This window comes from Mesorhizobium sp. M0663, from assembly GCF_040320585.1.
Taxonomy (GTDB): Bacteria; Pseudomonadota; Alphaproteobacteria; order Rhizobiales; family Rhizobiaceae; genus Mesorhizobium.
Genome location: NZ_JAMYPX010000009.1, coordinates 111,525 through 212,075, shown reverse-complemented (window position 1 = coordinate 212,075; position 100,551 = coordinate 111,525). Strand labels below are relative to the sequence as shown.

Genomic DNA, 100,551 nt, shown 5'->3' with positions numbered 1-100,551 from the left:
GAGCATCGTTTCAGGCATTCTCATCCCCTCCAGATCACGTCCAAGAATCGCATGGGAAGGCCATGATCACAAGCCTATTGCTGTCTTTGGTTGATAAAGGCCATTTTTGCTGCGAGTGAACAAAAAGAGAACGAGAGAGTCAAGAGCCTCTTGACCTGAGAGGAATATGTTCCTCTTTTCTGTGTATGCCAGAACAACCCGAAAAGTGGCCGAGAGGCGCGCCATGGACGTTAATGCATGCCCACAACGCGGGGCAGGTGGCCCGCCTTACCTGTGGCCTCTGCAACATCAAGCGCTTCTATAAACCGCTCGAACTTCGGGAAGTGATGGGCAACGTCACCATTGACCAGGTGCGGGCAAAAGTCCGTTGCGAAAAGTGCGGACGCAAGGAATCGATGCGGGCGGAACTGTTCCATCCCGTCGGGCAGGAATTGGAGACCATCCGTTTCCGGCGCCTGGTCGAGATCAGATGGGAGCGGCGTGTGGTCTGGAGGGACGAATAAGGCTAGGGACACCGCTCTCGGCTTTTGCCCGATGTTCGTGGGTATCTCTTAAGGAACGCATGTCGTGGGTAAATTGGACGTGTGGTGTTCGATAATCAGCAGCGGCGGTGGATCGGCTCGCCGCAAAGGCAGCACGGCGCGATGTTGTGGCGGCGACGCGCCGGAGGATGGCTTGCCGGCGATTGGCCGACATGCGGACTGGTGGAGGGTTTGTGGTCACAGGACTGAACGCAGGCGCACGGCTGTGAACGCTTGTGTCTCAAGGCGCTGTCTCAGTCTTGAAATCTGAACTCCTTTGAGGTCGACCGCCGAAGCTATGGCTCAAATAGCCTGGCGATTGCGTCTGCTGCCAGTGCCGGCGTTGGCTCGGAATTCGCCGTTGCCTTCGCTGTTCCGATCGAGTCTATTGCCCCAAAAATCATTCAGTCGGAGCGGGCATGGCAGCGGGGAAAATCACACAGGCGGAAATCAACAAGGCGGCGTGGGCTGCCTGCGACACCTTTAGGGGCACGGTCGACGCGTCGGTCTACAAGGACTACGTGCTGACCATGCTGTTCCTGAAATACATCTCCGATGTCTGGAAGGATCACTACGAGGCCTACAGCAAGGAACACGGCGACCATCCGGATCTCATCGAAGCGCTGATGAAGAACGAGCAGTTCGTGCTGCCCAGGGGCGCGAGCTTCTATGATCTCCACCGAGACCGTCACAAGGCCGGCAATGGCGAGCGCATCGACAAGGCCCTTCATGCGATCGAGGAGGCGAATGGCAACAAGCTGCGCGATGTGTTCCAGGACATTTCCTTCAACGCCAACAAGCTGGGCGATGAGGAGCAGAAGAACGACATCTTGCGAATGCTGCTGGAGGATTTCGCCAAAGATAGTCTGGACCTGAGGCCGAGCCGAGTCGGCAGTCTCGACATCATCGGCGGCGCTTACGAATATCTCATCTCCCGCTTTGCGGCGTCTGCCGGCAAGAAGGCGGGCGAGTTCTACACCCCTGCCGAAGTCTCCACCCTGATGGCCCGACTGATCGAACCCCAGGAAGGCGATGACATCTGCGATCCGACATGCGGGTCCGGGTCGCTGCTGATGAAATGTGGCCAGGAGATCACCCGGCACACCGGCTCTAGGAAATACGCTCTATACGGCCAGGAGGCGATCGGCTCGACCTGGGCGCTGGCCAAGATGAACATGTTCCTGCATGGTGAGACCAATCACCAGATCGAATGGGGCGACACCATCGGCAACCCCAAGCTGCGCACGGCGGAAGACCAGTTGCGCCATTTCGATATCGTGGTCGCCAATCCGCCCTTCAGCCTCGACAAATGGGGATCTGAAAAAGCCGCAGCCGACCGCTTTGGCCGCTTCCGCCGGGGTCTGCCGCCGAAGACCAAGGGCGACTATGCCTTTATCCTGCACATGATCGAGACCATGAAGCCGCGCACCGGGCGCATGGCAGTCGTCGTGCCGAACGGCGTCCTCTTCCGGGGTTCGAGCGAAGGTGAAATCCGCCGCAGGCTGATCGAGGAGAACCTTCTGGATACAGTGATCGGCCTGCCCGAAAAGCTGTTCTTCGGCACCGGCATTCCCGCCGCCATCCTTGTTTTCCGCAAGAAGAAGCCTGACGACACCGTGCTGTTCATCGATGCCTCACGAGAATACGAGGAAAGCACCAATCAGAACCGTCTGGGCGAAGAGCAGATTCTGAAAATATTCGCCGCATTCGACGATCGTGTCTCGGTCGGCAAATACGCCCATCTGGCTACCGCCAAGGAGATTGCCGACAACGACTTCAACCTCAACATTCCACGCTATGTCGATACCTTCGAGGAGGCGGAGGAGATCGACCTGATGGCGGTGCGGACGGAGCGTCTGAAATTGAGCAGCGAGATGGCCGAACTTGAGGCTAGGATGAAAAATTACTTAAGCGATCTCGGATATAAATAGCACAATGAACGTGGAGCTTGGCAATCACGCACACATAACGAAGCTTGCAGGTTTCGAATACACCAATCATTTTGACTACAGCGTTGGAGGGGAGATTATAGCGCTGCGAAGCATGAACATTAGAGACGGGCGTTTAGACCTCTCGGATGTGCAAACCATGCGTATCGAAGTGTCTGACGCGTTGCCACGATCTAAGCTACGGAGCGGCGATATAGTATTGGGGTATGTAGGATCAAAGCTCGGTAATCTCGCAAAGATTAATGAGGATAACCGGTTTCATCTCGCTCCTAACGTCGCGCTTATCAGACCATCGAGAGATTTGCTGGCCGATTATCTACTACAGTTCATGCTCGGTCCGATCTATCAATCCAAGCTCTGGTCATTTGCTGGCTCAACAGGGCAACCAGCCCTCAGCATGGCCAATATTCGTCGATCAAAAATATGGCTCCCCCCGCTCCCCGAGCAGAAGAAGATCGCCGAAATCCTGTCGACGTGGGACGTAGCCATCGGTACCACCGAGAAGCTGCTCGCCAACGCCGAGGCCCAGAAGCTGGCCCTCATGCAGCAATTGCTCACCGGCAAGCGACGGCTAAAGGGGTTCGAAGGAAAAGCCTGGAGGATGGCTCCAATTGCTTCTGTCGCGAAAGAAGTCTCCGATCGCAACAGGGATGGGGACGAGTTTCCAGTGGTTTCCTGTTCGAAGACTCTCGGCTTTGTTAACTCCCTTGAATACTTTAAAAAACAGGTCTTCAGCGACGACCTCACTGGCTACAAGTTAATCCGGAGAGGACAGATCGGCTATCCGGCCAACCATGTTGAGGAAGGCTCGATCGGACTGCAAAACCTTCATGAGATCGCCTTGGTGAGCCCGATCTACACGGTGTTCGAGACAGCATCAGAAATGGATTCAACCTTCCTGTTCCGCGTGCTGAAGACAGACCACTACAGGCAGTTATTTGCGGCGGCGACCAATGCCTCGGTCGACCGACGGGGAAGTCTCCGCTGGAAAGCATTCTCAATCATCAAGGTGCCTGTCCCAACCCCCGATGAGCAACATACGATCAACAATGTGCTTGGTGCGGCCACAAAGGAAATCGAGGCCATTTCGGCCGGTCTTTCACGTCTTCGGTTAGAAAAATTCGCCCTCATGCAACAGCTTCTCACAGGTAAGCGGCAGGTCATGGTGTGAACGTCCCCGGGCGCCCAACGACCGACGAGGAAACCCAGGCGAAGGTCCCGGCGCTCGCCCTGTTCATGAAACTCGGCTGGTCCTATTTGTCGCCGGCCAACTGCCTGAGCATGCGCGGCAGCGAACGGGCGGTATTGCTGGAAGCCGTGCTGCACGATCATCTTGCCGCCTGGCGCTTCGCCTATCGCGGCGCGAGCCATGCGCTCTCCGCCAGCGGCATCGCCCAGGTGTTGAAGGCGCTGAATGACACCGGTCTCAACGAGGGCCTGACGCCTGCCAATGAGCGGGTCTGGAAACATCTCGCCCTTGGCGTCACAGTCTCCGAATTCATGCCGGACGGACACAGGCATTCCGTCACCGTGCCGCTGGTCAACTTCGCGGACCCTGCCAGCAATCGCCTCCACGTCACCGAGGAGCTTTCCGTCGAACGGGAGGGCGGGCATGGCCGCTTCCGGCCCGACATCGCGCTCTATGTCAACGGCGTCCCCCTGGCCGTCATCGAGGCCAAGCGCCCGACCGGAAGCCATGCCGAAAAGCTGATGCTGGCCGAGGGCGTTTCGCAGCATCTTCGCAACCAGAAGCCGGAAGGCGTCCCGGCGCTTTATGCCTATGCCCAGCTCCTCCTCTCCATCTCCGGGCAGGACGGCAAATACGCCACGACCGAGACCCCGGCTAAATTCTGGTCCATGTGGCGCGAGGAGGAGATTCCCGCCGCAGACATTGACGCGATGGTCAATACTAGGCTGCCGCCAACGCAGCATTCCGCCCTCTTCGCCGAGCGCCTGCCCCATGTTCGCGCCTTTTTCGATGGCCTCTGGTCGAAACCCGTCACTACGACGGGGCAAGATCGGCTCATAATCTCCCTGTTGCGGCCCGATCGCCTGCTGGAGTACGTCCGCTACTTCCTCCTTTTCGACCGCAAGCTTGGCAAGATCGCCGCCCGCTATCCCCAGGTCTTCGGCATTAAGTCGATGCTGGCGCGGATGGAGAAGCGCAACCGTGACGGCGGGCGCGAGGGCGGCGTCATCTGGCACACCACCGGCTCCGGAAAGTCCTTCACCATGGTCTTTCTGCTCAAGGCGCTCCTGATCCACGACTCCCTTGCCCGCTGCCGCATCATCGTCATCACCGACCGGGTCGACCTGGAGCGACAGCTGTCGACCACCTTCATGGCGGGCGGTGCTTTCGGCTCTGCGGTGGCGACGAAGAAGGAGGGTGAGAACGCCAAGGCGTCGTCAGGTCGCGACTTAGCGCAGCGCATCGGCTCTGGTACCGAACGCATCATGTTCACGCTGCTGCAAAAGTTCAATTCGGCGACACGCTTCAAGGAATGCCACAACGCATCCGAAGACCTCATCGTGCTGGTCGATGAGGGGCACCGCAGCCATGGGGGCGAGAACCATGAGCGGATGCGCAAGGCACTTCCCAACGCCGCCTTCATAGCCTTCACCGGAACGCCGCTGCTGAAAAACGACAAGACGCAGAACAAGTTTGGGCCGATCCTCCACGCCTATACGATGCAGCGGGCGGTGGAGGATGGGACGGTCACCCCGCTGCTCTACGAGGAGCGCCGACCGGTTGTCGACGTGAATGCCGAGGCGATCGACAAATGGTTCGACAAGATCACCACGGGGCTTTCCGATCAGCAGCAATCCGATCTGAAGAAGAAGTTCGCCACCCGGGGCAGCGTCTACCGCGCCGGCAACCGTATCGACCTAATCGCCTGGGATATCGCCACGCACTTCTCGCAGAACTTCAAGGAGCTTGGCACCGGGCTCAAGGCGCAGCTGGCGACCGATAGCAAGCTTTCCGCCATCCGCTACAAGCAGGCACTCGACGCCACGAGTCTCGTCACCAGCGCCGTCATCATCTCGCCACCCGACACCCGCGAAGGCCATGAGGACACCGACGAGGCGAAGACCCCGGAAGTCCAGAAATGGTGGGCGGCCAATGTCGGCAACGATGCGGAAGGATACGAGCGTCGCGTCATCGAGGATTTCGCCACGCCCGGCCGGCCGGACATCCTCATCGTCGTCGACAAGCTACTGACCGGCTTCGACGAGCCGCGCAACGCGGTGCTCTATATCGACAAATATCTCAAGGAGCACAATCTGCTCCAGGCCATCGCACGGGTGAACCGTCTTCACGAGGCCAAGCAATTCGGCTTTCTCATCGATTATCGGGGCATCCTGACGGAACTCGATACCTCGCTGAAGGACTACCAGGACCTCGCCGAGCGCACCCAAAGCGGCTACGACATCGAGGATATCGAAGGGACCTTCGCCAGCGTTGCGACCGAGTACAAGCGCCTGCCGGGCCTCCATGCCTCGATGTGGGCAATCTTCGGCAGCGTCAAGAACAAGGGCGATCGCGAGCAGTTCCGCCTTGTGTTGACCCCGAATTCGGTCCTTGGCGAAGACGGCGCAAGCTACGATCGCAATCAGAAAGTGCGCGAGGATTTCTATGCCGCGCTGACCGAGTTCGGCATGTGCCTGAAGCTCGCCCTTTCTTCACGCGCCTTCTTCGAGGACGGCTCCTTCAGCGAGGCGACGATTGCGGGCTACAAGAAGGACTTGAAATTCTTCACCGAGCTGCGCATCCAGGCCAAGCAGGATGCCATGGAGACCGTCGACTTTTCGGCCTACGAAGAGCAGATACGCAAACTGGTCGACAAGCAGGTGGTCGGCGTCGAGATCAAGGAGTCGGAAGGCGTCATCGACCTCACCGGCTTCACGGACAACAAGCAGGCCGGCTATGACGCCTCCGCCTGGAGCGACGATAAGGCCCGCGCCGAGACCGATGTCATCAAGACCCGGCTGACCAAAACCATCGAACAGACGTTGGCCGACGACCCCTATGCCCAGGCGGTCTTTTCCGACCTACTGCGCCAGGCGATCAAGGAGGCGGAATCGCTTTTCAATCACCCGCACAAGCAATACATCCTGTTCAAGGACCTGGAGGAAAAGGCAAGGATGCGGGCCAATCCGCACGCCCCCGACCGCTTCCCGGACAATCTGTATGCGCAGGCCTATTTCGGTTTGTTCCCAATCGTCCTGGGCGAAGTGGCCGCGCGGGATCGTGGCGAGGACTGGCTTGTCTCCGAGGCCTTCCATATCGACGCGATCGTGAGCAACGCAGTGGCGACGTTCTCGATCAATCCGGCCAACATCGAGGCCGACATCAGGAACCGTCTCCTGCCGCGCTATTTCAAGGCGCTGGGAGGGCTGGACAAAGCCCAGGCGCTGGTGGACCGCATCGTCGAAATCGTTCGCCTGGGGGCTTCCCGTGGCACTCTCTGAGCGCAACCTGTCGACGCTGCGCTATGGCGACCAGAACATCGCCTATGTCGTGCGGATCAACCCAGCCCGGCGCGAGCGCATTGCCATCCATGTCCATCCCGACGGTGCCGTCGAGGTGGAGGCTCCCGAGGACGCTAGCGAGGAAGCCATCCGCAAGGCCGTGATGAAACGCGCCCGCTGGGTTGTCCGGCATGTCACCGAGGCCAGGAAACGCTTCGAACATGTGCTGCCACGGCAATATGTCAGCGGCGAGCAGGCGCTCTATCTCGGCCGCCGCCATGTCCTGAAGGTGATGCAAGTGCCCAAGGCAGAGCGGTCCATCAAGCTGAAGCGTGGCCTCCTCATCGTCGCGACGGACAACACCGACAAGGCGGCGCTTCGGGCTCGCCTACGGGCCTGGTATCGCGTCAAGGCGCGGGACTACTTCGCCGGCCGCATCGAGGCGATCTCAAAGGCGCTGCCCTGGGTCCAGGAGCCGCCGTCTTTCCGGTTGCTCGACATGAAGCGGCAATGGGGTAGTTGCGCGACGGGCGGCTCGGTTACGCTCAATCCGTTCCTGGTCAAGGCTCCACGCGAGGCGGTTGACTACGTCATCACCCACGAGCTTTGTCACCTGAGGGAACACAATCACAGCCCCGAGTTCTTCCGTCTCCTCACACGCTCCATGCCAGGCTGGGAGGCCATCAAGTCCCGCCTAGACCACAGCGCCGAGATTATCTTGAACGAATGATAGTGAAACTCTGTCATGCGCACTAAGACGCAGTGCTCTGAGAGGGTACGTCGTTTGACCACGGGTTTCCATAACCCATCCGACTCGGTGACACAGGGCGACTTCGTGATACGACGACCGGATCGGAAGATTGACAGGTCCTCAGGACCATTAGAGGTGTGGCCTTTGACTATGCCAGGATTTGTGGTAGTCGAGTCAATAACTGTGGCTAAGTTGACTAGCAAAATCAGCAGGTTACGGTGCCACCAGATTTAGAGGTCCGAGTCCTCTTCTGGGCACCAAATTCCCGTTTCGAACCGATTGATGCGGTTTCAGAGACCCAAGAAAAAGCCCGGTTTGCCGGGCTTTTTCTTGATCCAATGCTCTAGGCTGCCCTACCGTCAGCCATGGCATCCACAAGATATCTAACAATTATCCGTCCGGGTTAGGCAGTGATCTGTCATTGCGGCAGCGCAGCAGCGGAAGGACTTGGCCCGAGATCACTCTGGTGATCTTCTGTTGCTTGGCGTTGGTTACGACGTTCATGCACGCACATCCGTAGCCGTGACCCGAACCAGGTACATTGGTCTCGACGAATTGCCGCTCGTCAAAGGCCGGCACATTGTCGATGCCTTCGGGATCCGGGCGTCCCTGCATCTGGATCCACCAATCCCCGTCACTGTCGGTCAGGACGAGGTTGCCGGGTGTCGGGCTGGAGTACCAACCACAACGGCGCTCGGCATGGGCGGTCGCAGGCAAGGACATGATGACCAGGCCGAAACAGATAGCGAACAGCAGGCGCATGAGAATCTTTGCCTCCCTGAAGTAAGCAGGTCATGCCGCGAGTAATGTACGTTGGCGCCGGTGGCGAGGCGCATGATTTGTAAGTCTTATGGCTTCAACTTCGTGTCCACATGTTCTTCGATCAATCCGCAATGAAGCGTCACAGGCTTCCTTTGGACATCACTTAGTGAACCGTCGATGAAGTCGCAGCTGAGCAGATTGTCCGGACTGCTCTTGCGCGCCGACGCAATGTTGACGTTGACCTTGGCCGGCCCGGCAAGCCAGTCGAGACGCTTCGCGTCGACCTTTGCGCCGCTGACGTGGGCGTGGCCCGCTGTGCCCGCTATCTCGACCTCTTCGTCCTGCGGCGTGAGATCGATCTGGCCGACTTCGTTGGCATGCTTCTCGGCGCTCCGCTTCGGGTCACCGTAATAGGAGGCGAAGACAACGATCCTCTCTTTGTCAGCCGCGAGCTTGGCGGCTGCTTTCTTGGAAAGCGTGACGTTAACGTCGAAGCTCATGTCAGTCTGGGCTGTTGCCGGCACGGCACATGCCAACAGTACAGATGCCGCAATTGTCATTGCGAGCGACGATCCATAGCGTTTCACAATCCACCTCCCTCAAGTCCCTCACGCAATGATGATGCCCCTCGCATCCTTTCATGTCTGGCGGCGACGTCACGCTCGCCGCCGGCTTCATCGTGATCCGATCAGCTGTGGCATGTGTCAGTTCGCGGCCGGAACAGGGCAGCTCATGTCACCTTCCTGGCATTTCAGATAGCCTTCGAAACCTTTGACACGGGATTGTGTCAGGCCGTCCTTGCACTGCGCGATGAGCATTGGCATCATGCTTCCTCCGGCCGCGCCTGCGGTCTGGAAACTGCACTCCGCGTCGCGAAACTTGCCCCAATCCCGCTGTGCCTGAACAAGAAGCTTCTTGGTATCCGCATCGTCCTTCAGGCGGGCTTCGATCTGCTTGTAAAGCTCATTGAGCTTCTTGTCGGATTTCTGGAACTCGGCACCGAAGCACTGGTTCATGGTGGCCTGATCCTTGGCCTCGGCGCACTTGTCCTTGGCAAGGGCGAATGTCGGCGCAGCCAGAACCGCGGCAGCAGTCAGTATCGCTATTTTCATCGATTTCCCTTTCCGGTTGCAGTCAAGCTCTTAAGTTGCTCAGCCCCGCCCTATGTTCTCTTCAGCTATCCGTCATTGCCACGGTCGGCCGTGCCCATGGCCTGATTATCTGGTTTTCATTGGATCAGCTTTGCCACCTTCGGCGACCGTGACGCTGCCGACCTTTCCTGAGCCGGTCAGTCTGCCGCCCTCCTTGACCGTGACTTTGCCGGAGACCTCCCCGTCAACGACAAGCAGTCCCGAGACGGAAACGTCACCAGTCAACAATCCGGTCACGCGCAACTCCGCCCCAGACGCCACTTCGGTTATGCCCGAATATTTGTTCTTTCCGCTCAGGGTCAGCTTGCCGCCGGCGACCACGAGGCCGCCGCTGTCGCCGGCGTCATCATAGTTCGCGATGGTTCCATCAAATTGCCCGTCGGCTTCTGTCAGGATCAGTCTGCCCGCACCCAGATAGACCTCGCCTTTACCGCTAAGGTTGCGAATGGCCGTATCGTTCAGGGAGTGCGCCACCCCCCAGGGCTTCAGATAGTTTCCTTTCTGATCGATGTTGAGCACACCGTCGACCATGACGCGCGAGGAATGCTCGATGTTGCCCGGCCCGGCCAGAGTAAGATACCCATCGGCCGCGATATGGGTTGTGCCGGTGTAGGTATTGGCCCCGGTCATGCGCACGTCCGCGTCCTTCTCGATCGTGAAGTCGCCGGCGCCGGAGATTATTCCGGCCAGTCCGAGCCAGCCTTTGCTTCCAGCATCGCTGGTCGCGCGATTCAGCTGCACTTGATCCTCGGCAGCCGCGTCTGTCGTAAAGTTAGCAGCGCTGACAAAATAGGGTGAATATGCGGTCGTCTTGTTCTCCAGATCATACATTACGGAATTTGACTGGAAGAAGGGTAGCCCGACAACAACTCCATTGCCCCCCTCCTCATCGCTTTGTCGATCCATAACGACATCGCTGTATTCCTTGTTGTTGAAACTATCTTCAAATCCCAAAATCCTAAAATCGACTACCGTATAATCATATTCATCAAGCTTAAATCCTTTCGAGCGAAGCTTATTAAAAAAGCCTTCTGTGGTGATACCGAGAAAGGTCGACGATCCAGTATCCAATAAAACAGGTCCACTGAAATCAACCGATTGCTTCTTTCCCTTATGATCAAAAGAAATTGTATAATGGTAAGACCCTTCGTAGTGATTGGATGCGTTCGCGCCTGATCGCGGGAATCGTCTCTGGCGGAATTCATAATCCAGTTCGCCCCAGGGCATCAGGGCCGTAAACTGGGATCTCAGACTGGGGGACAAATTCAGCGTCAGGCAGGGAGCGCAGCCCGGTGTCGTCTTCTTTCCAAGATTTGCATTGGCCGAGACCACATAGCCGCTTTGTGTCTGACTGGCGGGAGCGGCGGCCTCGTCCCCCTCATCGAGAAAATCGCCGGCTCCAAAGACACCGTAAAACGTCGTCGAACCACCGGGTTCGCCATTCTGCATGCTCTTGCGCGCATTAAGATCCGCATAGACCGGCGTATCGCCGCGGTGGCCAACGGGCTTTTGCGTCAATTTCATATCCTTGAGATAGCCGAAACCCTTGGTGAAGACGTAATCCACCACCCGACCGGCGCCATAGCCACCGTCGAAGGTTACGACAGGCTGCGAGGGATCATCCGGATCGTAATAGGACAGGCTGTCGAACCGGACCTGCTGTACCCAATCTCCATAGGTGCCGTCTCCATAGGCGTACATTTCGGGCTTGCTGCCGTGCACCGGCTCTACGCCAGGGACACTCGAATCGATCTCGGCGTTGAATTCATCCGACCCGGTGTCGAATTCGAACAGACGAGGCTTGGCACCATTGATGCCCAGCGCAATCCCGAGATTGTGATAAACGACGTCAGCGCTTCCGTGGCCCCTAACATGTTGCAACGGAATAGGTATCGGGTCGGCAGCCTGGGCAAGGCCGGTCTGGCCGTTCTCATCGGCCACGGCAGGTACCGCATGTGATGTGTTCGCTGCCGGAACGGGGCAGCTCGCATCGCCTTCCCTGCATTTCAGGTAACCCTCGAAATCTTTGACACGGGATTGCGTCAGGCTGTCCATGCACTCCGCGATGAGCGTTGGAATTACGCTTTCTCCGGCCGCTCCTGCGGTCTGGAAACTGCACTCCGCGTCGCGAAATTTGATCCAATCCCGCTGTGCTTGAACGAGAAGCGTCCTGGTATCCGCATCGTCGTTCAGGCGAGTTTCGATCTGCCTGTAAAGCTCGTTGAGCTTCTTGTCGGATTTCTTGGACGCGGCATCGGCGCACTCGTTCGGGCCGGCCTGATCCTTGGCGGCGTCGTAGCACTTGTCCTGGGCAAATACGAAAGCCGGCATGCCCAGAACCATGGCAGCGCTTAGTATCACGGTTTTCATCGATTGCCCTCTGTCCAGAACTGCCGGCACGGTCGGCCGCTAGTTGGCATCGTCATCGTCCGATCCGTCAGCGTCGTTACTGTCATCCGACGCATCGTCATTACTGTCGGTGCTGTTTTCGTCTTCACCATCTGCCGACGGGTCGTCATCGTCATTCTGATCGCTGGAATCGTCCTGATCGTCGGAATCATTGTTGTCAGTGCTGTCATCCGACGCATCGTCATCCGTGCTATCGTCGTCGGTGTCGGTGCTGTTCTTGTCATCATCACCGTCCGTTGAGTTTTCATCGTCGTTCTGATCGCTCGAATCGTCCTGATCGGAACTGTTGTCGTCGGTACTGTCGGCCGGGCTATTGTCGTCAGTATCGGTGCTGGTATCGTCGTCGTCAGCATCGGGAGAAGACACATTTGCGTCCGGATTGGCGTCGCCAGGCTGCGAGTCGTCCTCGCGATAGCTCGTATCATTGAGGCCCGTCTCCATCTCGTCGTCATACTCATCGACGATCTGCGTCCACTCCTCTCGATTGTCGACGCTCGTCCATTGCGAAATATTGTCGACCGAGATGTTGGTGTTGAAGTTGTTGACGGTGATGTTGGTGTTGACCTCGACGACATCTGCGACTTCTGTCCCGCGGTTCACGCCAAACAGGAAACTGGTGGCACTCACGGCAAGGGCGGCCCAAACGAGTCTGTCGACATCAACCGGCGTCGAAATCGGTTGATGCCGCACTGTGGCAAGCACGTCACCCGGTCGGATACCTTGCCGCGCGGCAATGCCATGGGGTGCAACAGCCAGGACATACACCCCGCGAAGTTTTGGCGGGATCTGGTAGCGGTGCCGAGAGGCGTGATTGATCGGTATCAGAACCGCATCAAGAGCCCGGGAGACGTAGGGTTTCGGCAGATCATACTTGCTGGCATGCGCAATATTGATCGTTTGCGGGACGGTTACGCTTACGACGGCCGTCATTTTCACTGACGTTGCCAATGCACGGGCGAACTGCACGATCAGTCTGGATTTTCGAAGACTTTGCATTTTGCACATCCTGCAGCTGATGATTGGAGTCGATCTCAGAGCCCCGGCGCCCCGGAGCGCTCACCAATCATTCTCCCCCTGCACCAACGGTCAGCGGCAATTTCCAGCGATCATCACCGTCGTTCCGTAACTTCCTCGGCAAAACACTTTGCCAGGTCTTGCGGCGCTCCGAGCTTCTTCGCCCAGGATACCAGTTCAGGTTTTTCCGACGGCTCGGCATAGCCGCCCCACACGTCGCGAAACTGCTTCTTTCCGTCGACTGTCTGGAAGAACATCACGCCGTCGTCGCTCACCGGCGTGGAGACGTAGGCGGCGCTCCAGCTGCCGCTCTCCATGATCGAGAAGAACTTTGCCTGAGCGGGCTTGAACTTATTGGTCATCGCCGAGACGACGAGAGGGGCATATTCCTGCTTGCGCGCCTTCGTCACTTCGACCTTTATACCGTCACAGGCGTTATTCGCAGCGAAAGCGGACGTCAGCGCCATTCCCAACCCCGCAAGGCCGACCATGACGATTTTGACACGTCGACGGATGAGACCGTTCAATTCAGACATGAGTGGCTATCCTCTTCGTTGTTCGCTGCAGGGGCCATTAATCGGAATCGTCGTCGTCTGATGAATTGTCATCGTCCGGTGTATCGACCTCGCAGCCGATGCCGCGGCAGCCTTGGTAGTTGCCTTGCGTATCGAAGTTCGGATTGCCTTCTTTGTCGTACTGCGGTCTGTCGTCGATGCTTTGATCCCCGTCATCAGGATCGTCGACTTTACATCCGAGCCCATGGCAGCCGATGTAACGGCCCCTGGTATCGAAGTTGGGATTGCCGTTCCTCTCGAACTGCGGCCGGTCGTCTATCTTCCGGCTCCCTTTATGGGACCGATCAACCAGGCAGCCCTTTCCGCGACAACCATCGTAGTCGTCGGTGGTACAACCGACGATCGCCATCAAAGCAGTGGCCAAGGCCGCACAGATTACGAGTTTCCATGATTCATTCCTCCGACTGGCTGGCGGCGGACATCGTCCATATCGGAAGGCCATTGCAGGCGGCGATCCTCGCTTTTGCCGCGAAGGCTGGCGCCAATCGGAGGAGGGCAAAGCTTCGCCGGCCATCAAACGAGAGCCAGGCTGTGGGCGATGCATTCGACGACTTAGCCGACGGTTGCCGTAATCTCTTACGTGGGAGGGAACGCTCCCAGCGGGGGCCGCCGCATTAGCGAGTGTCAATATTCCTCTCCATGCTTAGTGCCCCGTCCGCCCAAGCATGTTTCAACGATCCGCTGACGCGGCTGTGCTTCCAAGAAATGCATCCGAGGCAGCCTATGACAAGGACAAATCCAAATATCGCAGGATTGAATTTTGCAAATGCTTAATAATTCGGAATCAGCACGAGCTATCTTAGCAGATACTGAAATGTGATCAGTAGCAAGATTCAGGAATGCTTCCTTAGTTTTGTTCTCATTAAGCCGAGCTAGTACAAGTAATATTCTATGTTGTTGTGAATTTTGCGCCAGCTCTACAAAAAAGGCGCGACGATACCACATCTTATACAATCTCCCTAATCGCGATCTATTGTGGTATTTTTTCGAACCCAGCCAACCGTTGCGAGGGCCGAAAGAAACGCGCCCCTTTGCCCGACTTTTCAACGCTGCGGCGTGCCAAATAGGGGCACAGTGGGGCGCCGCGGCCGCGTTGTGAGCATCTTCCCAGTCGGATTGTCATCGGGTAGCGTGCAGGGGCGGCACGTGAAGGCGCTCTCTTTGGCGAACGCACTGCCGCAGCTTCAGCAGTTGCCCGTCAGAAGATGGGTCCGGTGCTTGCCGCGACAGATTGTTCCCGTCCCGGTTCATTTCAGCACCGAAGCGAGGGGGAAGAGATGCACAACCGATTTCGGCAGTGCCTGCGGAAAGTGTCGCTGGCGGCATTGACGATGCTGGCGCTAAACATCCCGGTCCACGCGGCTGATCTCGTCATTGCAATGCCGAACTGGCCGTCGGGCCAGGCGACGGCAAATATCCTCAAGGTCAGCCTGAAGGAAAATTTCGGGCTCGATGCCGACGTGCGCGAGATTGGGACGCTTATTGCCTTTGCCGGTCTCAATTCTGGTGAGGTGGATATTCATCCCGAAATCTGGCTGCCCAATCTGGACAATCTGGTGAAGAAGTATGTGGACGGGGCCGGCACGGTGGCCATCAGCCCCATTGGAGTGCCGGCCTGGCAAGGCATTTGCGCGACGCGTGAAGCAGCCGACAAATTTGGAATTCACGATGTTTCGGATCTCAGCGATACGAAGAAAACGGCCGCGTTGGATACCGATGGCGACGGACGCGGCGAACTGTGGATCGGCGCTGAGGGTTGGTCCTCGACCGCTATCGAGCGCGTCCGCGCCAACAGCTATGGCTATGCCAAGACAATGACCTTGCTGGAGACGCCGGAGGATGCCGGAATGGCGGCTGTCGATGCCGCCGTCGCCACGGATCATCCGATGGTGTTTGCCTGCTACGCGCCGCACTACGTCTTTGAGCTGCACGACATTGTCCGCCTTACCGAGCCGCCCTTCGACCCGGCAAAGTGGAAGATCGTGCTGCCGTCAGAAGATCCGCTCTGGGTCTCGAAGTCCAGCGCGCCGGTATCATGGGATACCGCACATTTCCATATCGTCTACGCCACCTCGCTGCGCAATAAATATCCGAAGGTGGTGGCGTTCCTGGAACGGGTCGACCTGAGGCCCGAGGAAATCACCAAGATGAGTTATGCGCTCCAGGTAGAGCGTCAGGATCCTTACGAATACGCCAAACAATGGGTTGCCGCACAAGGCGCACGGGTGCACGGGTGGGCAAATCCATGAGCGGAAATCCTATGTTCGCGGAACGCGGCACCGTCCGGCGGCGCTCCCTCACGGCAGTCGTCGCCGCGGCGTTCGGTCTTGTCGCGGTGGCGGCGCTGGCTGCGGGAACACAGGTTTTCGACCCGAAAAGCCACAAATGGGTGGACTACGATCGCACCAAGGCGCGCAAATACTATGCCGCGCATAATGAGGTGCCCGAGGCATTTCGTCCGCAGATGGTCAAATTCCGCACCGCGGAAGTGCCAGGCACGATCATCATCGATGGCAACCAGCACTTCCTCTATCTTGTGCAGCCGGATCAGCGGGCCATGCGCTACGGCATCGGCGTGGGCCGGGAAGGGTTTGGATGGGCCGGCATCGTGCGCGTCGGCCGCATGGCGGAGTGGCCGACCTGGACACCTCCGGCCGAAATGGTCGCTCGCGATCCGAAGGCGGTGAAATACGCCGGAGGCATGGAGGGAGGGCCCGACAACCCGCTCGGCGCAAGGGCGCTCTATCTCTATGAGCGCGACCAGGACACGATTTACCGGATACACGGCACCCCGGAGCCTTGGACTATCGGGCTCGACGTGTCATCGGGGTGCATCCGTATGAGGAACGACGACATCGTCGATCTCGCGTCCCGCGTCAAGGTTGGAGCCAAGGTTATCGTTCTCATGCAGGGGGCGGCACTTTACAAGGGTGTGTGAAGCGGCATTCGGAGAGGGACAAGCAATGTCGGCAAAAGATGCAGTGAGAACTTCGATCCTGGTGACGGCAATCGGATTCCTGGCTGGAGCCGTTAGCGCTTGCGTCAGCGCGCCGCCGCCGCCTCCTCAGGACCAGATGTCCAGGACCAAGGTCGAGACTGCCCCGGCGGACCTTCAACTGCTTTGCGCCAATGCGGTCGCCAAGGCGAGCGATGTCGACAGCACGAAGATACTTCCGGTTTCATCGAGCAAGCTCGATTCCAAGACCTATCAGGTCGAACTCGATGCCAGTGGCAAGAAGACAAGCTGCCTCGTGGATACCGACGGCAACGTCAAATCGGTTGAGCCCGTCTGATCCGCTCTGGTCGACGAATTCGCAACCAACCTGACGATGCGCCCTGGCTGCAGACATGACGATGTTTGGGGCGGCCAGCCGCGATGAGCGGTTTGGAGAGCCTGGCAAACCGCGCGCCTGCCTCACCCCAGCCCGATCCGCTTGGCGCCTTGCCGGAACAGCGCCTCGGCGTCCGGCTCGAAGCGGAACGTGCCGATGAAATCGTCGGCGCAGTAGTTCGGCAGCATCTTGCGCAGCGCAGCGGCGAAACTTCGTGCCTCGTCCAGCCGCCCCGCCAGCGCAAGGCAATGCGCGGCAATCGCGACGATGATGGCGTGGGCGTTGGGACGCGCGGCTGCTTTCAGCGCCCATTCGGCGGCTTCGTCGAACTGGCCGAGCCGGACATGCGACATCGCCCTGGCGCCCAGCATACCGAACAGCAGCGGATCGAAGGGGCTCAGATGCCTGGAATGGTCGGATGAGCCGATCGCAGCCTGCGGGTCGCCGGACTGCGAATGGACGAAAGATAGCGCATAGTGGCCGAGCGCGAAATTCGGGCTGAGGTCTACGGCGCGTTCCAGCTCGATGAGGGAGCCGTCCTGCTCGCCGCGCAGCCACAGCGCCCGCCCCATGGCCCAGTGAGCGGCCGGATTGTGATCGTCGACGAGCAGGCTCTGGCCGGCTGCCTCGAAGGCCAGGGCGCTTTCGTGGTCGCGGTCGCCCCAGCGCTGGAAGGCATTTTGCCAATGGGTGAAGGAGAGGCCGGCATAGGCGCGGGCGAACGTCGGATCGAGCTTCAAGGCTATGTCGAAGAAATGCCGGGCCTGCTCGTTTTCCGCGCGGGTGAAGCGATACATGTGCCAGAGACCGCGGTGGTAGGCTTCCCAGGCGTTGAGCGAATTGGGCGCCTTCAACATGGCGCGGTTGCGCTCGACCGTCTCGATCTCGGCCGAGATCGACGAGACGATGCTGTTGCCGATGTCGTCGAGCACGGCAAAGATGTCGTTCGGCTTGCGCTCGAACGTCTCGGCCCAGACGATCCTGGCCGTGCGCACTTCGACCAGCTCGACCGCGACGGTGACGCGGCCGGCCTGGCTGCGTACCGTGCCGGTGGCGACATAATCGACATTGAGCCGACGGCCGGCATCCTCCGGCCCAATGTTTTTTTCGGCGAGCGCAAACACCGAACCGCGCGCGATGACGAAGAAATCCCTGAGCTTGGCCAGGCGGGTGATGATATCGTGGGTCAGGCCATCGGCGATGCCTCCGCGTGGGCCGCCGTCAGCCGTCTCTTCGGCAAACGGCATCACCGCAAGCGAAGCCTTCTGCGATGCAGCAGTGTCGGAATTGGGAAGCACAATTGACGCGTGAGGGGCCGCGGGTACGAGTGACGGTCGCGCCCAGAGCGTAGCGGCAGGTCGTTCGTTGCGGATCGTGCGCCATGCCTCACGAACGGGTCCGAAATCCAGATCCTCCGAAGCAAACAGCTGCGCTGCGGAAGCGAGATGTTCCTCGCAGGCGTCAAACTGGCCGCGCTGCGCCAGCCCTTTCAGAAGAGCCACATGCGCGCGCCCGTCGAACGGAGCGAGTTCCAGCCATTTGTCCAGATGCGAAGACAATCTGTCGGCATCCACCGGAAGCTTGTTGACGAGATGTTCCAGGATTGCGGCGTGCCAAGAGCCGAAGCGGCGGCGCTGGGCGATCAGCCAGCTGTTGAAATGCGGGCTGCGGTCGATCTCCAGCCCATCGAGAAAGTCGCCGGCGAACATTCCGGAAAGAGCCTGCAGCCGCTCTAGACCGAGCGTCTCAACGCCCTTGGCGGCGGCCGAGGCTATGTCGACAGCGTCGACGGAAGCACCTCTCAGATCAAGCGCGATCGTGTCGCCTGGTGTCTCGACCCTGCGATGATGCGGTTCATCGAGGATGCCTCTAAGCTTGCTCAGGCACCAGCGAAGCTCGCCGCGCGGGTCGTTCGGCACATCCCACAAAAGCTCGCAGAGGCGGCTGCGGCCGACCGGATGCGGCGCCAGCGCCAGATAGGCGAGCAGCGCACACAGCTTGCGCGATTTTGGGAGCTGGATGATGATGCCGTTGCGTGCGATCGTCAGCGGTCCGAGCAGACGCACGGAAAAGCCGGCCACCTCGCCGTGGAGGCTCGATCGGGCGGATTCCACGAGCGTTTCCACGCCTGCTCCCACGCTGGCCAGTCGGCCTTTGTTTTATCACCAAACGCGACACGGTGCATCCGGCAACGAATTCCCGCTCCGGATGCTGGCATTGCCGGAGGCAAATGTAGCGCGGCAAGGTCTCGAAACCTCGCCGCCCAAGCCACCGGTCTGTAACCGGCCCGTGACGACAAGAGACAACGACAAGGCGAGGAGATCGACATGTTGCATCAACAGAAAATCAGAACCACCGCCGGGCGCGGCCGTCTGTTCGACAGCATTCTCGACACGGTCGGCGATACGCCGGTGATCCGCATCAATAATCTCGGACCGGACCATGCCACGATCTATGTGAAGGCCGAGTTCTTCAATCCCGCCGCCTCGGTGAAGGACCGGCTGGCGCTCAACATCATCGAGGAAGGCGAGCTCAGCGGCGCTCTAAAGCCTGGCCAGACCGTGGTCGAGGCGACCAGCGGCAACACCGGCATCGGCCTTGCCATGGTCTGCGCCCAGAAGGGCTATCCGCTGGTGGTGACGATGGCCGACAGTTTTTCCATCGAACGCCGCAAGCTGATGCGCATGCTGGGCGCCAAGGTGGTGCTGACGCCGCGCGCCCAGAAGGGTTTCGGCATGTACAAGAAGGCGGTGGAGCTCGCCGAAGCCAATGGCTGGTTCCTGGCCCGCCAGTTCGAAACCAAGGCCAACGCCGCCATTCACGAAGCGACGACGGCGCGCGAGATCATCAACGATTTCGCCGGCTCGCGGCTCGACTGCTTCGTCACCGGCTACGGCACGGGCGGCACCGTCGCCGGCGTCGGACGCGTGCTGCGCCGCGAGCGGCCGGAGACCCGGATCGTGCTCGCCGAACCGGCCAATGCGCAGCTTATCGGCAGCGGCAAGCCGCAGCAGCGCGGCACCGGCGGCGCGCCTGCCGCCAGCCATCCGGCGTTCGAGCCGCATCCGATCCAGGGCTGGACGCCCGACTTCATTCCGGACGTGCTGCAGGAGGCGATAGACGCAAGCCTCTATGACGAGGTGGTGCCGATTGCCGGGCCCGAGGGCATGAAATGGGCCAAGGCGCTGGCGCAGAAGGAAGGGATTTTCACCGGCATCTCCGGCGGAGCGACCTTCGCGGTGGCGCGGCAGATCGCGGAAAAGGCGGCGCCCGGCTCGGTGATCCTGTGCATGCTGCCCGATACTGGCGAACGCTACATGACGACACCGCTGTTCGACGGCATCGAGGCGGAGATGGACGCCGAGGAGACTGCGCTTTCGCAGTCGACGCCCGGCTGCCAGTTTCCGGCGTGACGGCGGCATATCGGGAGCGACCTGCATGGACACGCCGTCTGGATTGCCCGCCACGACCGCCGAGGAAACGCTTGACCCCTCGGACTGGGGAGATGTGCAGGTCCTGTCGCATCGGGTCGTCGACGATGCCGTCGCCTACCTGCGCGATGTCAGAGAGCGGCCGGTGTGGCAGGAGATGCCTGGAGATGTGAGGGAGTTCTTCACCGCGTCCCTGCCGCAATCGCCAACGCCGCTGGCCGATGTCTATGGCGACGTTGTCAAGAAGCTGATGGCCTATCCAATGGGCAATATCCATCCGCGCTTCTGGGCCTGGTACATGGGGTCGAGCAATTTCACCGGGGCGCTCGGTGATTTCCTGGCGGCGATCCAGGGCTCCAACCTCGGCGGCGGCAACCACGCCGCCGCCTTGATGGACGGCCAGGTCGTCGATTGGCTGAAGCAGATGCTGGGCTTTCCGCAATCGGCCAGCGGCACGCTGGTCAGCGGCGGCTCGATGGCCAACATCATCGGGCTGACCGTGGCGCGCAACGCCAAGGCCGGCATCGACATACGCGAGCACGGCGTTGCCGGCATCGACAAGCCGCTGCGTTTCTACGGCTCCGACCAGCTTCACTCCTGTCACCGCAAGGCAATGGAAGTGCTCGGCCTCGGCAACCGGGCGCTGCGTCGCATCCCGAGCGATGCCGGGATGCGGATCGACATCGCTGCGTTGCGGGCGGCGATCGCCGAGGACCGCGACGCCGGCTTCAAGCCGGCCTGCGTAATCGGTACGGCCGGCACGGTGAACACCGGCGCAATCGACGATCTGCAAGCGCTGGCTGACCTGGCGGCAAAAGAGAATCTGTGGTTTCACGTCGATGGCTGCATCGGCGCCTTGCTTGCGATTGCGCCGGACAATTCGCATCGCGTTGCCGGCATCGAGCACGCCCACTCGATCGCGCTCGATCCGCATAAATGGCTGCACGCGCCATTCGAGGTCGGCTGCGCGCTGATCCAGGATGCCTCCGTGCATCGCGGCACGTTCGCGGTGACGCCGGAATATCTGGAATCGACGCCGCGCGGCCTGGCCTCCGGCCAATGGCTGCACGATTACGGCCTGCAGACGACGCGCGGCTTTCGCGCTCTGAAGGTGTGGATGGCGTTGCGAGAGCACGGCATCGAAAAGTTCGGCCGGCTGATCGACCAGAACATCGCGCAAGGGCATTATCTCGGCGCGCTGATCGCGGCCGAACCGGCACTCGAACTGGTAGCGCCGGTGAGCATCAACATCGTCTGCTTTCGCTACCGCGCGGACGGACTGGGCGGGGAGCGCCTGAAAGCGCTCAATACCGAGATCATGCTGAGGCTGCAGGAAGAAGGCATCGCCGCCATTTCCGACACGACGGTGCATGGCCAGCATAGCCTCAGGGTGGCGATCAACAACCACCGCACCCGGCGCGACGATCTGGACCTGCTGGTGCGGGAGACCGTGCGGCTTGGACTGGAGATTTCAAGGCCTGGCGTGGCTCTTCCTTCTCCCCTTGTGGGAGAAGGTGGACGCGAAGCGGCCGGATGAGGGGTGTTCCAGCTTGATACCGACGGCACTCCGTCCGCACCCCTCAACCGTCTTGGCGCTGCGCGCCAATCCACCTTCTCCCACAACAAGGGGAGAAGGAAGAAGGAGCGGCGCTGGCCCCGACAATTGGTCGTCTGCAAGGCTACGCCTCGAGCCAAACCTTCTCGAAATGCTGCTCGAGCGACTGGTGCTGCTCGCAGCCATGCACGCCCTTGCGGTAGGTGCGGTAGACCGAGCGCCAGTAGGGCTGGATGATGATGCCGGAATCGCGGAGATTCTGTTCGATCTTGGCCATGAGCTCCTTGCGGGCGCCGGGATCGGGCATCGCCAGCGCCTTGTCGAGCAGACTGTCGAATTCCGGATCGGCGTAGGCGCTCTCGTTCCATGCGGCGCCAGACTTATAAGCGAGTGCCAGCACCTGGACGCCGAGCGGCCGGCCGAGCCACTCCGTGCAGGAGAAAGGATATTTGCTCCAGTCGTTCCAGAAGGTCGCGGCCGGCAGCACGGTGCGCTTGATTTTCAGCCCGGCCTCGCGCATCTGCGCGGCGATGGCGTCGCCGGTGCTCTTCTGCCAGTCGACGTCGACCGAGATGAGTTCGTATTCGTGGTCGGCCTTGCCGGCCTCGGCGAGCAGGGCCTTGGCTTGATCAATGTTGCGGACGGCTGGGCCGATATCGGCATATTCGGGATGCATCGGCCCGACATGATGGTTCTCGGCAGGCTTGCCGCGGTTGTCCATGCCGATCTTCAGCACGGCGGCGTTGTCGACGGCGAGCTGGGCGGCGCGGCGCACCTTGATGTCGTCATAGGGCGGATTGCCGATATTGAACCGCGCGACGATGGTCGAGCCGGTGGCGATTTCCGAATTGCTCAGGCCCATGGAGTCGGTCTGCGCAACCGTGTCGGAGGCGGTTTCGTGGTCGGTGTCGATCTCGCCCGATTCGAAGGCCGACAGCATCGCATTGGGGTCGGAGCCGTAGTCCACCCATTTGATGCCGTCGAGGTAGAACTCGCCCTTCCACCATGGCTTGTCTTTGCGGCGGACTTCGGCGCCGACCTCGGCGTCCCATGCCACGAGTTCGCAAGGCCCGGTGGTGATCGCCAATGCCTTCAGCGGATCGCCGTCGCCTTCATAGCTGCGGTGCATGATCAGCGCCGGGTAGTCGGCCATGCCGGCGATCAGCGAAATGTCGGGCTTTGGCAAATTGAGCCGCACGGTGACGTCGTCGACGCGCTCGATGCCGCCGTCGACGGGCTTCTTGGTATCGGCGTTGACCAGTGCGCCCATGCGCGCGGCGACCGAATTGCCGGCGACGGACGCATCGCACCAGCGCGTCAGATTGTGGATCACGTCGTCGGCGTTGAAGGTGTCGCCGTTCGACCAGGTGATGCCCTTGCGGACATGCAGCGTCAGCACGCGGGCGTCGTCGCTGGTTTCCCAGCTCTCGAGCAGCCATGGCTCGAAGGTGAAGTCGCGCTTCCAGCGCACCAAATATTCGTTGCACTGGCGGGCGACGTTGGACATCTCGACGCCGTCGAAGGTGCGCGGATCCTTCCAGCCCTTGACGTTCATGGCAACGCGCAAGACGCCGCCGCGCTTCGCCTCCTCGGCCCTGGCCGGTGACGGCGCAAGCCCGCCAAGCGCCAGCGCGCCGGCAGCGCTGACACCGAGCGCAGCCATGGTAGCGAGATATTCGCGCCGGTTCATCTGGCCTTTCTTGAAGCCATCGGCGACGGGCCCGGCCTGCGGATGCAGTTTTCGATCGGTCAGCATGAACTTCATTGTCGTCATTCCCCTGTTGTTGGGCACCTCTGCCGATCGCCAAACGCGGGGGACGGATGCGATCGCCGGAGCGCCATTGCCTCGGGGATGATAGGGCGAGCTCCCGTGGGGGAGTGTTCGGACTTCCGCAGTTCTTGTGCGCTGTTCCGCAAGCGGAAGGTCCCCTCACCCGGATTGCCAACCGAATTGCGAAGGGCAATTCGGGCAATCCGACCTCTCCCCCGGGGGAGAGGAGGTCGCCTGCGTTGATGCCAGGCTCTTCTCCCCAGCGGGGAGAAGGTGGACGCGAAGCGGCCGGATGAGGGGGCCTTCGCAACCTCAGTAAGGCCAGTCGCCTTTGCCGAGCGCGGCGATGGCCGCAATGATGCGCCCGAAGGCTTCGCCGGCTCGCGGCACGGTCTTGCGGGCGCGTAGAAAGCTATGCACGAGGCGCGGCTCCTCATGCCACCAGGCGCGACCGCCGGCGGCCAGGATGCGGTCGCGATAGGCCTCGCCTTCCGAGGACAGCGGGTCGCATTGCGCGGTGACGATGACCGTCGGCGGCAGCCCGGAGAAGTCGGTGTCGCTGAGCGGCGAAAAGGTCGGGTCGTCCTGCGACTGTCCCTTCGCCGACCGGATCTCGCGATAGAACTCGATGTCGCCCAGCGTCAGCAGTGGCGCTTCGGCGTGCTTGACATAGGAGCCGGCGCTCTCTTTGCCAACTGGTTCCGGGCCGCCGAGCTCGGGATAGATCAGCACCTGGCCGATCGCATGGCGAGGATGGCGGTGTGTCGCCTGTGCCACCGCAGCGGCCAGATTGCCGCCGGCGCTTTCGCCGCAGAGCACTATCGGCAGGCCGGCCGTCGCCGCCGCCCATTCGAATACGGCCAGCGCATCGTCGAAGGCGGCCGGATGCAGATGCTCGGGCGCCAGCCGGTAATCGGCGGACAGCACGGCAAAGCCGGTGCCGGCGCATATCTCGGCGCAGATGTCGTCATGGCTGTCGAGCCCGCCAAGGACGAAGCCGCCGCCGTGGTAATAGACAACCATCGCTTTCGGCGCCGTGCCCGCCATCTGGTAACGCCGGACCGGGATCGCACGGTCGCCGGCAGGAACCGCGCTGTCGCTGGCCTTGACGCCGGGTGGATAGGGCTCGCGAAACGCCCGGCACATGGCATCATAGACCGCCCGCTGCCTGTCGATCGGCATGTAGACGATTTCGGGCGGATACCACTCGTTGACCCGATCGATATAGGCCCACAGCTCCGGATCGAGCAGCGTTTGGTATTTTCCGCGCCCTCTCGTTCCGGGTCGCTCGGCCTCGGTGATCATCGCTGCGCGATCCCGCTCAGAGCTCGGCGTAGAGCCGGGCAGCATTTTCATAGCTGAAGCGCAGCGGCACCGAGCCCTCGACCTGCCAGGCTTCGACCGTCTCGCCTGCCAGCAGCCGGCAGGCGCCGTCGGTGGTGGTGACGGCACCGCCATAGAGCCGGTTGGCAAGGTTGAGGATGGCCGTCTGGTGCATCGCCGTGCTGCCGCTGCCGCAGGCATCCTTGACCAGCAGCACTCGAAACCCAAGCGCCACCGCATCCTTGACGGTGGCATCGATGCAGGCCTCGGTCCAGACGCCGGCAACGACCAGCCACTCGATGCCGTCGGCCTTCAGCCGCTCGGCGGCAGGCCCCGCGCGGAAGGCGCTGGCATCGGTCTTGACCAGCATCATCTCGCCTGTCGCCGGGCCCACTTCCGCGCAGATCGCAGTCAGCGGATCGTCCTTGTCGGAAAACGCCGACTTGCCGCTGGCCTCGACCGGGTGGAACGGCCGCGCCGTGGCGAGATCGACGATATAGGCCCAGTGGTAAAGGGGCACATTGTTGGCCCGCGCCGCCTCCTGCAGCCGCTGGACGTTGGCGAGGATGTCGCCATAGCCTTCGACCAGATAGCGCTTGTCCCGCCGATGCTCCTCCTGGAGATCGATGAACACCGCCGCCACCTTGCCGCGCTTGATCGAGATCGGGCTTTTCATGCAAAACTGCCTGTCAACACTCAAACATGCCTGTCAAGGAAAACATCCTCATAGGGGAAGCGCGACAGGAGCTCGGTGCCGGTCTCGGTGATCAGGATCTCGTCTTCCAGCTTGACGCCCTCGCGGCCGCCCTTCTCGCCGATATAGCTTTCGACGCTGACCACCATGCCGGGCACGATGACCCCGTCGCGGCCATAGGTCTCGTAGTCCATGGCGTGCGCTATGAACGGCGTTTCGCCATGCATGCCGACGCCGTGCATGACCGAGGTATAACGCTGGTCGACGAAGCGGTCCGGTATCTTCCAGGCCCTTTCGGCAATCTCGCGAAACGCCATGCCCGGCTTGACGACCCCGATATTGTGCTGAACCTGGTCGTGCGCCATGCGGTAGAGCGACTTCTGATAATCCGTCGGCTTGCCCGGTCCGCAACGGAAGGTGCGCGAAAAGTCCGAATAATAGCCGTAGCAGCCGATCGTATCGGTATCGAGCGCCAAGAGTTCGCCCGGCCTGATCTTGCGGCCGCTCGCCTCGTTGAACCAAGGATTGGTGCGCTGGCCCGAGGTCAGCAAACGGGTTTCGATGAACTCGCCGCCTTGGCGGATCACCTCGCCATACATGATGGCGAACAGGTCGTTTTCGGAAACGCCGGGCTTGATCGTCTCGCGCACGGCATAGACGGCGGCCTCGGCGCCGGCCATCGACACCTGCAGGCATTTTACTTCCTCGGGCGTCTTGACCGCGCGCACCGCCAAAATCTCGCCCTGGCAATCCCGCACCTCGCAGCCGCGCTTTTCCAGCGCCAGTGCCTGCAGATGGCTGCAGCGGTCAAGGCCGAGCTTCATCGAGCCGCCGCCATGCGCCTTGAGCAATTCGGCGACCTCATCGGCGAACGGGCCGGCGGTCTCGTCGTCGCGGCCTGACACCGATGACCAGACCAGCTTGGACGGACGCGCCTCGTCGATCGTGTCGAGCACCATCGAGACATGGTAGCTCTGCGGATATTCGAACAACACGATCGGCCCTTCGGTGGGGATGAAGAAGTAGCGCGTCGAGTTGCGCAGGAAATAGCCGAACATGTTGCGCGAACCGGTGGCGTAACGCTGGTTGTAGGGGTCGAACAGCACGACGCCGCCATAGCCGGCCTGGCGCATCCAGGCACGCAGCCTGGCGAGCCGGCCCTTACGCAGCGCGTCGGCGTCGATGAAGGACGGCTCGGTGTCCGACAGCCACATGCCGCCGGCCGGATCCGCCGCCGCCGGGTGGCGCATGCGGTCTTTGAAGTCGACGTCCTCGGTGCTGTCGGGGTCGAACACGACAATGCTCATGGGGTGCCTCCTGAAGCGGCGAGGATGGGCTATGCGCCGCGTAGAGGCTGTGCAAGATGCCGCATATGTTGTGCGAAATACCGCTTGAAGTCGTTCCGTAGCGTTCTACGGCGCCCCCTCTGTCCTGCCGGACATCTCCCCCTCAAGGGGGGAGATCGGCTCGTCATCGCCGCTTTCGTGAATTTCCACCGTCGCAGGAGGAGCGGAGCATCGAAGCTGCAATCTCCCCCCTTGAGGGGGAGATGCCCGGTAGGGCAGAGGGGGGCGCTGTCCCGCCAACATCCGAAATACCTAATGCCTGCGCGCCACCTTCGGTGCATGGCCATGCTCCTCCCGAAACGCCCGCGCAAAGCTCGACATCGAGGCGAAACCGCAGGCCAGCGCGACGTCGCGCACCATCAGCGTCGAATGCGCCAGCAGGTCGGCGGCGCGCTTCAGTCTGAGGCGGCGGTAGTAGCCGTTGGGCGAAATGCTGAGCTCGGAGCGAAAATTGCGTTCGAGCTTGTCGGAGGAGACGCCAAGCCTATTCGCCAGTTCCGCCATGCCGAGCCGCTCCTCCACCGCATCCTCCATGATGGCGATGGCCGACAGCACCAGTTCGTTCTGCACGCCGGTCCGCAGCCTGAGCGGCATCAGCTTGCGGTCGACGCTGGAGCGTAGCGGGCTGTGCACAAACCATTCGGCGACGCCGGCGGCCAGTTCGGCGCCATAATCGCTGGTGATGATCTCCAGCATCATGTCGAGGCTGCCGACGCCACCGGCCGAAGTGAAGCGCTTGCGGTCGATGACATAGAGATCGCGCCTCAGCTCGATGTCCGGAAACGCCTCGGTGAAGGCGGCTTGGCTGGTCCAGTGCAAGGTGCAGGCATGACCGTCGAGCAGGCCGGCCCGAGCCAGGAAGAAGGCGGCATCCGCCACCGCACCGATATGGGCGCCGTCGCGCAGGCTCCTGCGGATCCAGCTCACGGCATCGTACGCGACGAGATGATCGGCATCGCCGCCTGAGCAGACGACGATGCGATCGACCTTCGGCGCGTCATGGGCGGAAAAGCCGGGCTGGATGACGACGCCGTTCGAGGCCCCCACCGGGCCTTCGGCGGCGCCGACGATGATCCAGCGATAGCAGTCCCGCTTCGCCAGCACGTTGGCGGCGCGGAGCGGCTCGATCACTGAACTGAACGCCATCATCGGAAAGCCGGGGAAGACGAGGATGGCAAAGGTTAGGGGGGTGTCGCTTGCCGTCGGTTGGTTGCGTTGTCGGTTGTTCATAGCTTATGGAGCCAAAAGGATCGGGACGCTACAATTCAGGCAGATGCGCCCTGGGTCAACGGAATAGCGTGCAAGCTTGGGGGTGCGACGCAGAACAATTGCCGCTTGTCGGCGATCCCTCACGCCCCCCTCTGTCCTGCCGGACGTCTCCCCTTCGCCGTCCCGTCCGTTTCAGCGTTGGAGATTGGCGAAAGCGCAAGATAATGGCCAATCTCCCCCCTCGTGGGGAGATTCCCGGTAGGGGCAGAGGGGGCGCCGTCCCGCCGACGTCTCGCTATCCGGCTCAACTGGCCAGCGCCTGATCCAGATCCGCGATCAGATCGTCGCCGTCCTCGATCCCGGCCGACAACCGCACCAGCGAATCCGAAATCCCGATCTCGGCGCGTTTTTTCGCCGGGATCGAGCCGTGCGTCATCAGCGCCGGGTGCTCGATCAGGCTTTCGACGCCGCCGAGGCTTTCGGCCAGCGTGAACAGTTGCGTATGTTCGAGGAAGCGTTTGGTGCCGGCGAGGTCGCGGTCGAGCTCGACCGTGATCATGCCGCCGAAGGCGTGCATCTGCCGCCTGGCGATGGCGTGCTGCGGGTGGCTGGGCAGGCCGGGATAGATGACACGGCGGATGTCGGGACGGCTTTCCAGCCAGTGCGCGATCTTCTGCCCGTTCGACGAATGACGCTCCATCCTCAGCGCCAGCGTCTTCAGTCCGCGCAGCGCCAGGAAACTGTCGAACGGCCCTGAAATGGCGCCGATGGCGTTCTGCAGGAATTTCAGCCGGTCGGCGAGATCCTTGTTGTCGCCGACCACGGCGACGCCGCCGACCATGTCGGAATGGCCGTTGAGGTATTTCGTCGTCGAATGGACCACGATGTCGATGCCGAGCTCCAGCGGCCGCTGCAGATAGGGGCTGCAGAAAGTGTTGTCGGCGACTGAGAGCACGCCTTTGCGCCTGGCAAGTGCCGCGACGCCTTCGAGGTCGACGACACGCAGCAGCGGGTTGGTCGGCGTCTCGACCCAGAGCAGTTTGGTTTCCGGGCGGATCGCCGCCTCGACCGCGGCAAGGTCGGTGAAGTCGACGAAGTCGACCTGCAAATTGGCCGAGCGCTTGCGCACCCGTTCCAGCAGCCGGAACGTGCCGCCATAGATGTCGTCGGTCGCGACGATATGCGCGCCTGAATCGAGCAATTCGAAAATGGTTGCGATCGCCGCCAGCCCCGAAGCGAAGGCGAAGGCGGCTGTGCCGCTTTCGAGGTCGGCCACCGCGCGCTCGAAGGCGAAGCGGGTCGGGTTCTGGCTGCGGGCATATTCAAAGCCCTTGTGCACGCCCGGGCTCTGCTGACCGTAGGTCGAAGTGGCATAGATCGGTACCATCACCGCGCCCGTCGTCGGGTCGTGGCTCTGGCCGCCATGGATGGTGCGCGTCGAAAAGGCGAGGCGGTTTTTGCCCGATACGGTGGCTTTGACGGTCATCGGGCGCGCCTCAGATGGTTGATCAGGTCGATGCGTGTTATCAGGCCGATGAATTCGTCGCCATCGAAGACGATGGCGACCTCGTTGCGATCGAAGACCGGCAGCAACGCGTCCAGCGTCTGGCTGGCTTCCAGCGTGTGCAGGGTAGAGGTCATAGCCGTACTGACCGGGGCCTTGAAGCGGTCCCAGCGGCTGTCATAGGGGCCTTCGACCTTGGCGAGGATATCGCTTTCGTCGATGATGCCGACGAGCTTGCCCTCGTCCAGCACCGGCAGCTGCGAGACATCCGATCGGCGCATGCGGCCATAGGCGTTGAGCAGGCTTTCGTCCGGGCCGACGGACACGACATCGCCGGTGCGGAGCGTGCGCATGACCAGGTCCCGCAGATCGCCATGCTGCTCCTGCTCGGCCAGGCCCTGCTCGACCAGCCAGAAATCGTCGAAGACTTTCGACAGGTACTTGTTGCCGCTGTCGCAGACGAAGGTAACGACGCGCTTCGGCACGGTCTGCTCGCGGCAATAGCGAAGCGCTGCCGAAAGCAGCGTACCGGACGACGAGCCGGCGAGAATGCCTTCCTTCGAAAGCAGGTCGCGCACCGCAAGCATGCTCTGCTTGTCGGGGATGGAATAGGCTTTCCTGACCAGCGACAGATCGGCATTGGGCGGCACGAAATCCTCGCCGATGCCTTCGACGGTCCAGCTTCCGGCCTCTACCATCTTGCCGGTCTTGATCAACGGTGCCAGCACCGAGCCGACCGGATCGGCCAAAATCATCTCGGTCTTCGGCGAGACTTTCGCAAAATAGCGGCCAAGCCCGGTCAGCGTGCCGCCGGAGCCGACGCCGACGACCACCGCATCGACATCGCCTCCGAGCTGTTGAAAGATTTCCGGCCCGGTCGTGGTTTCGTGGGCCAGCGGATTGGCCGGGTTGGCAAACTGGTTGGCGTAGAAGGCGCCGGGCAACTCGGCGGCGATCTTTTCGGCCATGTCCTGATAATATTCGGCATGGCCCTTGCCGACATCGGAACGCGTCATGCGCACTTCCGCGCCGAGCGCCCTCAGATGCTGGATTTTTTCGCGCGACATCTTGTCGGGCACGACGAGGATGATGCGGTAGCCCTTGGGGATGCCTACCTGGGCGAGGCCAAGACCGGTATTGCCGGCAGTCGCCTCCACGATGGTGCCGCCGCGCTTCAGTCTGCCCTGTTTTTCGGCGGCGGCAATCATCGACAGCGCTATGCGGTCCTTGATCGAGCCGCCGGGATTCTGGCTTTCGAGCTTGATGAACAGCCGGCACTTGCCGATGTCGAATTTGGTCAGCTCGACGACCGGTGTCTGCCCGATCAGGTCGAGAACCGAGGCATAGGGCGGGCGCAGGCGGGACGATGCATCGTCCGGTGCCACGATCTTGTGCTTGCTCATGTCAGATGCTCCGTTGCCAGAACGAGCAACCGCCCTGGAAGACGGCAACCTACCGTCTTTTCCAGCCGTTTGCAGTTGGAAAGAAGATAGATCGTGCCAATCCGGCCGCCAGCAGGGGAATGGAATTTCGAGAAAGCTTCGCCGGCCTGCAGGCAGGGCAAAAGATTTGCAGAACCTGCCTGGGACTAAACGCACCATCTCGTTCGTTGCCGCCGCCGATTCCGCCATGCTACCCGGCGTTGGGCGAACAGCAATGCAAGGAATGGCCGATGAAGATTCTTGCCTATGACAATTTCAAGCCCGGCGTCACGCTCGACGATTTGCGGCCTTATCTGCGCGACGAAGTGTCGAATGTCTGGCGGCTCTGGAAGGCGGGGATCGTGCGCGAGAATTATGCGCGCGGCGATATTGGCGGCGTCATCATCGTCTTCGAGCTCGACAGCGTCGCGGAAGCGAGGCGATACACCGAGGACTTCCCGCTGTCCAAGGCCGGGCTGCTGGAATGGCACTTCATCGCCTTCGACGCGCCATTGCCGCTGGAATTCCTGTTCGATCCGACGGTCGATATCGCCAAACCATGGGACCGGACTGCAGCATGATCCGGTCGAGCGACGGGATCGAAATCCCGGCCAGCCTGCCTGAGTGGTGCGATCCGCGCCGCACGGCGCTGGTGGTCTACGACATGCAGGGCGGCATCTGCCGCCAGGTGGCCGGCGCCGCCACCATCGTCGAGCGCACTGGCACGGTGCTGCAAGCGGCGCGCATGGCCGGAATGCGGGTGGCGTTCACGCGCCATCTGTCGCTGCCGCGCAAATGGATGGGCGCGACGCAGCTGCGCACCGCCATGGCCTGGCAGCGGCGCGACAGCCCCGACACGGTCGAGCCGTGGTTCCCGCGCGACGCCGAAGCGACGCGGATCGTGCCCGAGCTGGAGCCCCGCGCGGACGAGGCGGTATTCGACAAGCTCACGATGTCGGCCTTCGATTCCACCGCGCTCGGCTTTGCCTTGCGCGATTGCGGCGTGCGCACGATAGCGCTCGCAGGCATCGCCATGGAGATCGGCATCGAGCCGACCGTTCGCCAGGCGACCGACAATGGCTTTGTCGCCGTGGTAATCGAGGATGCCTGTGGCTTCGGCAACCGCGAAGCGCGCGACCGCTCGATGGCGACGCTACGCTTCCTCGGCGAAGCCGTCGTCACCGACGTCGCAAGCTTCTGCAGCGCGCTTGCCGGTGCGGGTTGAGGGCAGTCGGCTTGCTGGAGCGAATTCACCGTTTCGCGCAAACGCCGAACCGCTCCATCGCTTTGTCTTCACGCAATTGCGGACGGAAAACCGCTCCGCGCTTTTCCCGGAATTGATCTAGGTGGTGGCTGCGCTGTCGGTGCGAAAGCGCACACCCTCGGCGCGGCCATGCACGCTGCCCCAGTCGTAGAGCGCCTGGAGCGCGGCGGCGAGATTTTCACCGCGCCCGGTCAAGGCATAGCGCCCCTTGCCGTCTGGCGACGTCTCGAGCGTGACGAAGCCGATCTCGACAAGCTCGGCCAGGCGCTGCGTCAGCATCTTGTCCGAGAGTGAGGGGATCAGCCGGCGCAGGTCGGAATAGCGCATCGGCTGTTCCTTGATGCGCGCCAGGATCACCGTCTTCCATTTGCCGCCGAGCGCGTCGAGCGCGAACTCGACCGGACAGCCGTAGAGTCTTCCGCGTTGGGTCATGCGCCATGGTAGGCAAGGCACGGTGACGACGAAAGCAGAATTTTCCCGGCCATCTGGCCAGGGTCGCGGCTCACGGCCTCGCCGGCTACAAAATCCATGGAGGAGAACGAAGACGAGGGTGCGCGACACCAATCCGGTCGATGCGAGACGGCCGAAACGTGTGGCGTCATCGCCTGGCTGTGTCGACCACCACGGGCTGGCCGGTCGGCTTCTGGTGGAGCGAGCTCCCGCACCCCTGGTTCGCCTTCACCGAACGCGGCTATGCGGTCGAGATCTTTTCACCCGACGGCAGCGGTCTTGCATCCGAGATCGCGTCAAGACAGAGGCGGCCTCATCCGAGCAAGCGCTTGCTCAGCCGCGCGCACTGCACGCGAATATCGGGAATGGCGTCGATTTCGAAGAAGGTGCCGCGCGTCAGTGGCCCGACGGCGAGGATCTTGGCGGATACCGTGCCGTCGCCGGCGATGACCTCGCAGTTCGCGGTCACGTCGAGGCCGAGGCGCAGCGGATCCGGCCGTGCCAGCCCACGCTCGACCAGCGACCGCACCACGCTGTTCGAGGTGGTCGAGATGTCCCTGGCGATGCCTGTGCAATCATAGATGCGGGTGACGTCGAACCTTTCGAGCTGCTGCGTGTGGCGCGACTGGACCTGTACGCTGAAGCCGTCGCCGGCGGCGATCTCGACGACGCGCCCGGCGACAAGGCGGATGCGGCCCGCTTGCACCGCCTCGGCAACGCGGGTGTAGACTTCCGGCGCCATGCGATGGCGGTGGATGTCCCACCAGGCCTTGGTGTGCTCGACGAAGCGGCGCTTGGCCGAGGACGGCCAGTTCTGCCAGATCTTCTGGTTGAAGGGTCTCAGACCGTCGACGACGTCGCGCCAGTCGATGCCGGCCCTCTGGTTTTCCCGGATCAGGTCGCGGAACCAGCCGACGAAATAGGAAAGCTGGGTGCCGAGCGGAATGTCGGCAACGTCGAGCTTGATCGGATTGCCCTTGCGATGCGGCGAAGGCAGCAGGCCGCGCCGCGACACCGCGACGATCGCGCCGCGGTGGCCGCGCTGCTCGAGCGACAGGAAGGCATCGACCATGCTCAAGCCGGTGCCCAGGACCAGGACTCGGGCTTCGGGGTCGAGCGCAGTATCCGCCTCGGATCCCATCCTGATCGCATGCCCCTGCCCCGCCCCCGGCTCTTCGTCGTGGCCGGTGGCGAGCACGGCAAGATGCGCAACCACGCTGGTGCCGTTGGCCAGCGCCACTTCGACGCCTGACGCGGTCGGCGAGATCGACAGGCTCTCCTCGCGGATTAGGCGCAGCCGGCCCGTCTGCTGCTCACGCGCCTCGAGCTCGTCGAGAAGCTCCTTGAGATAGCGGGCGTAGACGCTGCGCGGCGCATAGACCGGCGCCTGTTCCGGCGTTGCCAGGCCGCGTTCAAGCAGCCAGCGCGAGAAATTGCCGGGATCGTCGGCATAGGCGCTCATGCCCGACGCGCTGACATTCAGCACATGCGCCGACAGCAGCGTTGAATAGGCCATGCCTTGCCCAAAATGAGGGCGTTTTTCGATCAAGCTGACACGTAGATCGGGATTGGGCGACTTCAGCAGATGCGCGGCAAGCACGACGCCGCTGGCACCGCCACCGACAATGATGATCGAACTTGGCGTAGCGCGCACGGTCATGCGCACACCAGCTGTCCTGGCGATCGTCGCCGGCTCAGGAGAGATTGGTTCAGGCCTGGATTTTCAACGCCGCCGAAAAATCCTCGTCGCCGGCGATGTCGCGCATTTCGGCGAGGCTGCGCTGGTCCAGCACCTCGGCGATGGCCTGCCGGACCTCCAGCATCAGGTGTCGGACTTGGCATGTCGCCTCGTTGCAGTCTTCGCAGCGCTGATACTGGGTGCGGCTGGCGCAAGGAATGGGGGCAAGCGGTCCGTCGAGCACGCGCACGACGTGGCCGACCTTGATCTCGTCCGCCGGGCGTGCCAGCCGGTAGCCGCCCTCCTTGCCCTTGCGGCTCTGAACGAAACCGGCATTGCGCAATTCGCCAAGGATGGCATCGAGGAACTTCTTCGGAATATTGTTTCCTGTGGCGATGTCGTTGACGAAGGCGAGCTGTCCAACCGGCAGGCGTGCCAGATGGACGAGCGCCTTGAGGCCGTATTTACCTTTTTTCGTGAGCATAACCCGAACGTTTCTCTGTCATGCGATGGCGCAAGGCCACCGGTTGCGAAACGCCTGGCGTGCCTCCCCGCCGCGTCCAAGCTGTCACTACAGATAAATTCTAGTGACATGATATACAAGCCGAGAAACGTTGATTTTGCTTCGTTTTCACGTCGCAATGGCCATTTTGGCCGGGGCTTGTGCTTTTGGAAGCACAGAAGCCGCCGCCAATGGCGTACCGCCAAACTGGCCGGCGGCAGGAATGTCCCCATCGGCGAGAATACCGACAGCAGTTTCTGCCCCTGAATTTGAAGGCCAAAGCATGCCGCGCGCGGCAACAAGGAGGGTGGCGTCGCTCATCGTCCTCTCCAATCCTTCAATGTCGATAAGGATACTAGACTTAACCGCGAACACAGGGAACTTGTTTCCAATTTCTTGGCTACTCGCAGCATGGTTTGCCGATGCAGGGGCGAAAACGGGAAAATCCTTGGTGCGCGCATGGACGACGTGGAAGAGGTTCCCCGGGCAAGGACGATGGTTCTCACCCGGGCCGTCCCGTCACCCAGAAGCGTGCGAATGTGCAACTGCCATAGCCAGATGACTTTTTCTAACAAGACCGAACCGATTGGAAGGATTTAACTCTACAAGAACGATAGAGTTAGATGACTATGAAACGCAATCCGGGTTTTTCTCGTTTTCCAAGGAGCCTTTCATGTCCACCATTTCGCGACGTATCGTTCTCTTGTCCTCGGCGGCCTTGGCTGGTGCGGCCTTTCTCGGCCCAGCCGATGCGCAGGACCTCAAGATCACTATCGGCTACCAGACGGTCGTCGAACCCTCGAAGGTGCCGCAGGCCGACGGCGCCTATGAGAGCGCGACCAAGTCGACAATCGACTGGCGGAAATTCGATTCCGGCGCCGACGTGATCGCGGCGATCGCTTCCGGTTCGGTCGACATCGGTTATGTCGGCTCGAGCCCGCTGGCGGCGGCGGCGAGCCACGAGCTTCCCATCCAGACAATCTTCATTGTCGGGCTGATCGGCGAATCCGAAGCCCTTGTCGCCCGCAACGGCGCCGGCATCGAGAAGGCCGCCGACCTTGCCGGCAAGAAGGTGGCGGTGCCCTTCGTTTCGACGACGCATTACAGCCTGCTTGCCGCGCTGAAGCATGAGGGTGTCGACCCGAAGTCGGTCGATATTCTCAATCTACGGCCACCGGAGATCGCGGCGGCATGGGCGCGCGGCGACATCGACGCCGCCTATGTCTGGGATCCGGCACTCGGCCAGATCAAGACGACGGGCAAGGTCGTGCTGGATTCCTCCCAGGTCGCCGCCTGGGGCGCGCCGACCTTCGACGCCTGGATCGTGCGCACCGACTTCGCCGAAAGGAACCCGGAAGCGGTGCGCGACTTCGTCAAAGTGACGGGCGCTGCCTATGCCGACTTCCTGGCCAAGCCGGATCAATGGTCGGTGTCCTCGCCGCAAGCGGCCAAGATTGCCAGGATCACCGGGGCCAAGCTCGAAGACGTGCCGCAACTGCTGAGGGGCTATGTCTTCCCGACGCTCGAGGAGCAGGCCTCGGACAAGTTCCTCGGTGGCGGCACGGTCAAGGCGGTCGAGGCGACATCGGCCTTCCTCAAGGAGCAGGGCAAGATTGACGCCGTGCTGCCGGATTATTCGAAATACGTGTCGTCGAAATATGTCAGCGAAGCGCTTGCCTCGAACTGACGCCAACGCGCGCGGTTCTCCTTCCCTGACGCCGCGTGCTCCCTGCCCCGAACCGCTTGCGAGGAGCGGCTTCGGGGCAGACAGATTCGGAATATCGGCGAGGTTCCCATGACGCATCTCGTGCTCGACAAGGTCTCGGTCCACTATGACGGTCAGCCGGCGCCGGCGGTCGAAAATGTGTCGATTGAAATCGCCAAGGATGACTTCGTTGTCCTGGTCGGCCGCTCCGGCTGCGGCAAGACCTCGTTGCTCAACGTCGCTGCGGGCTTGGTCGAGCCTGTGCGCGGACGCGCCACGATTGGCAGCAGGCCGGTCACGGCGCCAGGCTCTGACCGCGCCGTCGTGTTCCAGAACGACGCGCTGTTTCCGTGGCTGACCGCGCGGGAAAATGTCGCCTTTGCGCTCAGGCTGCGCGGTGTCAGGGCGGCTGAACGGGCGCGGCGCGCCGACAAGCTTCTGGCCCTGGTGAAGCTCGACGGCGCCGGCGATAAGCGCATCTGGGAGCTTTCCGGCGGCATGCGCCAGCGGGTCGGCCTGGCCCGGGCGCTGGCGGCCGAGCCGCAATTCCTGCTGCTCGACGAGCCGCTGGGCGCGCTCGATGCGCTGACACGCGAACGCATGCAGACAACGCTGCTCGATCTGTGGACGGCAAGCCAGGTCGGCGTGCTGATGGTCACGCACGGCATCGACGAAGCGCTGGTTCTTGCCACCCGCATCATTGTGCTCGCTCCCGGCCCTGGCCGGGTGGTGCGGAGTTTCGAGACCGGCTTCAGCCGGCGCTATGCAGCCGGCGAGGCCATTCGCAGCATCAAGGCCGATCCCGCCTTCGCCGCGGCGCGCGGCGAGCTGACCGACGCGATCTTCGAAGGGGAGGCAGCATGACCGTTACCTCCTATACCGAGCGGCCGCAGCGCTCCAAGGTCGACGACGGAGCCGACGGGTTGTCGGTGCCATGGTCGCGGCCGCGGCCGAGACGCAGCCGCGTTTCGGCCCGCGTGGTCAGCGCAATCACCATTCTGGTGGTGCTGGCGGCGTGGACGGTATCGGCCCGCCTGCAATTGGTGTCGCCGGTTTTCCTGCCGTCGCCTGTCGCAGTCTGGAACAAATTTGTCGTCGTCGCCCGTGACGGCTTTGTCGACGCGACGCTGCTCCAGCATATTGCCGCCAGCCTGTGGCGGGTGTTTGCAGCGCTGATCGCGGCCGTTTTCGTCGGCGTTCCCATCGGGCTGGCTATCGGCATCAGCACGATCGGGCGCGGCATCTTCGATCCGCTGCTCGAATTCCTGCGGCCGATCCCGCCGCTGGCCTATCTGCCGCTGATCATTATCTGGTTCGGCATTGGCGAGCCGTCCAAGATCCTGGTGATTGGCATTGCGATGCTGGCGCCGGTTGCGCTGTCGACGGCATCGGGTATTCGCGGCGTCTCGCAGGAACGCATCAATGCAGCGCGCTCACTTGGCGCCACGCAGCGCCAAGTGATCAGGCACGTGATCCTGCCCAGCGCGCTGCCCTCGATCCTGACCGGTCTGCGCATCGCGCTTGGCGCCGGCTGGTCGACGCTGGTTGCCGCCGAGCTGGTGGCCGCGACGCGCGGGCTCGGCTTCATGATCCAGTCCGCTGCCCAGTTCCTCGTCACCGACGTGGTGGTGATGGGCATCCTGGTGATCGCGGCCATTGCCTTCGTGCTTGAATTCATCATCCGCAGGATCGAGCGGGTGCTCGTCCCGTGGGCAGGGCGGGAGTGACCGACGATGCCCCATTCCACCGCTGTACTGTTTGCGCATTTCGGCCATTGGCTCCGCCTGATCAAGGCCGGAGACAAACAGCCGCCTGACGGCGAACGCAAAACGCCGACGCCGGTGCATCTGGACGCGGAGCGCAACCGCCTGCCACCGCGCGACGAAAGTTTCTACTGGGGCTGGCAATACTGGTCGCGGTGACCGACTGCCACGGTCCGCTGTGTGCTGCTCCGGCGAATGCCTGAGCATCGACGCCTGCTCAACCACGCGAGCGGTTCGCCCAGGCCAGCCCGGCCAGGCCAACCAGCGCGGTGACGATGCCGACATAGAGCCATTGCGACAGGCCGGTCATGAAGCTGCCACCGATAAGGCCGATGCCTTGCAATGACCACAGCACGCCGGTGGCGAGCACAATCAAGGCCAGCAGATTTTTGATCAATCTCATTGCTGAAACTCCTTTCCAAGTCGATCGTCAGCCGCGTTCCGGCCGGAATGGAACAGCTAAAAGAAGCGGTTCGGTCACGCCAACTTCTACTTAGATGCTAACCTCTGATCCTGCGCAAGACATGCGGAGATCGGTGCAAAGATCATCAAAGAAGCTGTGTCGTGCTGCGGCAAATCTCTGACAAATTGTTTCGCGCCGACTCCAAACGTGTAACATTGCCATGGAACCGACAGATCATTGCCGCATTTGCTGCCTCATTCGCCCCTAACCGCCGCGGGTCTGTCAACGGAGCCAGTCCCCAACACATGAACAAAAGCAACCGGACCGCGCTCGTCGCGGCCATGATCGCGGCTGGCCTGATGGTCGGCGCATCCACTGCCAGCGCCGCCGCGCAGTGCGGCCGTGCCTCCTGGTACTCACTGCATTCCAGAACCGCTTCCGGTGAACGCATGAACCCGTCGGCGCTGACCGCAGCGCATCGCAGCCTGCCGTTCGGCACCAGGCTGAAGGTGACCAACCGCAACAATGGCCGCAGCGTCGTCGTGCGTATCAACGACCGCGGCCCGTTTATCAGGGGCCGGATGCTCGATCTGTCGAAGGGCGCCGCCAGCCAGCTTGGCTTCATCAGCTCGGGCCACACCGCTGTCTGCATGGCACGGGTCTAACGGCCGCCACGGCCGGACACCGCCTCCGACGCTCGTCCCCAATAGCCGTGCTGCTTGCCAGGCCTTCGCAGGTGCACATTGAGCCGGCTGTTGCCGTTCCAGGCGGATTCTCAACGCCTTGGACGAAAGAACGAGGATAAATCACGCAAGTTGACGTATTGCATCGCAGCAGATTGTTGCTAACTTCCCCGCAAGGCATTCAAGGCTCGGCGCTGCTCGTCGGCCCTTCGATCGCAGTCGGCAGCGGGGTTCTCGATGTTCTACCAGCTCTACGAACTGAACCACGCCGCCTTGCAGCCGGCGCGCCTCTATGCCGATGCGGTGCGCCTGTTCTACTCCAATCCGCTCAATCCGGTCTCACACACGTCCTGGGGCCGCTCGGTTGCGGCAACGGCCGAACTGTTCGAGCGCACGACGCGCCGCTACGGCAAGCCGCAATTCGGCCTGACCAAAACCGTGGTCGACTGGAAAACCGTCGAGGTCAGCGAACGCACCGTCTGGTCGCGGCCGTTCTGCAACCTGGTCCGTTTCGAGCGCGCGGTTCCGGCTGGGCGCCGGCCGGATCCGAAGCTGTTGATCGTCGCGCCGATGTCGGGCCACTACGCGACGCTGCTGCGCGGCACGGTGGAGGCGATGCTGCCCTATGCCGACGTGCATATCACCGACTGGGTCGACGCCCGCATGGTGCCGCTGGCCGACGGCAGCTTCGATCTTGACGACTATATCGACTACATCGTCGACATGCTGCATGCGCTGGGCCCCGACACCCATGTGATGGCGGTGTGCCAGCCTTCAGTGCCGGTGCTGGCGGCGGCGGCACTGATGGAAGCCAAGGGTGATCCGTTCGTGCCCTCGACGATGACGCTGATGGGCGGCCCCATCGACACGCGCCGCAACCCGACGGCGGTCAATCTGCTGGCGCAGGAAAAGGGCATCGACTGGTTCCGCGACAACGTCATCATGCGCGCGCCCTGGCCGGTGCCGGGTTTCGGCCGCGAGGTCTATCCTGGCTTCCTGCAGCTTTCGGGGTTCATGAGCATGAACCTCGACCGCCACATCATCGCCCACAAGGACTTCTTCATGCATCTGGTGAAGCATGACGGCGACAATGCCGAGAAGCACCGCGAGTTCTACGACGAATATCTGGCGGTGATGGATCTGACGGCGGAATTCTACCTGCAGACCGTCGACACCGTGTTTGTCCGCCAGGCCTTGCCCAAGGGCAAAATGACGCATCGCGGCGTGGCGGTCGACCCTTCGGCGATCCGCAATGTCGCCCTGTTCACGGTCGAGGGCGAGAACGACGACATCTCCGGCCTTGGCCAGACCAAGGCTGCGCACGACCTGTGCATCAACATCCCGGCCGACAGGCACGCCCATTACATGCAGCCGGCGGTCGGCCATTATGGGGTGTTCAACGGCTCGCGCTTCCGCTCCGAAATCGTGCCGCGCATCGTCGATTTCATTACCAGCTACGGCCGTCAGAATCGGGTTGCGGTGAAGCCCAAGCTGGTCAGGACCGGCAAGAAATAGGCGACCAGTGATGATGCCCGTCAATCCGCATCAGGTCGGTCAATGCCAAAATCATCGGCTGGCGGGGCCGTGCGGCCGGTCGACCTGTTGCACAATAGTCGCGTTGGCGCCACGCGGGTAACCATGCCGCAAAAATCAATCCATCCTCATAATTGACACGGACTGTAAATACCCCTTAACGTTTCGTTAACAACAAGGGACAAGCGGGGACAATGATTTCCTCACCAATGGCGAGAACGCTGCGCCTGTGCGCGCTGGCTGGACTTACTGTGGCGGCAGGTTGGGCCGGTTCGGCCTCGGCGGCCAGCCCGATGATAACAGGTGGCCCGACCTCGCAGCCGATCGGCCATTATGATTTCTGCAAGAGCTACGCGTCCGAATGCTCGATCCGCCCGAAGGATCTGTCGCCCGCCAGCCTGACAGGCTCGCTGTGGCGCAAGCTGCTCAGCGTCACGGCAAAGGTCAACGCCGCCGTCAAGCCGGAGAGCGACTTCGACATCTACGGCAAGGACGAGGTCTGGGCCTATCCCGACAAGGGTGTCGGCGACTGCGAGGACTATGTCCTGGAAAAGCGCCGTGAGCTGAACCGGCTTGGCGTCTCGTTTGCCGATCTGTTGATGACTGTCGTGCGCAAGCCCGACGGTGAGGGCCACGCTGTGCTGACGGTGCGCACCGACAAGGGCGACTACATCCTCGACAATCTGACCGACCAGGTCCGTTCCTGGGACCAGACCGGCTATCGTTTCCTCAAGCGGCAGGCGATCGACAATACCGGCCGCTGGGTCTCGATCCGCGGCGGCCAGCAGGTGCTGGTCGGCTCGGTCCAGTAACAAGGCAACTCATTTCGGCTGTGCCAGCGCGGCGCGGATCGACGCAATGATGCGGCGAAGCTCGGCTTCGTCGAGCTTTTCGATGTTGTCGGCCAGGAGATTGGCAAGCTCGGTCGCCGCAGGGCTAAGACCCGACGTGTCGAGCTTGACGCGCGGATGCGAGGTTTCGGCCAACCGCGCCAGTTCCTCGGCCTCGTCCCAGATGATGTTGAAATAGCCGATGATCTTCTGGATCAGCGTCCAGCTCGGCGCGCCGCGGCGGCCGTGTTCGAGCGCCGAGAGATAGGCTGCGCTGACGCCGATCGCCTTGGCCATGTCCTTCTGGCTGACGCCGCGCTCGTTTCGCAGCACGCGAAGCTTTTCGCCGAATGGGGTCACAAGCGCACCTTCATGGGTGCATCCTCATAGGTGCGTCCCTCATGGGCATGTCCTCATGAGCGCGCCCGCCGCAAGCGGATATAGAGCGCACCCGAGCCGCCATGTTTGCGGGCGGCATGGTCGTGGCTGGAGACGAGGGGCCGGAAGGCGGGTGTCGACAGCCATGACGGCACGGCGCGCCGCAAGACGCCATCGCCGCCCGACGAGGAACCCTTGCCGGTGATCACGAGGACGTAGCGGATGCCGCCGGCATGCGCCCGGCACAGGAAGGAAAACAGCAGCGAATAGGCTTCGTCCTGGGTCAGGCCATGCAGGTCGACGCGGCCTTCGATCGGCAGCCGGCCCTTCGACAGCTTGTCCAGCGTCGGTTCGTCGAGTGCGTGGGAGACATGCTGCGCCTTCTGCTTTGCGGCCGTGGCAGCATTGCCCGCGACCTGTGCCGGCGGCGGCGCCTGCCTGGTCTCGTCGATCTCCGGCCCAACGTGCGGAATTTCGACGGCGGTTTTGCCCTTGAGCGGCTTTGCCGTGCGCGCCACCAGGTTCCACAGCACCCGGTCGTCCTCGCTCAGCCTGTCGATGCGCCGGGTCATCGGCCTGCTCCTGAAACCAGCGACCGGGGGATCAGCGCATAAAAATCTGCGGCGTTGCGGATAACGCCGGCGATCTCGCCGGCCGCATCGCCCGACCCGGCAAACAGATCACCGCGAGCCGGCCCGGTGATCGCCGAGCCGGTGTCCTGCGCGATCATCAGCCGCCGGAACGGTTTTCCGTCGAAGACGGTCAGCGACGGTGCATCGATATGGAAGGGCGTGCCGAACGTGTGCAGCAGCCGGTCGACGGCGATCGAGCGGCCGGGTGTCAGCGCCACCTTGGCGGCAGCGATCGGGCCGAGCTCTGGGTCGTCGACGCCCATCTCGCGGAAGAAGATGTAGGAGCGGTTGCGCCAAAGGATCTCGTCGACGCGTTCCGGATGCGCCTTGAACCAGGCACGGATCGACTGCATCGTCACTTTCTCCAGCGGGATCTCGCCTTCCTCGCTCAAGATCTTGCCCGGTCCGGTAAAGCGCTGGCCGGATTTGGCGGCATAGGTGATGCGGCGAAGCCTGCCGTCGGTCATCTTGAGCCGCGCCGCACCCTGCACGTGGATGAAGAAGGCGTCGACCTTATCGGCGAGCCAGGCGATTTCCAGCCTTTTTCCGGCAAGCGCGCCGCATTCGATCTCGCCGCGGTCGAAATATTCGACCGGGCCGTTCGGCGCCGCACGTGCGAAGGCGAGATAAGGATCCATGCCGGAAGGACGATTGCCGTCGTCGACGTCGACAAGATCGGCCGGGCGCGACAGCAACGGCACCGAAAACCGTTGCGTGCGTACCGGCGAGGCTTCGACCTCCGGCTCGTAAAAGCCGGTGACCAGGCCGGGACCACCACCTTCGGCATCGATACGGGCCGGCACGAAGTGGCGCTCGAAAAAGCTTCGGGCCTGCAACCGATTCGCCGGCGAAACGGTGCGCGCTTCGGCATAGGCGTCGGCAAAGCCATTGTAATCGACGCCGAGCGCGCCGGAGCGGTAGGGTTTCGTCAGGATATGAAAGGCCGAGCGGCGAAAGGCGTCAAAGGCAGGGAGATGGTCGTCCTCGCCCCAGCCCGGCAATTCGCCAAAGGATTTTTCGCTGAAGGCTCGAGAAAGCGACACGACAGCCTCCGCCGCCGTCCAGTTCAGTCTTCTTCTTCGGTGGCGACGAGCTTCCAGTTCGGATCGCGCGAGCGCGCGTCACGAGCGAAGGTCCAGACATCCTTGACCTCGGCGACGGTTTCGGGATCGCCGTCGATGACGGCGCCGGCCTTGTCGCGGGTCGCCGAAATCAGCTCGCTGACAATGCGCAGCGTGATGTGCGCCTCGCTGCCCTTCATCTCGGCCGAAACGATGTCGGCCTTGTCGATGCCGACGAAGGAGGACTGGATCTTTTCGGCTTTCGCCTCACGGTCGCCGATGGCCGCGACGAAGCCGTCATAGACCTCGCGCGACAAAAGGTTCTTCAGCGTTTTGCGGTCGCCATCGGCGTAGGCCATGACGATCATCTAGTAGGCCATCTTGGCGCCGTCGACGAAGGTCTTCGGATCGAAGGTCGGATCATTGTCCTTGATCGCCCGCAGGCCCCGGTTGAGATCGGTGTCCGGCTTGGCAAAGGCATCGATCGCCACATAGGCATCGGCCGCCGGCTCTCCCGCCAGGCGCTTGCGCGGCAGCGAGACCACGTTCTCGGGTTTCTGGGCGGCATCCTTGTCGTTTTTGCGCGCTGCCGTATATGGATCGAAGGGTGGGCGCTCGTTGCCCGTGCGTCGGCCAAGCACGTTGCGCAGCTGGAAGAAGATCACCACCGCCGCAATCAGAAAGAAAATCGTGCCGAAGTCGAAGAAGCCCATATCTTGCGCCAATCAATCCCTGCTTTGGCCGGACCAGCGGCCAAGCAAGGGCCGCGATCACATAGCGTTCGGTATCCAAAGCATATAGAACGCATGGCGCAATCATTCAAATCAAAGGCAGCCATACCTATCTAACAGCTCTGGTGCCAGCGGCGATTGCTCGCCGGCCGGCAAAACATCGAAACGATCGGTCAAGATTTGCGTATCTCGCTGTTTCCCCTGTTCATTCTAACGCTTCCGCTGCTGGAGATAGCCGGTTTCGTCATTGTCGGCCGCCAGATCGGCGCGCTGGCGACGGTCGGGCTGGTGCTGGCCTCGAGCATTGCCGGCGCCTTGCTGCTGCGGCACCAGGGTTTTGGCGTGATGGCCAGGGTCCGTGCCGAAATGGATGCCGGGCGTGATCCGAGCGGCCAGCTTGCGCATGGCGCCATGATCGTGCTGGCCGCGATCCTTTTGATCATCCCCGGCTTCATCTCGGATATTTTCGGCCTTCTGCTGTTCCTGCCGCCGGTGCGCGATCTTGCCTGGCGGATGCTGAAAGGCCGCATCGTGCTGGCCACCGATTTCAGCAGTGATTTGCGGGCAAGGCAACGCGGCAAGACCATCGATCTCGACGACGGCGACTATTCGCGGGCCGACGACCATACGCGCGGACCGGGTTCTCCCTGGCGCCGCCTCAAGGACGAGTAGCTGCAAGGCAACCGGCGTCTTTTGCAAACTTGTCTTGTCGGGCCGGCCATGATAGCGAACGCCCGAATTTCAATCCGGTCAGCAACGCTGCCCAGGCAAAAGGACCACAGCTTATGGCCAGCAACGACGACGCGCCGACCGGCGCAGCCAACGGTAATGGAAATGCGGCGCAGCCTTCGCTCAACGTGCTTGCGCAATATGTGAAGGACCTGTCCTTCGAAAGCCCCGGCGCACCGAACTCGTTGCGCGGCCGCGACAAGGCTCCGGGCATCGCCATCAATGTCAACGTCAACGCCAACCCGCTTTCGGACAAGCAGTTCGACGTCAATTTGACGCTGAACGCAAAAGCGTCGTTCGACCAGGAAGTGCTGTTCAACGTCGAGCTGGTCTACGGCGGCGTCTTCTCCATCAGCGGCTTCCCGCAGGAGCACATGCTGCCGATCCTGTTCATCGAATGCCCGCGGCTGCTGTTCCCGTTCGCCCGGCAGATCATCGCCGAGGCAACACGCAATGGCGGCTTCCCGCCGCTGATGCTAGACCCGATCGATTTCGCGCAGATGTTCCAGCAGAAGTTGGCCGAGGACCAGGCTGCCGCCAAGGTCAAGGTGAGCTGAGGCTGGTTGGCTCGCAGCATCTTTTTGGAAAAACCCGGCGCGAAGCCGGGTTTTTTATAATGATGTCCCGCCCGACAGGCTGAAGGCCAATCGGACGCAAGCGTCGATGGTTCTCTTCAGCGGATCACTGCGCCTTCGTCATCCCAGGGCGGAGCAGGAGCGAAGCGACGTCGCGGAGACCCTGGGATCCATGCCGTGACGTCAGCCGAAGAATACAGCGGCTCAGAACGGCGCTTGTATCCGCAACTGTGCCAGCTACCCTTCAGCCATGACCGGCTATACCTACATGACCGCGAGCCAGAAGCGCGGCACGATCTACATCGGCGTCACCAACGATCTCGGCCGCCGCATGCCGGAGCACAAATCCGGCCAAGGTTCGCGCTTCACCGGCCGCTACGGCGTGCAGCGCCTGGTCTGGTACGAGGAACATTTCGACATTCGTGACGCCATTCAGCGCGAGAAGTCGCTGAAGCGCTGGCCGCGGCAGTGGAAGATCGAGCTGATCGAGAAGACCAATCCAGAGTGGTTCGAGCTTTTTCGCGGAACGGGGTGGTAGTTCGGTTCTGGTCCGCAGGCGCACTGCCGCGTGGTAACGGCATGGATCCCAGGGTCTGCGCCGCGTCGCTTTGCTCCTTGCTCCGCCCTGGGATGACGAATTGGAGGGATATTTCAGCCAATCTCCAAGGTTTGCGATTTGCCACTGAACGGAACTATCGACGTTCGCTGCCGATGACCGCAACCTGTCAAAATCACTATGCGGCGGAACTCGCTTCCGGGGGGACGCGCAGCCAGAGCGCCTTTTCGCCCAATGTGCCAACCATGCCCGCGTGCGCGGTGCGCTCGGCGTCGGTCAGGCGCGATGGCAAGGCGATCGGCCGCACACCGATCGAAATATCGATGTCGTCGACATTCTGCCTTCCGCCCGCCGGAGTCAGGATGCTGTCGAGGATGAGGCTTGCCTGCTTGCCGCCGATAAGCTCGATATAGACCTCGGCCAGCAATTCCGAATCGAGCAGCGCGCCGTGCTTGGTGCGGCGGCCGTTGTCGATGCCGTAGCGGCGGCAGAGCGCATCGAGCGAATTGGGCCCCATCGGATGCTTGCGGCGCGCCAGCGCCAGCGTGTCGACGATCCGTCCCGGATCGATGGCCGGATGGCCAAGCCGGCCGAATTCGAGGTTGAGGAAGCCGATGTCGAAGCCGGCATTGTGCGCGACCAGCTTGGCGCCGTCGATGAAGGCCAGAAACTCCTCGGCGATCTCCATGAAAGTCGGCTTGCCCTGAAGATCGGCGGCGCTGATGCCGTGCACGGCCTGCGCCTCGTGATGGATCTGGCGGCCTTGCGGGTTGATGTATTTGTGGAAGGTTCGGCCGGTCGGGAAGCGGTTGACCAACTCGACGCCGCCAAGCTCGATGACGCGGTCCTCGCGCGTGTCGAGGCCGGTGGTTTCCGTATCGAAGATGATCTCACGCATCGAATCAGTCCACTGGTTCCGGCATCATTCTAGCCGAATCACACCCGGAACAAAATGGCAACAAGTAATGTGGGTCTGCAAGCCTCTTAACCAGGCCTGCCCGCCTTATCCACGACTAGTTCGGCGATGATGGCCTTGACGGCCGCGCGAGCGGCGTCAAAGCCCTGACCGGTGTCGATGACAAAGTCGGCGCGCCGGCGCTTTTCGGCGTCGGAAACCTGCCTGGCCAGGATCGACGCCAGTTTCTCCTCGTTCATGCCCGGCCGCGCCAGCACGCGGGCGCGCTGGACTTCGGGCGGCGCGGTGACGACCACGACCTTGTCGACGCGGTTGCGGCCGCCGGTCTCGAACAGCAGCGGTATATCGAGCACGGCAAGCAGCGCGCCGGCGGCACGATGTTCAGCCAGGAAGGCATCGGCGTCGGCACGGACCAGCGGGTGGATGATCGCTTCCAGCCGTTTCAGCGCGGCGGCGTCGCCGAGCACCCGCTCCGCCAGTGCCGCGCGGTCGACCGCACCAGATCGGGTGGTGCCGGGAAAGGCCGCCTCGACCAAGGGCGCGGCCTTGCCGGCATAAAGGCGATGCACCGCCTCGTCGGAATCATGGACCGGCACGCCGGCTTCGGCGAACATCTTGGCCGCGGTCGATTTGCCCATGCCGATCGATCCGGTGAGGCCGAGCACGATCATTTTATCGCGCCGATATCGGCAATAATTATTTGCCGCAGTTCGGCGGTGACTTCTGGCCTGATGCCGAACCAGCGCTCGAAGCCGGGCACCGCCTGGTGCAGCAGCATGCCGAGCCCATCGACGGTTCTCAGGCCGCGCGCTTTGGCGGTGGCAAGCAGCGGCGTCTCCAGCGGCACGTAGACGATGTCGGTGACGATGGCGCGGTCCGGCAGTCTGCCCGGATCCGCGGACAGGCCTTCATTGCCGTGCATGCCGAGCACTGTCGTGTTGACCAGCAGGCCGGCATCTTCGAGCAATTCGCCGGTCGCCGCCATGCCATGGGCGGAGACGCCGGCACCGAAGCGGTCGCACAGCTCCTGCGCCCTCGCAAGCGTCCGGTTGACGAGGCGGATATCGCTGATGCCGCGTTGCTTCAGCGCGTGGATGACCGCGCGAGCGGCGCCGCCGGCACCGAGCACCACGGCGGGGCCGTTGGCCGCCCAGCTCGGTGCATATTCGTCCAGATTGGCGGCAAAGCCATGGGCATCGGTGTTGCCGCCCCACAATTCGCCATTCTCGAACCACAGCGTATTGACCGCACCGATCTGTTCGGCGTCGGCGTCACGCCGCGTGGCCAAAGCGAAGGCGGCTTCCTTGTGCGGGATGGTGACGTTGCCGCCGCGATAGCCTTGTGCCTGCAGCGTCTGCAGGAATTCGGCAAACGCCTCTGGTGCAACGTCGATGGCCTCGTAGACGCCGCCGATGCCGTATTTCGCCAGCCAGTAGCCGTGGATCTTCGGAGACCTGGAATGCGCGATCGGGTGGCCCGTGACAAACGCCTTTTTCGTGGCCTCAGCCATCGATCGCCCCGAACTCACGCAGCTTGGCTAGCACCGGCAAAAGTGGCAAGCCGACAATAGTAAAATAGTCGCCTTCGATTTTTTCGAACAGCTGGATGCCTTCGCCTTCGATCTGGTAGGCGCCGACGCTGGACAACGCCTTGGCGCCGACGCGCGCAAGATGGCGGCCGATGAAGGCCGGATCGAGCTTGCGCATGGTCAGGCTGGCGATGCCGACATGCCGCCACAGAATCTGGCCGTCACGGCCGAGCACGACGGCGCTGTTGAGATGATGCGTCTTGCCCGACAGCGCCAACAGATGACGGCGCGCTCCTTCCATGTCGGCCGGCTTATGGAACAGCTCGTCGCCGAGCGACAGCGTCTGGTCGCAGCCGAGCACCAGGGCGCCGGGCTTGCGCTCGCTGACGTCGGTGGCCTTGGCTTCGGCGAGCACCAGGGCGACGTCCTCCGGCGACACGCCACTATTCTGCAGCGGCGCCTCGAGCGCGCGCTCATCGACAGAAGCCGGAACCGCTTCGACAGTGACGCCGGCATTGACGAGCAGCGCTTTGCGGAACGGGCTGCCCGAGGCAAGGATGATTTTTTTTGCCATTTTTTCACCCGGTTCCTGACACTAGGGTGTGTCGAGATTCAGGTCAGGCCGAGCCGAAAACGGTGGCTTCCGAGAACCGGAGCGGAGCGTACTTTTCGTACGTGAGCACCGGAAGCGCAGGAAACCGCCGTTTGCAGGCCGGCATCACCTGAATATCACACGACCTACCGCGTCTTGCCGCGCAGGGCAACGATGGCCGCCGCCGTCTCCTCGATCGAACGGCGGCTGACGTCGATCATCGGCCAGCCATGCCGCGTGCATATCTGGCGGGCATAGGTGAGCTCTTCCGCGATCGCGGCACGGTCGACATAGTCGGTCGGCTCATAGGCGCTGGTGCCGAGAATGCGGTTCTGCCGGACTTGCGATATGCGTTCGGCGGTGGCGACCAGGCCGACGATCAGCGGCCTCCTGGCATTGACCAGGGTTTCGGGCACCGGCACGCCGAGCACAATCGGAATGTTGGCGGTCTTGATGCCGCGATTGGCGAGATAGATGCTGGTCGGCGTCTTCGAGGTGCGGGAAATGCCGACGAGCACGATGTCGGCATCGTCCATATTGGCCGGCAGCTGGCCGTCATCATGCTCCATGGTGAAATTGAGCGCGTCGATGCGGCGAAAGTATTCAGCGTCCAGCACATGCTGGGCGCCGACGCGGCGGCCGGCCGGCGTGCCGAGATAGGACTGGAACACCGTCAGCACCGGCTCCAGCACCGAGACGCAAGGCAGGCCCATGGCCGCGCAGCGTTCGTCGATACCGCGGGCAAGCTTCTGGTCGACCACCGTGTAGAGGATGATGCCCGGCTCCTCCTCGATGTCCTCGAACACCTTCGTCACCTGCTTTTCGGTGCGGATGAGCGGGTAGATATGTTCGATGGCGCGCGCGTCCTTGTATTGCGCGGAAGCCGCGCGGCCGGCGGCCAGCAGCGTTTCGCCGGTGGCGTCGGAAATCAGATGAAGGTGAAAGAAGCTCTGCGGTTTGTTCACAGGATACATTCCAGGCTGTGGGCCGATGTGGATAAGCCGGGCGGAAAACTCGGCCACCGCAAAGCGACTGTATCAGATGGCGGTTTGTCCACAATTCGATGTGCTGTCGGCTTCTCCGGGCGGTTGGGGACAAGTCCGGGGACGGAGCTTTTTGCCTTCGCTTCATCCACAGGGGCAATTTCCCTGGCGTGGCGGCAACGCATTGACTCCAGTCGTAAATTCGCGGTTTTCCACAAAGTCCTGCAATCCCGCTGGAGAAGCGCGCGACAATATGCTGGCTGGTCTTTTCGAGGGCAAAGCGGGACAGGAGACAACCACCACAACCAACAGACTCTTAGAATCATAAGATTCCTAAAAATAGAATATTTAATTATAGGGAAGCCTGGAAGGGCGAGCGCTCAATGCCTCAAGACCGGATCGTGCTGGACGTGTTGAGAGGCAAAGCGGCGTTTCCGCCGCCGCTCTGGATGATGCGCCAGGCCGGCCGCTATCTGCCGGAATACCGGGAGACGAGGAGACGGGCCGGATCCTTCCTCGATCTTTGCTACGACCCGGATCTCGCCGTCGAAGTGACGCTGCAGCCGATCGAACGCTTCGGCTTCGATGCATCGATCCTGTTTTCCGATATTCTTGTCGTGCCGCATGCGCTCGGCCGCGACGTGCGCTTCGAGGAAGGACGCGGCCCGCTGCTGACGCCGATCACGGCTGCGGAAATTGCGGCTCTCGACGGCGAAACGTTTCACGTGAATCTCGAGCCGGTCTACGAGACGGTGCGGCGGTTGCGCGCCAGACTGCCTGATGAAACGACGCTGATCGGCTTCTGCGGTGCGCCCTGGACGGTGGCGACCTACATGATTGCCGGCCACGGTACGCCCGACCAGGCGCCGGCCAGGCTGTTCGCCTATCGCGAGCCGGCGGCCTTTCTTAGGCTGCTGAAGGTGCTGGCCGATCATTCGGGTGCTTATCTGATCCGCCAGATCGAGGCCGGCGCCGACGTGGTGCAGATCTTCGATTCGTGGTCAGGCGTACTCGACGAAGCGTCTTTCGAGTTGTTCTGCGTCGAGCCGGTGGCCTCGATCGTCCGGCAAGTGAAGGCTGCCCATCCCAATGTTCCGATCATCGGCTTTCCCAAGGGCGCGGGAGATCACTATCGAAGCTATCGCCAGAAGACCGACGTGACCGGGCTGGGCCTCGACTGGACCGTGCCATTGTCGACGGCGAAGGAATTGCAGCGTGACGGCGCCGTGCAGGGCAATCTCGATCCGCTGCGGCTTGTAGCCGGCGGCAAGGCGCTTGACGACGGCGTGGGGGCGATCCTGAAGGCGCTGGGCGACGGGCCGCTGATCTTCAATCTCGGCCACGGCATCACGCCGGAGACGCCGCTCGCTCATGTCGAGCGGATGGTCAAGCTGGTGCGGAGCGCATCGTGACGATGATGGGCGCGGACAATGCGAACGGCACCAACACCGGTAAGGGCGCGATGCGCCGCGCGGCAATCGCGATCGCCATTTTCCTGGTGCTGGCCGGGCTGCTGTTGCTGTTCGGGCCCGATGATTTCTATCCCTGGGCGAAGGCGATCCATGTGATTGCCGTCATCTCCTGGATGGCTGGCATGCTCTATCTGCCGCGCTTGCTGGTCTATCATGCCGATGCCGAAAAAGGCTCCGTCCAGTCGGAGACTTTCAAGGTGATGGAGCGCCGCCTGCTGCGCGGCATCATCAATCCGGCAATGGTGATCACCTGGGCATTCGGCCTGTGGCTCGCCTGGAAAGGCTTTGGTTTTCAGGGCGGCTGGCTGCATGCCAAGATCGCTGCGGTGGTTGGCCTGTCGGCCGTGCATGGCTATCTCGCCGGCGCCGTCCGGAAATTTGCCGAAGACCGCAATGAAAAATCGGCAAGGCACTGGCGGATCGTCAATGAGATCCCTACATTGCTGATGATCGTCATCGTCGTCCTGGTTATCGTGAAACCGTTCTGACGTCTTCGGTTGCCCGCAAAAAGGCGGCTTGCTCTTTCAACCGACCGACGATAAAAGACGGGTCTTCCTTCCCGTCATGCGCCGCCCATTTATCGCTTCGGCCGCGCCCGGCATTTGTCGCATCCCGCCGATATTTTTCCCAAAGCTTACTCAGAGTCCGTCTAATGATGCAAGAAATGAAACTCACAGAGTTCAAGAACAAGAAACCGCCAGAGCTGATCGCTTATGCGGAATCGCTCGAAGTCGAGAATGCCAGCGTCATGCGCAAGCAGGAGCTGATGTTCGCGATCCTGAAGAGGCTGGCGACCCAGGATATCGAGATCATCGGTGACGGCGTCGTCGAAGTGCTGCAGGACGGTTTTGGCTTCCTGCGCTCCGCCAATGCCAACTATTTGCCAGGTCCCGACGACATCTATATTTCACCGTCGCAGATCCGGCGGTTCTCGCTGAAGACCGGCGATACGGTCGAAGGGCCGATCCGCAGCCCGAAAGAGGGCGAGCGCTATTTCGCGCTGCTCAAGGTCAACACGATCAATTTCGACGACCCGGAAAAAATCCGCCACAAGATCCATTTCGACAATCTGACGCCGCTTTATCCGACCTCGCGGCTGAAGATGGAGATGGAGGTTCCGACCTCCAAGGATATTTCGGCGCGCGTCATCGACCTGGTGGCGCCGCTCGGCAAGGGCCAGCGCGCGTTGATCGTGGCGCAGCCGCGCACCGGCAAGACGGTGCTGCTGCAGAACATCGCCCATTCGATCACCACCAACCATCCGGAATGCTATTTGATCGTGCTTCTGATCGACGAGCGGCCGGAGGAAGTCACCGACATGCAGCGCTCGGTGAAGGGCGAGGTGGTGTCCTCGACTTTCGACGAGCCGGCGGTGCGCCACGTCCAGGTCGCCGAAATGGTCATCGAGAAGGCCAAGCGCCTGGTCGAGCACGGCCGTGACGTCGTCATCCTGCTGGATTCGATCACCCGCCTCGGCCGCGCCTACAACACCGTCGTGCCGTCATCCGGCAAGGTGCTGACCGGCGGTGTCGACGCCAACGCGCTGCAGCGGCCGAAGCGCTTCTTCGGTGCTGCCCGCAATATCGAGGAAGGCGGCTCGCTGACCATCATCGCCACGGCGCTGATCGATACCGGCAGCCGCATGGACGAGGTCATCTTCGAAGAGTTCAAGGGCACCGGCAATTCGGAAATCGTGCTCGACCGCAAGGTGGCGGACAAGCGCATCTATCCGGCCATGGACATCCTCAAATCCGGCACCCGCAAGGAGGACCTGCTGGTTCCGCGCCAGGACCTGCAGAAGATCTTCGTGCTGCGCCGCATCCTGGCGCCGATGGGAACGACCGACGCCATCGAGTTCCTTATCGACAAGCTCAAGCAGACCAAGACCAACGCGGATTTCTTCGATTCGATGAATACGTAAGGGGTTGGCCGGCGCCGTCCTTCCCTTCTCCCCTTGTGGGAGAAGGTGGATTGGCACCCAGCGCCAAGCGGTTGAGGGGTGCCGGACGGAACTCCGTCGGCGCCAAGCTGGAACACCCCTCATCCGACCGAGCTTCGCTCGGTCACCTTCTCCCACAAGGGGAGAAGGGGGAGCCGCGTTGGACTCATTGCCGGTGCAACAGCCGCTCAAGCTCGTCGGCACTAGTCACCACCGGCAGGCAGACCTGCCCCGTGCAGAGCCAGGCGCCGGGCTCGGCCGTTGGCGGCAGGACGCCGCCTGGCAAGGCCGGCAGATTTGTCGCCGAGCCAACAGGCACGACGATGTCCACCCGGCGCGGGTCTGGATTTCGATTCGCAACCGGAACAAGCCTTGGATTCTCCCGTCTATCCACGATCACCAGCTTCAGCGGTTCAAGCGCCAAGGCACAGGCATTGACTATACCCGCCTGGCCATAGCCCTGGTGCTCCGCCCGCCCGCCCGCGTGCTCTGCGACTGTCCAGGCTTTTTCCCAGAGATCGAGATCGCCCGAAAGCGACGACAATCGGACCAGGGCTTCGATGATCTGGCCGGTAGCGGAAGGAATGGCTTCGTCGACATCGCCGCGGATGCGGATCGGCACATCCGCGCTGTCGGACGCGGTCAGATAGTAGCCGGTCTTGTCACTGTCCCGGTGCCAAAGCTCGAGTTGCTCAATGAAGTTCCCGGCGCGATCGATATAGTCGGGATTGCCGGTCGCCTCGAACAGTGAGATGGCGGCGTTGGCCATGGCGGCATAGTCGCTCGACAGAGCCGGAAACAGCTTCCTTGCGCCGAGCATCGAATGCGGCAGGCGGCCGTCACGTCCGGCAGCCGCAATTGCGGCAAAGGCCGCTGCCGCCGCTTCGATCCAGTCGGATCGGCCAAGCGACCGTCCGGCCTCGGCAAGGGCTGCGATCATCAAGCCGTTCCAGTCGGTCAGCGCCTTGCCGTCACGCCCGGGCCGCACGCGCTGTTCCCTCGCTGCCAGCAGCCTTTGCTTGAGCGGAACCCGAAGGTCACGATCGACGACGCTCTGCGCCTGTTGAGCATCAGTCTGGCAAATGATCGGCTTGCCTTCCCAACCATGCGGACCGGCAAGCGTGAAGTATTTGAAAAACAATGCTGAATCGTCGCCAAGAGCTGCTTCGAGCTCATCCCTGCTCCAGGTGTAGAACAACCCCTCCTCGCCCTCGCTATCGGCATCAAGGCTGGCGGCAAAGGCATCGCCCTCGACGCGCATTTCGCGCAACAGCCAGGCAATCGTCTCTTCGATTCGCAGCCGGAACAATTCCTTGCCGGTCGACGCATAGGCCCAATTGCACAAGCGGATGAGCTGGGCATTGTCGTAGAGCATTTTTTCGAAATGCGGGACCAGCCATTCGGCGTCGGTCGAGTAGCGGCTGAGTCCGCCGCCAATATGGTCATAGATGCCGCCGGCCACCATCTTTTCGAGGCTTAGGAGAACAGTGTCGCGGTGGGATGCGGTGCCGTCGCGCAGCCAGGACAGCCAGAGGCTCTGCATGAATGGCGCGTTGGGGAATTTCGGCGCGCCGCGCAGGCCGCCCAAATCGCGGTCGATCATGCCGTCAATGCCATTGGCGAGGTTCGCCAGCATGCCGCGGTCGAGCACGGCCTTGCCATGGCTGCCCGCCAGCCGCGTCTCGACATGCGTGGTCAGGCCGTCGGCACTCTGGCTAACGCTTTCTTTCTTCTCCCGCCAAGCCTTGTCAACCGCCTCCAGCACCTGGACGAAACCCGGCCGGCCGTAGCGGGCTTCGCGCGGAAAGTAGGTGCCGCCCCAGAACGGCTTGCCGTCCGGGGTCAGGAACATGGTCAGCGGCCAGCCGCCCTGCTCGCCCATCGAGGACAGCGCCGCCATGTAGATCTGGTCGATGTCGGGGCGCTCCTCGCGGTCGACCTTGATATTGACGAAGAGACGGTTCATGACGGCGGCGACGTCGTCGTTCTCGAAGCTCTCATGCGCCATGACGTGGCACCAATGGCACGCGGCGTAGCCGACAGAGAGCAGGATCGGACGCTGCAGCACCTTTGCTTCGGCCAGAGTGGCGGGCGACCATGGCCGCCAGTGCACCGGATTGCCGCTGTGCTGCTGCAGATAGGGGCTGGCCTCTTCGGCAAGCAGGTTTTGTGCAGGCAATGTCACGGCGCTACTCGATGGCGGATTGAACAAGCATAGCTAGGGCGCTTCGGCAGAGCGGGCAAATGATTTCAAAAGACTCCATCGTGGCGCTGTCGAGCGGGCGCCTGCCGGCCGGCATTGCAGTGATCCGGATTTCCGGGCCGCAGAGTCGATTCGCTGTCGAAACGATTGCGGGATCGAAGGTGTCAAACCGCGTTGCCACCTATCGCAAGTTCCGGGCGCCCGACGGATCGGTGCTGGACAGCGGCCTGGTCGTCTTCTTTGCCGGTCCCGACAGTTTTACCGGCGAGGACGTTGCAGAGTTCCATGTGCATGGCGGGCGCGCCGTTGTGGCGAGGATGCTGGAAACGATCGCCTCCTTCGACGGCGTCAGGCATGCCGAGCCTGGCGAATTCACCCGCCGCGCCTTTCTCAACGGCAAGCTCGATCTGGTCGAAACCGAGGCGCTGGCCGATCTCATCAACGCCGAAACCGAGGCGCAGCGGCGCTTTGCCGTTCACAACGCCCAAGGCGTGCAGAGCGAACTCTATCTGGGCTGGCGCCGACGGCTGATCCACGCCCGCGCGATGATCGAGGCCGAGATCGACTTTGCCGACGAGGATGACGTGCCGGGCTCGGTCGCCGATACAGTCTGGTCCGATGTCCGGGCGATGATCGGGGAAATAGAGCGCCACGTCGCCGGCTTCCGCGCTGCCGAAATCATTCGCGATGGGTTCGAAGTGGTAATCCTCGGCGCGCCGAATGCCGGCAAGTCCAGCCTGTTCAACGCCTTGGCGCGGCGCGAAGCGGCCATCGTCACCGACGAGCCGGGCACGACCCGCGACCTGCTCGAGGTGGTACTGGACCTTGAGGGGATGCGGGTAAGGGTAACCGACACCGCCGGCCTGCGCGAGGCGCCTGGCATGATCGAGGCGATCGGCATCGAGAAAGCCAGGACCAAGGCGCACAGCGCTGATCTGCTGTTGCTGCTGGAGGATCTGGCAGACCCAATCGCGATCGGTGTGCTGACGAGCGACATTCAGGCGCTGAGGGTCGGAACAAAAATTGACCTGTTGGGGGGCAAATCGCCCTCGCCCGCGGCGCACTATGATTTCGCTATCTCGACGCGGGACGGCACGGGTCTGGCCGAACTGCTGGACGAGATCGGGCGTCGTGCCGCAGTCCAGATCGGCAAGGCCGGCGATATCCTGCCGTCGCGGCTGCGGCACGTCGAGCTGCTCAACGAGACGAAACGCTTCCTGCTCGCAGCAGTGGCCAGTGGTGATCGCGGCCAGGAACTGCAGGCCGAGGAGCTGCGCCTGGCGGCGGATCGGCTCGGACGAATCGTTGGGTCGGTCGATGTCGAAGACATGCTCGATGTGATTTTTTCGCAGTTTTGTATTGGAAAATGACTCACGTGAAACATAAGGGAAGGAGCACCGGCGGTGATTCACGTGAAACACGGGCCCAAGAATAGGTGGGTACTGTTTCACGTGAAACGATCTCGCTCGTAGCGTCTCCCCTTCTCCCCTTGTGGGAGAAGGTGGCCGAGCGAAGCTCGGTCGGATGAGGGGTGTTCCAGCTTGGCATCACCTGCACTCCGTCCAGCACCCCTCAACCGTCTTGGCGCTGCGCGCCAATCCACCTTCTCCCACAAGGGGAGAAGGAAAGACAAAACGGCGCCAGGCGATCTCTGTCTGCATTGTCGGGGGCAGTCATGCGTCTGAAGCGCCCTGCGTCCTTGACAGCGCGTGCCTCCAGGGACATGTGTCGGTCCACTTGAATTCGGGATTCTGAAATGACCAATCACTATGATGTGGTTGTGGTGGGCGGCGGTCATGCTGGTTGCGAGGCAGCCAGTGCCGCTGCGCGGGCTGGCGCCAGGACGGCGCTGGTGACGCTGCGCTTCGACACGATCGGCGTGATGTCCTGCAATCCGGCGATCGGCGGCCTCGGCAAGGGCCATCTGGTTCGCGAGATCGACGCCATGGACGGGCTGATGGGGCGCGTCGCCGATGCCGCCGGAATCCAGTTCCGCCTGCTCAACCGCCGCAAGGGGCCAGCGGTGCGTGGTCCGCGAACGCAGGCCGACCGAAAACTCTATCGCCTCGCCATGCAGGCGGCAATCCGCCAGCAGGCCGGCCTCGATGTCATCGAAGGCGAGGTGCTGGATTTCGAAATCAACAACGGGGAAATCGACGACGGACGCATCGCGGCGGTGCTATTGGCGGATGGGAGCAGGTTCGCCTGCGGCGCCGTGGTGCTGACGACCGGCACTTTTTTGCGCGGGCTGATCCATATCGGCGAAAAGAAGATCGTCGCCGGCCGCATGAACGAGCAGGCGAGCATCAGCCTGTCGGCGACGATGAGCCGCGCCGGCTTCAGGCTCGGGCGGCTGAAGACCGGCACGCCGCCGCGGCTGGACGGCAGGACGATCGATTGGGCGTCACTGGAGAGCCAGGCGGCGGACGAGGACCCCGTGCCGTTCTCGCTGCTGACCGATCGCATCGAAAATCCGCAGATCCATTGCGGCATTACCCGAACGACCAATGCAACGCACGAGCTGATTCGCGCCAATCTCGGCCGCTCGGCCATGTATTCGGGGTCGATCGAAGGCGTCGGGCCGCGTTATTGCCCGTCGATCGAAGACAAGATCGTCAAGTTCGGCGACCGCGAAGGCCACCAGATCTTTCTGGAGCCGGAAGGGCTGGACGACGACACGGTGTACCCGAACGGCATTTCGACCTCGCTGCCCGAGGATGTGCAACTCGACATCCTGAAGACCATTCCGGGGCTGGAGCGGGCAACCATGCTGCAGCCGGGCTATGCCATCGAGTATGACCATGTCGATCCACGCGAGCTCAAGCCAACGCTGGAAACCAGGCGGATCGCCGGCCTTTTCCTCGCCGGCCAGATCAACGGCACCACCGGCTACGAGGAGGCCGGCGCGCAAGGGCTGCTTGCCGGCTTGAATGCAGCGCGCAAGGCGTCGGCGAGCGAAGAAATCGTGCTGAGCCGCACCGAAGCCTATATCGGCGTGATGGTCGACGATTTGACCAGCCGCGGCATCGCCGAGCCGTACCGCATGTTCACCTCGCGGGCCGAGTTCCGGCTTTCGCTGCGAGCCGACAACGCCGATGAGCGGCTGACGCCACTGGCGATAAGGCTGGGGATTGCCTCGCCGGAGCGGATGCAGCGGTTCAACAATGGTATGCAAGACCTTGAGAAGGCGCGACAGCTCGCCCTCGGCACCACCATGACCCCCAATGAGGCAGCGCGCCATGGGCTCGAAATCAACCGGGACGGCGTCCGTCGCTCGGCCTATGAGTTGCTGGCCTATCCCGGCGTCGACATCGCTTGGCTGGCGCGGGTCGATCCGGCTTTCGCGGCGATCGACAGCAAAACGGCCGAACGTCTTGAAACGGAAGCCAAATATTCTGTCTATCTCGACCGCCAGCAGGCCGATGTTTCGCAGATCAGGCATGAGGAGAGCAGGCTTATTCCCGAGTCGCTCGACTTTGCTTCTGTTCCCGGCCTGTCGAACGAGTTGAAGCAGAAGATGCTGGCACGCCAGCCGCGCTCGATTGCCGATGCGCAACGCATGGAAGGCATGACGCCGGCGGCGCTGGCGATTATTGTCGCCCATGTCCGCAATGCCGAGGCGGCCGCGCGAAAGCAGGTCGCGTGAGCGCTGCGTCCTGGGCAAACCTGCAGACGGCAGCGGGCCCGGTTTCACGTGAAACATTCGATCGCCTGGTCGAGTTCGAGGCCGTCTTCCAGAAATGGAACCGCCGGATCAATCTGGCCGCGCAATCGACGCAGGACGATGTCTGGCGCCGCCACATCCTCGACAGCGCGCAGCTGGCGCGAATCAAACCAGAGGCGAAGCGCTGGGTCGATCTCGGCTCCGGCGGTGGGTTTCCGGGCCTTGTGCTGGCCTTTTTGCTTGCCGAGCGGGACGGCGCCGGTATCGACCTGGTTGAAAGCAACCGGAAAAAAGCATCGTTCCTGCAAGCGGTCATCGGACAGTTCAGCCTGCCCGCCAAGGTTATCGCGCGCCGCATCGACGACAGCTATCCTCTTGTTCCTGCACCGCAAATCGTCACAGCCAGGGCACTCGCCTCGCTGCCGGCTTTGCTCAACCTGGCGGCACCGTGGCTGACCAAGGGGTCGCGCGGCCTGTTTCACAAAGGCCGGGATTACCGCGCCGAATTGGCAGAAAGCGCTCAACGATGGTCTTTCGATCTGGTAGAACATGCCAGTGCAACCGACGCGCAGGGCGTCATTCTCGAAGTATCCGACTTGCGACAGCACCCTGGCTTGTGACCGGCGACCCAAATGAATTTCTGGCATAGACCCATGATGAAGAACGGCCCCCGAATCATCACCGTCGCCAACCAGAAGGGCGGCGTCGGCAAGACGACGACGGCCATCAATCTGGCCACCGCGCTGGCGGCCATAGGCGAACAGGTGCTGATCGTCGATCTCGACCCGCAGGGCAATGCCAGCACCGGGCTTGGCATCGACCGGCGCGACCGCAGCGTCTCGTCCTATGATGTGCTGACCGGCGAGCTGGATCTCGAAGCGGCGGCGATCCCGACGGCGGTGCCTGGCCTGTCGATCGTACCGTCGACGCTCGACCTGCTCGGCATCGAGATGGAAATCGCCTCGGCGCCGGATCGGGTGCTGCGGCTGCGCAACGCGCTGCGGGCTTCGGCCGAGCGCTCGGCCAACTTCGGCTATGTGCTGATCGACTGCCCGCCGTCGCTCAACCTGCTGACACTGAATTCGATGGCTGCGGCCGATTCGGTGCTGGTGCCGCTGCAGTGCGAGTTCTTCGCGCTGGAGGGCCTGAGCCAGCTTTTGGAGACGGTCGAGCAGGTGCGCCGCTCGATCAACCCCGACCTGACGATCCAGGGCATCGTGCTGACCATGTTCGACGGGCGCAACAATCTCGCCAACCAGGTGGTGCAGGATGTGCGGGCGCATATGGGCGACAAGGTCTATGAAACCGTCATCCCGCGCAATGTCCGCGTTTCCGAGGCGCCATCCTATGGCAAGCCGGCGATTCTCTACGACCTCAAATGCTCGGGCAGCCAGGCCTATCTGCAGCTTGCTTCGGAAGTCATCCGCCGCGAGCGCAAATTGCGTGCTGCCTGAACAATAAGCCGATTCGACACCGAAACGATCTGGACGGACGATGAACGAAGACCCTTCGAGGAAAAGACTGGGACGGGGACTGGCGGCGCTGATCGGCGAAATCGATCGCCCGGCGGCACCGGAAAAGCCCGGGCTGGCGGCCGACGGCAAGGTGCCGATCGAGTTCCTCAGCCCCAATCCCAAAAACCCGCGCCGGCATTTTGGCGACGCCGACCTGACCGATCTCGCCCAGTCGATCCGCGAACATGGCGTGGTGCAGCCGGTGGTGGCGCGGCCGTCGAAAACCCAAACGGGCCGCTACGAGATCATCGCCGGCGAGCGTCGTTGGCGCGCGGCGCAACGCGCCGGGCTGACCGAAATCCCGATCATCGTACGCGACGTCAACGATCGCACGGCGCTCGAACTGGCGATCATCGAAAACGTCCAGCGCACCGACCTCAACCCGGTCGAGGAGGCGCTGGGCTATCAGCAGCTGATCGACGACCACGGCTATACCCAGGCCGATCTCGGCCAGGTGATCGGCAAGAGCCGCAGCCATGTCGCCAACACGCTGAGGCTGCTCAAGCTGCCCGACGTCATCCGCGACATGCTGGTCGACGGCGCGCTCTCGGCCGGCCACGCCCGTACCCTGGTGACGGCCGACGACCCGGCCGGGCTTGCCAAGCGGATCATCGACGAAGGGCTTTCGGTGCGCCAGGCCGAAGCCTTGGCGCAGATGCCGGTCGGCGCGCCGGCGGCAAAGCGCCAGCCCGCCGCACCGCCGCAAAAGGATGCCGACACGCTGGCGCTGGAGCGGCTGATGACCAGCACGATCGGCATGATCGTCACGATCGAGCACAGCCAGCGCGGCGGCGTGATCAGCGTCGCCTACCGGACGCTGGAGCAGCTTGACGAGCTTTGCCGAAGGCTGAAGCGGGAGTAGGTAGGTTGCTAAAATTAGCCGGCAAATAACGTTTTGCTGCCGCGCGGTGATTGGCGAAATCGTCGAAGTAGTTAATCTCCCCCCTTGAGGGGGAGATGGCCGGCAGGCCAGAAGGGGTCGTCAAATTTCAAGCGCCCACGTCCTCTGTCTTCGCGGAAGGGGCTGGTGTTCTACGCGCTGTGACCCCCTCTGTCGCCTTTGGCGACATCTCCCCCTCAAGGGGGGAGATTAGGTGCGCTGCGCCAGCCTTGCGCTCTCCACGGCGATGCCGAGCAGGGCCTGGCGTGCCAGCGCGACCGACAGATCCGGCCGCCGGCGTGTCTGCAGGACCGCCGTCTGCAGGCGGGCCAGCGCGCGGCCGAGCGCCTCGCTGCTCCACCGTTCGAGGGCTTTCTCGACCAGCTTGCGCCGGGAGAAAAACACCGGCGGGCGCGCCGCGGCAACGACCGAAGCGGCATTGCGGCCGCCGGCGTCCATCAGGCCGCGCATCGCCTGAATCGCCTGCAACTGCCGCATCGCCGATGAAAGTACCAGAAAGGGCTGGCCGCCGGACTGGCAATGGCGGGTGAAGGCGGTGTCGAAGTCGGCGATCCTGCCTTCGAGCAGGGCGTCGACCGCCGCGTCGAAGGAGAGGCCCGAGACATCGCCAGACGTCGCCTTGACGTCGTCGAGGCCGATTTCGGCCTGGCCATGCGCGTAAAGCACCAGCTTCTCGATCTCGCCGCGCGAGGCCAGCCGGTCGCCGCCGAGATTGCGGCGCAGCGCCTGCCGCGCCTCCAGCGTCATCGACATGCCGGCCTTGCGCAGTTCGTCGTCGATGACCGTGTCGATGTCCCTGGCCTCATCGGCGTAGCAAGGCAGAGCCATGGCATTGTCCGCCGCCTCCACCACGGCGCGCAGGCCGACGCCCTTCTTCAGGTCGCCGGCCTCGATGAGGATGATGGCGTCCCGCGCGGGCTCCGACGTCAGCGCCTTGACGTCATCGGCAAGCGCCTTCTGAGCGCCGGCGTTGCGCACCCATAGCAGGCGCCGCTCCGAAAACATCGGCACGGTGCGGGCCTCGTCGAGCAGGCGGCCCTCGTCGCGATCGACTTCCGATCCGTCCAGCCTGACGACCGAGAACGGATCGTCAAGCGGCAGGCCGGTCTTGCCGGCAAAGGCCTTTGCCCGCTCGGCAACAAGCCCGCGATCGGGACCGTAAAGCAGCACGATCGAGACGCGCGGATCCGGCTTCGCGAGCCATGCATCGACCTCGTATGCTTTCTTTTGTGCCATGGGCGCTGATTAGCATGACGCGGGCGCGGGGTGAACGGAGGGCTGGGGGATTGTTTCGAGACGCCGGAGGGGCAGCACCCCCCTCTGTCCTGCCGGACATCTCCCCCCTCAAGGGGGGAGATTGGCAGTTTCGCCGACAGCTCTCCCTTAATACCCTCGGTAATTGGCGAAAGCCGAGATGAGGGCGCAATCTCCCCCCTTGAGGGGGAGATGTCCGGCAGGACAGAGGGGGGTGCGAAGGAACTCCGACAGAGGGATCTTGCCACCAGGAATGTCTTCTCATGCGCCAGATCGGCCCGGGCCATTCGCCAAATTGCGCGCCGGCGCGGAAGATCGACAAGAAATTTCGCCGACATATCTCCATCCTGTCTGCCGCGGGCAGTAGCCAGCGGCAGCGAAGCCTCGCCCGACGAATTGGCACTGGTCTGGCGGTGTGCAAATATCCTGGCCGGGCAACAGTGGAGGACCGAGATCATGGCCGATGCCGGAATGCTGCGCTTCCATGTTCCGGAACCGGAAGTGCGGCCGGGCGGGACGCCGGATTTCTCTAATGTGAGCATTCCAAAAGCTGGCTCGGTGCCGCGCCCGAAGATCGACGTCGACCCGCGCGACATCCGCGATCTGGCCTTCTCGATCATCCGCGTGCTCAACCGCGCCGGCGAGGCGGTCGGGCCGTGGGCAGGGCTGCTTTCGAACGACGAGTTGCTGGAGGGGCTGCGCCATATGATGACGCTGCGCAGCTTCGATGCGCGCATGCAGATGGCGCAGCGCCAGGGCAAGACCTCTTTCTACATGCAGCATCTCGGCGAAGAGGCAGTGAGCTGCGCCTTCCGCAAGGCGCTGTCGCGGGGCGACATGAATTTTCCGACCTATCGGCAGGCAGGCCTGCTCATCGCCGACGGCTACCCGATGGTCACGATGATGAACCAGATCTATTCGAACGAGGCCGATCCGCTGAAAGGGCGGCAATTGCCGATCATGTATTCGTCGAAGGAGCACGGCTTCTTCTCGATCTCCGGCAATCTGGCGACGCAGTACATCCAGGCGGTCGGCTGGGCGATGGCCTCGGCGATCAGCAACGATTCAAAGATCGCCGCCGCCTGGATCGGCGATGGCTCGACCGCCGAGTCCGACTTCCATTCGGCGCTGGTGTTCGCCTCGACCTACAAGGCGCCGGTCGTGCTCAACGTCGTCAACAACCAGTGGGCGATCTCGACCTTCCAGGGCATCGCCCGCGGCGGTTCCGGCACTTTTGCCGCCCGTGGGCTCGGCTTCGGTATTCCGTCGCTGCGCGTCGACGGCAACGACTATCTCGCCGTCCATGCGGTGGCCAAATGGGCGGCGGAACGGGCGCGCAGCAATCTCGGGCCGACGCTGGTCGAATACGTCACCTACCGCGTCGGCGCCCATTCGAGCTCCGACGACCCGTCGGCCTACAGGCCGAAGGCCGAGTCCGACGCCTGGCCGCTCGGCGACCCGATCGTCAGGCTGAAGAACCATCTCATCCAGCGCGGCGTCTGGTCGGACGAACGCCACGCCCAGGCCGAGGCCGAAATCCTCGACACGGTGATTTCGGCGCAGCGGGAGGCCGAGCGCCACGGCACGCTGCATGCCGGCGGCAAGCCCTCGGCGCGCGACATGTTCGAGGGCGTCTATGCCGAGATGCCGCCGCATCTCAGGCGCCAGCGCCAACAGGCAGGGGTCTGACCATGCCGCGGCGGACCATGATCGAGGCGATCCGCGACGCCATGGACGTGTCGATGGCGCGCGACAGCCAAGTCATCGTGTTCGGTGAGGATGTCGGCTTCTTCGGCGGCGTCTTCCGCTGCACCCAGGGCCTGCAGGCGAAATACGGCAAGAGCCGCTGCTTCGATGCGCCGATCAGCGAATCCGGCATTGTCGGCGCGGCCATCGGCATGGCCGCCTACGGGCTGAAGCCTTGCGTCGAGGTGCAGTTTGCCGACTATGTATATCCGGCCTATGACCAGATCGTCTCGGAAGCCGCGCGGCTGCGCTACCGGTCGAACGGCGATTTCACCTGCCCGATCGTCGTGAGAATGCCGACCGGCGGCGGCATTTTCGGCGGCCAGACCCACAGCCAGAGCCCGGAGGCGCTGTTCACCCACGTCTCCGGCCTGAAGGTCGTGGTTCCGTCCAATCCGCATGACGCCAAAGGCCTGCTGATCGCGGCGATCGAGGATCCCGACCCGGTGATCTTCCTGGAGCCGAAGCGGCTCTACAACGGCCCCTTCGACGGTCATCACGAGCGGCCGGTAACGCCATGGTCGAAACATGAGCTCGGCGAAGTCGCCGACGGCCACTACACGGTGCCGCTCGGCAAGGCGGTGATCCGACGGCCGGGTGCGGCAGTCACCGTGCTTGCCTATGGCACGATGGTCTATGTCGCCCAGGCGGCAGCCGAGGAGACCGGCATCGATGCCGAGATCATAGATCTGAGGACACTGCTGCCGCTCGATCTCGAGACGATCGTCGCCTCGGTCAACAAGACGGGGCGCTGCGTGGTCGTGCACGAGGCGACGCTGACATCGGGGTTCGGCGCCGAACTTTCGGCGCTGGTTCAGGAGAGCTGCTTCTACCATCTGGAAGCGCCTGTGACGCGGGTCACCGGCTGGGACACGCCCTATCCGCATGCGCAGGAGTGGGACTATTTTCCCGGTCCTGCCCGGCTAGGCCGCGCGCTGGTCGAAACGATGGAAGCCTGAAGGGGGAACGATGGGCGAATATGTCATCAAGCTGCCCGATGTCGGCGAAGGCGTCGCCGAGGCCGAGCTCGTCGAATGGCAGGTCAAGGTTGGCGACCTCGTGCGCGAGGACGCCGTGCTTGCCGCCGTGATGACCGACAAGGCGACGGTCGAAATTCCGTCGCCCGTCGATGGCGAGATCGTCTGGTTGGGCGCCGAGATCGGCGACACGGTGGCGATCGGCTCGCCGATTGTCAGGTTGAAGGTGGCGGGCGAGGGCAATGTCAGGGATGCTGCGTCGCAGGCCACTGAGGCGGGCGCCAAGAATACCCCCACCGGGCGCAGTACCCCCACCCCTAACCCCTCCCCACAAGGGGGAGGGGGACGTGCCGCAACCTCCAAGGCCGAACCCGAGACCGCTCCACGATCACCTGGAAAAACACCAACGCATAAGGGACTAAGTGCGGCGGGTGGCGAATCCCCCTCCCCCTTGTGGGGAGGGGTTAGGGGTGGGGGTACTGCCGCCGGTGGGGTTACTGCGCGGACCTCCGGCGCGCCGCGCCCCGAGGGCGTAAAGCCACTGGCCTCGCCGGCCGTCCGCCTCAGGGCGAAAGAGGCCGGCATCGACCTTCGGCAGGTCCCGGGAACCGGCCCAGCCGGCCGCATCCGGCACGAGGACATCGACGCCTTCCTGGCACGCGGACCGCAGCTCGCGAAGGCCCCTGGCCTCGCCCGCAACGAGGCGGTCGAGGACATCAAGATAGTCGGGCTCAGGCGAAAGATCGCCGAGAAGATGACGCTGGCCAAGTCGCGCATCCCGCATATCACCTATGTCGAGGAGATCGACGTCACCGCGCTCGAGGATTTGCGCGCCGCGCTCAACAAGGAGAAGCGGCCGGGCGGGGACGGGCCGAAGCTGACGCTGCTGCCGTTCTTGATGCGGGCGATGGTCAAGGCAATCGCCGACCAGCCCAATGTCAACGCACTGTTCGACGACGAAGCCGGCATCGTCCACCAGCATGGCGGCGTCCATATCGGCATCGCCGCGCAGACGGCTTCCGGGCTGATGGTGCCGGTGGTCAAGCACGCCGAGGCGCGCGACATCTGGGACTGTGCAGCCGAGCTTGTCAGGCTGGCCGAGGCAGCAAAATCCGGCACGGCGACGCGCGACGAACTCTCGGGATCGACCATCACCATCACTTCGCTGGGCGCCATGGGCGGCGTGGCGACGACGCCGGTGATCAATCATCCGGAAGTGGCGATCGTCGGCGTCAACAAGATGATGGTGCGGCCGGTATGGGACGGTACCCAGTTCATCCCGCGCAAGATGATGAACCTGTCCTCCAGCTTCGACCACCGCGTCATCGACGGCTGGGACGCGGCGGTGTTCATCCAGCGGATAAAGACTCTGCTGGAAACGCCGGCGCTGATTTTTGTGGATTGAGGAGATGAACAGAGGATCGCAGGGGCGCGAGATGAGAGCAGTAGCGATCCTTCGCGCCCCCCTCTGCCCTACCGGGCATCTCCCCCTCAAGGGGGGAGATCGGCCGTCATCCGGCCTTTCGCCAATCTCCAGCTTTGCAGGACTAAGCCGAACGCGAAAGCTGCCAATCTCCCCCCTTGAGGGGGAGATGTCCGGCAGGACAGAGGGGGGTGCTGCCCCGCCGGCTCGTCGAACTAAGGTGCAATGATGAAGGAAATCTCCTGCAAGCTGCTGGTCATCGGCGCCGGTCCGGGCGGCTATGTCTGTGCCATCCGCGCCGGGCAGCTTGGCATCGACACGGTGATCGTCGAGGCAGGCAAACCGGGCGGCACTTGCCTCAATGTCGGCTGCATCCCGTCAAAGGCGCTGATCCATGCAGCCGAAGAGTTCGAAAAGCTCTCGCACATGGCCGGCGGCAAAAGTCCACTCGGCATAACGGTCGCGGCACCCTCGCTTGATCTCGCGGCGACCATTGCCTGGAAAGACGGGATCGTTAGCCGGCTGAACAACGGCGTCGCCGGCCTGCTGAAGAAAGCTGGCGTGAAGACGGTGCATGGCTGGGCGACATTTCGCGACGGCAAGACCGTTGCCGTCGAGACCGAGATCGGCATGCAGGTGATCCGAGCCGAAACGGTGGTGATAGCGACCGGCTCGGCGCCGGTCGAGCTGCCATCGCCGCCGTTCGGCGGGCCGGTCATTTCGTCGACCGAGGCGCTGGCGCTGAGCGAAGTTCCGGAGAGGCTGGCGGTGGTCGGCGGCGGCTATATCGGGCTGGAACTCGGCATCGCCTTTGCCAAGCTGGGCGCCAAGGTGACCGTGGTCGAGGCGTTGCCCCGCGTGCTGGCGCAATATGATGCGGAACTGACCCGACCGGTGGTGAAGCGGCTGGCCGAACTCGGCATCGAGGTGCTCGTGAACGCCAAGGCCAAGGGGCTGTCCACTAAGCGCGACGCGCTGCTGGTCGAGACGAATGGCGGCAAGAACGGCAAGATTGCCGCCGACAAGGTGCTTGTCACGGTCGGTCGCAAGCCGGTGACCGAAGGCTGGGGGTTGGAGCAGATCGACCTCGACATGGCCGGACCCTTCATCCGCATCGACGACCAGTGCCGCAGCTCGATGCGTGGAATCTTTGCCATTGGCGACGTCACCGGCGAGCCGATGCTGGCGCACCGGGCCATGGCGCAAGGCGAAATGGTCGCCGAGATCGTCGCCGGCCACAAGCGCAGCTGGGACAGACGAGCGATCCCGGCTGTCTGTTTCACCGATCCGGAGCTGGTCACCGCAGGCCTGTCGCCGGAGGAGGCCAAGACCCGTGGCGAGATCAAGGTCGGACTGTTTCCCTTCACCGCCAATGGCCGGGCGATGACGAAGTTGGGCGAGGACGGATTCGTCCGGGTAGTGGCGCGGGCGGACAACCATCTGGTGCTTGGCATCCAGGCCGTCGGCCAGGGCGTGTCGGAACTGTCGACGGCCTTTGGGCTGGCGCTGGAGATGGGCGCGACGCTGGAGGATATCGCCGGGACGATCCATGCCCATCCGACACAGGGCGAGGGTTTTCAGGAAGCGGCGCTGAAGGCGCTGGGGCGGGCGGTGCATGTCTGAGGGCTCGCGCTCTCCCCCCTTGAGGGGGAGATGGCCGGCAGGCCAGAGGGGGTCGGTTCGACTGGATGCGACCTCCCTTGCGACAGATGGAGGTTGGCGCTCTACGCGAGGCGACCCCCTCTGTCGCCTTCGGCGACATCTCCCCCTCGAGGGGGGAGATTACGCAGCTCATCCTGCAAGCCGGCTAACCATTTCGTGCTGCGCATAGGCGCGGCCGAAGCGGTTGGCCAGGAAGGCGTCGAGGGCGATGTCCTCCTGCTTGATGAAGCCTCTCGCCGGCAAGGTGCCGTCGGCCAGCATGTCGAGCACCGCGCAGACGGCGGAGGCGGTGGTGATCTGGATGGCGCTGCGCACCGTTTCGCCGACGCGCTTGGCGTAGATCTTGTTGGCGTAGGTCTCTTGCAGCAGGCGGCCGTTCTTGCGGCCGCTGACGGTGACGAAGACGATGACCACGTCCTGCAGCGTCGCCGGCAGGGCGCTTTCGAAAATGTCCTTCAGCACGTCGCGGCGGTGGCGCAGGCCGAGGTCGTTGAGCAGCGCCTTCATGATCGCGGCATGGCCGGGATAGCGGATGGTGCGGTAGTTCAGCGTCCGCACCTTGCCTTTCAGCGTTTCGGCCAGCGTGCCCAGCCCGCCCGAGGTGTTGAACGCCTCGTAGGTGACGCCGTCGAGCGAGAATTCTTCACGCTCCTCCAGCGGCGGCACTTCGACAAGCTCGCCTTCGACGATCGCCTCGCACGGCTCGCAATATTCGTTGATGACGCCGTCGGTGCTCCAGGTCAGATTGTAGTTCAGCGCATTCGACGGGTATTGCGGCAGCGCGCCGACCCGCATGCGCACGCTTTCCAGCGTGTCGAAGCGGCTGGCGAGATCGTTGGCAACGATCGAGATGAAGCCCGGCGCCAGCCCGCATTGCGGAATGAACGCGCTGTTGCCGGAACGCGCCAGTTCCTTGACGCGCCTGGTGCTGACGACGTCCTCGGTCAGATCGAGATAATGCACGCCGGCACTGGCCGCCGCCTCGGCGATGCGCGTGGTCAGATGGAAGGGCGCGGCGCTGAGCACCGCGAACTTGCCGGCCAAGGCGGCTTCGAGCGTGCCGGCGGCTTCGATATCGAGTTCCAGCGTCTCGACCGTTTCAGACAGTTCGGCCGCGCCGAGCTGCGCCGCCGAGCGGTCGATGAGCGTGACATGGTAGTCGCCCGTGGAAGCCAGCATCTCGGCAATGGTCGAGCCGATCTTGCCGGCGCCGACGACGATGATTTCCTTCATGACCGGTCCCTCGCACCAATGCTAAATTCACGGTTAGAATCGCAGCTTGCCTGTCGAAAGGAAGCGTGAGATTGTACGAAACGCAGCCTCTCTTTGAGCAATGTGCCGGTAAGGTTCGTCGAAATGCTCAGCGATGCCGACCAGGCTCTGCTTTCCCTGCTGCGCACCAATGCGCGCGCCTCGACCGCCGAACTGGCGCGGCGGCTCGGCGTCTCACGAACAACGGTGCAAAGCCGGATCGAGCGGCTGGAACAGCGCGGCATCATCGCCGGCTACGGGGTCAGGCTGTTGCCGGATTACGAGCAGGGGCTGGTCAGGGCGCATGTCCTGCTCACCGTCACCCCCAAGCTTGCCGACAAGGTGGTGCGCAGCCTGCAGGCGCTGGCACCGGTTCGCACGCTGCACTCGGTCAGCGGCAATTTCGATATGATCGTCATCGTCGAGGCGCCGTCGATCAGGGATCTCGACACGCTTCTCGACCAGATCGGCGCCATGGACGGAGTCGAGCGCACGTCGTCGTCGATCATCCTGTCGACGCGGATCGACCGCTGAGCCGGCTGGTGTCGCGGGTCCAGACGCTGTCGGGACAGCGCCCCCCTCTCTGCCCTGCCGGGCATCTCCCCCTCCAGGGGGAGATTGGATGTCACCGCGGCTTTCGCCCAATCTCCAAGGTGGCTGAATGGATGCTATCGGCGAAGCTGCCGATCTCCCCACTAGAGGGGGAGATGCCAAGTGATCGCAAAGAGGGCAGGACAGAGGGGGGCGCGAAGGATCAGCAAGGGCGGTGATCGTTGTGGCGTTACCGCAGCAAAGCGATATAGGCTTTCAAAATGTGGATCGATGGCGTGCAGCCGCCCCCTATCTCTCGCAGCACCGCGCGTTCACCCAAAGAACCTAGACAGGAGGCCTCCTTGCCCAAGCAGTGTTTTGGAAAATCCCATGTGCCGTTGTCGCCGGCGGTCAGGGCCGGCGATTTCGTCTATGTCTCAGGCCAGGTGCCGGTCGGCACAGACGGGCTGGTGGTCAAGGGCGGCATCGCCGAACAGACCGAGCAGGTGCTGTCGAACGTCAAGGCGGCACTGGCGCTGGCCGGCTGTACCCTCGACGACGTAGTCAAGACGACGGTCTGGCTCGAAGACGCCCGCGATTTCGGCATTTTCAACACCGTCTATGCCAGGCATTTCCCGAAAGACCCGCCGGCGCGCACGACAGTGGAGTCGCGGCTGATGATCGACATCAAGATCGAGGTCGAGGCCGTTGCCTACAGGCCGGCCTGACGGGAAAGTGGAGACAGGCGCGATGCAATTCGATCTCCTGATAAAAGGCGGCCGCCTCATCGATCCGGCGTCCGGCCTCGACGCGCAGCGCGATCTGGCGATTGCCGACGGCCGTATCGCCGCGATCGACACCGAAATCCCCTTCGAACGTGCCGCCCGCGTCATCGATGCCACGGGCTCCATCGTCGCGCCGGGCCTGATCGACCTGCACAGCCATGTCTATTGGGGCGGCACGTCGCTCGGCGTCGATGCCGACCGGCTCGCCGCAAAGAGCGGCACCACCACCTTCATCGATGCCGGAAGTGCCGGCGCCGGCAATTTCCTCGGCTTTCGCCGCCACGTCATCGAGCGCTCGAAAGTCCGCATCCTGGCCTATGTCAACATTTCCTTTGCCGGCATATTCGGCTTCTCGCAGACTGTGGCGGTCGGCGAGTGTAGCGACCTCCGGCTCTGCGAACCGCGCGAGACGGTAGCGGCGGCTCGCGAGCACGCGGACGTGGTTGTCGGCGTCAAGGTCCGCTCGGGTCGCCATGCCGGCGGCACCAGCGGCATCGCGCCGGTCGATCTCGCGCTCGAAGCCGCCGACAAAGCCGGCCTGCCGCTGATGGCGCACATAGACGAGCCGCCGCCGGGCCGCTCGGAAGTGCTGCCGCGGCTGCGCAAGGGCGACATCCTCACCCACTGCTTCCGGCCGTTTCCCAACGCGCCGGTCTTTGCCTCGGGGGCGGTGCGGCCAGATATGCGGCTGGCGCGCGAGCGCGGCGTCATCTTCGACGTCGGCCACGGCATGGGCTCGTTCGATTTCGAAGTGGCGAAAGCGATGCTCAGCGAGGGGCTGGCGCCGGACGTGATCAGCAGCGACGTGCATCTCTACTGTGTCGACGGGCCGGCCTTCGACATTCTGGTCTGCATGTCGAAGCTGCTGGCGCTCGGCATGCCGCTGGTCGAGGTGCTGCGCGCCGCGACACAGCGGCCGGCCGAAGCGATCGCCAGGCCCGATCTCGGCAGGCTTGCGGTTGGTGCGGTCGGCGACATCGCGGTGCTGCGGCTGCGTCCGGGCCGCTTCACCTTTGTCGATTCGGTCGGCGCCTCGCTGGTCGCCGAGCAAAGGCTGGTCTCGGACGGAATCGTGGTCGGCGGCAGCTGGTGGCCGAACGAGGCGGTGGACGATCTCGGCGAGACCGAACGCTTCGAAGCGCATGCGCACGACACTCATGTCGATGTTGTGAGCCGGCATTTCGAGCGTGGGTGATCTCCCGCCTTGAGGGGGAGATGTCGCCGAAGGCGACAGAGGGGGTCGGTTCGACCGGGCTCGTCTTCCTGCAACGGATGGAGGTTGGCGCTCGACGTGCGGCGACCCCCTCTGGCCTGCCGGCCATCTCCCCCTCAAGGGGGGAGATCACAGCTTCACCCCCGGCGCTCCATAGACCGGCGTCGCAATGCCTTCCATGCGCGCCTTGATCTGCAGCGCGACGTACTTCGAATAGAAGCGCGACAGCGCCAGATTGCCGCCGTGGAACCACAGCGCTTCCTGTGCCGTCGGCTTCCACATGTTGCGCAATTCGCCTTGCCACGGACCCGGGTCGCCTTTCACGCCCGAGCCAATCCCCCAGCACGGGCCGACCTTGTCGGCGACTTCGCGCGAGACGATCGCCGCCACGGTTTCGTTCATCGAGAGATAGCCGGTGCAGGCGATGATTGCGTCGGCCGCCAGTTCGGTGCCGTCGTCGAAGAGGATGCCTGTCTGCGTCAGCGACTTGATCCCGACGCCGCTGCGGATGCCGATCTCGCCGTCGATGATCAGGTCGCAGGCGCCGACATCGATGTAGAAGCCCGAGCCGGTGCGGTAGGCCTTCATCAGGAGCCCGGTCTCGTCGTCGCCGAAATCGATGGCGAAGCCGGCGCCGCGCAAGCGATCGTAGAAGGCCGCGTCGCGCGCCTTGATGATGTCGTAAAGCGCCCGCTGGCCTTGCGGCAGCAGCGCGAACGGCGTCGAGGCGACGATCATGTCGGCCTTCTCGGTGGTGATGCCGCGGGCCAGCGCCTTTTCCGAAAAGATCTCGAAACCGATCTCCATCAGCGTGTCCGACTTGACCACCGTCGTCGGCGAGCGCTGGACCATGGTCACCTCGGCGCCGCTCTCCCAGAGGTCGACGCTGACGTCATGGCCGGAACTTGCCGCGCCGATGACGGCGACCTTTTTGCCGCGGAATTTCTCGCCGCTGGAATACTGGCTGGAATGCAGGATCTCGCCGTTGAAGACATCGGCACCCGGCAGGTCGATGCGCCTGGGCGGGCCATAAGCACCGGTTGCAAAGACGATGTGCCTGGGCTTCAGCGTGATGTGCTCGCCGGCGCGGTCGAGCTCGACCGTCCAGATTTTTTCGGCGTCGTCGTAGGACGCGCTGACGCATGTCGTGGAGGTCCAGTAATTGAGCTCCATGACGCGCGTATACATTTCCAGCCAGTCGCCCATCTTGTCCTTGGGCGTGAACACCGGCCAGTTCTCGGGAAACGGGATGTAGGGCAGATGGTCGTACCAGACCGGGTCGTGCAGCACGAGCGAGCGGTAGCGATTGCGCCAGGAATCGCCGGCCTGAGTGTTCTTCTCGATGACGATGGCCGGCACGCCCAATTGCCTGAGCCGCGCCCCCAGCACGATGCCGCCCTGGCCGCCGCCGATGACCAGGCAGTAGGGCTGTTGGCTAACGCCGAGGTCACGCGCCTCGCGGCGCCTCGCCTCCAGCCAGGTCTCGCGTTCCGGGTCTGCCTTGTGGCGGACGCCCAGAGGCCGCGCCGGGCCCTTGCGCTCCTCCAACCCCTTGAGATCGCTCATCGCCGTAAACAGCGTCCGGCACTTGCCGTCCCTGAGGCGCATGACGCCTTGCCCCCACGCCGATGACGTCTCGAAAGAAAACCAGGCCTCGATCGCGCCCTCGTCCGAAGTCGCTTCGCCGCTGAGCTGCCACCGGGCAGGCTTTGTCGTTGCCAGCGTCGCCGCCAGCATGTCGCAGATCGCGGCGCGGCCCTCCATCGTCTTGATGTTCCAGGTGAAGGTCAAGAGATCGCGCCAGTAGCAGTCCTCGACGAACAAATTGGTTGCCGCCTCGACGTCGCCGGCCTCGAGCGCCCGGGCAAAGGAATCGAGCCAGGTGGCTGCCTGTTTCGTCGGTGCGATGTCGAGCATCTGTCTTCCCTAACTTCCAGTGACCTTTGCGCTGCCCTTATTCTTACCCTTTCCCTGTTCTTTGCGGGAGAGGGTGAGGGCAGCGCAAACAGTCCGGAAGCTAAGGGCGCAGCGTAGGCCGAAGCGACTGCCGCTGCTGTCAGGCGCGCGCGCGGGCCTGATCCGAACCGCTATCCAGCCATGCAAGATCATCCGGCGAAAGCGAAATGTCGAGCGCCTGGAGGCTGTCTTCCAATTCGTCGAGCGTGCGCGGCCCGATCAGCGGGACGGACGGAAAGGGCTGCGCCAGGACATAGGCGAGCGCGACGTGGATCGGGCTCTTGCCCAGCCGTCTGGCGAGCTCGATGGCACGGTCACGACGGCCGAAATTCTTCTCCGAGTACCAGACCCGGACCAGCTCCTCATTATCGCGCCGGTCGCGGCCGGCGCGGTCGGTGAAGAAGCCGCGGCCCTGGCTCGACCAGGCGAAATTCGGCATCTGCCGGGCGGCGAGCCAGGCCTTCCATTCGTCGCTGGAGGAGGTGACGCAGCCTGCCCAGATCGGCTCCAGCATTTCGGCCAGCGAGAAATTGTTGGAAAGCGCGCCGGGCTTCTGCTTCCCGGTGCGCTCGGCATAGGCAATCGCCTTGTCCATGCGTTCCATCGTCCAGTTCGAGCCGCCGAACGGACCGCGAATGCGGCCGGCCTTGACCTCGCGGTCCATCGCATCGACGAATTCGTCGACCGGCACATCCGGATTGTCGCGGTGCATGAAATAGACGTCGATATGGTCGGTCTGCAGCCGTTCGAGCGACTGGGTGAGCTGCTTGCCGATGACGTCGGGATAGCAGAGCGGCGAGTGCGCGCCCTTGCCGATGACCACCGACTGCTCGCGCACGCCGCGGTTCTTCAGCCACTGGCCGAGCAGCGTCTCGGTATAGCCGGAACCGTAGACGAAGGCGGTGTCGAACAGATTGCCGCCGGCCTCGAAATAGGCATCGAGCAGGATGGCGCCCGACGAAAAGGTGCGGAAATCCTCGAAGCCGAGCGCCAGGCACGAGGCCGGCCGCGGCAGGCCCGGAATGCTGCGCTTGGGGATGGCGGTTCCGCCGGAGCGCAGCTTCCGTCCGGAGATCGTGTTGACGCGCTTTGCCGGTTTCTCGATGTCGTATTCGAGCCCGATTGCCGCCCGCCATTTGTCGAGCACGCGCAGATTGCCGAGACTGTCGGCCCAGCCCATGCCGGGCCAGGTGAACTCCTGCTTTCCGCCGAGAATGGCCTCGCCGGCGGCGTCGACCTCAAATGCGTACAGCCAGCCGTCCTCCGTGACCTCGACCACCTCGGTGTCACCCGGACGGACGATGCGGATTTCGCCGGTGCCGCCTTGCTGGCCGCCGGCATACCAGAAATCCGCCACCTCGATGCGGCCTTTGCTGCCGACAATACGCAAGACATTGTCCTGAGCGAGCGAGATGCTGCAGGACACTTCCGCGACGATGCCGCCCGGAAAATGCAACAGCGCCGACGCCCATTCGTCGACGCCGGATTGGCCGAGATGCGCAGCGCCGACGACTTTGTCCGGCTCGGCGAAGGGCTTTCCCACTGCTGCGCCGGCAATCAGCCGCGCCATCGAGACGGGATAACCGCCGACATCGAGAATGCCGCCGCCGGCGAGATCCTTGGCGTAGAGACGGTGCTCCGGCATGAAGCCCGGCATGGCGAAGCCGAAGCTGGATTTGATCATCTTGATGTCGCCGATCGCGCCGGCCCTGATCACCTCGACCAGCTTGGCCGTCTGCGGATGCAGCCGGTACATGAAGGCTTCGCCGAGAAAGGTGCCGGCCTTGCGCGCGGCATGGATCATGGCGTCGGCTTCGAATGCGGTCAGGCCAAGCGGCTTTTCGCAAAGCACGTGCTTTCCGGCCGCGGCCGCCTTGATCGCCCATTCGGCATGGCTCGGATGCGGCGTCGAAATATAGATCGCGTCGACATCCGGATCGCCAACCAAAGCCTCGTAGCCGTCGAGGATGCGGGCGCCGGGGAAAGCCTCGGTGAGCCCCGCCTTGCCGGGATTGCGCGCCCCTAAGGCGACCAATGTGCCGGTGCGCGAATGGGCGACGCCCCCGGCAAAAGCCTTGGCGATGTTGCCGGGCCCGAGAATGCCCCAGCGAACTTTTTCTGGTTTGGACGTCATGTCAAATCTCCGTGGGGTGGCCGCGAGCAATCGCGATCGGACAAAAGAAAGATGGGTTAGCGAATGCGTGCGCCGGTGGCGTCGAAGAGAAGCGAGCGGTCGGCTTTGATCGACACCACCAGGTCGTCGCCGTTCGCGCGATGCCGCGAGGCCTCGCGCTCGATGATCAGTTCCTCGCGTCCGCCCCCGGTACCGGAATTGGCATAGACATAGCTCACCGATCCCAAGTGCTCGGCGACGTCGGCCTTGAGGGTAAGGTCGCAATCACCCTGGCCGGCGTCGAAGAAATGCTCCGGCCGCACGCCAAGCACAACATCGCCGCCTGTTGCAGGCAAGGCATCCGAAAGCGGCTTGCGCAGTCGCGCGCCGTGATGATTGACCAGTTCGACGACCGCCGCACCGTTGTCGGCCCCGACCATTTTTGCCGCCAAGAAGTTCATTTTCGGCGAGCCGACGAAGCCGGCAACGAAGCGGTTGGCGGGGTCGTCGTAGAGATCGAGCGGCGCGCCGATCTGCTCGATATTGCCGGCGTTGAGCACGACGATCCTGTCGGCCAGCGTCATCGCCTCGGTCTGGTCGTGCGTCACATAGACCATGGTAACGCCGAGCTCCTTATGAAGGCGCGATATCTCGACGCGCATCTGCACCCGGAGCTCGGCATCGAGATTGCTGAGCGGTTCGTCGAACAGGAACACTTGCGGCTCACGCACGATGGCGCGGCCGATGGCGACGCGCTGGCGCTGGCCGCCCGACAATTGCCGCGGCCGCCGCTTCATCAGCTCGGCGATGCGCAGGATTTCGGAAGCCCGCTTCACCCGCCGCTCGGTATCTGCCTTGGCGTTGCCGGTCATTCTCAGGCCGAAGCTCAGGTTCTGCTCGACCGTCATGTGCGGATAGAGCGCGTAGGACTGGAACACCATGGCGATGCCGCGATCCGCCGCCTCGACGTCGTTCACCACCTTGCCGCCAATGGCGATCTCGCCGTCGCTGATGTCCTCGAGCCCGGCGATCATCCGAAGCAGCGTGGACTTGCCGCAGCCGGAAGGGCCGACGAAGACGACGAATTCGCCGTCATCGATGTCGATATTGGCGCCGTGGACGATCTCGAAGACGCCGAAGCGCTTGATGACGTTTTTGAGTGTGACTGCCGCCATGCTGATCCTTACTTGATGGCGCCGGCGGCGATGCCGGCAACGAAATGGCGCTGCAGAAGCACGAACACGACGAGCATTGGCGCCGTCAGCATCACCGCGCCCGCCATGATGCCGCCCCAGGACACCTTGGTGAGACCGATCAGCGTGCCGAGCGCCACGGGCGCGGTCATTGCGCCCGGCTTGGAATTGATCAGCAGCGGCCAGAGATAGTTGTTCCAGGAGGCAAGGAAGAGGATGATGGCGAGCGCCGCCAGCATCGGCCGCGCCAGAGGCAGTGCGACGAACAGGAATATCCGCCATTCCTTGACGCCCTCGACCTTGGCGGCGTCGAACAGCTCGTGCGGCATCATCGAAAAACTCTGCCGCATGAAGAGCACGCCCAGCGAATTGAACAGCGGCGGCACGATCAGCGCCACCCAAGTGTTGGCGAGCTTGAAGTCGCGCGCCACCATGATGAATTGCGGGATCAGCACGACCGCATAGGGCAGCGTGATGGTGCCGAAGATGATGGCGACGACCATGCCCTTGCCGAAGAAGTTGTAACGCGCCAGCGCCCAGCCGGCCATCGAGGTCAGCATCACCGACAGGAAGGTATAGGTCACCGCCACGGAGACGGAGATGCCGATGGCGCCGATGAAATTGGTGCCGCGCTGCAGATTGCTGACATTGTCGAGGAAATTGCCATGCGGCAAAAGCTCGATGTCGGGGCTGAAGATGCCGTTGTCGGGCATCGTCGAAAAAACCACCATCATCCACAGCGGAAACAGCCAGACCAGCGCCAGCGGCGTCAGGAACAGATGCAGCGCGATGCTGCGTCCCAATCTGGCCTGGGAACGGCTGACTCTTGAGTGCGAGGTCATTTCGGTTCCCTCGTCAGCCATATCTGCACCAGCGAAATGGCAATCGCCAGCCCGGCCATGGTGTAGGCGACGGCCGAAGCGTAGCCGAAATTGAGCGACCGGAAGCCCTGGCGGTAAAGCAGCAGCCCGAGCGTTTCGGTGCCGCCGCCCGGCCCGCCGCGCTCGGTGATCAGGAAGGGCTCGGTGAACAGCTGCATGGTGCCGATGATCGACAGCACGGCGCAGAACACAATGATCGGCTTGAGCAGCGGCAGCGTGATGTAGAAGAACTGTTTGACCTTGCTGACCCGGTCCAGGGTCGCCGCCTCGTAGACATCCTCGGGAATCGACTGCAGGCCGGCGAGCAGGATGATGGCGTTGTAGCCGGCCCAGCGCCACGTCACCGCCATCATGATCACCGCCATCGCCGGGGTGACGTTGGTAAACCAGTCGACACTGGGCAGGCCGATGCTGTTCAGCAATTTGTTGATGATGCCGTAGTCGAGATTGAACATCAGCCGGAAAACCGCCGAATAGGCGACCTCGCCGACCACGACCGGCGCGAAGAAGGCAAAGCGGAACAGGCCACGGGCCTTGAGCAGTGGCGAATTCAAAAGCACCGCCATCACAATCGCCAGCGAAATCATCACCGGCACCTGGATGACAAGGATCAGCAATGTGTTCTTCAAGGCATTGAAGAAGGCCGGATCGCCGATCAGCCGGCCCCAGTTGAAAGTCGGCGCGAAGCGCCACGGCACGGTGCGCGTCGCCTGGAACGAGATCAGGAACGAATCGATGATCGGCCACAGCCAGAAGATCGAAAAAATCAGCAGATACGGCGCGAGGAAGCGATACGCCGTGGCGTTCTGGTAGCGCATCGTTTTCCTCCTTTCTGCTTTCAAGTTCTTGCCTTCTCCCCTTGTGGGAGAAGGTGGATCGGCGCGAAGCGCCGAGACGGATGAGGGGTGTTGGAAGGAATGCCGTCCGAGCCAAGCTGGAGCACCCCTCATCCGTCGCCTTCGGCGATCCCTTCTCCCACAAGGGGAGAAGGGGAGCCGCGCGCTCGGAGCCGCCTCGTCTAGATCACGACTTGACCGGCAGGCCGGTCGCCGCTGCGATCTGGCTTGCGGCATCGTCGAGCGCTGCCTTGGCGTCGGGATAGCCGCCGGCCAGATATTTGGTCTGCACCGCGCGGATGATGATTTCGGCGTCGCTCTGGAACGGCGTACCGCGGCTGGGGACGACCTTGGGCAAGGTGCCGAGGATGTCCTTCCACACGGCTTGGCCACCCCAATAGGGCAGGCCTTCGGAGACATAAGGGTCGTTGAGCGCCGAGATCAGCGACGGCACCAGGCCGAAGCCTTTCAGCATGGTGATCTGGCCCTCATTCGTGGCAAGCGTGTATTTCAGATAGGCGTAGGCGGCTTCCTTGTTCTTCGATACCGAGGTGATGGCGAGCGAGGAGCCGCCGAGATTGGCGGCGCGCGGACCGTCGGCGGTCAGGCTCGGCATCAGATAGACGCCCCATTTGCCTGCCCCATCGGGCGATTCGGTGCGCACGGTGCCTTCATACCAGCCGCCATACATCTGCGTGGCGACCTTGCCGGCGGTGTTGTTGGTGATCTTGGTGCTCCAGTCGGCAGAGGAAATGATGCCGGCGTCCTTCATCTCCTTGATCTTGGTCATGGCATCGACGCATTTGGGCTGGTTGACCGTGATCGATTGCCCGTCGGCGGAGAAGTAGGCGCAACCCTGCTCGTTGGAGATCATGCGGAAGAATTCGGAATCGCCGTTGAAATCGGCGTTGGTCATCGTGACGCCGGGATTGGCGGCCTGGATTTTCTTGGCGGCGGCGATGAAATCGTCCCAGGTCTTGATCGAGGACGGATCGACGCCAGCCTTCTCGTAGAAGTCGCGGCGGTAGAACATCGCCACTGGACCGGAATCCCAGGGCATCGCATAGGCCTTGTCGTCAACCTCGAGCTCGGTACGCTTGAAGTCGGGGAATTTTGCCTGGTCTTCCGCGGTGTAGCCGAGCGTATGCAGGTCGACGAAGCAATCCGGGAACTGGCTCCAGTAGTTTTCGGCTTCGCCGTTCTCGATCGTAACGATGTCAGGCAGCCCCTCGCCGCCGGCAGCACAGCCGGCGATCGATTTGTCGTAGGTCGGCTGGTTGCCAAGGTCCTCGACCGTCACCTTGATGTCGGGATACTGCTTGTTGAAGCCCGCTATGGTGGCCTTCAGCGACGAAGCGGCGATATTCCAGCTCCAGATCGTGATTTCACCGGACTGCGCAAAGGCCGGGCTGGAGCCCAAGGCAAGCGCGAGCGCGGCGCAGGTCAATTTTATGCGCATTGAAATCCTCCCATTTCAGTTGCTCTCTGTTTGCGAGCGTGGCTAGACTAGGCCTCGGGAAAGCCTTGTCCGCGACAAAGGGAATAAGAAATGAGCGGAAAGTAAGATGCCGGAAAGGCCGTTTTACCAGCCTGGCGCCAGCAGCGTGGAGGGCCTGCCGCTGCTGCTGCAGATGTTCCACACCCAGCCCCTGGTGATGCTCAAGCCGCATTGGCACGCCCAGGTCGAGGTGAATTTCATCGTGCGCGGCGCCGTGCATTACCGCATGGACGGGCACGGGCTTTCGCTTTCTGCGGGCGAGATGTGCCTGTTCTGGGGCGGCCTGCCGCACCAGATGGACGAAGCCTCCGACGATGCCATCTATGCCGGCGCGCATCTGCCGCTGGTGCATTTCTTCCGGCTGCATTTGCCCGTGGAGGTGCGCAACAGGCTGATGACCGGCGCGACGCTGGTGACCGACGCCACCGACCGGTCGGACGACCACAATTTCGAGCGCTGGAACCGCTATGCCCGCTCCGGCGACCCGGTCAAGGCCGAGCATGCCGTCAACGAGCTTTTGCTGCGGCTGGAGCGGGTGCGCTTCGAGCCTTACCGGCTGGTGCCCGAAACCCCGGTCGAACAGGAGATAGGCAGTCCCTTCGATCAGCAATCGCTGCGCAATGTCGGGCGCATGTGCGACTTCATCGCCGAGAATTTCCTCTACGAGATTGATTGCGTCGACATCGCCGCGGCGGCCGATATCCATCCCAAATACGCCATGAGCATCTTCAAGAAATCGACCGGCATGACGCTCAATGAATATGTGAATTTGCTGCGCCTCAGCTACGCGCAGGCGCTGCTGATGCATCAGGATGCCAATGTGCTGCGCGTCGCCATGGAATCGGGCTTCGGCTCGCTCAGTGCCTTCAACAAGTCGTTCCGCAAGCTTTCCGGCATGTCGCCGTCGGATTTCCGCAGGGGCGTGGCCGGCGCCAGATAACGGCTGGATTCAGCCGATAATATCCAGGCGCCTCGGCAGGCGGTTCATCGGCGACGGCCCGTTGGCGGTGATCAGGAACTGGTCCTCGAGATTGAAGCTGGCGAGACCGTCGATGTAGAGCGGGATCTCGAATGCCAGCACCATGCCGGCCTCGATCACGACATTGCTGTCGGCCGAGATGAACGGCCATTGCTCTGAAAACACGGAATGGCCGACGCCGTGGCCGAAATGGCCGCGGCGATAGGAATGCAGGCCCTGGCGCGCCAGGCTTTCGCTGGCGGCGCGATGCACGGCGGCTAACGGCTTTCCGGGCATAAGCGCGGCAAGCCCGTCGGCGAAGGCGCGTTCGGCTATCGCATGCAATTCGGCCTGTTCGGGCGACGGCGGCCCGAAGGTGAAATTCCGCGACATATCCGAGGCATAGCCGTTCACGCTGCACACCATGTCGGCCTTCAGCGGATCGCCGGCGCCGGCGACGGCGTCGGCGCCTTTTGGGCGAGCGCCCAGCGTGACGTATTCCGCCGTCGAGATTTGCTGCGACGACCCGGCGGCTGCATCCGCGACGCCTTGCCGGTAAAGCGCGACCAGCTCAGACTGACGCATGCCGGTCGTCGCATGCTGCTGCAGCCGCGACAGGCCGGCTTCCGACAGGGCGATGCCCTGCTGCAGAAGGTCGATCTCGCTCTGCGATTTGATTGCCCGCAGCCTGTCGAGAACCGGCGAGCCGTTGACCAGGGCAGTGCCCGGCAACATCGCCTGCATCGCGGAAAAATCGCTGGCCGAGACGAAATCCAGCTCGATGCCGAGCGTCGCACGCTCCAGCCCGAATTCTGCGAGGATCGTTTTCAGCTCGCGGACGGAGCGGGCAAGCTCGAAGGTCGCCGGACGTGAAAAACCGGGGGCGCGGCCAACCAGGCCGGCCTCGATGCGCTGCGCAACAGGCCGGTCGGCCGTCGCAGGCTCGAGCGACGCCGATTCGATCCAGATCGCATGCGTGCGCAGCACGGCGCCGGCCATCGCCGCCCGGAGCTGGGCAGCCTGGAAATCCGCCACCACGACGCCGATCGGCAGGTCGCCTCGCTTGGGAATAACGACGAAACCGGCGCCGGCCCGCCGGAACAGGCCGGCCGGGCCGATCCAGGCACCAGTGGCATATTGGAACGCCTCGGGCTCGCAAAGCACCAGCGCCTCGATGCCGGCGCGCTGCATCAGGTCAGTTGCGCGCTCGCGGTCGACAAAGCCGGTCATGGGATCTCCTCGAATGCACTCGAATCCGACGCCGATGCGGCGGCGTTTGGCTTTAGCGTAGCTTCAGTGCCGCCGTGGAGCAGCTTTTTTCTGGAAGCGCTGTTCACCTTGAGAGTTCGTCGTCGGGAAACGAAAAAAGCCGCGGCGAACCACGGCTTTCAACGCGACGAGTGGTCTGTTTCGAATGCTTACTCGGTTTCGTCGGAAGTGTCGTCGGCAGTGTCTGCCGCGTCTTTCGCGGCCTTCCTATCCAGCGCTGCCTGCAAGGCCAGCGTAGCCTGCGGTGAGGCCGGTGTCGTGGCAACGACCGCCATTGCATGAGCAACGCCGGTCGTCGACTTGTCCTTGGCCGCGGCGGAAGTGGCGGCTCCGTGTCCCTGCGAGCCGGCCCCAGCCGAGTTTCCGCCGTTACCGTTGCTGCCGCCATTGCCGTTGCCATTGCCATTGCCCCCGGGAGCAGCGAGTACCGGAGATGCGACAAGGGTGAGAGCGGCTACAGTCGCGAATAGACAGGTGCGCGTTTTCATAGTTCCTCCTTCGAGTCGCCCTCCCGCCAGGATGGGTTTCAGATGAAAAACGTCAGGACTTTCGAATCCGAAAGTCGGCTGTTACCTAGCTTTGTTCAAATACAGTATTCTACAAGACGGACCTTGGTCCGAAATCGATACGCAAAAGTCCTGAATTTTATCGACAGCGTACTTCGGACGACCGCAGCGGCGGGATTTTTGCTGCCGGCAGATCCGGCGCCGCTACAGCGCAGTGTGCGTCGGCTGACATCAGGCTAGGGTCGAGGAAACCTAGCTGCTCGGCCATCGGTGAGATCATTCAAGGTGATTGAGGAACATTCCACATTTCGTGAAGTTGGGAGCGCAGGCGCGCTTTTGAGGTGCCAAAATGTTTGATGCCGGCGGGCTTTTGGGAGGAAGCCATGATCCGCGTCACGCCTGCATTTCGTGTTTCGCGCCGCCGCGCGTTGCAGTTTGGCCTGGGAGCAACGCTCGCTTCGGCCACCGGCCTTGCCCCGGTTTCCCGGGCCTATGCGCAGGATGAGGTCAAAGACGAAGACATTTTTTTCCGGTTCGCCCTCAATCTCGAATATATATGGAAGCCGAATATTACCTGCGCGGTACAACCGGAAAAGGGATCGAAGACTCGGATGCTGGCCCGAAGGCCGGCGCTGTCGTCGGCGGCAAACAGGTCAGCTTTGACACGCCTGCAATCGGCGAGTTCATGCGCCCATGGCGTCCAAAAAGCTAGTGAGTTCAATTGGCTCGCCCGAAAAGGGTCGAACTCCTGACCCCTAGATTCTGGTCTGAGAAGTCAAGATATAGGCGGTTCGAACGTGTCCCCTACTCCGTCAACGCTCCGGCTTCCCACCGCCAAGGCACATCATGGTTTAGGGGCTTGGCTTAGACGCTCGAAGTGAAGTACCCAGCCCATACCTATTCTATTCTGGAGTCTCCACGTTGATCGTAGCGGTCAAGGCCGCCGAGAATCCGAGATGGTCAATACCAGTGAAATGATGCAGGTTCTTCTGGACCACGTGGCAAGCAGGCCGCTGAGCAGACGTAGCTTCCTGGTTTCAGCATATGGACCCTCTTTGTAATACGAATTGAAAATTGCGCCCTCATGTTTCAGAACAGGTCGGTAGACCCGCGAGGATGATTTCGAATCCTGCGGGTCGCTCACGGTCCTCAAGGCGAGAATTCTAAGAGACGTTCAACAATGACCCAGCACGCACAAAACGCTCGAATTCTCATGTACAGCCACGACACGTTCGGGCTCGGCCATTTGCAGCGCTGCCGGACTATCGCGCATTCGCTGGTCGAGGATTTCCGCGGACTTCAGGTGCTTATCATTTCGGGTGCGACTATCGCTGGCGCCTTCGACTACCGCGCCCGTGTCGACTTCGTGAAGATCCCCAGCGTCATCAAGCTGCGCAACGGCGAATACACCTCGCTGGAAAAGGACATCGATCTGCATGAGACGCTAAGGATGCGCCAGTCGATCATCCGCCATACAGCTGAGACCTTCCGGCCGGATATCTTCATCGTCGACAAGGAACCGCTCGGCCTGCGCGGTGAGATTGAGGACACGCTGTCCTACCTCAAGACGCGGGGCACCACGCTGGTGCTTGGCCTGCGCGAGGTGATGGATGCGCCGCATCTGCTCGAAGCAGAGTGGGCACGCAGAGACGTGATGCGCAAGATAGGCGTCTTTTACGACAAGGTCTGGGCCTATGGTCCGCCGGATTTCTACGATCCGCTGACGGGCTTGGATGTGCCCCCGGCTGTCAGGGCAAAGATGAGGTTCGTCGGTTTCCTGCAACGGAGCCTGCAGCGGAACGAGTTGCCCGGCCACCGACCCGAGGGCGACTATATCCTCGTTACTACCGGTGGCGGCGGTGACGGCGCCGATCTGATCCACGACGTCATCGATGCCTATCAGCAGGATCCGCAATTGCAGCATAGAGCCCTGATCGTGCTTGGGCCTTACATGCCGGCGCGCAAGCGCAACAAGCTGCTCAAGAAGGGGTCCAAGATCCCCTACATCAAGATCATCGAGTTCGACAACCGTATGGAAGACCTGATTGCCGGCGCCAAGGCGGTAGTGGCGATGGGCGGCTACAACACCTATTGCGAGATACTGTCTTTCGACAAGCCGGCGCTGATCGTGCCGCGCGTCGAGCCCCGCCGGGAACAACTGATCCGCGCACGGCGCGCAGCCGAACTCGGCCTCATCGAGATGCTTTTGCCTGAAGAAGCCGAGGATTCCCGGCGGTTTGCTGATGCACTGAAGGTGCTGCCGGACCGGCCCCGCCCATCGCAGAGCAATCCGCATCTGACGCTGGAAGGGCTGCCTCATATTTCCGAAATCGTCGCGGAACTGCTCGACCGGCGGGCCGGCCATCACCTTTCGGTCATTGAAGGAATGACCTGAGTTGCAACATCGCAAGATCGTCGTGGTTCTGAAGGGTTACCCGCGGCTGTCCGAAACCTTCATCGCGCAGGAACTGCTCGGTCTTGAGCGTGCGGGGTTCGACCTGATACTCGTCGCGCTCAGGCGGCCGACCTACGAAAAACGCCACCCCGTGCATGACGAGATCAAAGCGCCCGTCCATTATCTGCCGGAATATCTGCATGAAGAGCCGCTGCGCGTGCTTCGCTCGCTGTTTGCCTCTCTGCTGCGTCCGGGCTTCTGGCGCGCGCTCGGATCGCTGGCTGCCGATATGCCCCGCGACTTTACGCGCAATCGCGCGCGCCGCTTCGGGCAAGCGCTCGTGCTGTCGGCCGAATGGCCGGAAAACGCGGGCTGGCTGCATGCACATTTCGCGCACACGCCTGCATCGGTGACGCGCTATGCCAGCCAGCTTCGTGGCCTGCCCTGGACCTGCTCGGCCCATGCCAAGGACATCTGGACTTCGGCCGACTGGGATCTGGCCGGCAAGCTTTCCTCGGCGCGCTGGACGGTCACTTGCACGAAAACCGGCTTCGACCGTCTGAAAAAACTCGCTAACGGCAACTCGTCTGTGCATCTGAGCTATCATGGGCTCGACCTTGATCGCTTCGGCAGTTTCGGCGAGGCGCGAAAGCAGCATGACGGCTCGGCTCCGGACGAACCGGTTGTCGTTCTGAGTGTCGGGCGCGCCGTTGAAAAGAAAGGTTACGATACGTTGCTGGAGGCCCTTGCCCTGTTGCCCGGCGATTTGGCGTGGCGTTTCGAGCATATCGGCGGCGGCGAAGAACTGGAACGGTTCAAGTCGCTGGCGCAAAAGCTCGGCCTGGATGGTCGCGTCTCTTGGAAAGGCGCGCTTGCGCAGGAGGAGGTGCTTGAGCACTACCGCCGCGCCGACATCTTCGCCCTGGCCTGCAGGATCACCGCAAATGGCGACCGCGACGGTCTGCCGAACGTTCTGGTGGAGGCGGCTAGCCAGCGGCTTGCCTGCGTGTCGACCGATATTTCCGGCGTGCCGGAGCTTTTATCGCCGGATGAAACCGGGTTGCTGGTTCCGACGGAAAACCCGATTGCCCTGGCACAGGCGCTGGAGCGCCTGATCCGTGATCCCGTGCTCCGCGACCGCCTCGGCGACGCCGCAGAGCGGCGCGTGCGCGGCAATTTCGATCATATGGCAAGCATTGGACAGCTCAAGGAACTGTTCGAGCGGGAGTGGCGGGCCGCCGAATGAAGCGGCTGCGCGCTTTCTTCTATGTCCAGCACCTGCTCGGCATCGGCCATCTCGCGCGCGCCAGCCGCATTGCGGCGGCTCTGGTCGATGACGGGTTTGACGTTACCGTCGTGACCGGCGGAGCGCCGATCGCCGGGTTTCCGGGACTGGGTGTACAATCTGTAACCCTGCCACCTGTCACCTCCGGTGATGAAGGATTTTCGGGACTTGTCGACCTGCAAGGCAACCCGATCGACGATGATTTCAAGAAATGGCGTTCAGAGATGCTGCTGCAGGCATTCCGGGATTGCAGGCCTGATATCGTCATTGTCGAGGCGTTTCCATTTGGACGCCGGCAGATGCGTTTCGAACTCTTGCCGCTGATCGAGGCCATCGACGCGACGTCGCCCAGACCGCTGCTGGCGACGTCCGTCCGTGATATCCTCCAGGAGCGCGTCAAGCTGGGCCGAAACGAGGAAACGGTCGATCTCATCAACAGGCATTTCGATCTTGTTATGGTTCACGGCGATCCGGCTTTCGCAACCATCGACAAGACATTTCCACTGGCTGGGGCGATCAGGGCCGAGGTCACCTACACGGGGCTCGTTGCCGCGCCGCCATCGCCCGCGGCCTCCGAGCGCTTCGACGTTCTGGTGTCGGTTGGCGGCGGGGCTGCCGGAAAGAGCCTTGTCAGATCCACCATCGCAGCGGCGCGGAATGCCAACAACGCTTGGAAATGGTGTTTGATCACCGGCCCAAACCTGCCGAAAGACGAGTTTGACGCGATCGCACGCGATGCCACGCCGGGCCTGTCCATCTTCCGGTTCCGCGAGGATTTCGCCAGCCTGCTGACCGGCGCCCGCCTGTCAGTCTCGCAGGCGGGTTACAACACGGTCTGCGATGTCCTGCGCGCGGGCTGTCGCTCCCTGCTCGTCCCATTTGCAGCCGGCGGGGAAACCGAACAGACGGTTCGCGCCCTGATGCTCGAAGAACTCGGTCTTGCAACGGTGCTGATGGAAAAGGACCTGACGCCTGAAGGTTTGGCGCAAGCGGTCGAACAAGCGCTTGTGGAACCGACGCCATCCGCGCATCGTCTCGATCTGGAAGGCGCGCGTCGCTCCGCGCAAATCCTGCGCGAGCGGCATCGAACATGGTCCCTAAACGTGGGGCCCGGTTTCGGAAAAGTTCATGATTAAACAGACGATAGATCCTAGAGCGGTTCATCGTTCCACGCAGAACCGCTCTGTCTCTTTGTTTTGACGCAATTCCGGACGGAAAGCCGTTTCCACACTTTCCTGCAAATGCTCTAACGCGCGTCGCGTCTGGTGAGATTCGTGCGACGCGCTTCAAGTCCTGTTTTTATGCGTGTCGTTGTCCCAAAACCGCTACGCGCTTTTGGGCGAAATGCATTAAACAGTTCCAATCAGCATGAAGCGCGTATAATTTTTTGTCGGCAGTTCGCCGGAGAACCGCACCTCCCGTAGCGCCGCCATTTCCTCGAAGGCTGCAAGCGAAGCCACGCAGTTGATGTGCGTCGGCTCGCTGAAATAATCGTTCGATTGCAGCAGTACATTCGTGCCCGGCGGAAGCAGAGCAAGCCAGGCGCGCAGATCGGCTATGTGTTCGCAGCTCGTATTGATCATCAGATCGGGCCGCCCGGCCGCATAGTCGAGTGCGTACATATCTGCCGTCAGCGCCCGGAACCGGTCGCCGGCTTCCCGGTTGAGGGTCCGGGCGACCGGCGCGACTTCGGGATCGATGTCGATGCTATCGACCGCCGCGATGTCGAAGCGAGCGTCGTTGAAAAGCATTGCCGGCAATACGCCGTACCATCCACCCAGAACCCATATGCGCCCGAAGCGGCCGCCGCCGCTTTCGAACAGCCTGTCGAGCGCCCACATCTTGCAGGCGACCTGCTTGTGGTTGAAGGCGTTGGCGATATCGGCCTTCGGATGCTTGGCGACGACGCGCGCCAGCCCTGCCACGAGAGGGCAGTTGACATAAGCAGCAATTCCCCGCGTGAGGTCCAAGGCTTGCTCGTGCCAGTCCATGGCATTGCGTGGTTGCGTGACATCCATCATAATTCGTCTTGTATGTTGGGATTTTGGGCGACACAACGCAATCTTGCCTTCCGCAAGACTGTTTGATTCCGCGGACGTGATCATGCTGCAAGCCGCTTGGCTATTGCCCGGTGCCGGAGAGAGCCTGTTGCATCTGTCCGGATCATCGGCGTCCATCCGCCAGCACCAGCCGCGCAGCTGCGGCCTCGTGCTGCTCGGCTGTTCGCCAAAGCCCTGCGAAAGCCGCGGACCGTTTGGCCAGCTGCTTTCTTCGCCGATCAACAATGCCCATGTCGTTGCCATCGACCATGCGCCGGAACTGGATCGCGCCGCCTCGCAGGTTCCTTGCATCGTTGAGCGCAGGACAAGGTCCGTGCACAGCAGCTTCGAACTTGTCGTTGGCGATGAAGAAATTGCCGATACGCCATTCGCCAGCAGGTGCTTTTACATCCTGCATCCTTCCAACTGAAGGGTCCACAGTCGCATATGGAAGCCAGCCTAGCCCGCTATATCTGGACGCACACCAAGAAGCAGCAGCTCTGGATATTGATGATCGTCGTGCTTTCGATGATCCCGTATTTCATGTCCTTCGACCTGCCGAAGCTGATCGTCAACGGACCGATCCAAGGTCGCGGCTTCGAGCAACCGGGCGCGACCCAGCCATTCATGAGGCTACATTATAACCTGCCGTTCATTGGAGAGGTCCAGTTCTTCTCCGGTTTTCAGCTCGACCGCGAGGAGACCCTGTTTGCCCTGAGCCTTGTGTTCCTCTTGCTAGTCGTCATCAACGGCCTGTTCAAATTCTACATCAACACCTACAAGGGCCGCCTCGGCGAACGCATGCTGCGGCGTATCCGCTTCGATCTGGTCGACCGTGTGCTGCGTTTTCCGCCGGTTTACTTCAAGCGGGTGAAATCCGCCGAAGTGGCGACCATGGTGAAGGACGAGGTGGAGCCGCTGGGCGGCTTCATCGGCGACGCCTTCCTGCAGCCGGTACTGCTCGGCGGCCAAGCGCTGACGGCCATGCTGTTCATCATGATCCAGAACGTCTGGCTCGGAATGATAGCGGTCGTGATCGTGGCGATCCAGATCGTGCTCATCCCGCGAATGCGGCGGCGGCTGATCGTGCTCGGGCGCCAACGGCAGTTGACGGCGCGCGCGCTTTCGGGCCGGGTTGGCGAAATCGTCGACGGCATCGGCGCGGTTCACGTCCACGATACATCAAACTACGAGCGCGCCGACATAGCTGCCCGGCTCGGGCTCATCTTCAAGATCCGCTTCGATCTTTACCAATGGAAATTCATGGTGAAGTTCCTCAACAATTTTCTCGCGCAGCTCACGCCCTTTCTGTTCTACATGATCGGCGGGTATCTGGTCCTCCAGGGGCGGCTGGACGTCGGCCAGCTCGTGGCCGTGATCGGCGCCTACAAGGACCTGCCCGGACCGATGAAGGAACTGATCGACTGGGATCAGGATCGGCAGGATGTCCAGGTCAAATATCAACAGGTCGTTGAACAGTTCACCGTCGAAGGTCTCATCGCGCCGAAAATCGGGGTATTGACGATCGACGATCCCGATCCGATGACCAAGCCGCTGTCGGCGATCAATCTGTCCGTAGCAGACGATGGCGGTGCAATGCTCCTTAACCGTATCTCCCTCCAGGTCAAGCCGGGTGAGACGGTTGCACTGGTCAGTACCGCAACAGGTGGAGCGGAGGCGCTTGCAGAAGCCTTCGCGCGGCTGAACTGGCCGGACAGCGGAAGGGTCGCTTCGGGCACCGACGACCTGCTTGAACTCCCCGAAGCAGTAACCGGCCGGCGCATGTCGTATGCCTCGTCGGATGTTTTCCTGTTCCAGGCAAGCCTCCGCGACAACCTGCTCTACGGGTTGAAGCATGCGCCGCTGACATCGGTGCCTTATGACGGTGCTGCGGCAGATCAGCACCGCTGGAACATTCACGAGGCGCGCCGGTCGGGCAATCCGGATCTTGATATCCACAGCGACTGGATCAACTATGCTTCCGCTGGCGCTACCGGCCCGCACGACCTCTTTGAAGCCGTGCGCCGGGTGCTCGACGCGGTTGTTCTGTCGCGTGACATTCTGGATCTCGGCTTGCGCTCTTCGGCCGACCTCACGCGTCACACGGAGCTTGCCAGGCGGATCGTCGAACTGCGTGCGGCGCTGCGGACCCGGCTGGAACAAGAGGGGCTGAGCGGACTGGTGGTTCCTTTCGAACCGGGCGCCTACAACAAGGAAGCAACGATCGGCCAAAACCTGCTCTTCGGCGCTGCCGCCGGCCCCGAACTGGCCGATAGGGCCCTGGCGGCCAATCCCTATTTTGCTTCCGTGCTGAGGCAAGCCGGCCTCGACCGCACGCTCTACGAAATGGGCTTGGAGATCGCCAAACAGGCGATCGAGCTGTTTGCCGACCTGCCGCCCGATCACCAGTTCTTCCAGCAGCTCGCCTTCATGAGCGCGGAGGAGATACCCGCCTACGAAACCTTGCTGCAACGGCTCAAGAACCGTCCCTACGAGGCGGTTTCGGAGAACGATCGCGCCATGATCGTCACCTTGAGCTTTGCCTACATCGAGCCCCGGCACCGCTTCGGCCTGCTGAGCGACGAGCTGATGAGCAAGATCGTCGCTGCACGCAACCGGTTCTATGAAGACCTGCCGCCCGAGCTGCACAATGCGGTCGAACGGTATGATCCTGCCAAATACATTGCCGCGGCCACCGTCATGGATAATGTCCTGTTCGGGCGTGTGGGCAACAATCATCCCGACGCGCCCGACCGCATACGCTCCATCGTCTATGACATTCTTGACGAACTGGGGCTTTATGGCGAACTTCTGGATGTCGGCCTGGACTTCAACGTCGGCTCCGGCGGCAGGCGGCTGACCGGTGGACAGCGACAGAAGCTCGATGTTGCCCGGGCCTTGCTCAAGCGTCCCGATTTTCTCATTCTCAACCGGCCGCTGTCGGCGCTCGACCAGCGCATGCAGGATAAGGTGCTGCGAAATGTGCTCGAGGAAGCCAGGCGCGACGGCCATTCGCCGGCAATTGTGTGGGTCGTGACGAATCCGGCAATGGCGATGATGTTCGATCGCGTTATCGTCTTCGACTCGGGTCAATTGGCGGAAGACGGAACACACGAGACACTTTTGGCAGGGAACGGTATCTTCAAGGAACTGTTGTCATAGAGCAACGGACATTCAGATGGGATCATTCTGCCGGTGCACGATATCGGGCTCGCCACCTTTCGCGTGGTTTGTCTCGCCATCCCGGAAAGAGAATTGATTCCATCTGGGCGTCCGTTGCTCTAGTCTGGCAAACGCGAATTTTGGAAGGTTTGCGACAATGCTGCTCAAGGATGAAGTTGGAATGCTGCAACGCGTTCCCTTGTTCTCTGCCATCGAGCCGACAAAGCTCAAGCTGCTTGCGTTCACATCCGATCGTGTGAGCTACAGCGCCGGCCAGATCCTTTTCCGGCAGGGCGACGAGGGAGACGCCGCCTATGTCATCCTTTCAGGCAGGGCCGATATTCTTGTCGATTCCGACAGCGGACCGATAAAAGTTGCCGAACTGGAGCCAAATTCGATCGTTGGCGAGATCGCCATATTGTGCAACAGCTCCCGCACTGCCACCGTCAGAGCGGCAAGTCCGCTGGAAGCCCTGAGAATCCGCAAGGATCATTTCCTGAGGCTTATGAGGGAGTTCCCGGAAATGACCATCGAGATATTGCGGGTTCTTGCCGATCGCCTAAGCCATACGACCGCGGATCTGATCGACGCACGAAGCGCCAAATAACGAAGGACGTGCGCTCGATCCTCGCCGTCGTGACGGCACTGTCCTCTCGCTGAGAAGATCACCCGGAGAAAGCCTGTCTCGCCTAGCAGCAGTTGTTTGGATATGATGGGCGAAGGGGTAGCATGGACGACAACGTTTTCCTGGTCAGGTTTTGGGGTGTCCGCGGCAGCATTTCGGTATCAGGGCCAGAATTCTCTCGCTATGGCGGCAACTCAATCTGCGTCGAGATGCGATGCGGTAAGCATACGCTTCTGTTCGACGCAGGCTCTGGCCTACGGCCTGCCGGCGCGGCGCTTCAGGCGTTGGGCGTGACCGATTTCGACCTGCTTTTCACCCATTGCCATTACGATCACATCATCGGGCTGCCGTCTTTTGCGCCGATCTATGACCGGGGCGCCAAGGTTACGCTTTGGTCCGGGCATCTTGCAGGACACATGACGACCCGGCAGATGGTCGATGAGTTCATGCGGCCGCCGTGGTTTCCGGTGAAACTGGAGGCCTGCAAGGCAAGCCTCGACTATCGCGATTTCGTATCCGGAGACGTGCTTCGCCCGCGCGAAGGGGTGGTGGTCCGAACCGGCAGTCTTATGCATCCGGGCGGCTGCATAGGCTACCGGGTCGAATGGGGCGGCGGCGTCGTGGCGGTGATCACAGACACTGAGCACGAGCCGGACAAACTCGATCAGGCGGTGCTCGGCCTGATCGAAGATGCCGACCTCGTCATTTACGATTGCACCTACACCGAGGAGGAAATGGAACGCCGCCGCGGTTACGGGCACTCGACTTGGCAACAGGGCGTCAAGCTCTGTGAGGCGGCCGGTGCGCGGAGGCTTGCGCTGTTTCACCACGATCCGACACGCACCGACAAGGAACTGGACAAGATCCAGAAACTGGCCAAGGACAGGTTTACCGGCGCTTTTGCCGCGCGGGATGGCCAGACGCTCAAACTTCCAGTCTCATTGCGCAAAAGGCGCTGAGCTATTTTCCTCTATCTCTTTGTTTTGACGCAATTCCGGACGGAAACCGTTCATACTTTCCTGGAATTGTTCTACCGGCGCTGCGCCCGATCAATGTGCTGATCGGAAGCCATGCGCAGGCTTCAGTCTGTGCGGTGACTGTGAACAGCCGTTCGAGGAAGAGCCAGGCCGATTCATCATGTACGAGATGGTGGGTGAGCAGGCCCACCGGTTCGCCCCCATCGAATGCATGCTGCAATTGCGCGATGATAGTCTGAACCAATAGGCCATGATCGCGGCAGCCGCGCGTGCCATGCCAATCCATGATGTCGACATTGCTGTTGATGACCGCAAGTGAAGCCGGCCTTGGCGGCCCATAGACCGACAATGCCGAAAATCCTATCGATCCAAGGTCGGATACCAAGCCGGCGTCGATCCTGTTCCAGGGTGGCACCAGCATCGGAACGGCACGTGCGCCGTGCAGGCCGGTTACGTGCGCCAGCCCGCGAGCCAGATCATCGAGCACCGCCTCGCGTGGCCGATGCGCGCCGAGCTCCTGCTTCTTCTGGCCCTCGGGCGCATGATTTCGGTGCGCCCAGCCATGGATGGCGACCGTGGCATGCGGCGCCTCGTCAAGCCGAACGACAAGCTTCTCGTCAGTCAGGGCGGGAATGACGGCCAGAGTCACCGGAACCGCGAATTCACCGGTGAGGTCGAGCAACCGATCAAGCGCAGGCGTCGGATCCACGGCGTCATCGTCGCGCAGCCAGAACTCTGCCTTACGGTCCGCCCGTTGCCGGCTCGCCAGTTCCTCCACCAAGGGTTGCCAGATTTGATCGGATGTCATGAGACCGGGATCTTCGCAAGAAGTTCGGCCAGACGCGCCGCTGCAGCACCGAGAGAACGTTCTTCGAGGATGAAACGTCTGGCTTCTGCGGCCATGATGGATCTTTCGTCGTTACGGGCCAGAAGCCTTTCAATGGCAGAAGCGAACGCCGCCACATCGTCCGGCGGGGTGAGAAACCCGGCCTGGCCATCCCGGACGACCTCCGGCACGCCGGCGACGTCCTGAGCCACAACCGGAAGGCCGGCGGCCTGTGCTTCAAGATAGGCAACGCCATAGGCCTCGCCGAAACCCGGCCAGACGTAAATTCCCCCACTGTAGAGGACATCCGGCACGGCGGCTGGCTCAATCGCGCCAAGCCATTCGATACGCTCGGCGGGCAAGCCGGCGAATTGCGCTTTGATCTCCTCGCGGGCAGGTCCGTCCCCGACGACCGACATGGTCCAGGGCAGGTGACCGATCGAACCGAGCGCCTGCGCCAGCATGCGATAGCTTTCGACTTTGTCGCCCGGGCGCATCATGGCGACGGTAACGAGGCGCGTCGGACAACCGCGTGCCGGCGTTTCCCGGAATAGCGATGTGTCGATGAAGGGCGAAAGCATGCCGAAAGCGGCGTCGGGTACCGCATCTGCCAGTCCCTGACGATCCCTTTGCGTGAAGCAGATGTTCAGCGCCGCCTGTTCGACGGCTCGCGCCACCAACGCTTGCGTATCGGCCCACAAACCGGTGTTGCGCCGCCTCGAATAGGAGGCTTCCGCTGTCACATAGGGGACACCAAAGGCCAACGCCAGTTCGGGCCCGATCAGGTCGGGCGCCTTGTAATAGGGATGATAGGTGAACCACAGATCGGGCTTGCCGTCACGATCCCAAAGCCTTGCCAGCCGCGCGGCTTCCTCCCGGGCCTCGATCTTGAGCGCATCGAAACTTTTCGAATCCGGTTCGCGTAGATAGAAGCGCAATTCGGATGCCAGTTCGACGCTATGTCCTCCATGCTCCAGCGCCTTGACCAGCATCCGTGCCATCTGGCGGTCGCCGGAGGCGACGGGATGATTGGGCGACTTCAGCGGCGCATAGAAGGCAATTCGCATCGCCGGACCCTATCATCGGAAAGCCTGCGCAAGTCAATTTCGAAGCATGATCGACTTCACCCTCAAGCACTGGAATGTGCTATCTGATGCTCATGGAAACAGCTGCCGCGTCCGATCCGTTTGTTGCTTCTCTGCCGGTCTTCGCAAAGTTCGAAAGCGTTGCCGATATCGATAACTATCGGCCTCTCCCCGATGGCTGGGCGCTGGCCACCGCAGACATCGTCGGCTCGACCAAGGCGATCGAGGCGGGGCGCTATAAAACCGTCAATATGGCCGGTGCCAGCGTCATTTCGGCGCTGCTCAATGCGCTGGGTAGGCAAGATCTTCCCTTTGTCTTCGGCGGCGACGGCGCGCTCGTGGCGTTTCCCGGTTCGGCGCTGGAGATCACCCGCAACGCGCTGGCGGCTGTCCAGAGATGGGTGGCGGACGAACTGGATCTGACCTTGCGTGCCGCAATCGTGCCGATAAAGGATATAAGAGCGCAAGGCCTCGACGTTCGCGTGGCGAGGTTCCAGGCCTCCGATGCGGTCTTCTACGCCATGTTCGCCGGAGGTGGCGGCAGTTGGGCGGAAGCCGAGATGAAAGCGGGGCGCTACCGCATCGATCCTGCGCCGGCCGGCGCGCGGCCGGACCTGACCGGCCTCTCGTGCCGCTGGAACCCGATCGAAGCCCGGCATGGCGAAATCGTCTCAATCATCGCCATACCGGGGGCGTCGCGCGACTTGCGCGGTTTTCAGTTTCTGGTTTCCGACATCATCGCCCTTGCCGGCAGGCAGGAACGCGATGGCCATCCGGTGCCGGTGAACGGGCCGGACTACAGTTTGCTGCCCGCCGGCCTCGATATCGAGGCGCGGGCCACGGCGCCGGCAGGACGGCGGTGGCTATCGAAGCTGTGGATAGTGTTCCTGATGACGCTTACGGCTGTTACGGATAGATATGGCTGGACGATCGGCAGATTCGATCCGAAGATCTACAAACGCGAAGTGGCCAGCAATTCGGATTTCCGGAAGTTCGACGATGGCTTGAAGATGACCATCGACGTTGACGCGGATGTGTTGCAACGGATCGAGAACCGGCTGAAACAGGCGGAAGAGGCGGGCATCTGCAACTATGGCCTGCACCGCCAGAAATCGGCCTTGATGACATGCCTCGTCGCATCGCCGCTGCAGCGCGATCATGTTCATTTCATCGATGGCGCCGCCGGCGGCTATGCGATGGCTGCCGCAAGCCTTAAGGCGAAGGTGCCGGTCTGACGGCTTGCGGACATCGATTTTCCGCAATATGCCTCGGGGCTCTTGTGAGCGGTGAGCCTCACCATGGAAGCGGACGGCCTGTCCGAATTGACGGGAAGCAGATTTTTGGACGCCTCACGATCGACATATGACCATCTTCTGAACCGGATTTCGACGCGTGCCGCGCAAGTCGGCGTGATCGGACTGGGCTATGTCGGGTTGCCGCTGGCGGTTGCGATCGCACGCGCCGGCTTCCCTGTTTGCGGCTTCGACATCGAAGCCCAAAAGGTCGAGAGCCTGAACAACGGGCAATCCTACATCGAGGCGGTGACGTCGACAGCCCTTGCCGGCCAGGTGGCGAGCGGACGGTTCCGCGCCACTGCGGATTTTGCCGAACTGGCCGTCTGCGATGTCATCATCATCTGCGTTCCGACACCACTGACGAAACACCGCGAGCCGGATCTCTCCTTTGTCAGGAACACCGCAGGCACCATCGCGAAGCATCTGCGTCTCGGCCAGCTGATCGTGCTGGAATCGACCACCTATCCCGGCACCACCGACGACGTGATCAAGCCCATCCTGGAAAAAATCGGCTTGCAGTCGAGGATAGACTTCTTCCTCGGCTTCTCGCCCGAACGCGAGGATCCCGGCAACCGCAGCTTTGAAGTCGCGACGATCCCCAAGGTCGTGGCAGGTGACGGCATTGAAGCGGCGACGCTCGTGCAGGCTTTCTACCATGGCGTGGTCAAGACCGTCGTTCCGGTTTCCACCACGGCGACCGCCGAGGCGGTCAAGCTGACGGAAAACATCTTCCGCTCGGTCAACATAGCCCTCGTCAACGAGTTGAAGATCGTGCTCGGTGCGATGGGAATCGACGTCTGGGAGGTGATCGAGGCGGCAAAGACCAAGCCCTTCGGCTACATGCCTTTCTATCCTGGCCCTGGACTTGGCGGGCACTGCGTTCCGATCGATCCCTTCTACCTGACGTGGAAGGCTCGCGAATACGAACTGCCGACCCGCTTCATCGAGCTGGCGGCAGAGATCAACACGGCCATGCCGCGTCATGTGGTCGATGAACTGGCGAAGGCGCTGGACCGGCGCTGCGGCAAGGCGCTCAGCCGCTCGCGCATTCTCATCATCGGGCTCGCCTATAAGAAGAATGTGCCCGACATCCGCGAAAGCCCCTCATTGCGGCTCATTGAACTCATCGAGGAATGGGGCGGCAAGGCGGAATTCCACGATCCGCATGTTACCGAAATCCCGGCCACACGGGAGCATATGGCGATCAAGGGGCGTCGCTCGGTCGAATTGACCGAGGTGACCTTGAAGGATTTCGACGCTGTCGTCGTTGCAACCGACCACGACGCGATCGACTATCAGGCGATCGCGGATCACGCTCTACTGATCGTCGACACACGCAATATTTTTGGCCGCCTCGGGCTAGCCCGAGAGACGGTGGTGAAGGCCTGACGGCGTCCGAGCCGGCGAATTTGTGCAAGGAGATTTCGAGATAGCATGAGCACAGCGCAAGCAGAAATTTCTGCCATTCTCATGGATAAGGTTGCCGATTGGCTGACCCAATCGGCGTTGGCGGGCGACGACCTGGAAACATTGGTAAGGGGCTTTTGTGAACGGCTGGCTGCTGCCGGCCTGCCGTTGAAGCGGGTGCATTTGAGCTTTTCGATGCTTCATCCGCTTTATGACGCGCTCGGCTTCACCTGGCTCCGCGGCCAGGGCCTGGAAGTGGAAGGCTTCCGCAAGGAGAACGGCGTTCATTCCGACAGATTCCTGACCAGCCCATACTACCATCTGCTCAGCCACAAGCTCGACCATCTGCGGCGCCGGCTCGACCCGTCGGTGCCGTCGGAATTTCCTGTTTTCGATGACCTCAAGCTGATGGGCGTCACCGATTACATGGCTTTCGTCCATCCCTTCAGCGGCAACACCAGTCAGGGCATGATCGGGTCTTGGTCCACCGACAGTGGTGCAGGCTTCAGCGACAGCATGATTTCGGCGCTGCTGCGCATCCAGAACCATCTCGCTATCGCAACCAAGATGGCGGTGCTCACCAAGCTTGCCGACAACATGATGACCACTTATCTCGGCGGCGACGCCGGCAGGCGCGTGCTCGACGGCCAGATCAAGCGCGGCGAGGGTGATACAATCCGGGCGGCACTGGTCATGGGCGACATGCGCGGGTCGTCAAGACTTGCCGAAACCTCCGGCCGCGAAGTCTATATCGATACGCTGAACCAGTTTTTCGACGCCGCTGCTGCACCTTTCAATCGCAAGGGCGGGCAGATCATGAGTTTCATAGGTGATGGCTTCATTGCCGTCTACCCTTGCGCAAGACACCGTTCACAGTCCGAGATCGCCTGCCAGGCTGCTCTTGCAGCAGCGCACAAGGCCACCGCGCGCATGATGGATCTCAATCTGCGCAGAAAGCAGCAGGGATTGAGCGACATAAACTATGGTATCGGCCTGCATGTCGGCAATGTGATGTTCGGCAATGTCGGGC

At 62.3% G+C, this 100,551-nt stretch carries 89 protein-coding genes and 2 pseudogenes (1 of these 91 cut by a window edge); 48 read left to right on the top strand and 43 right to left on the bottom strand.

Annotation, left to right across the window (positions count from 1 at the left end):
* Window positions 1–257 precede the first annotated feature (257 nt).
* The 5 genes from NKI54_RS18555 to NKI54_RS18535 all read left to right on the top strand — a co-directional run bounded on the left by NKI54_RS18555 (window position 258) and on the right by NKI54_RS18535 (window position 7,670).
* Window positions 258–503 carry a hypothetical protein gene (locus NKI54_RS18555; RefSeq protein WP_352692122.1) on the top strand — a complete coding sequence of 82 codons (246 nt, stop codon included), beginning with the start codon at window positions 258–260 and terminating at the stop codon, window positions 501–503.
* Between the two features lie 437 nt (window positions 504–940).
* Window positions 941–2,452, top strand: a complete 1,512-nt coding sequence (locus NKI54_RS18550; protein ID WP_352692120.1) for a type I restriction-modification system subunit M — start codon at window positions 941–943, stop codon at window positions 2,450–2,452.
* A gap of 4 nt (window positions 2,453–2,456) precedes the next feature.
* Window positions 2,457–3,641, top strand: coding sequence for a restriction endonuclease subunit S (locus NKI54_RS18545; RefSeq protein ID WP_352692119.1), 1,185 nt, complete (start codon window positions 2,457–2,459; stop codon window positions 3,639–3,641).
* Window positions 3,638–6,940, top strand: a complete 3,303-nt coding sequence (locus NKI54_RS18540; RefSeq protein WP_352692118.1) for a type I restriction endonuclease subunit R — start codon at window positions 3,638–3,640, stop codon at window positions 6,938–6,940. The genes NKI54_RS18545 and NKI54_RS18540 overlap by 4 nt, the downstream gene beginning before the upstream one ends.
* Window positions 6,927–7,670: a M48 family metallopeptidase gene (locus NKI54_RS18535; RefSeq protein WP_352692117.1), complete on the top strand. Its 744-nt coding sequence runs from the start codon at window positions 6,927–6,929 to the stop codon at window positions 7,668–7,670. The genes NKI54_RS18540 and NKI54_RS18535 overlap by 14 nt, the downstream gene beginning before the upstream one ends.
* 411 nt (window positions 7,671–8,081) lie before the next feature.
* On the opposite strand, the gene NKI54_RS18530 is transcribed toward NKI54_RS18535, so the two are convergent.
* The 7 genes from NKI54_RS18530 to NKI54_RS18500 form a co-directional block, all read right to left on the bottom strand.
* Window positions 8,082–8,453 (bottom strand): DUF4087 domain-containing protein, encoded by a 372-nt coding sequence (locus NKI54_RS18530; RefSeq protein ID WP_352636106.1) that lies wholly within the window; start codon window positions 8,451–8,453, stop codon window positions 8,082–8,084.
* 86 nt (window positions 8,454–8,539) lie between these two features.
* Entirely contained in the window at window positions 8,540–8,977 is a 438-nt protein-coding gene (locus NKI54_RS18525) for a hypothetical protein (RefSeq protein ID WP_352692116.1), read from the bottom strand.
* 180 nt (window positions 8,978–9,157) lie between these two features.
* Window positions 9,158–9,565: a lysozyme inhibitor LprI family protein gene (locus tag NKI54_RS18520; protein WP_352570169.1), complete on the bottom strand. Its 408-nt coding sequence runs from the start codon at window positions 9,563–9,565 to the stop codon at window positions 9,158–9,160.
* A 105-nt stretch (window positions 9,566–9,670) separates the two neighbouring features.
* Window positions 9,671–11,974 carry a lysozyme inhibitor LprI family protein gene (locus NKI54_RS18515; RefSeq protein WP_352620864.1) on the bottom strand — a complete coding sequence of 768 codons (2,304 nt, stop codon included), beginning with the start codon at window positions 11,972–11,974 and terminating at the stop codon, window positions 9,671–9,673.
* Between the two features lie 39 nt (window positions 11,975–12,013).
* Window positions 12,014–13,009, bottom strand: coding sequence for a PDZ domain-containing protein (locus NKI54_RS18510; RefSeq protein WP_156937405.1), 996 nt, complete (start codon window positions 13,007–13,009; stop codon window positions 12,014–12,016).
* Between the two features lie 113 nt (window positions 13,010–13,122).
* On the bottom strand, window positions 13,123–13,563 hold the full coding sequence (locus NKI54_RS18505; RefSeq protein ID WP_031212356.1) for a hypothetical protein: 441 nt from the start codon (window positions 13,561–13,563) through the stop codon (window positions 13,123–13,125).
* A 37-nt stretch (window positions 13,564–13,600) separates the two neighbouring features.
* Window positions 13,601–13,951, bottom strand: a complete 351-nt coding sequence (locus tag NKI54_RS18500) for a hypothetical protein (protein WP_023678953.1) — start codon at window positions 13,949–13,951, stop codon at window positions 13,601–13,603.
* 928 nt (window positions 13,952–14,879) lie between these two features.
* Here NKI54_RS18500 and NKI54_RS18495 point away from each other — a divergent pair.
* From NKI54_RS18495 to NKI54_RS18485, 3 genes are read left to right on the top strand one after another with little or no spacing between them, the layout of a single operon-like run.
* Complete coding sequence (locus NKI54_RS18495) at window positions 14,880–15,851, top strand: ABC transporter substrate-binding protein (RefSeq protein ID WP_352692115.1); 972 nt, start codon at window positions 14,880–14,882, stop codon at window positions 15,849–15,851.
* Window positions 15,848–16,540: a L,D-transpeptidase gene (locus tag NKI54_RS18490; RefSeq protein WP_352636099.1), complete on the top strand. Its 693-nt coding sequence runs from the start codon at window positions 15,848–15,850 to the stop codon at window positions 16,538–16,540. Before NKI54_RS18495 ends, NKI54_RS18490 begins: the two co-directional genes overlap by 4 nt.
* A gap of 25 nt (window positions 16,541–16,565) precedes the next feature.
* The gene (locus tag NKI54_RS18485; RefSeq protein WP_352636097.1) at window positions 16,566–16,895 is read left to right on the top strand and encodes a hypothetical protein; all 330 of its coding nucleotides are present in this window, start codon (window positions 16,566–16,568) and stop codon (window positions 16,893–16,895) included.
* A gap of 122 nt (window positions 16,896–17,017) precedes the next feature.
* On the opposite strand, the gene NKI54_RS18480 is transcribed toward NKI54_RS18485, so the two are convergent.
* Entirely contained in the window at window positions 17,018–19,060 is a 2,043-nt protein-coding gene (locus NKI54_RS18480) for a transcriptional regulator (protein ID WP_352692114.1), read from the bottom strand.
* A gap of 201 nt (window positions 19,061–19,261) precedes the next feature.
* On the opposite strand from NKI54_RS18480, the gene NKI54_RS18475 reads away from it, so the two are divergent.
* Window positions 19,262–20,347: a PLP-dependent cysteine synthase family protein gene (locus tag NKI54_RS18475; RefSeq protein ID WP_023678947.1), complete on the top strand. Its 1,086-nt coding sequence runs from the start codon at window positions 19,262–19,264 to the stop codon at window positions 20,345–20,347.
* Between the two features lie 25 nt (window positions 20,348–20,372).
* Window positions 20,373–21,902, top strand: a complete 1,530-nt coding sequence (locus NKI54_RS18470) for a pyridoxal phosphate-dependent decarboxylase family protein (protein WP_352636093.1) — start codon at window positions 20,373–20,375, stop codon at window positions 21,900–21,902.
* A 142-nt stretch (window positions 21,903–22,044) separates the two neighbouring features.
* Here the strand turns inward: NKI54_RS18470 and NKI54_RS18465 are convergent, their stop codons facing one another.
* The 7 genes from NKI54_RS18465 to NKI54_RS18435 form a co-directional block, all read right to left on the bottom strand.
* The gene (locus tag NKI54_RS18465) at window positions 22,045–23,685 is read right to left on the bottom strand and encodes an ABC transporter substrate-binding protein (RefSeq protein WP_352692113.1); all 1,641 of its coding nucleotides are present in this window, start codon (window positions 23,683–23,685) and stop codon (window positions 22,045–22,047) included.
* Window positions 23,686–24,003: 318 nt separating this feature from the next.
* Window positions 24,004–24,996, bottom strand: a complete 993-nt coding sequence (locus NKI54_RS18460; RefSeq protein ID WP_352692112.1) for an alpha/beta hydrolase — start codon at window positions 24,994–24,996, stop codon at window positions 24,004–24,006.
* A gap of 16 nt (window positions 24,997–25,012) precedes the next feature.
* Complete coding sequence (locus NKI54_RS18455; protein WP_023678943.1) at window positions 25,013–25,690, bottom strand: isochorismatase family protein; 678 nt, start codon at window positions 25,688–25,690, stop codon at window positions 25,013–25,015.
* Between the two features lie 20 nt (window positions 25,691–25,710).
* Window positions 25,711–27,015 (bottom strand): M24 family metallopeptidase, encoded by a 1,305-nt coding sequence (locus tag NKI54_RS18450; protein WP_352692111.1) that lies wholly within the window; start codon window positions 27,013–27,015, stop codon window positions 25,711–25,713.
* A 291-nt stretch (window positions 27,016–27,306) separates the two neighbouring features.
* Complete coding sequence (locus NKI54_RS18445; protein ID WP_352692110.1) at window positions 27,307–28,284, bottom strand: GlxA family transcriptional regulator; 978 nt, start codon at window positions 28,282–28,284, stop codon at window positions 27,307–27,309.
* Between the two features lie 283 nt (window positions 28,285–28,567).
* Window positions 28,568–29,749 (bottom strand): cystathionine gamma-synthase, encoded by a 1,182-nt coding sequence (locus tag NKI54_RS18440; protein ID WP_023675892.1) that lies wholly within the window; start codon window positions 29,747–29,749, stop codon window positions 28,568–28,570.
* On the bottom strand, window positions 29,746–31,170 hold the full coding sequence (locus NKI54_RS18435) for a pyridoxal-phosphate dependent enzyme (RefSeq protein WP_352692109.1): 1,425 nt from the start codon (window positions 31,168–31,170) through the stop codon (window positions 29,746–29,748). The genes NKI54_RS18440 and NKI54_RS18435 overlap by 4 nt, the downstream gene beginning before the upstream one ends.
* A gap of 269 nt (window positions 31,171–31,439) precedes the next feature.
* Between NKI54_RS18435 and NKI54_RS18430 the strand changes: the two genes are divergently transcribed.
* Both NKI54_RS18430 and NKI54_RS18425 read left to right on the top strand, forming a co-directional pair.
* Window positions 31,440–31,769 carry a hypothetical protein gene (locus tag NKI54_RS18430; RefSeq protein WP_023718782.1) on the top strand — a complete coding sequence of 110 codons (330 nt, stop codon included), beginning with the start codon at window positions 31,440–31,442 and terminating at the stop codon, window positions 31,767–31,769.
* Window positions 31,766–32,413, top strand: a complete 648-nt coding sequence (locus tag NKI54_RS18425; RefSeq protein ID WP_352692108.1) for a cysteine hydrolase family protein — start codon at window positions 31,766–31,768, stop codon at window positions 32,411–32,413. The genes NKI54_RS18430 and NKI54_RS18425 overlap by 4 nt, the downstream gene beginning before the upstream one ends.
* Window positions 32,414–32,530: 117 nt before the next feature.
* On the opposite strand, the gene NKI54_RS18420 is transcribed toward NKI54_RS18425, so the two are convergent.
* The 4 genes from NKI54_RS18420 to NKI54_RS18405 form a co-directional block, all read right to left on the bottom strand.
* Window positions 32,531–32,884, bottom strand: coding sequence for a winged helix-turn-helix transcriptional regulator (locus NKI54_RS18420; RefSeq protein WP_352692107.1), 354 nt, complete (start codon window positions 32,882–32,884; stop codon window positions 32,531–32,533).
* Window positions 32,885–33,215: 331 nt separating this feature from the next.
* A complete protein-coding gene (locus tag NKI54_RS18415) occupies window positions 33,216–34,562 on the bottom strand; it encodes an FAD/NAD(P)-binding protein (RefSeq protein WP_352692106.1) in 1,347 nt (448 codons plus the stop codon).
* 49 nt (window positions 34,563–34,611) lie between these two features.
* A complete protein-coding gene (locus NKI54_RS18410; protein WP_023675902.1) occupies window positions 34,612–35,064 on the bottom strand; it encodes an RrF2 family transcriptional regulator in 453 nt (150 codons plus the stop codon).
* 147 nt (window positions 35,065–35,211) lie between these two features.
* Complete coding sequence (locus NKI54_RS18405) at window positions 35,212–35,403, bottom strand: hypothetical protein (protein WP_352692105.1); 192 nt, start codon at window positions 35,401–35,403, stop codon at window positions 35,212–35,214.
* Between the two features lie 352 nt (window positions 35,404–35,755).
* On the opposite strand from NKI54_RS18405, the gene tauA reads away from it, so the two are divergent.
* The 4 genes from tauA to NKI54_RS18385 all read left to right on the top strand — a co-directional run bounded on the left by tauA (window position 35,756) and on the right by NKI54_RS18385 (window position 38,709).
* Window positions 35,756–36,769: a taurine ABC transporter substrate-binding protein gene (gene tauA / locus NKI54_RS18400; protein ID WP_352570126.1), complete on the top strand. Its 1,014-nt coding sequence runs from the start codon at window positions 35,756–35,758 to the stop codon at window positions 36,767–36,769.
* A gap of 108 nt (window positions 36,770–36,877) precedes the next feature.
* Window positions 36,878–37,651, top strand: a complete 774-nt coding sequence (locus NKI54_RS18395; protein ID WP_352692104.1) for a taurine ABC transporter ATP-binding protein — start codon at window positions 36,878–36,880, stop codon at window positions 37,649–37,651.
* Window positions 37,648–38,514 carry an ABC transporter permease subunit gene (locus tag NKI54_RS18390; RefSeq protein ID WP_352636504.1) on the top strand — a complete coding sequence of 289 codons (867 nt, stop codon included), beginning with the start codon at window positions 37,648–37,650 and terminating at the stop codon, window positions 38,512–38,514. Before NKI54_RS18395 ends, NKI54_RS18390 begins: the two co-directional genes overlap by 4 nt.
* Window positions 38,515–38,520: 6 nt before the next feature.
* The gene (locus NKI54_RS18385) at window positions 38,521–38,709 is read left to right on the top strand and encodes a hypothetical protein (protein WP_023675907.1); all 189 of its coding nucleotides are present in this window, start codon (window positions 38,521–38,523) and stop codon (window positions 38,707–38,709) included.
* A 58-nt stretch (window positions 38,710–38,767) separates the two neighbouring features.
* Here the strand turns inward: NKI54_RS18385 and NKI54_RS18380 are convergent, their stop codons facing one another.
* Complete coding sequence (locus NKI54_RS18380) at window positions 38,768–38,953, bottom strand: hypothetical protein (protein WP_352636503.1); 186 nt, start codon at window positions 38,951–38,953, stop codon at window positions 38,768–38,770.
* A gap of 305 nt (window positions 38,954–39,258) precedes the next feature.
* Here NKI54_RS18380 and NKI54_RS18375 point away from each other — a divergent pair, with 305 nt between their 5' ends.
* The 3 genes from NKI54_RS18375 (at window position 39,259) to NKI54_RS18365 (ending at window position 41,981) form a co-directional block, all read left to right on the top strand.
* Window positions 39,259–39,618, top strand: a complete 360-nt coding sequence (locus NKI54_RS18375; RefSeq protein WP_352636502.1) for a septal ring lytic transglycosylase RlpA family protein — start codon at window positions 39,259–39,261, stop codon at window positions 39,616–39,618.
* Between the two features lie 255 nt (window positions 39,619–39,873).
* Entirely contained in the window at window positions 39,874–41,151 is a 1,278-nt protein-coding gene (locus NKI54_RS18370; protein WP_023675910.1) for a polyhydroxyalkanoate depolymerase, read from the top strand.
* Between the two features lie 212 nt (window positions 41,152–41,363).
* Window positions 41,364–41,981 carry a transglutaminase-like cysteine peptidase gene (locus NKI54_RS18365; RefSeq protein WP_352453647.1) on the top strand — a complete coding sequence of 206 codons (618 nt, stop codon included), beginning with the start codon at window positions 41,364–41,366 and terminating at the stop codon, window positions 41,979–41,981.
* Window positions 41,982–41,990: 9 nt separating this feature from the next.
* On the opposite strand, the gene NKI54_RS18360 is transcribed toward NKI54_RS18365, so the two are convergent.
* The 4 genes and pseudogenes from NKI54_RS18360 to NKI54_RS18345 all read right to left on the bottom strand — a co-directional run bounded on the left by NKI54_RS18360 (window position 41,991) and on the right by NKI54_RS18345 (window position 44,783).
* Window positions 41,991–42,359, bottom strand: coding sequence for a helix-turn-helix domain-containing protein (locus NKI54_RS18360; protein ID WP_352570112.1), 369 nt, complete (start codon window positions 42,357–42,359; stop codon window positions 41,991–41,993).
* A 53-nt stretch (window positions 42,360–42,412) separates the two neighbouring features.
* Window positions 42,413–42,949: a Smr/MutS family protein gene (locus tag NKI54_RS18355; RefSeq protein ID WP_352636501.1), complete on the bottom strand. Its 537-nt coding sequence runs from the start codon at window positions 42,947–42,949 to the stop codon at window positions 42,413–42,415.
* Entirely contained in the window at window positions 42,946–44,052 is a 1,107-nt protein-coding gene (mltA, locus tag NKI54_RS18350) for a murein transglycosylase A (protein ID WP_352636500.1), read from the bottom strand. The genes NKI54_RS18355 and mltA overlap by 4 nt, the downstream gene beginning before the upstream one ends.
* Window positions 44,053–44,075: 23 nt before the next feature.
* Window positions 44,076–44,783 (bottom strand): annotated as a pseudogene (locus NKI54_RS18345) (Tim44/TimA family putative adaptor protein).
* A 198-nt stretch (window positions 44,784–44,981) separates the two neighbouring features.
* On the opposite strand from NKI54_RS18345, the gene NKI54_RS18340 reads away from it, so the two are divergent.
* From NKI54_RS18340 to NKI54_RS18330, 3 genes are all read left to right on the top strand, one after another.
* On the top strand, window positions 44,982–45,473 hold the full coding sequence (locus NKI54_RS18340; protein ID WP_352570108.1) for an FxsA family protein: 492 nt from the start codon (window positions 44,982–44,984) through the stop codon (window positions 45,471–45,473).
* Window positions 45,474–45,586: 113 nt separating this feature from the next.
* The gene (secB, locus tag NKI54_RS18335) at window positions 45,587–46,087 is read left to right on the top strand and encodes a protein-export chaperone SecB (protein ID WP_023675917.1); all 501 of its coding nucleotides are present in this window, start codon (window positions 45,587–45,589) and stop codon (window positions 46,085–46,087) included.
* A 268-nt stretch (window positions 46,088–46,355) separates the two neighbouring features.
* Window positions 46,356–46,643, top strand: coding sequence for a GIY-YIG nuclease family protein (locus NKI54_RS18330; RefSeq protein WP_352570211.1), 288 nt, complete (start codon window positions 46,356–46,358; stop codon window positions 46,641–46,643).
* 196 nt (window positions 46,644–46,839) lie between these two features.
* Here the strand turns inward: NKI54_RS18330 and dnaQ are convergent, their stop codons facing one another.
* The 5 genes from dnaQ to NKI54_RS18305 form a co-directional block, all read right to left on the bottom strand.
* Window positions 46,840–47,559, bottom strand: coding sequence for a DNA polymerase III subunit epsilon (gene dnaQ, locus NKI54_RS18325; protein ID WP_352458814.1), 720 nt, complete (start codon window positions 47,557–47,559; stop codon window positions 46,840–46,842).
* Between the two features lie 86 nt (window positions 47,560–47,645).
* Complete coding sequence (coaE, locus tag NKI54_RS18320) at window positions 47,646–48,248, bottom strand: dephospho-CoA kinase (protein WP_352636499.1); 603 nt, start codon at window positions 48,246–48,248, stop codon at window positions 47,646–47,648.
* The gene (locus NKI54_RS18315; RefSeq protein WP_352636498.1) at window positions 48,245–49,087 is read right to left on the bottom strand and encodes a shikimate dehydrogenase; all 843 of its coding nucleotides are present in this window, start codon (window positions 49,085–49,087) and stop codon (window positions 48,245–48,247) included. The genes coaE and NKI54_RS18315 overlap by 4 nt, the downstream gene beginning before the upstream one ends.
* Window positions 49,080–49,679 (bottom strand): Maf-like protein, encoded by a 600-nt coding sequence (locus NKI54_RS18310; RefSeq protein WP_352636497.1) that lies wholly within the window; start codon window positions 49,677–49,679, stop codon window positions 49,080–49,082. Before NKI54_RS18310 ends, NKI54_RS18315 begins: the two co-directional genes overlap by 8 nt.
* 164 nt (window positions 49,680–49,843) lie before the next feature.
* The gene (locus NKI54_RS18305; protein WP_352453668.1) at window positions 49,844–50,662 is read right to left on the bottom strand and encodes a pyruvate, water dikinase regulatory protein; all 819 of its coding nucleotides are present in this window, start codon (window positions 50,660–50,662) and stop codon (window positions 49,844–49,846) included.
* A gap of 401 nt (window positions 50,663–51,063) precedes the next feature.
* Here NKI54_RS18305 and hemE point away from each other — a divergent pair, with 401 nt between their 5' ends.
* The 3 genes from hemE (at window position 51,064) to rho (ending at window position 54,073) form a co-directional block, all read left to right on the top strand.
* The gene (gene hemE / locus NKI54_RS18300) at window positions 51,064–52,092 is read left to right on the top strand and encodes a uroporphyrinogen decarboxylase (RefSeq protein ID WP_352636496.1); all 1,029 of its coding nucleotides are present in this window, start codon (window positions 51,064–51,066) and stop codon (window positions 52,090–52,092) included.
* Between the two features lie 2 nt (window positions 52,093–52,094).
* Window positions 52,095–52,640: a protoporphyrinogen oxidase HemJ gene (gene hemJ / locus NKI54_RS18295; protein WP_031211566.1), complete on the top strand. Its 546-nt coding sequence runs from the start codon at window positions 52,095–52,097 to the stop codon at window positions 52,638–52,640.
* Window positions 52,641–52,807: 167 nt separating this feature from the next.
* Window positions 52,808–54,073 (top strand): transcription termination factor Rho, encoded by a 1,266-nt coding sequence (gene rho, locus NKI54_RS18290; protein ID WP_023675925.1) that lies wholly within the window; start codon window positions 52,808–52,810, stop codon window positions 54,071–54,073.
* A gap of 184 nt (window positions 54,074–54,257) precedes the next feature.
* Here the strand turns inward: rho and NKI54_RS18285 are convergent, their stop codons facing one another.
* On the bottom strand, window positions 54,258–56,276 hold the full coding sequence (locus NKI54_RS18285; RefSeq protein ID WP_352692103.1) for a thioredoxin domain-containing protein: 2,019 nt from the start codon (window positions 56,274–56,276) through the stop codon (window positions 54,258–54,260).
* A gap of 59 nt (window positions 56,277–56,335) precedes the next feature.
* On the opposite strand from NKI54_RS18285, the gene mnmE reads away from it, so the two are divergent.
* The 5 genes from mnmE to NKI54_RS18260 all read left to right on the top strand — a co-directional run bounded on the left by mnmE (window position 56,336) and on the right by NKI54_RS18260 (window position 62,334).
* On the top strand, window positions 56,336–57,664 hold the full coding sequence (gene mnmE / locus NKI54_RS18280) for a tRNA uridine-5-carboxymethylaminomethyl(34) synthesis GTPase MnmE (RefSeq protein ID WP_352692102.1): 1,329 nt from the start codon (window positions 56,336–56,338) through the stop codon (window positions 57,662–57,664).
* A gap of 386 nt (window positions 57,665–58,050) precedes the next feature.
* Complete coding sequence (gene mnmG / locus NKI54_RS18275) at window positions 58,051–59,940, top strand: tRNA uridine-5-carboxymethylaminomethyl(34) synthesis enzyme MnmG (protein ID WP_352636493.1); 1,890 nt, start codon at window positions 58,051–58,053, stop codon at window positions 59,938–59,940.
* On the top strand, window positions 59,937–60,578 hold the full coding sequence (gene rsmG / locus NKI54_RS18270; RefSeq protein ID WP_023675929.1) for a 16S rRNA (guanine(527)-N(7))-methyltransferase RsmG: 642 nt from the start codon (window positions 59,937–59,939) through the stop codon (window positions 60,576–60,578). Before mnmG ends, rsmG begins: the two co-directional genes overlap by 4 nt.
* Window positions 60,579–60,611: 33 nt before the next feature.
* Window positions 60,612–61,412 carry a ParA family protein gene (locus NKI54_RS18265; protein WP_352636492.1) on the top strand — a complete coding sequence of 267 codons (801 nt, stop codon included), beginning with the start codon at window positions 60,612–60,614 and terminating at the stop codon, window positions 61,410–61,412.
* 40 nt (window positions 61,413–61,452) lie between these two features.
* Window positions 61,453–62,334, top strand: a complete 882-nt coding sequence (locus NKI54_RS18260) for a ParB/RepB/Spo0J family partition protein (RefSeq protein ID WP_352636491.1) — start codon at window positions 61,453–61,455, stop codon at window positions 62,332–62,334.
* 228 nt (window positions 62,335–62,562) lie between these two features.
* Here the strand turns inward: NKI54_RS18260 and holA are convergent, their stop codons facing one another.
* Window positions 62,563–63,609 (bottom strand): DNA polymerase III subunit delta, encoded by a 1,047-nt coding sequence (gene holA, locus NKI54_RS18255; protein ID WP_352692101.1) that lies wholly within the window; start codon window positions 63,607–63,609, stop codon window positions 62,563–62,565.
* A gap of 474 nt (window positions 63,610–64,083) precedes the next feature.
* Between holA and NKI54_RS18250 the strand changes: the two genes are divergently transcribed.
* From NKI54_RS18250 to lpdA, 4 genes are all read left to right on the top strand, one after another.
* Window positions 64,084–65,316: a 3-methyl-2-oxobutanoate dehydrogenase (2-methylpropanoyl-transferring) subunit alpha gene (locus NKI54_RS18250; protein WP_352692100.1), complete on the top strand. Its 1,233-nt coding sequence runs from the start codon at window positions 64,084–64,086 to the stop codon at window positions 65,314–65,316.
* 2 nt (window positions 65,317–65,318) lie between these two features.
* Window positions 65,319–66,332: an alpha-ketoacid dehydrogenase subunit beta gene (locus NKI54_RS18245; RefSeq protein ID WP_352685069.1), complete on the top strand. Its 1,014-nt coding sequence runs from the start codon at window positions 65,319–65,321 to the stop codon at window positions 66,330–66,332.
* Window positions 66,333–66,342: 10 nt separating this feature from the next.
* On the top strand, window positions 66,343–67,755 hold the full coding sequence (locus NKI54_RS18240) for a dihydrolipoamide acetyltransferase family protein (protein WP_352692099.1): 1,413 nt from the start codon (window positions 66,343–66,345) through the stop codon (window positions 67,753–67,755).
* Window positions 67,756–68,001: 246 nt separating this feature from the next.
* On the top strand, window positions 68,002–69,396 hold the full coding sequence (gene lpdA / locus NKI54_RS18235; RefSeq protein ID WP_352636487.1) for a dihydrolipoyl dehydrogenase: 1,395 nt from the start codon (window positions 68,002–68,004) through the stop codon (window positions 69,394–69,396).
* A gap of 168 nt (window positions 69,397–69,564) precedes the next feature.
* On the opposite strand, the gene NKI54_RS18230 is transcribed toward lpdA, so the two are convergent.
* Complete coding sequence (locus tag NKI54_RS18230) at window positions 69,565–70,668, bottom strand: saccharopine dehydrogenase family protein (protein WP_352636486.1); 1,104 nt, start codon at window positions 70,666–70,668, stop codon at window positions 69,565–69,567.
* Window positions 70,669–70,791: 123 nt separating this feature from the next.
* On the opposite strand from NKI54_RS18230, the gene NKI54_RS18225 reads away from it, so the two are divergent.
* From NKI54_RS18225 to NKI54_RS18215, 3 genes are all read left to right on the top strand, one after another.
* Entirely contained in the window at window positions 70,792–71,220 is a 429-nt protein-coding gene (locus NKI54_RS18225) for an Lrp/AsnC family transcriptional regulator (protein ID WP_023675939.1), read from the top strand.
* Window positions 71,221–71,579: 359 nt separating this feature from the next.
* On the top strand, window positions 71,580–71,945 hold the full coding sequence (locus tag NKI54_RS18220; RefSeq protein WP_023675940.1) for a RidA family protein: 366 nt from the start codon (window positions 71,580–71,582) through the stop codon (window positions 71,943–71,945).
* Window positions 71,946–71,967: 22 nt separating this feature from the next.
* Entirely contained in the window at window positions 71,968–73,197 is a 1,230-nt protein-coding gene (locus NKI54_RS18215; RefSeq protein WP_352692097.1) for an amidohydrolase/deacetylase family metallohydrolase, read from the top strand.
* Between the two features lie 147 nt (window positions 73,198–73,344).
* Here NKI54_RS18215 and NKI54_RS18210 read toward each other — a convergent pair whose 3' ends face one another.
* From NKI54_RS18210 to NKI54_RS18185, 6 genes are all read right to left on the bottom strand, one after another.
* On the bottom strand, window positions 73,345–75,132 hold the full coding sequence (locus NKI54_RS18210) for an NAD(P)-binding domain-containing protein (protein ID WP_352692096.1): 1,788 nt from the start codon (window positions 75,130–75,132) through the stop codon (window positions 73,345–73,347).
* A gap of 139 nt (window positions 75,133–75,271) precedes the next feature.
* Window positions 75,272–77,305: an aldo/keto reductase gene (locus NKI54_RS18205; protein WP_352692095.1), complete on the bottom strand. Its 2,034-nt coding sequence runs from the start codon at window positions 77,303–77,305 to the stop codon at window positions 75,272–75,274.
* Between the two features lie 56 nt (window positions 77,306–77,361).
* Window positions 77,362–78,459, bottom strand: coding sequence for an ABC transporter ATP-binding protein (locus NKI54_RS18200; protein WP_352692094.1), 1,098 nt, complete (start codon window positions 78,457–78,459; stop codon window positions 77,362–77,364).
* An 8-nt stretch (window positions 78,460–78,467) separates the two neighbouring features.
* Window positions 78,468–79,319, bottom strand: a complete 852-nt coding sequence (locus tag NKI54_RS18195) for a carbohydrate ABC transporter permease (protein ID WP_023675945.1) — start codon at window positions 79,317–79,319, stop codon at window positions 78,468–78,470.
* A complete protein-coding gene (locus tag NKI54_RS18190; protein ID WP_254817930.1) occupies window positions 79,316–80,176 on the bottom strand; it encodes a carbohydrate ABC transporter permease in 861 nt (286 codons plus the stop codon). Before NKI54_RS18190 ends, NKI54_RS18195 begins: the two co-directional genes overlap by 4 nt.
* Before the next feature lie 205 nt (window positions 80,177–80,381).
* A complete protein-coding gene (locus NKI54_RS18185; protein WP_023675947.1) occupies window positions 80,382–81,653 on the bottom strand; it encodes an extracellular solute-binding protein in 1,272 nt (423 codons plus the stop codon).
* 106 nt (window positions 81,654–81,759) lie between these two features.
* On the opposite strand from NKI54_RS18185, the gene NKI54_RS18180 reads away from it, so the two are divergent.
* Window positions 81,760–82,632 carry a helix-turn-helix domain-containing protein gene (locus tag NKI54_RS18180; RefSeq protein ID WP_352620927.1) on the top strand — a complete coding sequence of 291 codons (873 nt, stop codon included), beginning with the start codon at window positions 81,760–81,762 and terminating at the stop codon, window positions 82,630–82,632.
* A gap of 9 nt (window positions 82,633–82,641) precedes the next feature.
* Here NKI54_RS18180 and NKI54_RS18175 read toward each other — a convergent pair whose 3' ends face one another.
* Window positions 82,642–83,880 carry a M24 family metallopeptidase gene (locus NKI54_RS18175; protein WP_352620928.1) on the bottom strand — a complete coding sequence of 413 codons (1,239 nt, stop codon included), beginning with the start codon at window positions 83,878–83,880 and terminating at the stop codon, window positions 82,642–82,644.
* Between the two features lie 188 nt (window positions 83,881–84,068).
* On the bottom strand, window positions 84,069–84,407 hold the full coding sequence (locus NKI54_RS18170; RefSeq protein ID WP_023675950.1) for a hypothetical protein: 339 nt from the start codon (window positions 84,405–84,407) through the stop codon (window positions 84,069–84,071).
* A gap of 401 nt (window positions 84,408–84,808) precedes the next feature.
* Between NKI54_RS18170 and NKI54_RS18165 the strand changes: the two are divergent.
* From NKI54_RS18165 to NKI54_RS18150, 4 genes and pseudogenes are all read left to right on the top strand, one after another.
* Window positions 84,809–85,116, top strand: a pseudogene (locus tag NKI54_RS18165) (ferritin-like domain-containing protein); the annotation flags it as partial.
* A gap of 489 nt (window positions 85,117–85,605) precedes the next feature.
* Window positions 85,606–86,820 carry a glycosyltransferase family protein gene (locus NKI54_RS18160; protein ID WP_352692093.1) on the top strand — a complete coding sequence of 405 codons (1,215 nt, stop codon included), beginning with the start codon at window positions 85,606–85,608 and terminating at the stop codon, window positions 86,818–86,820.
* A gap of 1 nt (window position 86,821) precedes the next feature.
* Window positions 86,822–88,066 (top strand): glycosyltransferase, encoded by a 1,245-nt coding sequence (locus NKI54_RS18155; protein ID WP_352636485.1) that lies wholly within the window; start codon window positions 86,822–86,824, stop codon window positions 88,064–88,066.
* Window positions 88,063–89,241: a glycosyltransferase family protein gene (locus NKI54_RS18150; protein ID WP_352570090.1), complete on the top strand. Its 1,179-nt coding sequence runs from the start codon at window positions 88,063–88,065 to the stop codon at window positions 89,239–89,241. The genes NKI54_RS18155 and NKI54_RS18150 overlap by 4 nt, the downstream gene beginning before the upstream one ends.
* A 213-nt stretch (window positions 89,242–89,454) precedes the next feature.
* Here the strand turns inward: NKI54_RS18150 and NKI54_RS18145 are convergent, their stop codons facing one another.
* Window positions 89,455–90,123 (bottom strand): class I SAM-dependent methyltransferase, encoded by a 669-nt coding sequence (locus tag NKI54_RS18145; RefSeq protein ID WP_352470917.1) that lies wholly within the window; start codon window positions 90,121–90,123, stop codon window positions 89,455–89,457.
* Window positions 90,124–90,591: 468 nt separating this feature from the next.
* On the opposite strand from NKI54_RS18145, the gene NKI54_RS18140 reads away from it, so the two are divergent.
* From NKI54_RS18140 to NKI54_RS18130, 3 genes are all read left to right on the top strand, one after another.
* Complete coding sequence (locus tag NKI54_RS18140) at window positions 90,592–93,306, top strand: ABC transporter transmembrane domain-containing protein (RefSeq protein ID WP_352570088.1); 2,715 nt, start codon at window positions 90,592–90,594, stop codon at window positions 93,304–93,306.
* A 157-nt stretch (window positions 93,307–93,463) separates the two neighbouring features.
* Window positions 93,464–93,913: a cyclic nucleotide-binding domain-containing protein gene (locus tag NKI54_RS18135; protein ID WP_023675957.1), complete on the top strand. Its 450-nt coding sequence runs from the start codon at window positions 93,464–93,466 to the stop codon at window positions 93,911–93,913.
* 122 nt (window positions 93,914–94,035) lie between these two features.
* Window positions 94,036–94,890, top strand: coding sequence for an MBL fold metallo-hydrolase (locus NKI54_RS18130; protein WP_352570087.1), 855 nt, complete (start codon window positions 94,036–94,038; stop codon window positions 94,888–94,890).
* 1 nt (window position 94,891) lies between these two features.
* Here the strand turns inward: NKI54_RS18130 and NKI54_RS18125 are convergent, their stop codons facing one another.
* Both NKI54_RS18125 and NKI54_RS18120 read right to left on the bottom strand, forming a co-directional pair.
* Window positions 94,892–95,716: a polysaccharide deacetylase family protein gene (locus NKI54_RS18125; protein ID WP_352636484.1), complete on the bottom strand. Its 825-nt coding sequence runs from the start codon at window positions 95,714–95,716 to the stop codon at window positions 94,892–94,894.
* Window positions 95,713–96,801, bottom strand: coding sequence for a glycosyltransferase family 4 protein (locus NKI54_RS18120; RefSeq protein ID WP_352636483.1), 1,089 nt, complete (start codon window positions 96,799–96,801; stop codon window positions 95,713–95,715). Before NKI54_RS18120 ends, NKI54_RS18125 begins: the two co-directional genes overlap by 4 nt.
* Before the next feature lie 74 nt (window positions 96,802–96,875).
* Here NKI54_RS18120 and NKI54_RS18115 point away from each other — a divergent pair, with 74 nt between their 5' ends.
* From NKI54_RS18115 to NKI54_RS18105, 3 genes are all read left to right on the top strand, one after another.
* Complete coding sequence (locus NKI54_RS18115) at window positions 96,876–98,054, top strand: DUF3095 domain-containing protein (protein ID WP_352457190.1); 1,179 nt, start codon at window positions 96,876–96,878, stop codon at window positions 98,052–98,054.
* A gap of 63 nt (window positions 98,055–98,117) precedes the next feature.
* On the top strand, window positions 98,118–99,503 hold the full coding sequence (locus tag NKI54_RS18110) for a nucleotide sugar dehydrogenase (protein WP_352692092.1): 1,386 nt from the start codon (window positions 98,118–98,120) through the stop codon (window positions 99,501–99,503).
* A gap of 45 nt (window positions 99,504–99,548) precedes the next feature.
* On the top strand, window positions 99,549–100,551 hold the 5' portion of the coding sequence (locus NKI54_RS18105) for an adenylate/guanylate cyclase domain-containing protein (RefSeq protein ID WP_352636481.1). The gene runs 338 nt beyond the window's last position; the window shows 1,003 of its 1,341 coding nt (coding positions 1–1,003); its start codon is at window positions 99,549–99,551; its stop codon lies beyond the right edge, outside the window.

Coding starts and splice junctions, on each gene's coding strand:
- NKI54_RS18185 (WP_023675947.1), bottom strand. CDS start 81,653: ATGCGCATAAAATTGACCTGCGCCGCGCTCGCGCTTGCCTTGGGCTCC.
- coaE (WP_352636499.1), bottom strand. CDS start 48,248: ATGATCGTGCTCGGCCTCACCGGATCGATCGGCATGGGCAAATCGACC.
- NKI54_RS18485 (WP_352636097.1), top strand. CDS start 16,566: ATGTCGGCAAAAGATGCAGTGAGAACTTCGATCCTGGTGACGGCAATC.
- NKI54_RS18230 (WP_352636486.1), bottom strand. CDS start 70,668: ATGAAGGAAATCATCGTCGTCGGCGCCGGCAAGATCGGCTCGACCATT.
- NKI54_RS18205 (WP_352692095.1), bottom strand. CDS start 77,305: ATGACGTCCAAACCAGAAAAAGTTCGCTGGGGCATTCTCGGGCCCGGC.
- NKI54_RS18405 (WP_352692105.1), bottom strand. CDS start 35,403: ATGAGCGACGCCACCCTCCTTGTTGCCGCGCGCGGCATGCTTTGGCCT.
- NKI54_RS18190 (WP_254817930.1), bottom strand. CDS start 80,176: ATGCGCTACCAGAACGCCACGGCGTATCGCTTCCTCGCGCCGTATCTG.
- NKI54_RS18520 (WP_352570169.1), bottom strand. CDS start 9,565: ATGAAAATAGCGATACTGACTGCTGCCGCGGTTCTGGCTGCGCCGACA.
- mnmE (WP_352692102.1), top strand. CDS start 56,336: ATGATTTCAAAAGACTCCATCGTGGCGCTGTCGAGCGGGCGCCTGCCG.
- holA (WP_352692101.1), bottom strand. CDS start 63,609: ATGGCACAAAAGAAAGCATACGAGGTCGATGCATGGCTCGCGAAGCCG.
- NKI54_RS18200 (WP_352692094.1), bottom strand. CDS start 78,459: ATGGCGGCAGTCACACTCAAAAACGTCATCAAGCGCTTCGGCGTCTTC.
- NKI54_RS18445 (WP_352692110.1), bottom strand. CDS start 28,284: ATGAACAACCGACAACGCAACCAACCGACGGCAAGCGACACCCCCCTA.
- NKI54_RS18210 (WP_352692096.1), bottom strand. CDS start 75,132: ATGCTCGACATCGCACCGACGAAACAGGCAGCCACCTGGCTCGATTCC.
- NKI54_RS18370 (WP_023675910.1), top strand. CDS start 39,874: ATGTTCTACCAGCTCTACGAACTGAACCACGCCGCCTTGCAGCCGGCG.
- NKI54_RS18410 (WP_023675902.1), bottom strand. CDS start 35,064: ATGCTCACGAAAAAAGGTAAATACGGCCTCAAGGCGCTCGTCCATCTG.
- NKI54_RS18245 (WP_352685069.1), top strand. CDS start 65,319: ATGCCGCGGCGGACCATGATCGAGGCGATCCGCGACGCCATGGACGTG.
- NKI54_RS18505 (WP_031212356.1), bottom strand. CDS start 13,563: ATGTCTGAATTGAACGGTCTCATCCGTCGACGTGTCAAAATCGTCATG.
- NKI54_RS18495 (WP_352692115.1), top strand. CDS start 14,880: ATGCACAACCGATTTCGGCAGTGCCTGCGGAAAGTGTCGCTGGCGGCA.
- NKI54_RS18440 (WP_023675892.1), bottom strand. CDS start 29,749: ATGACCGTCAAAGCCACCGTATCGGGCAAAAACCGCCTCGCCTTTTCG.
- hemE (WP_352636496.1), top strand. CDS start 51,064: ATGCCTCAAGACCGGATCGTGCTGGACGTGTTGAGAGGCAAAGCGGCG.
- NKI54_RS18365 (WP_352453647.1), top strand. CDS start 41,364: ATGATTTCCTCACCAATGGCGAGAACGCTGCGCCTGTGCGCGCTGGCT.
- NKI54_RS18425 (WP_352692108.1), top strand. CDS start 31,766: ATGATCCGGTCGAGCGACGGGATCGAAATCCCGGCCAGCCTGCCTGAG.
- NKI54_RS18135 (WP_023675957.1), top strand. CDS start 93,464: ATGCTGCTCAAGGATGAAGTTGGAATGCTGCAACGCGTTCCCTTGTTC.
- NKI54_RS18315 (WP_352636498.1), bottom strand. CDS start 49,087: ATGGCTGAGGCCACGAAAAAGGCGTTTGTCACGGGCCACCCGATCGCG.
- tauA (WP_352570126.1), top strand. CDS start 35,756: ATGTCCACCATTTCGCGACGTATCGTTCTCTTGTCCTCGGCGGCCTTG.
- NKI54_RS18420 (WP_352692107.1), bottom strand. CDS start 32,884: ATGACCCAACGCGGAAGACTCTACGGCTGTCCGGTCGAGTTCGCGCTC.
- NKI54_RS18415 (WP_352692106.1), bottom strand. CDS start 34,562: ATGACCGTGCGCGCTACGCCAAGTTCGATCATCATTGTCGGTGGCGGT.
- NKI54_RS18530 (WP_352636106.1), bottom strand. CDS start 8,453: ATGCGCCTGCTGTTCGCTATCTGTTTCGGCCTGGTCATCATGTCCTTG.
- NKI54_RS18550 (WP_352692120.1), top strand. CDS start 941: ATGGCAGCGGGGAAAATCACACAGGCGGAAATCAACAAGGCGGCGTGG.
- NKI54_RS18250 (WP_352692100.1), top strand. CDS start 64,084: ATGGCCGATGCCGGAATGCTGCGCTTCCATGTTCCGGAACCGGAAGTG.
- NKI54_RS18510 (WP_156937405.1), bottom strand. CDS start 13,009: ATGCAAAGTCTTCGAAAATCCAGACTGATCGTGCAGTTCGCCCGTGCA.
- lpdA (WP_352636487.1), top strand. CDS start 68,002: ATGAAGGAAATCTCCTGCAAGCTGCTGGTCATCGGCGCCGGTCCGGGC.
- secB (WP_023675917.1), top strand. CDS start 45,587: ATGGCCAGCAACGACGACGCGCCGACCGGCGCAGCCAACGGTAATGGA.
- NKI54_RS18460 (WP_352692112.1), bottom strand. CDS start 24,996: ATGATCACCGAGGCCGAGCGACCCGGAACGAGAGGGCGCGGAAAATAC.
- NKI54_RS18330 (WP_352570211.1), top strand. CDS start 46,356: ATGACCGGCTATACCTACATGACCGCGAGCCAGAAGCGCGGCACGATC.
- NKI54_RS18465 (WP_352692113.1), bottom strand. CDS start 23,685: ATGAAGTTCATGCTGACCGATCGAAAACTGCATCCGCAGGCCGGGCCC.
- NKI54_RS18175 (WP_352620928.1), bottom strand. CDS start 83,880: ATGACCGGCTTTGTCGACCGCGAGCGCGCAACTGACCTGATGCAGCGC.
- NKI54_RS18390 (WP_352636504.1), top strand. CDS start 37,648: ATGACCGTTACCTCCTATACCGAGCGGCCGCAGCGCTCCAAGGTCGAC.
- NKI54_RS18145 (WP_352470917.1), bottom strand. CDS start 90,123: ATGGATGTCACGCAACCACGCAATGCCATGGACTGGCACGAGCAAGCC.
- NKI54_RS18470 (WP_352636093.1), top strand. CDS start 20,373: ATGGACACGCCGTCTGGATTGCCCGCCACGACCGCCGAGGAAACGCTT.
- NKI54_RS18130 (WP_352570087.1), top strand. CDS start 94,036: ATGGACGACAACGTTTTCCTGGTCAGGTTTTGGGGTGTCCGCGGCAGC.
- NKI54_RS18380 (WP_352636503.1), bottom strand. CDS start 38,953: ATGAGATTGATCAAAAATCTGCTGGCCTTGATTGTGCTCGCCACCGGC.
- NKI54_RS18455 (WP_023678943.1), bottom strand. CDS start 25,690: ATGAAAAGCCCGATCTCGATCAAGCGCGGCAAGGTGGCGGCGGTGTTC.
- NKI54_RS18260 (WP_352636491.1), top strand. CDS start 61,453: ATGAACGAAGACCCTTCGAGGAAAAGACTGGGACGGGGACTGGCGGCG.
- NKI54_RS18195 (WP_023675945.1), bottom strand. CDS start 79,319: ATGACCTCGCACTCAAGAGTCAGCCGTTCCCAGGCCAGATTGGGACGC.
- NKI54_RS18490 (WP_352636099.1), top strand. CDS start 15,848: ATGAGCGGAAATCCTATGTTCGCGGAACGCGGCACCGTCCGGCGGCGC.
- NKI54_RS18450 (WP_352692111.1), bottom strand. CDS start 27,015: ATGAGCATTGTCGTGTTCGACCCCGACAGCACCGAGGACGTCGACTTC.
- NKI54_RS18170 (WP_023675950.1), bottom strand. CDS start 84,407: ATGAAAACGCGCACCTGTCTATTCGCGACTGTAGCCGCTCTCACCCTT.
- hemJ (WP_031211566.1), top strand. CDS start 52,095: ATGATGGGCGCGGACAATGCGAACGGCACCAACACCGGTAAGGGCGCG.
- NKI54_RS18515 (WP_352620864.1), bottom strand. CDS start 11,974: ATGAAAACCGTGATACTAAGCGCTGCCATGGTTCTGGGCATGCCGGCT.
- NKI54_RS18375 (WP_352636502.1), top strand. CDS start 39,259: ATGAACAAAAGCAACCGGACCGCGCTCGTCGCGGCCATGATCGCGGCT.
- NKI54_RS18385 (WP_023675907.1), top strand. CDS start 38,521: ATGCCCCATTCCACCGCTGTACTGTTTGCGCATTTCGGCCATTGGCTC.
- NKI54_RS18140 (WP_352570088.1), top strand. CDS start 90,592: ATGGAAGCCAGCCTAGCCCGCTATATCTGGACGCACACCAAGAAGCAG.
- NKI54_RS18115 (WP_352457190.1), top strand. CDS start 96,876: ATGTGCTATCTGATGCTCATGGAAACAGCTGCCGCGTCCGATCCGTTT.
- NKI54_RS18160 (WP_352692093.1), top strand. CDS start 85,606: ATGACCCAGCACGCACAAAACGCTCGAATTCTCATGTACAGCCACGAC.
- NKI54_RS18120 (WP_352636483.1), bottom strand. CDS start 96,801: ATGCGAATTGCCTTCTATGCGCCGCTGAAGTCGCCCAATCATCCCGTC.
- NKI54_RS18180 (WP_352620927.1), top strand. CDS start 81,760: ATGCCGGAAAGGCCGTTTTACCAGCCTGGCGCCAGCAGCGTGGAGGGC.
- NKI54_RS18225 (WP_023675939.1), top strand. CDS start 70,792: ATGCTCAGCGATGCCGACCAGGCTCTGCTTTCCCTGCTGCGCACCAAT.
- NKI54_RS18395 (WP_352692104.1), top strand. CDS start 36,878: ATGACGCATCTCGTGCTCGACAAGGTCTCGGTCCACTATGACGGTCAG.
- NKI54_RS18215 (WP_352692097.1), top strand. CDS start 71,968: ATGCAATTCGATCTCCTGATAAAAGGCGGCCGCCTCATCGATCCGGCG.
- NKI54_RS18435 (WP_352692109.1), bottom strand. CDS start 31,170: ATGAGCAAGCACAAGATCGTGGCACCGGACGATGCATCGTCCCGCCTG.
- NKI54_RS18240 (WP_352692099.1), top strand. CDS start 66,343: ATGGGCGAATATGTCATCAAGCTGCCCGATGTCGGCGAAGGCGTCGCC.
- rho (WP_023675925.1), top strand. CDS start 52,808: ATGCAAGAAATGAAACTCACAGAGTTCAAGAACAAGAAACCGCCAGAG.
- mnmG (WP_352636493.1), top strand. CDS start 58,051: ATGACCAATCACTATGATGTGGTTGTGGTGGGCGGCGGTCATGCTGGT.
- NKI54_RS18265 (WP_352636492.1), top strand. CDS start 60,612: ATGATGAAGAACGGCCCCCGAATCATCACCGTCGCCAACCAGAAGGGC.
- NKI54_RS18500 (WP_023678953.1), bottom strand. CDS start 13,951: ATGGCGATCGTCGGTTGTACCACCGACGACTACGATGGTTGTCGCGGA.
- dnaQ (WP_352458814.1), bottom strand. CDS start 47,559: ATGCGTGAGATCATCTTCGATACGGAAACCACCGGCCTCGACACGCGC.
- NKI54_RS18430 (WP_023718782.1), top strand. CDS start 31,440: ATGAAGATTCTTGCCTATGACAATTTCAAGCCCGGCGTCACGCTCGAC.
- NKI54_RS18125 (WP_352636484.1), bottom strand. CDS start 95,716: ATGACATCCGATCAAATCTGGCAACCCTTGGTGGAGGAACTGGCGAGC.
- NKI54_RS18150 (WP_352570090.1), top strand. CDS start 88,063: ATGAAGCGGCTGCGCGCTTTCTTCTATGTCCAGCACCTGCTCGGCATC.
- NKI54_RS18545 (WP_352692119.1), top strand. CDS start 2,457: ATGAACGTGGAGCTTGGCAATCACGCACACATAACGAAGCTTGCAGGT.
- NKI54_RS18355 (WP_352636501.1), bottom strand. CDS start 42,949: ATGACCCGGCGCATCGACAGGCTGAGCGAGGACGACCGGGTGCTGTGG.
- NKI54_RS18475 (WP_023678947.1), top strand. CDS start 19,262: ATGTTGCATCAACAGAAAATCAGAACCACCGCCGGGCGCGGCCGTCTG.
- NKI54_RS18310 (WP_352636497.1), bottom strand. CDS start 49,679: ATGGCAAAAAAAATCATCCTTGCCTCGGGCAGCCCGTTCCGCAAAGCG.
- NKI54_RS18110 (WP_352692092.1), top strand. CDS start 98,118: ATGGAAGCGGACGGCCTGTCCGAATTGACGGGAAGCAGATTTTTGGAC.